At 72.0% G+C, this 112737-nt stretch carries 108 protein-coding genes (1 of these 108 only partly in view); 61 read left to right on the forward strand and 47 right to left on the reverse strand.

Annotated features, from left to right (window positions below; all coding sequences use genetic code 11):
- The first annotated feature begins 19 nt into the window (after positions 1 to 19).
- Entirely contained in the window at positions 20 to 136 is a 117-nt protein-coding gene (locus ACFQGU_RS03775) for a hypothetical protein (protein WP_386768138.1), read from the forward strand.
- A gap of 6 nt (positions 137 to 142) precedes the next feature.
- Here ACFQGU_RS03775 and ACFQGU_RS03780 read toward each other — a convergent pair whose 3' ends face one another.
- Positions 143 to 928: an SDR family oxidoreductase gene (locus tag ACFQGU_RS03780; RefSeq protein ID WP_386764028.1), complete on the reverse strand. Its 786-nt coding sequence runs from the start codon at positions 926 to 928 to the stop codon at positions 143 to 145.
- On the reverse strand, positions 921 to 2579 hold the full coding sequence (locus ACFQGU_RS03785; protein WP_386764029.1) for a class I adenylate-forming enzyme family protein: 1659 nt from the start codon (positions 2577 to 2579) through the stop codon (positions 921 to 923). The genes ACFQGU_RS03780 and ACFQGU_RS03785 overlap by 8 nt, the downstream gene beginning before the upstream one ends.
- A 98-nt stretch (positions 2580 to 2677) precedes the next feature.
- Between ACFQGU_RS03785 and ACFQGU_RS03790 the strand changes: the two genes are divergently transcribed.
- Genes ACFQGU_RS03790 through ACFQGU_RS03805 form a run of 4 tightly spaced genes read left to right on the forward strand, consistent with a single transcriptional unit; the run spans position 2678 to position 6255 of the window.
- The gene (locus ACFQGU_RS03790; RefSeq protein ID WP_386764030.1) at positions 2678 to 3415 is read left to right on the forward strand and encodes an SDR family oxidoreductase; all 738 of its coding nucleotides are present in this window, start codon (positions 2678 to 2680) and stop codon (positions 3413 to 3415) included.
- A 57-nt stretch (positions 3416 to 3472) separates the two neighbouring features.
- On the forward strand, positions 3473 to 4708 hold the full coding sequence (locus tag ACFQGU_RS03795; RefSeq protein WP_386764031.1) for an acyl-CoA dehydrogenase family protein: 1236 nt from the start codon (positions 3473 to 3475) through the stop codon (positions 4706 to 4708).
- Positions 4705 to 5466, forward strand: coding sequence for an enoyl-CoA hydratase/isomerase family protein (locus tag ACFQGU_RS03800; RefSeq protein WP_386764032.1), 762 nt, complete (start codon positions 4705 to 4707; stop codon positions 5464 to 5466). Before ACFQGU_RS03795 ends, ACFQGU_RS03800 begins: the two co-directional genes overlap by 4 nt.
- Before the next feature lie 12 nt (positions 5467 to 5478).
- A complete protein-coding gene (locus ACFQGU_RS03805; RefSeq protein WP_386764033.1) occupies positions 5479 to 6255 on the forward strand; it encodes an SDR family NAD(P)-dependent oxidoreductase in 777 nt (258 codons plus the stop codon).
- Positions 6256 to 6258: 3 nt separating this feature from the next.
- Here the strand turns inward: ACFQGU_RS03805 and ACFQGU_RS03810 are convergent, their stop codons facing one another.
- A complete protein-coding gene (locus ACFQGU_RS03810; protein ID WP_386764034.1) occupies positions 6259 to 7338 on the reverse strand; it encodes an LLM class flavin-dependent oxidoreductase in 1080 nt (359 codons plus the stop codon).
- A gap of 74 nt (positions 7339 to 7412) precedes the next feature.
- Here ACFQGU_RS03810 and ACFQGU_RS03815 point away from each other — a divergent pair, with 74 nt between their 5' ends.
- The 3 genes from ACFQGU_RS03815 (at position 7413) to ACFQGU_RS03825 (ending at position 11207) form a co-directional block, all read left to right on the forward strand.
- Positions 7413 to 8192: an SDR family NAD(P)-dependent oxidoreductase gene (locus ACFQGU_RS03815; RefSeq protein WP_386764035.1), complete on the forward strand. Its 780-nt coding sequence runs from the start codon at positions 7413 to 7415 to the stop codon at positions 8190 to 8192.
- Between the two features lie 3 nt (positions 8193 to 8195).
- Positions 8196 to 8720: a nuclear transport factor 2 family protein gene (locus ACFQGU_RS03820; protein ID WP_386764036.1), complete on the forward strand. Its 525-nt coding sequence runs from the start codon at positions 8196 to 8198 to the stop codon at positions 8718 to 8720.
- Between the two features lie 669 nt (positions 8721 to 9389).
- Positions 9390 to 11207: a hypothetical protein gene (locus ACFQGU_RS03825; RefSeq protein WP_386764037.1), complete on the forward strand. Its 1818-nt coding sequence runs from the start codon at positions 9390 to 9392 to the stop codon at positions 11205 to 11207.
- A 399-nt stretch (positions 11208 to 11606) separates the two neighbouring features.
- Here the strand turns inward: ACFQGU_RS03825 and ACFQGU_RS03830 are convergent, their stop codons facing one another.
- Complete coding sequence (locus ACFQGU_RS03830; protein WP_386764038.1) at positions 11607 to 12710, reverse strand: hypothetical protein; 1104 nt, start codon at positions 12708 to 12710, stop codon at positions 11607 to 11609.
- 320 nt (positions 12711 to 13030) lie between these two features.
- Positions 13031 to 14071, reverse strand: a complete 1041-nt coding sequence (gene fgd, locus ACFQGU_RS03835; RefSeq protein WP_386764039.1) for a glucose-6-phosphate dehydrogenase (coenzyme-F420) — start codon at positions 14069 to 14071, stop codon at positions 13031 to 13033.
- Positions 14072 to 14337: 266 nt separating this feature from the next.
- Between fgd and ACFQGU_RS03840 the strand changes: the two genes are divergently transcribed.
- Entirely contained in the window at positions 14338 to 15165 is an 828-nt protein-coding gene (locus ACFQGU_RS03840) for an enoyl-CoA hydratase/isomerase family protein (RefSeq protein ID WP_386764040.1), read from the forward strand.
- Positions 15166 to 15211: 46 nt separating this feature from the next.
- The gene (locus ACFQGU_RS03845) at positions 15212 to 16411 is read left to right on the forward strand and encodes a low temperature requirement protein A (protein ID WP_386764041.1); all 1200 of its coding nucleotides are present in this window, start codon (positions 15212 to 15214) and stop codon (positions 16409 to 16411) included.
- 26 nt (positions 16412 to 16437) lie between these two features.
- Here the strand turns inward: ACFQGU_RS03845 and ACFQGU_RS03850 are convergent, their stop codons facing one another.
- Positions 16438 to 16656, reverse strand: coding sequence for a hypothetical protein (locus tag ACFQGU_RS03850; protein ID WP_386764042.1), 219 nt, complete (start codon positions 16654 to 16656; stop codon positions 16438 to 16440).
- A gap of 101 nt (positions 16657 to 16757) precedes the next feature.
- Between ACFQGU_RS03850 and ACFQGU_RS03855 the strand changes: the two genes are divergently transcribed.
- On the forward strand, positions 16758 to 17102 hold the full coding sequence (locus ACFQGU_RS03855) for a VOC family protein (RefSeq protein WP_386764043.1): 345 nt from the start codon (positions 16758 to 16760) through the stop codon (positions 17100 to 17102).
- Between the two features lie 71 nt (positions 17103 to 17173).
- Here the strand turns inward: ACFQGU_RS03855 and ACFQGU_RS03860 are convergent, their stop codons facing one another.
- The 3 genes from ACFQGU_RS03860 to ACFQGU_RS03870 form a co-directional block, all read right to left on the reverse strand.
- Positions 17174 to 18067, reverse strand: a complete 894-nt coding sequence (locus ACFQGU_RS03860; protein WP_386764044.1) for a bile acid:sodium symporter family protein — start codon at positions 18065 to 18067, stop codon at positions 17174 to 17176.
- Positions 18064 to 19821 carry an AMP-binding protein gene (locus ACFQGU_RS03865; RefSeq protein ID WP_386764045.1) on the reverse strand — a complete coding sequence of 586 codons (1758 nt, stop codon included), beginning with the start codon at positions 19819 to 19821 and terminating at the stop codon, positions 18064 to 18066. Before ACFQGU_RS03865 ends, ACFQGU_RS03860 begins: the two co-directional genes overlap by 4 nt.
- Positions 19822 to 20069: 248 nt before the next feature.
- Entirely contained in the window at positions 20070 to 20687 is a 618-nt protein-coding gene (locus ACFQGU_RS03870) for a pyridoxamine 5'-phosphate oxidase family protein (RefSeq protein WP_386764046.1), read from the reverse strand.
- Positions 20688 to 20968: 281 nt separating this feature from the next.
- Between ACFQGU_RS03870 and ACFQGU_RS03875 the strand changes: the two genes are divergently transcribed.
- Positions 20969 to 21343 carry a cupin domain-containing protein gene (locus ACFQGU_RS03875; protein WP_386764047.1) on the forward strand — a complete coding sequence of 125 codons (375 nt, stop codon included), beginning with the start codon at positions 20969 to 20971 and terminating at the stop codon, positions 21341 to 21343.
- 95 nt (positions 21344 to 21438) lie between these two features.
- Here the strand turns inward: ACFQGU_RS03875 and ACFQGU_RS03880 are convergent, their stop codons facing one another.
- Positions 21439 to 22866, reverse strand: a complete 1428-nt coding sequence (locus ACFQGU_RS03880) for an aspartate aminotransferase family protein (protein ID WP_386764048.1) — start codon at positions 22864 to 22866, stop codon at positions 21439 to 21441.
- 151 nt (positions 22867 to 23017) lie between these two features.
- On the opposite strand from ACFQGU_RS03880, the gene ACFQGU_RS03885 reads away from it, so the two are divergent.
- Positions 23018 to 23887, forward strand: a complete 870-nt coding sequence (locus ACFQGU_RS03885) for an alpha/beta hydrolase fold domain-containing protein (RefSeq protein WP_386764049.1) — start codon at positions 23018 to 23020, stop codon at positions 23885 to 23887.
- 99 nt (positions 23888 to 23986) lie between these two features.
- Here ACFQGU_RS03885 and ACFQGU_RS03890 read toward each other — a convergent pair whose 3' ends face one another.
- The 4 genes from ACFQGU_RS03890 to ACFQGU_RS03905 all read right to left on the reverse strand — a co-directional run bounded on the left by ACFQGU_RS03890 (position 23987) and on the right by ACFQGU_RS03905 (position 28689).
- Positions 23987 to 25138 (reverse strand): thioester domain-containing protein, encoded by a 1152-nt coding sequence (locus tag ACFQGU_RS03890; RefSeq protein WP_386764050.1) that lies wholly within the window; start codon positions 25136 to 25138, stop codon positions 23987 to 23989.
- Positions 25139 to 25350: 212 nt separating this feature from the next.
- Positions 25351 to 25635 carry a putative quinol monooxygenase gene (locus ACFQGU_RS03895; protein ID WP_386764051.1) on the reverse strand — a complete coding sequence of 95 codons (285 nt, stop codon included), beginning with the start codon at positions 25633 to 25635 and terminating at the stop codon, positions 25351 to 25353.
- Positions 25636 to 25744: 109 nt separating this feature from the next.
- Positions 25745 to 27163: a Re/Si-specific NAD(P)(+) transhydrogenase subunit beta gene (pntB, locus tag ACFQGU_RS03900; protein WP_386764052.1), complete on the reverse strand. Its 1419-nt coding sequence runs from the start codon at positions 27161 to 27163 to the stop codon at positions 25745 to 25747.
- A 2-nt stretch (positions 27164 to 27165) separates the two neighbouring features.
- A complete protein-coding gene (locus ACFQGU_RS03905; protein WP_386764053.1) occupies positions 27166 to 28689 on the reverse strand; it encodes a Re/Si-specific NAD(P)(+) transhydrogenase subunit alpha in 1524 nt (507 codons plus the stop codon).
- A gap of 278 nt (positions 28690 to 28967) precedes the next feature.
- On the opposite strand from ACFQGU_RS03905, the gene ACFQGU_RS03910 reads away from it, so the two are divergent.
- Complete coding sequence (locus ACFQGU_RS03910) at positions 28968 to 30179, forward strand: amidohydrolase (RefSeq protein ID WP_386764054.1); 1212 nt, start codon at positions 28968 to 28970, stop codon at positions 30177 to 30179.
- Between the two features lie 74 nt (positions 30180 to 30253).
- On the opposite strand, the gene ACFQGU_RS03915 is transcribed toward ACFQGU_RS03910, so the two are convergent.
- Together ACFQGU_RS03915 and ACFQGU_RS03920 are read right to left on the reverse strand one after the other, a co-directional pair.
- Positions 30254 to 31732 carry a glutamate--cysteine ligase gene (locus tag ACFQGU_RS03915; protein WP_386764055.1) on the reverse strand — a complete coding sequence of 493 codons (1479 nt, stop codon included), beginning with the start codon at positions 31730 to 31732 and terminating at the stop codon, positions 30254 to 30256.
- A 57-nt stretch (positions 31733 to 31789) separates the two neighbouring features.
- Positions 31790 to 32074 carry a hypothetical protein gene (locus tag ACFQGU_RS03920; RefSeq protein WP_386764056.1) on the reverse strand — a complete coding sequence of 95 codons (285 nt, stop codon included), beginning with the start codon at positions 32072 to 32074 and terminating at the stop codon, positions 31790 to 31792.
- A gap of 227 nt (positions 32075 to 32301) precedes the next feature.
- Between ACFQGU_RS03920 and sqr the strand changes: the two genes are divergently transcribed.
- From sqr to ACFQGU_RS03935, 3 genes are read left to right on the forward strand one after another with little or no spacing between them, the layout of a single operon-like run.
- Positions 32302 to 33543, forward strand: a complete 1242-nt coding sequence (gene sqr, locus ACFQGU_RS03925; protein WP_386768140.1) for a type III sulfide quinone reductase, selenoprotein subtype — start codon at positions 32302 to 32304, stop codon at positions 33541 to 33543.
- A 53-nt stretch (positions 33544 to 33596) separates the two neighbouring features.
- Complete coding sequence (locus ACFQGU_RS03930; RefSeq protein ID WP_386764057.1) at positions 33597 to 33914, forward strand: TusE/DsrC/DsvC family sulfur relay protein; 318 nt, start codon at positions 33597 to 33599, stop codon at positions 33912 to 33914.
- Between the two features lie 49 nt (positions 33915 to 33963).
- On the forward strand, positions 33964 to 34500 hold the full coding sequence (locus ACFQGU_RS03935; protein ID WP_386764058.1) for a DsrE/DsrF/DrsH-like family protein: 537 nt from the start codon (positions 33964 to 33966) through the stop codon (positions 34498 to 34500).
- A 136-nt stretch (positions 34501 to 34636) separates the two neighbouring features.
- Here ACFQGU_RS03935 and ACFQGU_RS03940 read toward each other — a convergent pair whose 3' ends face one another.
- The 3 genes from ACFQGU_RS03940 to ACFQGU_RS03950 are packed head-to-tail and all read right to left on the reverse strand — an operon-like array spanning position 34637 to position 37461.
- Entirely contained in the window at positions 34637 to 35431 is a 795-nt protein-coding gene (locus tag ACFQGU_RS03940; protein ID WP_386764059.1) for an aminotransferase class IV, read from the reverse strand.
- Positions 35432 to 35461: 30 nt separating this feature from the next.
- Complete coding sequence (locus ACFQGU_RS03945; protein WP_386764060.1) at positions 35462 to 36037, reverse strand: TetR/AcrR family transcriptional regulator; 576 nt, start codon at positions 36035 to 36037, stop codon at positions 35462 to 35464.
- Positions 36034 to 37461: a fatty acid desaturase gene (locus ACFQGU_RS03950; RefSeq protein WP_386764061.1), complete on the reverse strand. Its 1428-nt coding sequence runs from the start codon at positions 37459 to 37461 to the stop codon at positions 36034 to 36036. Before ACFQGU_RS03950 ends, ACFQGU_RS03945 begins: the two co-directional genes overlap by 4 nt.
- 109 nt (positions 37462 to 37570) lie before the next feature.
- Here ACFQGU_RS03950 and ACFQGU_RS03955 point away from each other — a divergent pair, with 109 nt between their 5' ends.
- Positions 37571 to 37798, forward strand: a complete 228-nt coding sequence (locus ACFQGU_RS03955; protein WP_386764062.1) for a PLD nuclease N-terminal domain-containing protein — start codon at positions 37571 to 37573, stop codon at positions 37796 to 37798.
- 4 nt (positions 37799 to 37802) lie between these two features.
- Here ACFQGU_RS03955 and ACFQGU_RS03960 read toward each other — a convergent pair whose 3' ends face one another.
- Both ACFQGU_RS03960 and ACFQGU_RS03965 read right to left on the reverse strand, forming a co-directional pair.
- On the reverse strand, positions 37803 to 39428 hold the full coding sequence (locus tag ACFQGU_RS03960) for a SulP family inorganic anion transporter (protein ID WP_386764063.1): 1626 nt from the start codon (positions 39426 to 39428) through the stop codon (positions 37803 to 37805).
- Positions 39429 to 39538: 110 nt separating this feature from the next.
- The gene (locus ACFQGU_RS03965; protein ID WP_386764064.1) at positions 39539 to 40138 is read right to left on the reverse strand and encodes a TetR family transcriptional regulator; all 600 of its coding nucleotides are present in this window, start codon (positions 40136 to 40138) and stop codon (positions 39539 to 39541) included.
- An 88-nt stretch (positions 40139 to 40226) separates the two neighbouring features.
- Here ACFQGU_RS03965 and ACFQGU_RS03970 point away from each other — a divergent pair, with 88 nt between their 5' ends.
- On the forward strand, positions 40227 to 41690 hold the full coding sequence (locus ACFQGU_RS03970) for a purine-cytosine permease family protein (protein ID WP_386764065.1): 1464 nt from the start codon (positions 40227 to 40229) through the stop codon (positions 41688 to 41690).
- Positions 41687 to 42715 carry an agmatinase gene (gene speB / locus ACFQGU_RS03975; protein ID WP_386764066.1) on the forward strand — a complete coding sequence of 343 codons (1029 nt, stop codon included), beginning with the start codon at positions 41687 to 41689 and terminating at the stop codon, positions 42713 to 42715. Before ACFQGU_RS03970 ends, speB begins: the two co-directional genes overlap by 4 nt.
- A 63-nt stretch (positions 42716 to 42778) precedes the next feature.
- Here the strand turns inward: speB and ACFQGU_RS03980 are convergent, their stop codons facing one another.
- Both ACFQGU_RS03980 and ACFQGU_RS03985 read right to left on the reverse strand, forming a co-directional pair.
- Positions 42779 to 44008, reverse strand: coding sequence for an RNA polymerase sigma factor (locus ACFQGU_RS03980; protein ID WP_386764067.1), 1230 nt, complete (start codon positions 44006 to 44008; stop codon positions 42779 to 42781).
- 18 nt (positions 44009 to 44026) lie between these two features.
- Positions 44027 to 44380 carry a YciI family protein gene (locus tag ACFQGU_RS03985; RefSeq protein WP_386764068.1) on the reverse strand — a complete coding sequence of 118 codons (354 nt, stop codon included), beginning with the start codon at positions 44378 to 44380 and terminating at the stop codon, positions 44027 to 44029.
- Between the two features lie 298 nt (positions 44381 to 44678).
- Between ACFQGU_RS03985 and ACFQGU_RS03990 the strand changes: the two genes are divergently transcribed.
- Entirely contained in the window at positions 44679 to 47093 is a 2415-nt protein-coding gene (locus ACFQGU_RS03990) for a phosphoketolase family protein (protein ID WP_386764069.1), read from the forward strand.
- Complete coding sequence (locus ACFQGU_RS03995; RefSeq protein ID WP_386764070.1) at positions 47077 to 48273, forward strand: acetate/propionate family kinase; 1197 nt, start codon at positions 47077 to 47079, stop codon at positions 48271 to 48273. Before ACFQGU_RS03990 ends, ACFQGU_RS03995 begins: the two co-directional genes overlap by 17 nt.
- Before the next feature lie 99 nt (positions 48274 to 48372).
- Here ACFQGU_RS03995 and ACFQGU_RS04000 read toward each other — a convergent pair whose 3' ends face one another.
- Positions 48373 to 48696, reverse strand: a complete 324-nt coding sequence (locus ACFQGU_RS04000; RefSeq protein WP_386764071.1) for a WhiB family transcriptional regulator — start codon at positions 48694 to 48696, stop codon at positions 48373 to 48375.
- 95 nt (positions 48697 to 48791) lie between these two features.
- Here ACFQGU_RS04000 and ACFQGU_RS04005 point away from each other — a divergent pair, with 95 nt between their 5' ends.
- The 4 genes from ACFQGU_RS04005 (at position 48792) to ACFQGU_RS04020 (ending at position 52990) form a co-directional block, all read left to right on the forward strand.
- Positions 48792 to 49484, forward strand: a complete 693-nt coding sequence (locus ACFQGU_RS04005; protein ID WP_386764072.1) for a TetR/AcrR family transcriptional regulator — start codon at positions 48792 to 48794, stop codon at positions 49482 to 49484.
- A gap of 100 nt (positions 49485 to 49584) precedes the next feature.
- Positions 49585 to 50157, forward strand: coding sequence for a molybdopterin-dependent oxidoreductase (locus ACFQGU_RS04010; protein ID WP_386764073.1), 573 nt, complete (start codon positions 49585 to 49587; stop codon positions 50155 to 50157).
- Positions 50154 to 51731, forward strand: coding sequence for a diguanylate cyclase domain-containing protein (locus ACFQGU_RS04015; RefSeq protein WP_386764074.1), 1578 nt, complete (start codon positions 50154 to 50156; stop codon positions 51729 to 51731). The genes ACFQGU_RS04010 and ACFQGU_RS04015 overlap by 4 nt, the downstream gene beginning before the upstream one ends.
- Before the next feature lie 74 nt (positions 51732 to 51805).
- A complete protein-coding gene (locus tag ACFQGU_RS04020) occupies positions 51806 to 52990 on the forward strand; it encodes an ATP-binding protein (protein WP_386764075.1) in 1185 nt (394 codons plus the stop codon).
- Positions 52991 to 53062: 72 nt separating this feature from the next.
- Here ACFQGU_RS04020 and ACFQGU_RS04025 read toward each other — a convergent pair whose 3' ends face one another.
- The 5 genes from ACFQGU_RS04025 to ACFQGU_RS04045 all read right to left on the reverse strand — a co-directional run bounded on the left by ACFQGU_RS04025 (position 53063) and on the right by ACFQGU_RS04045 (position 58949).
- On the reverse strand, positions 53063 to 54442 hold the full coding sequence (locus ACFQGU_RS04025; RefSeq protein ID WP_386764076.1) for a pyridoxal phosphate-dependent decarboxylase family protein: 1380 nt from the start codon (positions 54440 to 54442) through the stop codon (positions 53063 to 53065).
- Positions 54443 to 54587: 145 nt separating this feature from the next.
- On the reverse strand, positions 54588 to 55424 hold the full coding sequence (locus ACFQGU_RS04030) for an acyl-CoA thioesterase (protein ID WP_386764077.1): 837 nt from the start codon (positions 55422 to 55424) through the stop codon (positions 54588 to 54590).
- Between the two features lie 119 nt (positions 55425 to 55543).
- Positions 55544 to 56401 (reverse strand): transglutaminase family protein, encoded by an 858-nt coding sequence (locus tag ACFQGU_RS04035; protein WP_386764078.1) that lies wholly within the window; start codon positions 56399 to 56401, stop codon positions 55544 to 55546.
- Entirely contained in the window at positions 56401 to 57309 is a 909-nt protein-coding gene (locus ACFQGU_RS04040; protein WP_386764079.1) for an alpha-E domain-containing protein, read from the reverse strand. The genes ACFQGU_RS04035 and ACFQGU_RS04040 overlap by 1 nt, the downstream gene beginning before the upstream one ends.
- On the reverse strand, positions 57303 to 58949 hold the full coding sequence (locus tag ACFQGU_RS04045) for a circularly permuted type 2 ATP-grasp protein (protein ID WP_386764080.1): 1647 nt from the start codon (positions 58947 to 58949) through the stop codon (positions 57303 to 57305). Before ACFQGU_RS04045 ends, ACFQGU_RS04040 begins: the two co-directional genes overlap by 7 nt.
- A 207-nt stretch (positions 58950 to 59156) precedes the next feature.
- On the opposite strand from ACFQGU_RS04045, the gene ACFQGU_RS04050 reads away from it, so the two are divergent.
- Complete coding sequence (locus ACFQGU_RS04050) at positions 59157 to 61109, forward strand: alpha-amylase family protein (protein WP_386764081.1); 1953 nt, start codon at positions 59157 to 59159, stop codon at positions 61107 to 61109.
- 65 nt (positions 61110 to 61174) lie between these two features.
- Here ACFQGU_RS04050 and ACFQGU_RS04055 read toward each other — a convergent pair whose 3' ends face one another.
- Positions 61175 to 61699: an inorganic diphosphatase gene (locus ACFQGU_RS04055; protein ID WP_386764082.1), complete on the reverse strand. Its 525-nt coding sequence runs from the start codon at positions 61697 to 61699 to the stop codon at positions 61175 to 61177.
- 208 nt (positions 61700 to 61907) lie between these two features.
- Here ACFQGU_RS04055 and dacB point away from each other — a divergent pair, with 208 nt between their 5' ends.
- The 11 genes from dacB to ACFQGU_RS04110 all read left to right on the forward strand — a co-directional run bounded on the left by dacB (position 61908) and on the right by ACFQGU_RS04110 (position 71392).
- A complete protein-coding gene (gene dacB / locus ACFQGU_RS04060; protein WP_386764083.1) occupies positions 61908 to 63305 on the forward strand; it encodes a D-alanyl-D-alanine carboxypeptidase/D-alanyl-D-alanine endopeptidase in 1398 nt (465 codons plus the stop codon).
- Positions 63306 to 63370: 65 nt separating this feature from the next.
- Positions 63371 to 64414 (forward strand): zinc-dependent metalloprotease, encoded by a 1044-nt coding sequence (locus tag ACFQGU_RS04065; RefSeq protein WP_386764084.1) that lies wholly within the window; start codon positions 63371 to 63373, stop codon positions 64412 to 64414.
- 11 nt (positions 64415 to 64425) lie between these two features.
- Positions 64426 to 65421 carry a tRNA lysidine(34) synthetase TilS gene (gene tilS / locus ACFQGU_RS04070; RefSeq protein WP_386764085.1) on the forward strand — a complete coding sequence of 332 codons (996 nt, stop codon included), beginning with the start codon at positions 64426 to 64428 and terminating at the stop codon, positions 65419 to 65421.
- Complete coding sequence (gene hpt / locus ACFQGU_RS04075; RefSeq protein ID WP_386764086.1) at positions 65421 to 65972, forward strand: hypoxanthine phosphoribosyltransferase; 552 nt, start codon at positions 65421 to 65423, stop codon at positions 65970 to 65972. Before tilS ends, hpt begins: the two co-directional genes overlap by 1 nt.
- A gap of 238 nt (positions 65973 to 66210) precedes the next feature.
- Positions 66211 to 68241, forward strand: coding sequence for an ATP-dependent zinc metalloprotease FtsH (gene ftsH, locus ACFQGU_RS04080; RefSeq protein ID WP_386764087.1), 2031 nt, complete (start codon positions 66211 to 66213; stop codon positions 68239 to 68241).
- Positions 68238 to 68843, forward strand: coding sequence for a GTP cyclohydrolase I FolE (gene folE / locus ACFQGU_RS04085; protein WP_386764088.1), 606 nt, complete (start codon positions 68238 to 68240; stop codon positions 68841 to 68843). Before ftsH ends, folE begins: the two co-directional genes overlap by 4 nt.
- A 7-nt stretch (positions 68844 to 68850) precedes the next feature.
- Positions 68851 to 69717 carry a dihydropteroate synthase gene (gene folP / locus ACFQGU_RS04090; RefSeq protein ID WP_386764089.1) on the forward strand — a complete coding sequence of 289 codons (867 nt, stop codon included), beginning with the start codon at positions 68851 to 68853 and terminating at the stop codon, positions 69715 to 69717.
- Positions 69718 to 69724: 7 nt separating this feature from the next.
- On the forward strand, positions 69725 to 70102 hold the full coding sequence (gene folB / locus ACFQGU_RS04095) for a dihydroneopterin aldolase (protein ID WP_386768142.1): 378 nt from the start codon (positions 69725 to 69727) through the stop codon (positions 70100 to 70102).
- Positions 70099 to 70611 carry a 2-amino-4-hydroxy-6-hydroxymethyldihydropteridine diphosphokinase gene (gene folK / locus ACFQGU_RS04100; protein WP_386764090.1) on the forward strand — a complete coding sequence of 171 codons (513 nt, stop codon included), beginning with the start codon at positions 70099 to 70101 and terminating at the stop codon, positions 70609 to 70611. Before folB ends, folK begins: the two co-directional genes overlap by 4 nt.
- Positions 70608 to 71078, forward strand: coding sequence for a DUF3180 domain-containing protein (locus ACFQGU_RS04105; protein ID WP_386764091.1), 471 nt, complete (start codon positions 70608 to 70610; stop codon positions 71076 to 71078). The genes folK and ACFQGU_RS04105 overlap by 4 nt, the downstream gene beginning before the upstream one ends.
- Before the next feature lie 29 nt (positions 71079 to 71107).
- Positions 71108 to 71392, forward strand: coding sequence for a hypothetical protein (locus ACFQGU_RS04110; RefSeq protein WP_386764092.1), 285 nt, complete (start codon positions 71108 to 71110; stop codon positions 71390 to 71392).
- Between the two features lie 60 nt (positions 71393 to 71452).
- On the opposite strand, the gene ACFQGU_RS04115 is transcribed toward ACFQGU_RS04110, so the two are convergent.
- Both ACFQGU_RS04115 and ACFQGU_RS04120 read right to left on the reverse strand, forming a co-directional pair.
- Positions 71453 to 72829 carry a sensor histidine kinase gene (locus ACFQGU_RS04115; RefSeq protein ID WP_386764093.1) on the reverse strand — a complete coding sequence of 459 codons (1377 nt, stop codon included), beginning with the start codon at positions 72827 to 72829 and terminating at the stop codon, positions 71453 to 71455.
- Between the two features lie 16 nt (positions 72830 to 72845).
- A complete protein-coding gene (locus tag ACFQGU_RS04120) occupies positions 72846 to 73550 on the reverse strand; it encodes a response regulator transcription factor (RefSeq protein WP_386764094.1) in 705 nt (234 codons plus the stop codon).
- Positions 73551 to 73707: 157 nt separating this feature from the next.
- Between ACFQGU_RS04120 and ACFQGU_RS04125 the strand changes: the two genes are divergently transcribed.
- The 3 genes from ACFQGU_RS04125 to ACFQGU_RS04135 all read left to right on the forward strand — a co-directional run bounded on the left by ACFQGU_RS04125 (position 73708) and on the right by ACFQGU_RS04135 (position 75541).
- Positions 73708 to 74130, forward strand: coding sequence for a hypothetical protein (locus ACFQGU_RS04125; RefSeq protein WP_386764095.1), 423 nt, complete (start codon positions 73708 to 73710; stop codon positions 74128 to 74130).
- 203 nt (positions 74131 to 74333) lie between these two features.
- The gene (locus ACFQGU_RS04130) at positions 74334 to 75071 is read left to right on the forward strand and encodes a hypothetical protein (protein ID WP_386764096.1); all 738 of its coding nucleotides are present in this window, start codon (positions 74334 to 74336) and stop codon (positions 75069 to 75071) included.
- Between the two features lie 104 nt (positions 75072 to 75175).
- Positions 75176 to 75541, forward strand: a complete 366-nt coding sequence (locus ACFQGU_RS04135; protein ID WP_386764097.1) for a Crp/Fnr family transcriptional regulator — start codon at positions 75176 to 75178, stop codon at positions 75539 to 75541.
- Positions 75542 to 75574: 33 nt separating this feature from the next.
- Here the strand turns inward: ACFQGU_RS04135 and ACFQGU_RS04140 are convergent, their stop codons facing one another.
- The 3 genes from ACFQGU_RS04140 to ACFQGU_RS04150 form a co-directional block, all read right to left on the reverse strand.
- Positions 75575 to 76231 carry a hemerythrin domain-containing protein gene (locus ACFQGU_RS04140; protein ID WP_386764098.1) on the reverse strand — a complete coding sequence of 219 codons (657 nt, stop codon included), beginning with the start codon at positions 76229 to 76231 and terminating at the stop codon, positions 75575 to 75577.
- A 93-nt stretch (positions 76232 to 76324) separates the two neighbouring features.
- On the reverse strand, positions 76325 to 76750 hold the full coding sequence (locus ACFQGU_RS04145; protein ID WP_386764099.1) for a hypothetical protein: 426 nt from the start codon (positions 76748 to 76750) through the stop codon (positions 76325 to 76327).
- Between the two features lie 365 nt (positions 76751 to 77115).
- The gene (locus tag ACFQGU_RS04150; protein WP_386764100.1) at positions 77116 to 78291 is read right to left on the reverse strand and encodes an NADH-quinone oxidoreductase subunit D; all 1176 of its coding nucleotides are present in this window, start codon (positions 78289 to 78291) and stop codon (positions 77116 to 77118) included.
- Positions 78292 to 78339: 48 nt separating this feature from the next.
- Between ACFQGU_RS04150 and ACFQGU_RS04155 the strand changes: the two genes are divergently transcribed.
- Both ACFQGU_RS04155 and ACFQGU_RS04160 read left to right on the forward strand, forming a co-directional pair.
- Positions 78340 to 78876 carry a PH domain-containing protein gene (locus ACFQGU_RS04155; protein WP_386764101.1) on the forward strand — a complete coding sequence of 179 codons (537 nt, stop codon included), beginning with the start codon at positions 78340 to 78342 and terminating at the stop codon, positions 78874 to 78876.
- Entirely contained in the window at positions 78873 to 80336 is a 1464-nt protein-coding gene (locus tag ACFQGU_RS04160; protein ID WP_386764102.1) for a PH domain-containing protein, read from the forward strand. Before ACFQGU_RS04155 ends, ACFQGU_RS04160 begins: the two co-directional genes overlap by 4 nt.
- Positions 80337 to 80339: 3 nt before the next feature.
- Here ACFQGU_RS04160 and ACFQGU_RS04165 read toward each other — a convergent pair whose 3' ends face one another.
- From ACFQGU_RS04165 to ACFQGU_RS04175, 3 genes are all read right to left on the reverse strand, one after another.
- Positions 80340 to 81281 carry a carbohydrate ABC transporter permease gene (locus ACFQGU_RS04165; RefSeq protein WP_386764103.1) on the reverse strand — a complete coding sequence of 314 codons (942 nt, stop codon included), beginning with the start codon at positions 81279 to 81281 and terminating at the stop codon, positions 80340 to 80342.
- Between the two features lie 110 nt (positions 81282 to 81391).
- Complete coding sequence (locus ACFQGU_RS04170) at positions 81392 to 81595, reverse strand: hypothetical protein (RefSeq protein WP_386764104.1); 204 nt, start codon at positions 81593 to 81595, stop codon at positions 81392 to 81394.
- An 80-nt stretch (positions 81596 to 81675) separates the two neighbouring features.
- Positions 81676 to 82032: a VOC family protein gene (locus ACFQGU_RS04175; RefSeq protein ID WP_386764105.1), complete on the reverse strand. Its 357-nt coding sequence runs from the start codon at positions 82030 to 82032 to the stop codon at positions 81676 to 81678.
- Positions 82033 to 82283: 251 nt separating this feature from the next.
- Between ACFQGU_RS04175 and ACFQGU_RS04180 the strand changes: the two genes are divergently transcribed.
- Positions 82284 to 83861, forward strand: coding sequence for an HNH endonuclease signature motif containing protein (locus ACFQGU_RS04180; protein WP_386764106.1), 1578 nt, complete (start codon positions 82284 to 82286; stop codon positions 83859 to 83861).
- Positions 83862 to 84160: 299 nt separating this feature from the next.
- On the opposite strand, the gene ACFQGU_RS04185 is transcribed toward ACFQGU_RS04180, so the two are convergent.
- Positions 84161 to 85198 (reverse strand): SAM-dependent methyltransferase, encoded by a 1038-nt coding sequence (locus ACFQGU_RS04185; protein ID WP_386764107.1) that lies wholly within the window; start codon positions 85196 to 85198, stop codon positions 84161 to 84163.
- 102 nt (positions 85199 to 85300) lie between these two features.
- Here ACFQGU_RS04185 and ACFQGU_RS04190 point away from each other — a divergent pair, with 102 nt between their 5' ends.
- From ACFQGU_RS04190 to ACFQGU_RS04210, 5 genes are read left to right on the forward strand one after another with little or no spacing between them, the layout of a single operon-like run.
- Positions 85301 to 86215, forward strand: a complete 915-nt coding sequence (locus tag ACFQGU_RS04190) for a Rossmann-like and DUF2520 domain-containing protein (RefSeq protein WP_386764108.1) — start codon at positions 85301 to 85303, stop codon at positions 86213 to 86215.
- Entirely contained in the window at positions 86212 to 87081 is an 870-nt protein-coding gene (panC, locus tag ACFQGU_RS04195) for a pantoate--beta-alanine ligase (RefSeq protein WP_386764109.1), read from the forward strand. The genes ACFQGU_RS04190 and panC overlap by 4 nt, the downstream gene beginning before the upstream one ends.
- Positions 87078 to 88748 carry an L-aspartate oxidase gene (locus ACFQGU_RS04200; RefSeq protein ID WP_386764110.1) on the forward strand — a complete coding sequence of 557 codons (1671 nt, stop codon included), beginning with the start codon at positions 87078 to 87080 and terminating at the stop codon, positions 88746 to 88748. The genes panC and ACFQGU_RS04200 overlap by 4 nt, the downstream gene beginning before the upstream one ends.
- A complete protein-coding gene (gene nadC / locus ACFQGU_RS04205; RefSeq protein WP_386764111.1) occupies positions 88739 to 89647 on the forward strand; it encodes a carboxylating nicotinate-nucleotide diphosphorylase in 909 nt (302 codons plus the stop codon). Before ACFQGU_RS04200 ends, nadC begins: the two co-directional genes overlap by 10 nt.
- Before the next feature lie 57 nt (positions 89648 to 89704).
- Positions 89705 to 90463: a type III pantothenate kinase gene (locus ACFQGU_RS04210; protein WP_386764112.1), complete on the forward strand. Its 759-nt coding sequence runs from the start codon at positions 89705 to 89707 to the stop codon at positions 90461 to 90463.
- Here ACFQGU_RS04210 and ACFQGU_RS04215 read toward each other — a convergent pair.
- Positions 90460 to 91209, reverse strand: coding sequence for a class I SAM-dependent methyltransferase (locus tag ACFQGU_RS04215; RefSeq protein WP_386764113.1), 750 nt, complete (start codon positions 91207 to 91209; stop codon positions 90460 to 90462). The genes ACFQGU_RS04210 and ACFQGU_RS04215 overlap by 4 nt on opposite strands.
- Before the next feature lie 54 nt (positions 91210 to 91263).
- On the opposite strand from ACFQGU_RS04215, the gene lysS reads away from it, so the two are divergent.
- Together lysS and ACFQGU_RS04225 are read left to right on the forward strand one after the other, a co-directional pair.
- Positions 91264 to 92772, forward strand: a complete 1509-nt coding sequence (lysS, locus tag ACFQGU_RS04220) for a lysine--tRNA ligase (RefSeq protein WP_386764114.1) — start codon at positions 91264 to 91266, stop codon at positions 92770 to 92772.
- The gene (locus ACFQGU_RS04225) at positions 92769 to 93278 is read left to right on the forward strand and encodes an amino-acid N-acetyltransferase (protein ID WP_386764115.1); all 510 of its coding nucleotides are present in this window, start codon (positions 92769 to 92771) and stop codon (positions 93276 to 93278) included. The genes lysS and ACFQGU_RS04225 overlap by 4 nt, the downstream gene beginning before the upstream one ends.
- 87 nt (positions 93279 to 93365) lie before the next feature.
- On the opposite strand, the gene ACFQGU_RS04230 is transcribed toward ACFQGU_RS04225, so the two are convergent.
- Together ACFQGU_RS04230 and ppc are read right to left on the reverse strand one after the other, a co-directional pair.
- Complete coding sequence (locus ACFQGU_RS04230; RefSeq protein ID WP_386764116.1) at positions 93366 to 93866, reverse strand: glutathione peroxidase; 501 nt, start codon at positions 93864 to 93866, stop codon at positions 93366 to 93368.
- A gap of 120 nt (positions 93867 to 93986) precedes the next feature.
- Complete coding sequence (gene ppc / locus ACFQGU_RS04235; RefSeq protein ID WP_386764117.1) at positions 93987 to 96782, reverse strand: phosphoenolpyruvate carboxylase; 2796 nt, start codon at positions 96780 to 96782, stop codon at positions 93987 to 93989.
- A gap of 289 nt (positions 96783 to 97071) precedes the next feature.
- On the opposite strand from ppc, the gene ACFQGU_RS04240 reads away from it, so the two are divergent.
- Positions 97072 to 97413 (forward strand): histone-like nucleoid-structuring protein Lsr2, encoded by a 342-nt coding sequence (locus tag ACFQGU_RS04240; RefSeq protein WP_386764118.1) that lies wholly within the window; start codon positions 97072 to 97074, stop codon positions 97411 to 97413.
- 10 nt (positions 97414 to 97423) lie between these two features.
- Positions 97424 to 97864, forward strand: a complete 441-nt coding sequence (locus tag ACFQGU_RS04245) for a GNAT family N-acetyltransferase (RefSeq protein WP_386764119.1) — start codon at positions 97424 to 97426, stop codon at positions 97862 to 97864.
- 3 nt (positions 97865 to 97867) lie between these two features.
- Here the strand turns inward: ACFQGU_RS04245 and ACFQGU_RS04250 are convergent, their stop codons facing one another.
- Positions 97868 to 99889, reverse strand: a complete 2022-nt coding sequence (locus tag ACFQGU_RS04250; RefSeq protein WP_386764120.1) for a spermidine synthase — start codon at positions 99887 to 99889, stop codon at positions 97868 to 97870.
- A 303-nt stretch (positions 99890 to 100192) separates the two neighbouring features.
- On the opposite strand from ACFQGU_RS04250, the gene ACFQGU_RS04255 reads away from it, so the two are divergent.
- Positions 100193 to 102742, forward strand: a complete 2550-nt coding sequence (locus ACFQGU_RS04255) for an ATP-dependent Clp protease ATP-binding subunit (protein ID WP_386764121.1) — start codon at positions 100193 to 100195, stop codon at positions 102740 to 102742.
- A 301-nt stretch (positions 102743 to 103043) separates the two neighbouring features.
- Positions 103044 to 104309: a glycosyltransferase family 87 protein gene (locus ACFQGU_RS04260; protein ID WP_386764122.1), complete on the forward strand. Its 1266-nt coding sequence runs from the start codon at positions 103044 to 103046 to the stop codon at positions 104307 to 104309.
- Positions 104310 to 104463: 154 nt separating this feature from the next.
- Here ACFQGU_RS04260 and ACFQGU_RS04265 read toward each other — a convergent pair whose 3' ends face one another.
- Both ACFQGU_RS04265 and ACFQGU_RS04270 read right to left on the reverse strand, forming a co-directional pair.
- Entirely contained in the window at positions 104464 to 104931 is a 468-nt protein-coding gene (locus ACFQGU_RS04265; protein ID WP_386764123.1) for a GyrI-like domain-containing protein, read from the reverse strand.
- Positions 104928 to 105824, reverse strand: a complete 897-nt coding sequence (locus ACFQGU_RS04270) for an A/G-specific adenine glycosylase (RefSeq protein WP_386764124.1) — start codon at positions 105822 to 105824, stop codon at positions 104928 to 104930. Before ACFQGU_RS04270 ends, ACFQGU_RS04265 begins: the two co-directional genes overlap by 4 nt.
- Before the next feature lie 60 nt (positions 105825 to 105884).
- Between ACFQGU_RS04270 and ACFQGU_RS04275 the strand changes: the two genes are divergently transcribed.
- The 6 genes from ACFQGU_RS04275 to ACFQGU_RS04300 all read left to right on the forward strand — a co-directional run bounded on the left by ACFQGU_RS04275 (position 105885) and on the right by ACFQGU_RS04300 (position 110699).
- A complete protein-coding gene (locus tag ACFQGU_RS04275; protein ID WP_386764125.1) occupies positions 105885 to 106529 on the forward strand; it encodes a hypothetical protein in 645 nt (214 codons plus the stop codon).
- A gap of 5 nt (positions 106530 to 106534) precedes the next feature.
- A complete protein-coding gene (locus ACFQGU_RS04280) occupies positions 106535 to 106789 on the forward strand; it encodes a hypothetical protein (RefSeq protein ID WP_386764126.1) in 255 nt (84 codons plus the stop codon).
- A gap of 201 nt (positions 106790 to 106990) precedes the next feature.
- Positions 106991 to 108079: a chemotaxis protein CheB gene (locus tag ACFQGU_RS04285; protein ID WP_386768144.1), complete on the forward strand. Its 1089-nt coding sequence runs from the start codon at positions 106991 to 106993 to the stop codon at positions 108077 to 108079.
- 1 nt (position 108080) lies between these two features.
- Positions 108081 to 109481 (forward strand): CheR family methyltransferase, encoded by a 1401-nt coding sequence (locus ACFQGU_RS04290; RefSeq protein ID WP_386764127.1) that lies wholly within the window; start codon positions 108081 to 108083, stop codon positions 109479 to 109481.
- A gap of 2 nt (positions 109482 to 109483) precedes the next feature.
- Positions 109484 to 110059 carry a chemotaxis protein CheW gene (locus ACFQGU_RS04295; RefSeq protein ID WP_386764128.1) on the forward strand — a complete coding sequence of 192 codons (576 nt, stop codon included), beginning with the start codon at positions 109484 to 109486 and terminating at the stop codon, positions 110057 to 110059.
- A gap of 85 nt (positions 110060 to 110144) precedes the next feature.
- The gene (locus ACFQGU_RS04300) at positions 110145 to 110699 is read left to right on the forward strand and encodes a hypothetical protein (protein ID WP_386764129.1); all 555 of its coding nucleotides are present in this window, start codon (positions 110145 to 110147) and stop codon (positions 110697 to 110699) included.
- Positions 110700 to 110711: 12 nt separating this feature from the next.
- On the opposite strand, the gene disA is transcribed toward ACFQGU_RS04300, so the two are convergent.
- Both disA and ACFQGU_RS04310 read right to left on the reverse strand, forming a co-directional pair.
- Positions 110712 to 111809, reverse strand: coding sequence for a DNA integrity scanning diadenylate cyclase DisA (gene disA, locus ACFQGU_RS04305; RefSeq protein WP_386764130.1), 1098 nt, complete (start codon positions 111807 to 111809; stop codon positions 110712 to 110714).
- A gap of 160 nt (positions 111810 to 111969) precedes the next feature.
- Positions 111970 to 112737, reverse strand: partial view of a DNA repair protein RadA gene (locus tag ACFQGU_RS04310; protein ID WP_386764131.1) — the 3' portion only. The gene runs 735 nt beyond the window's last position; only the last 768 of its 1503 coding nucleotides appear in the window; its start codon lies beyond the right edge, outside the window; the stop codon is at positions 111970 to 111972.

Raw genomic sequence — 112737 nt, forward strand, 5'->3', positions numbered from 1 at the left:
GCCGTTGACGCTGCTGCTGTTGAACCTGCTCAACTGGACGATCTTCTGGTACCGGCCGGAGATGTCGCTGTCGGGCGACCAGATCGCCGACCGGATGGTCGACCTGTTCCTCAACGGCGCGGTCAAGCCCAGCTGATCGCCGTCACGCCGTGCCGCCAGCGGACGCAAGTCCCCCGTCCACGGTCAAGACGACTCCGGTGACCCACGCCGCGTCGTCCGACACGAGGTAGGCCACGGCCGAGGCCACGTCGGACGGCGCGCCCAGCCTGCCCATCGGATAGTGGGCGGCCACGGCGTCCTCCCTGTCCTCGTACAGGGCCCGGGCGAACTGCGTCTTGACCACCGCCGGGGCCACGGCGTTCACGCGGACCGTCGGCCCGAGCTCCGCTGCCAACGTGCGGGTCAGGTGCGAGACCGCCGCCTTGCTGACGCCGTACATGCCGATCCCGGGCGATGGCGTGTCGCCGGTGACGGACGACAGGTTCAGGACGCACCCACCTCGGGTCACGAGCCCCAGCGGGTGCCGCACCGAGTCCTGCACCCAGGCGAGCGTGCCGAGGACGTTGACCTCGAGGATCTTCCGGGCGGCTCCGAGGTCGACGTCGACGATCGGTCCGTAGGCCGGGTTGATCCCGGCGTTGTTGACGAGGATGTCGAGGCCGCCGAGCTCGTCGGCGACCCGTGCCAACACCTCTGCCCGGTGCTCAGCGTCGTCCGCCTTGCCCGGGACGCAGATCGCAGTGCCCGCAGGCATCGTGCTGACGGCTTCCTCCAGCGGACCGGCCGACCGGGCGGTGATGCACACACGAGCGCCCTCGGCCACGAGCCGTTGCGCGATAGCGAGGCCGATACCGCGGCTCGCGCCGGTCACGATCGCCGTGCGACCGTCGAGCCGGCCACGCGTGGTGACGGTGGTCGAGTCAGTCACGTGGGTCCCTCAGCACGTTGCGGCGGATCTTGCCCGTCTGGGTCTTCGGGAGGTCCTCCACCAGGTGGACCTCCCGCGGGCACTTGTACGGAGCAATGCGCTCGCGGACGAAGGCACGGAGCTCGTCAGGGTCGGCCGAGCGACCAGGCTTGAGCGAGACGTAGGCGACGACGGACTCGCCCTGGTAGTCGTCCGGTCTGCCCACCACGGCCGCCTCGTTCACCGAGGGGTGCTCGTACAGCGCGTCCTCGACCTCGCGGGGCCAGACCTTGTACCCCGAGACGTTGATCTGGTCCTTGAGCCGGTCGACGAGATAGATCCAGCCCTGCTCGTCCATGATCGCGCCGTCGCCCGTCCGCAGCCGTCCGCCGGGCATCGTCGCCTCGGTCGCCTCCGGCTTGCGCCAGTAGCCGGGGACGACCTGGGGGCCGGACAGCTCGAGCTCGCCCTGCTCGCCGTGGGCCACCGGGTGGCCGAACGGGTCCACGACGCGGGCGCGGAGGCCGGGCAGCGGCACGCCCACCGACAGGGTGCCGCTCGGCTGGTGGACGGGCGCCCGGCCCCGGAGCGGAACGGCGATCGTGGCGGACGTGGTCTCCGTCATGCCGTACACGTTGTGGATGTACACGCCGAAGCGCTCCTGGAAGCGCTCGACAGTGCTGGGCGGGATCGGTGCGCCGCCGGAGTAGAGGGCGCGCACCGAGGCGAACTGCTCGGCACCGGCCTGCGGCAGGTTGTAGATCGCGTTGAACGCCGTGATCGAGCCGATCGTGAAAGTGACCTCGTGCTCGGCGAAGGCCTCGAGGACCACCTCGGGCTGGAACCGGTACGCGAGCACGAGCGGTGCCCCCGTCAGCAGGGCGATGGTGCAGTTGATCACCGCACCCGTGATGTGGAAGAGCGGGGCGATCGCGAGCACGACGTCGTCCGGTGTCAGGGCGAGCCACGAGGCATAGCTGCGGACGACCGCCAGAACGTTGCCGTGCGTGTTCATCGCGCCCTTGGCCGGGCCGGTGGTGCCCGAGGTGTACGCGAGGAGTGCCACGTCGTCGAGACCGACCTCCGGCTCCGCGGCCCGCCTGCCGGCGAACTCCTCGGACAGGGCCAGCAGATCGCCGTCGGGGGACACGGGACCGACGTCGAGGCTGCCGAAAGCCCTCAGGTCGTCGCGGGTCTGGCCGTGGCGGGGCGACGAGCTGAGGATCCAGAGCACGGTGCTTCCGGCCACCGTCGCCCGCGTCTCGTCCACAGCGTCGTCGCCGCAGACCATGCCGCACGCACCGGAGTCGTCGATGAGCTTGCGCAGCTCCTGACCCCGGTACATCGGGTTGAGCACCAAGGCGGTGGCGCCGAGCTTCCAGAGGGCGAGCAGCAGCAGCGGGTATGCCGGGACGTTCTGGAGGTAGACGCCGATCCGATCGCCGCGCTGCACACCTCGGCTCTGCAGGGCGGCGGCCAGGGCGTTCGAGCGGTCCTCGGCCTCCTGAGCCGTGATCACACCGTCGAAGTAGCGGACCGCGGGGGCCGTCGGCGCTGCGGCGACCCGTGCCCGCCACGCGTGCACCAGCGACGCGTCGGTGGTCGCGACGTCGGCCGCGACTCCTGGTGGGTACAGCGGGAGCCAGGGCCGATCGTCCTCGTCCTGCGGCACGCGGTCCTCCAGTTCTGGGTGCGGCGCCGAGTGTAGACCGGGCGCCCGACAGATTGCTACTGTCGGGCGACCGGCTCACCGCAGCGACGAGGGAGATCATGGCGACGCTCACGTACGACTTCACGGGCAGGACAGTGATCGTGACCGGTGCGGCCCAGGGAATCGGCGCCGAGATGGCGGCCTTCTTCGCCCGGGCGGGCGCGGACGTCGTCGCGGTGGACCTGGACGCGGAGCGTCTGGGCGACGTGGCTGCCCGGGCGGGGGCGCGCATGGTCGTCGGCGACGTCTCGGCGACCAGCACAGCGGACGCGGCCGTGACTGCCGCCCTCGAGGCGACCGGGCGCGTCGACGTGCTCGTGAACAACGCCGGCATCCTGCGTGACAACGTCGTCTGGAAGATCACCGACGACGACTGGGACCTCGTGCTCGGCGTCCATGCTGGCGGGACGTTCCGGATGACGCGCGCCTGCACGCCGGTCTTCCGCGCTCAGGGGTCGGGCCGCATCGTCAACGTGACCTCGTACACGGGACTGCACGGCAACGTCGGCCAGGCGAACTACGCCACCGCGAAGGCGGGGATCATCGGGTTCACCAAGACAGCGGCGAAGGAGCTCGCCCGGTTCGGGGTCACTGTCAACGCGATCAGCCCCAACGCGGCGACCCGGATGGTCGAGAGCATCCCCGAGGAGCGCCGACGGGAGATCGAGCTCCAGGCACCGCTCGGCAGATTCGGGGAGCCGAGCGAGATGTGCGCGGCGGTCGGGTTCCTCGCCTCCGACGAGGCGGCGTACATCACCGGGGTCGTCCTGCCCGTCGACGGCGGGCTGTCGATGTGAACGGCACTCCACCTGATGTGCGTCCCCGCAGCACCGACGAGATGAGCTGACGCGAGCATGGATTTCTCCCTGAGCCCGAGAGCACGCGAGCTGTCGGACTCGCTCTGGCGCTTCCTCGTCGACGACGTCCTGCCCGCCGAGGCGGAGTACGACGCCTACCGTGCGGCTGCCGGTCCCGACGACCACTCGGTGCCCCCGGTGGTCGAAGCACTCAAGGGCGAAGCGCGAGCGCGCGGGCTCTGGAACCTCTTCCTCCCCGACGTTTCCGGCCTCAGCAACGTCGAGTACGCGTCGTTGGCGGAGATCACGGGTTGGTCCACCGAGATCTTCCCGGAGGCGGTGAACTGCGCAGCGCCGGACACGGGCAACATGGAGACGCTCCACCTGTTCGGCAGTGATCAGCAGAAGGCCGAGTGGCTCGAGCCGTTGCTCGAGGGCCGGATCCGGTCGTCGTTCGTCATGACCGAGCCGGGGGTCGCATCCTCCGACGCCACGAATATCGAGTGCCGGATCCGCAGGGACGGCGACGACTACGTGATCGACGGTCGGAAGTGGTGGGCGACGGGTGCCAACGACCCCCGCTGCCGCATCCTCATCGTGATGGGCAAGACCGACCCCGACGGACCCAAGCACCGGCAGCAGTCGATGGTGCTCGTGCCCGTCGACACTCCGGGCGTCGAGATCCTCCGGTCGCTGCCGGTGTTCGGCAGGCAGGACCAGCACGGCCACGCGGAGATCGTCCTCACCGAGGTCAGGGTTCCCGTGTCGAACCTGCTGGCCACCGAGGGCGACGGCTTCGCGATCGCGCAGGCACGGCTGGGGCCCGGGCGGATCCACCACTGCATGCGGGCGATCGGAGCCGCCGAGCGCGCGCTCGCCCTCATGGTCGAACGCGCTCGCACCCGCGTCGCCTTCGGTCGGCCGCTGGCCGACCAGGGGATGATCCACTCCGCCATCGCCGAATCGCGGGTCGAGATCGAGCAGGCGCGGCTCCTGACCCTCAAGGCCGCGTGGCTCATCGACAGGTACGGCAGCCAGGGAGCGGCCAACGAGATCGCCCAGATCAAGCTCGTCGCCCCTCGAGTGGCCACCCAGGTCATCGATCGGGCCATCCAGGTCCACGGCGGCATGGGGGTGAGCGACGACGTCCCGCTGGCGAAGTCCTACGGCTGGCACCGGGCCATGCGCATCTTCGACGGACCGGACGAGGTGCATGCGCGCTCCATCGCGCGCAGCGAACTCCGCAGGGAGTACTTCACGCCTCCGGAGTGGATGAGGCCGGATCCACGATGACCATCGTGCCCCCGTTGGTGGTCGTGGAGGCGGACGCCGGCGTCCTCACTCTGACCTTGAACCGTCCGCAGTCGTCCAACGCGCTCGATCCGTCGCTCGTGGCAGCCCTGGACATCGCGTTGGACGCCGCGTCGTCGGTCGATGTCGGGTGCGTCCTGCTGCGGGCCGCAGGCAAGCGATTCTGCGTGGGCGGCGACGTCACAGCCTTCGGCGCGGGGAGCGACGTCGCTGTCGTGGAGTCCCACGTCGTGCGCACCGCGGGCGTGGTGAGGCGCCTGCGTGAGCTCGAGGCTCCGCTGGTGGTGGCCGCCCAGGGAGCCGTTGCGGGCGCCGGGCTCGCTCTCGTGCTGGCCGCAGACGTCACGGTGGCTGGTCGATCGACGCGGTTCGTGCCGGCGTACAACGCCATCGGGCTCACTCCGGACGTCGGTGTGTCCTGGTTGCTGACCCGGGCGGTCGGGGAGCGTCGCGCGCTGCAGTACCTCGTGTCGGGCACGGAGCTCACGGCCGCCGAGGCATGCGACTGGGGGATCGTGTCGGAGGTCGTGGACGACGACAGTGTCGGCGGACACGCCGAGTCGATCTGTCGGCGGATCGCAGCGTCTGGGTTTGCCGCACGCGAGACGAAACGGCTGCTGCGCTCCGCGTCGACGGCGACGACGGACGACAGCGCCGGGGATGAGGCGGCCACCTTCGGTCGTGCCCTGTCGTCCGACCTCGCGCAGCGTCGCATCGCCGACTTCCTCGACCGACACTGAGCTGGGAGCATCATGGACCGGACTGTGGCGCTGGTAACCGGCGCCAACCGCGGCGTCGGTCGCGCGTTCGTCGAGGCTCTCCTGGACCGGGGCACGGTGAAGGTCTACGCCGCGGCCCGCGATCTCGATTCCCTCGGACCGGTGGTCGAGCTCGATCCCGGCCGTGTCGTACCGGTTCACCTCGACCTGCTCGACCCCGCGAGCATCAGCGAGGCCGCGGTAACGGCGTCGGATGTCACCCTCCTCGTCAACAACGCGGGCATCCTGCGCTTCGGCGCGGGCCTCGAGATCGAACGTGACGAGGTCCTGGACCACTTCCTGACCAACACCATGGGCACGTACGACGTGATCCGCTCCTTCGTCCCGGCACTCGAGCGCAACGGCGGTGGACAGATCCTGGTCGTGATGTCGCTGCAGTCGCTCGGGGCGCGCCCGGGCGCCACCGGCTACTCCGTGTCGAAGGCCGCCCTGCACTCGCTCTGCCAGTCCCTTCGTCCCGCACTCCGGGAGCGCGGCATCGCCCTCTCGGGCGTGTACCCGGGGGCCATCGACACGGACATGCTCCGGGGTTTCGACATCCCCAAGACGTCGGCCCGCGACGTGGCCGAAGGTGCATTGCGCGGTCTGGACGAGGGACGGGCCGACATCTTCCCGGATGCGGACGGGCAGCTGCTCGGCGACATCTGGCGCACCGATCCGCTGCGGCTCGAGCGGCTCTTCACCGACACCGACGAACTGCGCGAGTTCCTCACACAGGCGCGAGCCGACCGCGACGCGGCTCGCAGCTGACCGTCAGACCTGACCCAACCGCAGGGCGTCGGCCAGATCGTCGATGTCCTCGTCGGAGTCCGGGCGGATGGAGAAGCACACCTCGGCTACGCCGGCAGCCTCGAGGTCGGCCATGCGGGCCCGGAGTCCTTCCGCTGTCCAGATGCAGCTGCCGCTCGCGAGCAGCTCCGGCGTGATGAGGTGGGCCTCCTCGGGCCGCACGTAGAGGCAGTGGCCCTCCTGCAGGTCCAGCACCGGGTTGGCGGAGCCCTGCATCGACTCGAGGATCGGCCGGTAGCCCTCGACGGCTGCACGCATCGCGGGGCCGAGGAAGTCGGGCACCCCCTTGCCGAGGAGGTAGGCCTCGTCCGCCCAGTAGTGGACCTCGGACATCGCCATCTGCCCGGCGATCGCCCGGATACGGGGTGAGTCCAGCTCCTCGCCCTCGCGGAGCGTTCCGCCATGGGCCACGAAGTACGTCGCCCGCAGCTCCTCGGGCGCGCGACCGGCGTCGCTCCACGCCTGCTTCATGGCGGTGAGCGAGTCGGGCACCCCGCCGGGTCCCGGAGGCAGGATGTCGGCCCATCCCACGCCCAGCTCGGCAGTCAGCGCTCGGATGCGCGGTCCGGCGGCAGCGATGCTGATCGCCACAGGGTCAGCCGTGTTGAGGACCCGGCCGGGATGCAGCAGCCGCACGGTCGACGTTCGGCCCTCGGCCACGACCTGCGCGTCGTCGCCCCGCAGCAGCGCCCGCACCGCGGTCATGTGCCGGGCGAAGTCTTCGAGCCTCTGAGGCGTCAGACCGTAGCTGCGCCGTGCAGTTCGGCCCGTGCCCGCCGTCAGCTCGAGCCTGCCGGGCGCGAGAGCGTTCAGCGAGGCGAAGGCGCATGCTGTGACCGCAGGGTCGCGGGTCCAGGGCACGTAGACCCCGGTGCCGATCCGGATGCGCTGCGTACTCACCGCTGCCGCTGCGGCGTTGACGATGACATCGCCCGCGACCAGCGGCGAGTCCCAGAAGCGGATGCTGGAGAACCCGCGCTGCTCGGCGCGCAGTGCACGTGCCGCCCCGTCGGCGTTTCCTGCAACGGTGATGCCGTACTGCATCGGACCTCCTCGGCCCAGGCTGCGGGCACGTGCCGAGGGTAGACTGTCAACCGGGCGGCCGATAGATTTTCGCCATGGATCTCCTGGGCATCACCGCGCTCGTGACCGGCTCCAACCGCGGCGTGGGGAAAGCCCTCGTCGAAGCCCTACTGGAGCGCGGGGCCTCCCGCGTCTACGCGACGGCGCGCGACGTCGGGGCAGTGGAGTCGCTCGTCGCACTAGCCCCCGAGCGTGTGGTGCCGCTGCATCTGGATCTGCTGGACCTGGCCTCCATCGCGACGGCGGCAGACACTGCCAGCGACGTCACGCTCCTGGTCAACAACGGGGCGATCCTCGAGTTCGGCGCTGGTCTCGAGTGCGAGCGCGACAACATCCTGCGCCACCTCATGACCAACACGATGGGCAGCTTCGACGTCATTCGCGCGTTCGCGCCGGTGCTCCAACGCAACGGAGGCGGCCGGATCGTCACGATCATGTCGCTGCAGTCGTACGCGGGGTCGAGCGGCCTGGATGGCTACTCCGCGTCGAAGGCGGCGCTGCACTCGCTGTCGCAGTCCTTGCGTCCGGTGCTCGAGGCTCAGGGCGTGACGATCAGCGGGGTGTACCCGGGAGGAATCGACACCGACATGCTCAAGGGGCTGGACGCGCCGAAGTCCTCTCCCCGGACAGTCGCAGAAGGCACGCTCGACGGAATCGAGCGCGACGAGCAGGACATCTTCCCGGACCCGGTCGCACGCCTTCTTGCCGAGATCTGGTTCGCCGATCCGAAGCGCTACGAGGAGTTGTTCGCCAAGACCCCGGATCTCGTGGCAGTGCTCGACGCGGCGCGCGCCGACGGCCGTCTGGCGATGTGAGCGGTGCCGACGGCTTCGGGCGATGCCGCCTCCCGGCTCGACGCCCTGGAGGCGCGGCTGCGCCTGCTCGAGGACGAGCGCGCGATCCGCGACCTGCTCTCGACCTACAGCAGCCACGCTGACGCGATGCGCGACGACGACTGGCTGGCGCTGTGGTCGCAGGACGGGGCCATCGAGGTGGCGATGGGGGAGGGGTCGGCTCTGCTCGCCCGACCCGGCAGGTGGAGCGGCCCCGAGGGGCTCCGTGCCTTCATCACCAACCCTGATGGGCATCAGCGACCAGGGTTCTACGGGCGAAGCATGCACATGCACGGCAACAACTCGATCGTCGTCGTCGACGGCGACGACGCGCGGGCGACGACGTACTCGTTGCTGCTGCAGAGGATCGGTGACCAGACGGTCGTGGTCGGGGCGGGCGTCAGCGCGTGGCGCTTCCGACGCGAGGAGGGGTCGTGGGTGGTCGTCGAACGCCGACGGAGCGAGGTCGGCGCCGCCGAGACGGCCGAGCTCCTCGGCACGACTCGCTAGCGCAAGGATCCGCCCGGCACTCCTGCGAACCGTGCCTCGGTCACATCGAGCGGGTGCGGGATGCCCGGGTCATGTTTCCCTGTCGAGCCTTGGAGGTGGTGCGGTTGCATCGGCTGGAGGTCGATGTTGAGCAAGGCTCAGAAGGCCAAGCGAGTGGCGTGGGCTAAACGTGGGCTAAGCAACGGCGAATCGGAGTGAAGCGGAGTGTCTAAAGGTTCTTCGGGTGAGATTGGCGAAGCCCCATATCCCGTGCAACGAGCGGGATTTCCGTGGAGCGGGTGACGGGAATCGAACCCGCACTGTCAGCTTGGGAAGTTGCCCAAGTGCACGAATCGGACAGGTTCTCCTGGGGTTGCGTTCGACGTGAGGGCTGTGCACGTTCGGGGGCCAAAGGCGAATACCTCTTGAGGGGCGGTGTCGGACGGGGATGGCACCATCGCTTCATCGGATGCCTTGGGCGACCGAACTTTGACGGTCGTCGGCCGAAGCAAGACGAGTGTTGCGTGACTGGTCCACCAGTCGTCGGCTGGCTCTGGACTTGAGTGGGGAAGGGCGATGACTGCTTCAGACGTCGAGGTGCGTCGCCAACTCGCGGCTGCTCGAGCTTCGCTGACAGGAGCTGCCCCTGGCCTCGTTCCGACAGGCATTGCGATCCCACAGGAAGGGCAGATGTACGCGGCCGGTTCTGCGTCACCGCTCCTCGCCCGCGCCATGGTGCAGCTTGCTTCTGGATTGTTCGTCCCCCAGGGCGTCGCACGTGAGAAGTACCCCATAGACCTGATGGCCACCTTCGTCACAGCGAGCGAGATCTTCGGCCGCCGCCTAGAACCGGGCATCGTCCAGTACGTGCTCGAGCGCACACCACGAGTCTCGGGAATCCAGTTCTGTGTCGAACTGACCCGCCGCTTGAACACACACGGAGGGGATTGGCGAACCCTCCAAGATGAGCTGCTGTCACGGTGGTTCACCCCAGAGGGTGCCACGCGTGCGAGGGCACTCGTGTCCGATGGGAATCGCCGGCTGGTTGCGGAGCAAGGGGTGCTCATGCTGCTCAAGAGAGTCCTGCAGTGGTGCCCGGAGCAAGTTCCCGAAGACGACGTGGAAGGGCCCGCAGGACTGGTGCTCGCCTACTTCGCGCTCGCAGACGATGACGGGGAGTCCGTGCCGTCGGGCGTCGAAGACCTGACGCCCGAGCAGTCGCAGCGACTTGCTGCCGAAGTCGTGAGCAACCAGTGGTTCCATACCGATCAGGACATCGTAAGTCTCTTCGCCCGACACGCTGGCCGATGGGCACCGACCGAAGTCGAGCCGCAGCCTCGCGTCCTGTACCAGCGGGCTACCGGGCTGAGGCTGGAGCTACTCGAGAGCGTGACTCTCGCGATCTGGGCAGTGACCCAAGGCGGCGCTGTCTGGACAAGCACGGAGCAGTTGATAGCAGCACTGGACTTCGACGCGGCAGACGTCCAGCAAGTACTCGACCACCTCAGTCTTACTCCCGAACAAATGCGTGATCAGATACGCGACGAGGAATCTTTGCGCGGGCAGGATTGGAGTTTCGCCGCGTTCGAGCAGTTCCCTCTCATCGCCGACGGCGGCGGGGTCGTTGTCGTGTCCCCGAGTCTGCTCTTGCGCCGTGTGTTCTCGTGGACTCTTACCTGGGACGTCCGAGCCAGTTCCGCCATCTCGAGGACGCAAGTGGAGCGGTTCGTTGCCCTCATTCGTGCCCGTGCGGAGGAGCAGATCAGGGAGGCCTTCTCGGGCATCTATCCGGGGCTGCCCACCAAGCGCGTTTACACGGAGGATGAGCAGGCGAGCGCGTTTGCGACGGGCAAGGATCTTCCTCCCCGAGCCGACCTGGTGGTCGATGACGTCGATTCGTGGCTCGTCGTCGAAATCACCTCAAGCATGCCGACCATGCAGACCATCGCCTCGTCGTCCGATCGTGCCTATCTCGATGACATCGAGAAGCTCTTGGCGAAGGTGAAACAGATCGACTCTTCCATTCGAATGCTGCGTGATCATGAATCTGCACTAACGGGGCACGCCGCGCGTGCGAGGCAGTTCATCCCTGTGCTCGTGTGCACCGAGGGCTTCCCCGTGAATCCGATGACGTTCGGCGAACTCACGCGTCGCATTCGCGAGCTCGGGCTACTGGACGGCGGCGACGTCATGTCACTGCGCCTGCTGAGCAGCGAGGATCTCGATGCAGCCGAGGCCTTCACGGAAACCAATGGGGTGGCACTGGCTGACCTGCTGCGCGATCACGCGGCGTCAGGGCTCCGAGCGTCGGATCTTCGCAGCTACATCATCTCGGAGCGAAACCCGTCACGGATCCGGCCGCATCGCCTGGATGGCTCGACGGATCCGGTCTTCGCGGCCCTCCTGGCGACGGTTCTTCCAAACGCTGCTCTAGGCGCGACAGAGGGGGACTCGCCCCCAACGCCGCTTGATCCGGGACCTTCTGACGGCCAATCCGCAGGGAGCTAGCCGTAGTCCGTTGATCTTGGTGTTGCTCACAAGTTGCTCACAGAGCATCTGGCACCCCCCACGTTTGGCCGGTACCTGCCGGACGGCTGCAATCCTCTGACCTGCGGAAACGTCATCAGGCGTCACTCGCCATCACCCCCGATCACCCCCTCGAACCAACTCGTAATGCGTAGGTCATCGGTTCGATTCCGATAGGCGGCTCCAGCACATCGGCCCCTGGCCCGCGGAGACGCGGCACAGGGGCCTTGCGCTTTCGTCGGGCCGTCGGCAGGGCACCTGTCGGGGCAACGTACTGGACGCGTCCGGCGCTTCGTCGGGAGCCAGGTGGGCATCTCGCCCGACGGCACCGCGGGGCCGCGAGTCGAGCGCCTCAGGCACCGGCGTGACCATTGCTCGCCGCTACGCGCAGGCTTCGACGAGGGCGGCAGTGATCGAGTCGGTCTGCTCCTGCGACAGCCGGAGCACCGCCCACGCCCGTGCCTCGTCGGCGGCGGTCACAGACACGGCCACGCCCTGCACCGGGCGCCCCTGCAGCCAGCCGGCGTCGATCCAGAGCCCCGGCGGCCAGCCGGCGTAGATCCAGACCGGCGCCAGGCGCGGGCGGGCGCAGTCGAGCACCGCGAGCGGGACGGCCAGGTCGGCCGCTCCACCGGCCGGCACGGCGGCCACGGCGCTGCCCACGGCCACAGAGGGCGGAGGGTCGGGCACGGCCACGTCGGAGGCGACGAGCAGCCGCACAGGCAGCGTGCTGCTCACCGTCGCGTGCAGGGTGGCGGTCCGAACCTGGGTGCCGGGCTCGACGCGCATCGCGCTCATCGTCAGGCCGTCCTCCACCTGGGTCTGCAGGCACGTCCGCCGCAGGTGGGCGGACCAGTCCGCACCGTCGGCGGGGATGTCGACCCGCCGTGTCAGGTCCCGTCCGTACCGGTCGATGCGGTGGACGAGCAGGTGGAAGTCCTCCCTCGTCGCAGACAGGGCGGACGGGTCCGTGCAGTCGACGATCGCGCGGACGGCGAAGGTGGGCGGGATCCGTGCGGCCACCGGGCGCTCGGTCGCGGTGCTTGCCCGCACTGCGGGACCGTCGACGCCCACGATGTCGTACGCGCTCGGGTCGTCCTCGTCCGCGACCAGCGAGTAGACGCCGATCTGCATGTCGCGGTCCGCGTAGAGCCGGTGGTCGCCCAGCGAGGGGTCGAGCACCTCGGGGGAGAGCACCGAGACGCGCAGCACCGGGTCCGGGTCCGGGAGCCGGTCGCCGAGGGTGCCGAACCCCCACACCGCTGCGACGAGCACGGCCGTGCCGAGGAGGGTCAGGACGGAGGCGGTGCGGCGGTGGCGCCGCAGCCACCCGCGGACGCCGAGACGCTCCATCCCGTCATCGAGGCGGCCGAGCACGGTCGACGAGACGCCGTCGTCGAGGATCTCGGGCGCGCCTCTCCCGACGACCTCGTCGAGGTCGTCGGGGTCGAGCCGGGCCGAGGAGGCCCGTCCGTCGCCTCCCACACCGCCACGGTAGGCCGGCGCCGCGACGCGTTGCCACCGTTGCGAATCCTCGCGCGCAGGTAGCCGCCATCCGGCGCGCTACGTCGTGATGTCATGCGCTTGAGGGCGGCAGATGACCGACCAGCCCATGGCACCCGATCGAGGACCCCCCTACAGAATCGGAGGTGATGCCCGCCGCGCAGAGTCCGCCTCCGCCGACCCAGCCGCCGAGCCTCCGCCGCCCCCGGCGGGACCGGTGGGTGACGACGTCACGCGTCGCAATCTCGCTCAGGGCATCCGGGGGGCGCCGTGGGCCTCTCGACGTGTCGTCCGAGGGCTGCTCAGCCTGCCGTCGGGAGCGCCGACTCGAGCTCGCGCAGCCGGGGGATGACGTCCTCGGCCATCTGGTGCAGGAACCGTGCCTGGTCGTGGCCGGGGCCGTGGAACACGAGGTGGTTGAGGCCTGCGTCGACGTACTGCTTGATCTGGGCGACGGCGTCGTCGGGGTCGCTGCTCACGATCCAGCGCTTGGCCACCTGCTCGATCGGCAGCTCGTCGGCGAGCCGCTCCATCTCCTCGGCCGACGACACGGTGTGCTTCTGCTCGGCGCTGAGCGACAGCGGGGCCCAGAACCGCGTGTTCTCGAGCGCCGCCGACGCGTCCCGGTCGTACGAGATCTTGATCTCGATCATCCGGTCGATGCCCTCGACCGAGCGCCCGACCGACGTCGCACCCTCAGCGAGCGCCGGCAGCAGGTCCTTCGTGTACAGGTCCATGCCCTTGCCCGAGGTGCAGATGAAGCCGTCGCCCACGCGCCCGGCGTACTTCGCCATCTGCGGCCCGCCTGCTGCGACATAGATCGGGACGGCGATCTCGGGCTTGTCGTAGATCTTGGCGCCGACGGTCGTGTAGTGCTCGCCCTTGAAGTCCACGTGGCTCTCGGTCCAGAGCTGGCGCATGAGGTCGATGGCCTCGCGCAGGCGCGCGGCGCGCTCCCTGAACTCGGGCCATTCGCGCCCGGAGACGGCGATCTCGTTGAGCGCCTCGCCGGTGCCGACGCCGAGCATGATCCGGCCGGGGGCGAGCAGCGCCATGGTGGCGAACGCCTGGGCGATGACGGCCGGGTTGTAGCGGAAGGTCGGCGTGAGCACGCTCGTGCCGATGGTCACGCGTTCCGTCCGCTCGGCCACCGCCGCCATCCACGCGAGCGCGAACGGCGCGTGGCCACCCGTCTCGCGCCAGGGCAGGAAGTGGTCGGAGGTGACGACGCTGTCCAGACCGACCTGCTCGGCCAGGACCGCGAACTCGACCAGGTCGCGCGGGCCGAACTGCTCGGCCGAGGCCTTGTAGCCGAGCTTGAGGGGCGGCGAGGTGCTGGTCATGTGGCGCGACGTCCTTCCGGGGTGGTGCGGAGCCAGGTGCGGGATGCGATCGGGCTGGCAGACTGCGCAGGCTCTCGAACGCCTCGCTGTGGACCTTTCTTCTCATTCTGTCCCGCGTCGGGGCGGCGCACGACCCGGGGTGAGGTCACTCCGCGGGCTTCGCGGCACCCTGCCGACCCGGTCGTGCTCGGGCGAGTGGTGCCTTGGGCGGACGCCTGCCGACCGGTAGGTCCGCCGACGGAACGGCGCCTGCTTTCATGGGCGGCATGGACGACACCGTGCTCCGCGACCTGGTGGGCGACTCCGGGCACATCCAGGTGCGCATCGACGACGGCATCGCGGTCGTGGCGTTCGACAGGCCCGACAAGCACAACGCCATCTCGTTCGAGATGTGGTCGGCGCTCGCCCGCATCTTCCCCGCGCTCGACGCCGATCCCGACGTCGACATCGTCCTCGTGACGGGATCGCCGGGCGGGCCGTTCAGCGCCGGCGCCGACATCGCGGAGTTCCGCACGCTCCGCTCGGACGCCGCCGGCGCCGCGCGCTACGGCGAGGCGGTCGAGGCGGGCGAGCGCGCGATCATCGCCTGCTCCAAGCCGACGATCGCCGCGATCGAGGGCTTCGCCATCGGCGGCGGCACCCAGGTCGCCGTCGCGTGCGACCTGCGCGTGTGCGGCACCGGCTCGCGTTTCGGCGTGACGCCCGCCCGCCTCGGGATCGTCTACTCGCTGCCCTCGACCGAACGGCTCGTCGAGACCGTCGGCGCCGCATGGGCGAGGTGGATCCTGCTCACGGGCGACCTGCTCGACGCCGACGCCGCGCAGCGGATCGGCCTGGTGCACGAGGTCGTCGCCGACGACCAGGTGGCAGACCGCGGCCTCGAGCTCGCGCGGTCGTTGGCCGCACGCGCCCAGCTGTCGCTGGTCGGCGGCAAGGCGATGGTCGACCGCGTGGTGCACGGGCTGCTCGAGGAGGACGACGAGGTGCGCGCGGTCTACGAAGCCTCGTGGTCGAGCGCCGAGTACGCCGAGGGCGTGGCTGCGTTCCTCGACAAGCGCACGCCCGACTTCCGGGCGGCCCGCGGCCGCCCGTAGGTTGGCGACCGCTCGTCCGTCGGCGGGCCCGGAGCAGGAGGCAGGCATGTCGCAGGCGCAGCCGGTGTCGGGACGCAGCGTGAAGCACCGGCTGCGCGCGTGGTTCGGTGCCGGACCGCGACGTCACGGCGAGCCGCTCCCGCTCCGTTCGGTCAGCTATCTCGAGCTGTTCTACGACCTCGTCTTCGTCGTGCTGATCGGCCAGGCCGCGCACACGCTGGCCGCCCACCCCGGGTGGCGCGGGACGGCGGAGTTCGTCGCGGTCTTCGGCCTGGTCTGGATCGCGTGGATCAACGGCACGCTCTACCACGAGCTGCACGGCCGCGACGACGGCCGCAGCCGCTTCTACGTCTTCGCGCAGATGGGCGTGCTCGCCGTGCTCGCCGTCTTCACCGGGTACGCCGGCACCGCGGACGGCACGGCGTTCGCGCTCACCTACTCGGTGCTCCTGCTGCTGCTGTTCTGGCAGTGGTACGAGGTGCGGCGCCACGACCTGCCGCAGGACAAGCAGGCGTCGACGCCGTACCTCATCGGCCTCACGGTGACGATCGCCGCGATGCTGGCGTCGGCGTGGCTGGCCGACGGCCCGCGCGTCGCGGTGTGGATCGGCATCAGCTGCGGCTGGGTCGTGCTCGGCCTCACGGGATTCCTCGGGCGCTCGCGACCGCTGACGTTCTTCCAGCCGACCGAGTCGCTCGTGGAGCGCATGGCGCTGTTCGTGATCATCGTGCTCGGCGAGACCGTCGTCGGTGTCGTCAACGGCATCAACGAGACCGAGCGCGACGCGCTCACGATCACGACCGGAGTGCTCGGCCTGGTGATCGGGTTCGGCATCTTCTGGAACTACTTCGACGTCGTCGGCGTGCGCGAGCCGCGCGGCGACCGCCGTTCGCTCGCGGCCTGGTTCTTCGGGCACCTGCCGCTCACCGGCGCCGTGGCCGCCGCCGGTGCCGCGATGGTGGGCCCGCTCGTCCATGCGCACGAGGCGCGGACGCCTGCGGCCGTGGCGTGGACCCTGACCGGGGCGGTGGCGATCATCCTGATGCTGATCGCGCTCGAGTCCGCGGCGGTCGAGCAGCACGACGCGATCGACACGCGGACTCGCACCTCCGTGTACGCCGTAGGAGCGGGCCTGGTGCTGCTGCTCGGCGCGGTGGCGCCGGCGCCCTGGCTGCTCGCGCTCCTGGTGGTCGGGGTGCTGAGCCTGACGTGGCTCAGCTCGTTCGCGCCGCCCGAGCGCGACTGATCAGGATCCGCGCCGGGCACCGACCGTCAGGTGCCGGAGCCCCGGCCTACGAACGTGCCCGCCGCCGGCGGCACGACCTCCGCGTCGCGCAGCACGCTCTCAGGCACCCAGCGGTAGAAGCCCTCGCGGGTCGACGGGTGGGTGAAGCCCACGAGCCCGTGCCAGCCGTCGTCCTCGAGACGGGTGGCCATGAGCGTCGCGGGCAGCCACCGTCCCTCGTGGCACACCTCGACCGGTCGCAGCATGAGTCCACCGTCCTCCTGCCGAGCAGGTATGACCAGCCGGGTACGCCCGAGCACGGCGAACGGGGTCGCCGCGGCGCGCCCGGGATCGCTACCGTGCCCGGATGCGCATCCTTGGGCTCTGCTTCGCCGGAACTGCCACCGACAGCCGCGACGCCATGCGGGGGTTCCTGCAGGAGGTCCTGGGCCTGTCGACCATCGACGTCCCCGGTATCGAGGCCGACTGGTTCGAGCTGCCTGACGGCACGGCGTTCGCCGTCGCGTCGCCCGGCGGCATGGGCGAGACGGGCAGGTCGATCGGGTTCCTGGTCGAGGACCTCGACTCCGCGCTCGCCGAGCTGCGCGCGCAGGGGGTCGAGACGGACGCGGTCTCGGAGAACGCCGTCTCGCGCTACGCCCACTTCGTGGCGCCCGACGGCCGTCTCTACGAGCTCGTCGATCGGCGCTGACCCGCAACGACGACGCCGAAGGCCCCCGACCGCTTCCCGGTGCGGTCAGGGGCCTCCGTGCGTCCCGGCTGTCAGAGCAGCACGGGGATCTTCTGCTCGGCGCGGTCGTGAGCGCGGCGGAACACCACTGTGACGAGCGACGCCGTGATGACCACGAACAGCGAGTAGAGCGCGGGGATGAGGTCGGCAGCGGCCTTGGTCTCGCCGCTGAAGGACAGCGCGATGACGGCCACGGCGAGCGGCCCGTTGACGATGCCGATCTCGAGCGCGAACGTGCGGCGGTCCGGGAGGCTGGCGCCCCACAGCTTCGCCCAGAGGTAGGCCACCGCCATGCCCAGCACCGGCAGGAGGATCGATGCGGCGAAGATGCCGGGCCGCTCCTGGAACGTCTGGACCAGCAGGTCCCAGTTGCGCGGCACCCACGTGACCATGAGCAGCAGGATCACCAGGATGCCGAAGACCGAGCCGAGCAGCTCGACCGCTCCACCGACGTTCGCACTGCGCCGCCGCAGCCAGATGCCGGCGAAGATCGGCAGGATCAGCAGCGCCAGGCTCACCATGATGTTGGCGTAGGGCACCTCGACGTCGGCGGCGACGACCCCGCCGTAGAGCCCGATGAGCAGTGGCGAGATCACGATGGCCGCCATGGTCGTGAGCATCGTGACGATGACCGACAGCGAGAGGTTCGCCTTCGAGAAGTACGTGAACAGGTTCGACGTCGTGCCGCCCGGCATGCAGCCGAGGATGACGAGGCCGATGGCCACGGTCGGCGGGATGTCGAAGACCTGCACGAGACTGAAGGCGATCAGCGGCATGAACGTGAACTGGCCGATCACGGCGAGCACGAGCCACTTCGGCCGCTTGAGCTCGCGGCGCACGTCGCGCGGCGTCATCGCCGCGCCCATGCCGAGCATCATGCAGGCGACGAGGAGTGTGAGCAGCAGCTGCTCGAACGCCCCGATCATCGGGCGGTCCTCGCGGCCGCGAGCATCGGTTCGGGGGTCGCATCGGCGAACTGCGTCCGCACGTCCTTGCGCAGGATCTTGCCGATGGGCGACGTGGGCAGGCTGTCGGCGAACACGAACTCGGTCGGCACCTTGTAGCCCGTGATCAGCGTCGCGGCGTGGGCGCGGAGCTCGTCGGCCGTGACCGCAGGATCGCGTCGTACGACGACCGCGCGCACGCGCTCGCCGCGCTCGCCGGCCTCCACACCCACCACCGCGACGTGCTCGACCCCGGCGTGCGAGGCGAGTGCGTCCTCGACCTCGTTCGGGAAGACGTTGAACCCGCTGACGATGATGACGTCCTTGCTGCGGTCGACGATGCGCACGAAGCCGTCGTCGTCCATCACGCCGATGTCGCCGGTGCGCAACCAGCCGTCCGAGAGCACCAGCTCGGTCTCCTCCGGCCGCCTCCAGTAGCCGGCCATGATCTGCGGCCCGCGCGCCCAGAGCTCGCCCGGCTCACCGAGCGCGGCGGGTGCGCCGTCGTCGCGGGTGGGCCGCACGACCGTGCTCGGCAGCGGCACACCGACCGTGCCCGGCCGCGCCCCGCCGTCCAGCGGGTTGAACGTGAGGCCGGGGGACGACTCGGTGAGGCCGTAGCCCTCCACCACCGGCGAGCCGGTGACCTCCTGCCAGCGCTGCGCCGTGGCGGAGTGCAGCGCCATGCCGCCGGAGATGCTGGCGCACAGAGCGGGGGGCGGGTTGTCGAGGAACCACTCCTCGTTCGTGAGCCCGTGGAAGAGCGTGTTGACGCCGGTGACCCAGGTGATCGGGTAGTTCTCGAACGCGCGCTTGAGGTTCGACAGCGGGCGCGGGTTGGGGATGAGGATGTTGTGCGCGCCGCGCAGGTGGAAGCCCAGCAGGTTCACCGTGAAGGCGAAGACGTGGTAGCAGGGGAGAGCGGTGAGCACAGTCTCGCGGCCGGCCACGATCTCCTCGCCGGCGAAGCCGAGCATCTGGTGGCCGTTGGCCATGAGGTTGCCGTGGGTGAGCATGGCGCCCTTGCTCACGCCCGTGGTGCCGCCCGTGTACTGCAGGCAGGCGAGCGAGCCGGGGTTGAGCTCGCGGCGGTAGGCCGCCGCGTCGGCGCCGGTGGCGGCGCCCAGCGAGAGCGCCGAGGGCAGCCGCGTGTGGGCGAACCGCACCGGCGGCAGCGTGCGGTTCCAGACCTTCTGGACCGTGCGGATGATGCCGTGCACGTAGCCGGGGAAGAAGTCGCTGACGGCCGTGAGCACGACCGGCGTGCCGGCGAGGTCGGGGACGACCTCCGCGAGCGTGGCGGCCATGACGTCGGCGCCGACCACGAGCGACACGTCGGCGTCGAGCAGCTGCCGGCGCAGCTCGGCACCGGTGTAGAGCGGGTTCGTGTTGACGACGACGCAGCCGGCCTTGAGCGTGCCGAAGGCCACGACCGGGTAGGCGAGGCAGTTCGGCAGCTGCACGGCCACGCGGTCGCCCTGCTGCAGACCGACGACCTCGCGCAGGTAGAGCGCGAACTGGTCGGAGAGGCGGTCGACGTCGGCGAACGTGAGGTGCCCGTTCATGCCGTTGGGCATCACCATCGTGAACGCGCGGGCGTCGCCGTACTCAGCGGCGGCCGCGGCGAGCTCGTCGCCCAGCGACCCGGAGGCCACGGTCTCGATGTCGGCCGGCACGCCGGCGGGGTAGTGGTGAAGCCACGGACGTGCCGCGGCCTCCTCGGCGAACGGCGTCATCGGCGTCCCCTCCGGCTCGTCGGCGCCGAGGCGCCAGGTGCGAGGCAAAATTCACGAATAGATGTACGGTAATCCACATCACAGTGAACGGCAAACGGACGGCTCGGGTCGACCGGTCGTGGACGCCGGCGCGTCGGCCTCCTCCGCGGGGCTCGCCGACGAGGGCGGCCCGGCGCCCGTGGAGCGTCTCGGTGCTGGTGCGCGGTCTCCCGGACCTGCCGTCCTGGCGCGTCGGTCGAGATGACTGCTCAGCGGCCCAGCGACTCGCGGTCAGCATCGCGCGCGGGATCCGCGGCCGGCAGGGCGTCGTACGCCCAGTCCGAGCGCTTCCAGTCCGGCACGGGGGTCGGACAGTCGTTGCGCGGCACGAACGACGACCTGCGCACGAGCTGGTACCGGTGGATGTAGCGCGGGCAGTTGGGGTAGACGGCCCGTGCTCGGACGCGCACCACGAACTGGGCCTCGTGGTACGCGCCGATCAGCGGGTCGTCGAGGTCGATCGACGCCTCGCCCTCCAACCGCATCCTGCTCCCGCGCTCGAGGTCGAGGAAGAGCAGGCCGACGTGCGGATTCACGAGCACATTGCCCGTCGACAGGTACATGCCGTTGCCGTCGTAGCTCGGGAAGGCGACGGTGCGCTCGTCGACCACCCGCACGAAACCGGGCTCCCCGCCCTTGTAGGAGCAGGTGGGCCGGCCCTCGGCATCCGCGGACGCGAGGAAGAACATGTCGCGGGTCTCGATGAAGGCGCGGTGTCCGTCGTCGATCGTGTCGGTGACGAGCAGGCTGTCGATCCGGTCGGCGAGGGCGCGCGTGTCGAATCGGTCCTGCAGCGACCTGCTGCCGGCGTGGAATCCCGCGGCCACGGCTCCCTCCCTCCGACGCCGGTCGAGACGCCGCCCGTCGGGACGAACGCGCCGACGGTGGTGGCGCCAGCATGCACCTGAACCCCGCGTTTGCACAGGGTCGAGGTGGTGGACCGCCGCCGTATCGGCTGGCGCGCAGCGGCATCCGGACGAGTGATCACGATCGGGTCAGACGGGTGACCACGTCGGGTGGTAGACACCCCGCACGGGCGCGCGGACACTGAGGCCACCGCCGGGTGGTCCTCGCCCGAGAGGGGCGTCGCTCGGCGCGGGAGGTGCACATGGCCGGAATCGCCAGGGCACGATTCGAGAACGCCACCGACGTCCGCCCGTTCGGCGGCGGCACGGGGCAGATGAGCATGCTGGACATCGACGGCAGAGCGGTCGGCCGCGCGGTCTTCGAGCCAGGCTGGCAGTGGTCCAAGCACGTGCAGCCGATCGCCGGCACGACGAGCTGCCAGGCCGACCACGCCGGCTACATCCTGTCCGGCCGGCTCGCCGTCCGGATGGACGACGGCACCGAGGAGACGTTCGAGCCCGGCGACGTCATGATCTGCCCGCCCGGGCACGACGCCTGGACCGTAGGCCAGGAGGCGTGCGTCGTCCTGGACTGGGCCGGGTATGCCGACTACGCCAAGCCGGTCGTCAGCGCCTGACCGCGTACCGCCCCCGGCGTCCCTGACCCGACCACGTCACTGCCGTGTGGCCCCTTCCCGACGGTCGGAAGGGGCCACACGGGCAGTGACATCGGTCAGGCGCGGAGTGCGGCGGCGAGCTCGCGGAACTCCTCGACCAGGATGCCCATGTCGTCGGCGGTGTGCGCCAGCGAGACGAGCCACTGCTCGTCGAGCCCGGGCGGGGTGAGCACACCGCGGTTGACGCCCCACAGCCACGAGAGCTCGGCGACGCCGAAGTCGGTGCGCTTGTAGTCGCGGTAGTTGCGGACGGGCGTCGGCGCCCAGGTGACCGCGCCCTTCACGCCGAAGCCGACGGTGTGAGCGGGCAGCTGGTTCGCGGCGATGATCGCGTTCATCTGCTCGAGCGCGCCGACGTTCAGCGTCTCGGCCGCCGCCAGTGCCTCGTCCGTGGCGATCTCGTCGACGGCCACTGCGGCGGCCATCACGAGCGGGTTGCCGTTGTAGGTGCCGAAGTGCGGCATGCGCTGGTCGGTGATGCAGGCCATGACCTCGGCCGTGCCGCCGAACGCAGCGAGCGGCAGGCCGCCGCCGATGCTCTTGGCCAGCGCGACGAGGTCGGGCTTGACGCCGAGGCGCTGCGACGCGCCCTGCGGGCCGGCGGTGAGGCCGGTCTTCACCTCGTCGAACACCAGCAGCGCGCCGTTCGCGTCGCACATCGCGCGGACGGCAGCGAGGTAGCCGGCGTCGGGGACGACGATGCCGATGTTCTCGAGCACCGGCTCCATGAAGACGCACGCCACCTCGGAGCCGTGCTCGGCGAAGAGCTGCCCGAGGCGGTCGAGGTCGTTGTACGGGACGACGTGGACGGTGCCGGCCTCGACCTCGAACGGCGTGACGGGGGTCGGCGCCTCCTCCGGTCCGGCCTCGGCGACCGACGGCTTCACCGACACCTGCAGGGCGTCGTAGCCGCCGTGGTAGCCGCCCTCGATCTTGATGATCGCCTTGCGGTTGGTGAAGGCGCGCGCCGTGCGCAGCGCGTACATCGTGGCCTCGGTGCCGGAGTTGGCGAAGCGCAGCTGGTCGAGGCCGAAGCGGCGCTGGAAGCGCTCGGCGGCGTCGGTGGCGGACGGCGACGGCGTCACGAACAGCGTGCCGGTCTCGAGCGCCTTGCTCACCGCGGCGATGACGGTGGGGTTGAGGTGGCCGGCGAGCATGGCGCCGAAGCCCATCGAGAGGTCGAGCACGCGTCGGCCGTCGACGTCGGTGAGCCACGCGCCCTGGGCGCTCGTGATCGCGACGGGGTACGGGTCCCAGTGCTGGAACGACGACGGCACGCCGAGCGGCAGCGAGCCGAGCGCGCGGCTGTGGTGGGCGCCGGACTCCGGGGTCTGCTTCTCGAACCGCTCCCACTCGGCGGCGAGCAGCGACGCCACACGGGCCTCGTCGAGGGGGGCCGACGACTCGGGCACGACGCGGTAGGTCGCGGGGTCGTGGGCGGGCCAGGTCACCGGCGTCGGGACGGCCGTGGTCGCGTCAGTCATTCGTAGTTCCTCCGAGTCACCGGTGCACGACGTTGTGCCGGGCCATCGTAGTGACAGATCCGTGCTCGGCGACGGCCGCTTCGGCGGGTGCGACTGCCACGATGCTCCGCTCGGTCCACCAGTCCCGGCCGTGGGCCCGTAAGGTGCGGCTGTGAGCGACTGCGCGCCGACGTACGCCGATCTGCGGTACGCCGATACCTCGCCCGTGCAGCTGCTCGACCTCTACCTGCCGCATGACCAGACGGGTGCGCCGCTGCCCCTCGTCGTGGTGATCCATGGCGGCGCGTTCCTCATGGGCGACAAGCGGTCGGAGATCACGGCCATCCCGGCCCTGCTGGAGCGCGGCTACGCGATCGCCTCGATCGGCTACCGGCTCTCCGGTGAGGCGACGTTCCCCGCAGCAGTGCAGGACTGCAAGGCCGGCCTGCGCTGGCTGTCGACGAACGTGGAGACGTACGGCCTCGACCGGTCGCGGTTCGCGCTGTGGGGGGCTTCGGCCGGCGGTCATCTCGCCGCGATGCTCGGCGTCACGGGCGACCAGCCGACACCGTTCGACACGACGTCCGACCCTGCCGTGGACGCCTCGGTCGCGGCGGTCATCGACTGGTTCGGACCCACCCGCTTCGTCGCGATGGACGCGCAGGACCGGGAGCGCCCACCCACCGGCGAGCCCGATCTCCCGCCACCGTGGCCGCGAGAGCACGACGACCCGGTCTCGCCCGAGTCGCGCTACCTCGGTGCTCCCATCCAGACCGTGCCCGAGCTGGCCACGGCATCCGACCCGACGATGTACGTCCCGACGGCCGCAACGCTTCCGCCGTTCCTGATCGTCCATGGCGACGGCGACCACCTCGTGCCGCACCTGCAGTCGGTGCTGCTCGCGGACGAGCTGCGCGCGCACGGCGGCAAGGTCGACCTGCGGATCCTGCCGGGCTTCGGCCACGGCGGACCGGGCTGGGTCGAGGAGGTCCTGCCGGCCTCGATCGACTGGCTCGACGCGACGCTCGGCCCGGGTGCGTGACGGGAGAGCGCTGGCCACCTCCCCCTCATCCGCTTCACGCCCCACGACGCGACGGAGCCCCGACCGTTCCCGGTCGGGGCTCCGTCGTTCGATCACGCCTTAGTGGCGGCGGTCCACGCGGCGGGTGCTGCCGAGGACCATGGCGCCTGCGCCGAGGAGCAGGGCGGCGACGCCGGCGAGGGCGAGCCCGCTGGTGCTGGAGCCCGTTTCGGCGAGGCCCGGCTGGGTCGAGGTCGGCGTCGCCGGCGTGGTGCTGGCCGGGGGCGTCGTCGCCGGCTCGGTGGCCGGAGGCGTGGTGGCCGGCGGCGTCGTCACCGGCGGCGTGGTGCCCGGGTCGGTCGGGGTCGGCTCCACCGTGATGGTGGCGCTGGAGGAGGCCGTCAGCGTCTGCACGCCGGCGAAGGCGAGCTTCTGGATCTCGGTCGGACGGTCCGGGTTCACGAGCGCCCAGCCGCCGTCGACCGGAGCCGAGCCGGAGGCGGTGACGACGACGTCGCCGGGAGCGGTGCCGGACGGAACCTCGACCCAGACCTCGTCACCGTCGGAGGCTGTGGTGACGGCCGAGCCGCCGCTGGCGGCGTCGAAGATGGTGAAGGCCGGGTTGGTGGCGAGGTCGACCGGGGTCGAGCCCGACCAGTTGATCGTGAACGGGCCGACACGGCCGCTGAGCGCCGTGGTGGTCGCCGGGGTGATCGACAGGGACGGGGCGGGCTGCGACGAGGCGCCGACGTTGTCCGGGCCGGTGAGGTAGGCGTAGAGCGCCTTCACGCCGTCGGTGTTCTTGTTCGTGTCGAGGGTGCGGCCGTCGGTGTAGTGCCAGAGGGCGGCCTGTGTGCCGGCGACGGCGGTGGCGGTGTCCATCGGGCTCACGCCGCTGGCGGCGGAGAGCTGGGCCAGCGTGAGGACCGGGAAGCTGTTCTGGAGGATCCAGAGCACCTGGCTCGGGTTCGGGACCTGCGAGCCGAGCTGCTGGAGCTCGTACGTGTCGCCGGCGTTGATCGGCACACCGAGGTCGACGCAGTAGGCGCGGAGCGTGCCGCCGCCCGCGACGTCGAGGCGGAACACCGACGTGGCGTGCTGCGTGCCGTTCATCCAGACGGCGTGGCCACCGGTGTAGACGCCGTTGTAGGTGACGGTCGTGGCTGCGACGGCGGCCGGGGCGAAGATCAGCCCGAGGAGCCCGAGGATCGCCACGATGGCGAGACTCATCCGGGTACGGCCCCGGGGGCGTGCGGCGGTGGTCAGGCTCATTGAGGATCTCCCATTTCAGCGGCGTGGTCGGCGCCGGGTGCTTACGTGACCCCCAAGATACTCACGCTGCGCGACGGGGGGAGAGGGCCGGACGGGTGACGCACGATGGACGGAGGGACGAGGGATCACCCGTTCGGCCGAGCACGCTGACGCCTGGTCACCGCTGGACGGGCCCGATCGCCCTCCGTGACCGCCTCGCGGGCCCGTTCCGCCTAGCCGCGGGGGTCGAAGTGCGTCACCGAGAGCCCGAGCACGTACGGCGCGAGGGCGCTGCGTCCCTCGGAGGCGCGCCAGGCGCGGTACGCGGTGTCGGCCTCCATCGACTCCCAGCGCTCGAGGACGAGGACGTGCGCCGGGTCGTCGGTCTGCACGATCACCTCGACGCCGAGGTTGCCGGTGAACCCCCGGGTCGCGACGAGCACGTCGTCGAGCACGGCGAGCGCCTCGGAGGTCGACTCGGGGCGCAGGGTCAGGTCGAGGATCGCGAGGATGCTCATGGGGGCTCCGAGGCATGCGGCGGGACGGGCAGTGGCCCGACCCTAGGGCCGTGACGTACGGCGAGGGCCGGCCGGATCACGTGATCTAGCCGGCCCTCGCCGTACGTCGCTACAGGGCGCGGACGATGTCCTCGACCCGGTCCTTGGCGTCTCCGAAGAGCATCGCCGAGTTCTCCTTGAAGAACAGCGGGTTCTGCACGCCGGCGTAGCCCGAGGCCATGGAGCGCTTGAAGATGATGACCTGGCCGGCGTTCCAGACGGTGAGGACGGGCATGCCGGCGATCGGGCTGGTGGGGTCGTCCATCGCGGCCGGGTTGACGGTGTCGTTGGCGCCGATGACCAGGACGACGTCGGTCGAGGCGAAGTCGTCGTTGATCTCGTCCATCTCCAGGACGATGTCGTAGGGCACCTTGGCCTCGGCCAGGAGCACGTTCATGTGCCCCGGGAGGCGGCCGGCGACGGGGTGGATGCCGAAGCGCACCTCGATGCCGCGCTCGCGCAGCTTGCGGGTGAGCTCGGCGACGCCGTACTGCGCCTGGGCGACGGCCATGCCGTAGCCGGGCGTGATGATCACCGAGCGGGCGCTGGTGAGCAGCTCGGCGGCGGCGTCGGCCGTGATCTCGCGGTGATCGCCGTAGTCCTTGTCGTCGCCGCTGGGCGCCTCGATGCCGAAGCCGCCGGCGATGACGGAGATGAACGAGCGGTTCATCGCGCGGCACATGATGTAGCTCAGGTAGGCACCGGAGGAGCCGACGAGCGCGCCGGTGATGATGAGCAGGTCGTTGCCGAGCAGGAAGCCCGATGCGGCTGCTGCCCAGCCGGAGTAGCTGTTGAGCATGGACACGACCACCGGCATGTCGCCGCCGCCGATCGAGGCGACCAGGTGCCAGCCCAGCGCCAGCGCGACGACGGTGACCGCGATGAGCAGCCACAGCGCGGGGCTGATGACGAACCAGACGGTGAGCGCGACGAACGCGACGAGCGCGCCGATGTTGAGGATGTTCTTGCCCGGCAGCATCAGCGGCGCCGAGGAGATGCGCGCGGACAGCTTGAGGAACGCGACGATCGAGCCGGTGAAGGTCACGGCGCCGATGAACACGCCGATGAACACCTCGGCGGAGTGGATCGACAGCAGGCCCTCGGCGTCGAGGAGCAGCGCCTCCTCGCCGGTGAGCTTGGCCTCGACGTGCAGGTACGACGCCCAGCCGACCAGCACGGCTGCGAGACCGACGAACGAGTGGAGCAGCGCGATGAGCTCGGGCATGCCGGTCATCTCGACGATGCGCGCCCGCCACAGGCCGATCGCGGCACCGATGAGGACCGCTCCGACCAGGAGCGCGAGGGGCACGGCGTCGATGCCGCGGTCGAGCACCAGGGCGAGGGTCGCCACGAGGGCGACGGCCATGCCCAGGATGCCGTAGGTGTTGCCGGCCTTGGCGGTCTCGTGCTTGGACAGCCCGGCCAGGGCCAGGATGAACAGCAGGCCCGCGACGATGTAGGCCGCCTGCGCGGCGTTCTCGAAGGTCATGGTCAGCTCCTCGAGAACATGGCGAGCATGCGACGGGTGACCGCGAAGCCACCGAAGACGTTGATGGACGCGAGCAGGATCGCCACGGTCGACACCGCTGTGATGAGCGGGTCACCGGTGCCCATCTGCAGCAGCGCGCCGACCACGATGATCCCGGAGATGGCGTTGGTCACCGACATCAGCGGCGTGTGCAGGGCGTGGTGCACGTTGCCGATCACGTAGTAGCCGATCACGATCGCCAGGGCGAAGACGGTGAGGTGACCGAGCAGCGACGGCGGGGAGACCGCGCCGAGCAGGAACAGCGCCGTGGCCACGATCCCGACCAGGGCGAAGCGCCTCCCCGGTGGTGCCGGCGGCTTGGGCTCCTTGGCGGCCACGGCTGCGGCCGGTGCGGCCGCGGGGGCGGCTGACACCTGCACCGCGGGCGGCGGCCAGGTCGACTCGCCCTCGCGGACGACCGTGATTCCGCGCTGCACGACGTCGTCGAAGTCGAGCACCAGCACGCCGTCCTTGGCCGGCGTCATGAGCTTCATCAGGTTGACCAGGTTGGTGCCGTAGAGCTGGGACGACTGCGCGGGCAGGCGGCCGGCGAGGTCGGTGTACCCGATGATCGTGACGCCGTTCTCGGTCACGACGGCCTCGCCCGCGACCGTGCCCTCGACGTTGCCGCCGTTGGACGCCGCCATGTCGACGATCACGCTGCCGCGCTTCATGCTCGCGACCATCGCCGCGGTGATCAGCCTCGGAGCCGGGCGGCCCGGGATCAGCGCGGTGGTGATGACGATGTCCATCTCGGGGATGCGGCTCGCGTAGAGCGCCTCGGCCCGGGCGTTGTAGTCGTCCGACATCTCCTTGGCGTAGCCGGTCGCCGAGACCTCGACGTCGGCCGCTGCGACCGGGAGGTACTCGCCGCCGAGCGACTTCACCTGGTCGGCGACCTCCGGGCGCGGGTCGGTCGCGTACACGATCGCGCCGAGGCTGCCCGCCGTACCGATCGCGGCGAGGCCGGCGACGCCGGCTCCGGCGATGAGGACCTTGGCCGGCGGAACCTTGCCCGCCGCGGTGACCTGGCCGGTGAAGAAGCGGCCGAACACGTGGGCGGCCTCGACGACCGCGCGGTAGCCCGCGATGTTCGCCATCGAGCTGAGCACGTCCAACGACTGCGCGCGCGAGATGCGCGGCACCGCGTCCATGGCCAGCGCCGTGATCGGACGGCGGCCGAGGTCCTGCACCAGCTCGGGGTTGAAGGCCGGGGCCAGCAGGCTCACCAGCGTCGCGCCCGGGCGCAGGCCGTCGAGCTGCTCGGTCGAGGGGGCGTTCACGCCGAACACGATGTCGGCCGCGAGCGGGTCGCCGATCGTGGCGCCTGCCTCGACGTACCCGTCGTCGGAGAAGTCCGAGGCCGCACCCGCGCCTGCCTCCACCACGACCTCGTAGCCCAGCTTCTTCAGCTGCACGACGGTGGCGGGAGTCGCCGCGACCCGGGTCTCCCCAGCACGCGCCTCTCTCAGCACTCCGATGATCACGCCGAGCCTCCTTCACGCTGCCGCCCGCACGGGCGGAGGCAGCTCATGGCTTCCGTTGGGCGAGGCCGACCGGCGACGCTGTGGGGCACAGCCCTGCCGCGTCGGGTCTCCCCGCCTCGCTGCACGCTACCGGCCCGGGTTCCGCGAGGCCGGGCAGCGTGCCGGGAATCACGGACGACCGGGTCACGTCCGGGCCCGGGTGAACGCGGGCGAGGCCGGTACGGAACGTGCGGCGGCGTCGCCCCCGAAGGCCGTGGTCCACGCCCTAGGCTTCGACCGTGCCCGTCGAACCGTCAGTCGTCGCCCTCGTGCGCGGCGCCGTGGCCGCCGACGAGGCCCTGCTCGTGGAGATGCGCCGGGACCTGCACGCGCACCCCGAGCTGTCCGGGCAGGAGAAGGCCACCACCCGCTGGATCCACCAGCACCTGCGCGACCTCGGCCTCGCCCCGCAGCGGCTCGAGGCCGGCACCGGGGTGGTCTGCGACGTCGTGCTCGGCAGCGGCGTCGGGCCCGTGGTCGCCGTGCGGGCGGACATCGACGCGCTGGCGATGAACGACGACAAGGACGTCGGCTACCGCTCGCAGACCGACGGCGTCGCGCACGCCTGCGGGCACGACGTCCACACGACCGTGGTCATGGGCGTCGCCCGCGTGCTCGCCCGCAGCGGCGACCGGCTCGGGGTCGACGGTCGCGTGCGGCTCGTCTTCGAGCCGGCCGAGGAGTCGGTGCCGGGCGGTGCGGTCGACGTGATCGCCGAGGGCTTCTTCGACGACGTCGACGCCGTGTTCGGCGTCCACTGCGACCCGAAGGTCGACGTCGGTCACGTGGGCCTGCGCGTCGGCCCCATCTCGTCCGCTGCGGACATGGTCGAGATCCGCGTCTCCGGCCCGGGCGGCCACACCTCGCGCCCCGAGCGCACGGTCGACCTCGTCGCGGTGCTGGCCCGCGTGGTCACGGGGATGCAGGGCGAGATCGACCGGCTGACGGGCGAGCCCGGAGCCGTGCGCTGCGTCTTCGGCTCGGTCCACGCGGGCGACGCCGCCAACGTCATCCCCTCGGGCGGCTCGCTGCGCGGCACCGTGCGCACCCCTGACCACGACGTGTGGCGGCACTTCCCGAAGTACGTCGAGGACGCGCTCGCCACACTCCTCGGCGGCACCGGCGTCACATGGACCACCGAGCATCGACGCGGCGTGCCCCCCGTGGTGAACGATGAGGACGCGACGACGATCGTGGCCAACGCGGTGCGCAGCGCGTTGGGCGATGACGGTGCGGTCGAGGTCGAGCAGTCGTGGGGCGGCGACTCCTTCGCCTGGTACCTCGACAAGGTGCCGGGCGCCTACGCGCGTCTCGGAGTGCACGACCCGTCGTCCGGCGCTCCGCGGCTCGACCTGCACGCCGGCACCTTCGACGTCGACGAGCGTGCGATCGCGTACGGCACGCTCGTGCTGGCGCTCGCCGCCCTCGAGGCCCTCGCCGACCTCGGCTGACTCAGACCGATGTGGTAGTGGGAAGTCGCGCTCTGGCGCGACTTCCCACTACCAAATCGGTGAAGGGCGCCGGGTCAGACGGCGGACCAGGTGTGGACGGGCTCGTTGGTGTGCATGCGCTCGACGTAGGCAAGCGTCATGAGGCGCAGGGACTCCCAGCGGTCGTGGCCGCGGCTCTCGAACGTGCGGACGGCCTCGGTCTGCCACACCGAGCCGTTGCGCTGCGTCACGCACCGGCCCTCGATGATGCCGAGCAGCCGTGCGCTGATGGCGGGGTCGACCTCCCAGGCGTCCAGGCCCTGCTGAGCGAGGGGCAGCAGGCGGCGCAGCACGAGCTCGGTCGCAGGCACGTGCCCCATGCCCGGCCAGAACAGCGTGCTCTCGATGCCGTTGCGGGCGGCGGCGAAGAAGTTGTCCTCGGCCGCACCGAAGCTCATCTGCGACCAGACCGGCCGATCCATCTCGGCGAGCGCGCGCAGGGTGCCGAAGTAGAAGGCGCCGTTGGCGAGGATGTCGACGACGGTCGGGCCCGCCGGAAGCACGCGGTTCTCGACGCGCAGGTGCGGGCGCCCGTCGACCACGTCGTACACCGGGCGGTTCCAGCGCCACACCGTGCCGTTGTGCAGGCGCAGCTCGGGCAGCGCGGGCGTGCCGCCCGAGTCGAGCACGGCCACCGGGTCCTCGTCGTCGAGCACGGGCAGCAGCGGCGGGAAGTACGTGAGGTTCTCCTCGAAGAGGTCGAAGACGCTCGTGATCCAGCGCTCGCCGAACCACACGCGCGGCCGCACGCCCTGCGCCTTCAGCTCCGCCGGCCTGGTGTCGGTGGCCTCGGCGAAGAGGCTGATGCGCGTCTCGCGCCAGAGCTCGCGCCCGAGGAAGTACGGCGAGTTCGCTCCCATCGCCACCTGCGCGGCGGCGAGGCACTGCGCGGCGTTCCAGTTCTGGGCGAACTCGTCCGGGCTCACCTGCAGGTGGAACTGCACGCTGGTGCACGCGGCCTCGGGCGCGATGGAGTCGGCGTACGTCTCGAGGCTCTCCGGGTCGCCGTCGATGGAGATGTGGAGGTCCTCGCCGCGGGCCAGCAGCATCTGCTGGTCGAGCAGCGCGTAGCGCGGGTTGGTGCTGATCGCCTCGTGCGTCAGGAGCTCCGGCGACAGCGTGGGAAGGATGCCGATCATCACCATCCCGGCGTCGGCCTCGTGCGCATGCTCGTTCGCGGCGTTGAGCTGGGTGCGGAGGTGCTCCTCGTAGGCCGCCGCTCCGTCGCCGGAGAGCGACGCCGGCGGCACGTTGATCTCGAGGTTGAAGCGGCCGAGCTCCTGCACGAACGCCGGGTCGTCGATGCGTGCGAGCACCTCGGCGTTGCGCAGCGCCGGCTGACCCTGGCTGTCGACCAGGTTGAGCTCGACCTCCATGCCTGTCAGCGGGGTCTCGAAGTCGAAGCGCGACTCCTCCAGCATGCGCGCGAAGACGTCGAGGCAGCGGTGCACCTTGTCGCGGTAGCGCTGCCGGTCCTCGCGCGTGAAGGTCCGGCTACCGAGCTGCTCACCCATGGGCGAAGCCTGCCCCGCTCGGGTGCGGCTGCGCGGGCGAACGCGACGATCTGTCGGTCAGGCGCCGGTCTCCGACAGTCCGCGAAGGATCGCACCGACGTTCGCCGGCCCGTGCACCTCGACCCCGCGCACGTCGTTCTGCTCGCACGCGGCGAGCAGGGCGTCGCGCGGTTCGGGCTCGACGCCGCCGCCTATGAGCAGCGCACTGATCTGCTGCTGCTGCACCCAGAGCAGCGCCTCGTGGTCGTCGAGAGTGCCGCGGGCGTCGTGCCCGGCCTCGTCGGCGAGCGCGAGCGCGCCCCTCATGATCTCCGCGTGGCGACCCACGATGCCGATTCTCATGTCTCGGACGGTAGCCGTGCCCCCGAGCGGCACGCCCGCCGTCGGGCGTACGCCACATCCCGCAGCCCTGTCTCGTCGATCACATCGCGTCCCTCATGGTGGAAACGGCATACCCCCAGGGGCATAGTGGGAGTCGTAGGAGCCGACCGGCCTCACCGCCGGATCGAGACAGCCAGGGCATCCGGCCCTTGACCGCCACGACCCGTGCGCAGGCCAAGGAGATCGCGATGAAGCACCTGCTCATCCTCGGCGGAGGAACCGCCGGCACCATCACGGCCAACAAGCTGCGCAAGAAGCTGTCGAAGGCCGAGTGGGACATCACCGTCGTCGACCGCGACGACAAGCACGACTACCAGCCCGGCTACCTGTTCATCCCGTTCGGGATCTACCAGCCGGACGAGGTCACCAAGTCGCGCCGCAAGTACCTCTCGGACGACATCCCCCTGATCTACGCGGAGATCGACCGTGTGGACGCCGAGGCCAAGACCGTGAGCCTCGTGGACGGACGGGTGCTGCCGTACGACCAGCTCGTGATCGCCACCGGCGTGACGCCGCGACCGGACCAGACCCCGGGCATGGACGACGAGGGCTCCTGGTACGACAGCGTCTTCGACTTCTACACCCACGCGGGCACCACTGCGCTGGCCGAGAAGCTGAAGACGTGGGAGGGCGGCCGTCTGGTCGTCAACATCGTCGAGATGCCGATCAAGTGCCCGGTCGCGCCGCTGGAGTTCACGTTCCTCGCCGACGCGTTCTTCGTCGAGAAGGGCATGCGCGACAAGGTCGAGATCGTCTACGTGACGCCGCTCGACGCCGCGTTCACCAAGCCGATCGCGGCGAAGGCGTTCGGCACGATGCTCGAGGACAAGGGCGTGCGGCTCGAGCCGGAGTTCATGCTCGAGCGCGTCGACACCGAGGCGAAGACCCTCGTGTCGTACGACGAGCGCGAGGTGCCCTACGACCTGCTCGTGACCATCCCGCTCAACATGGGCGCGGACTTCATCGCGCGGTCCGGTCTCGGCAACGAGCTGAACCTCGTTCCCGTCGACAAGCAGACGCTGCTGTCGAAGAAGTTCGACTCGATCTTCGTGCTCGGCGACGCGAACGACATCCCGGCGTCCAAGGCCGGATCGGTCGCGCACTTCGAGATCGAGGGCTTCGTCGAGAACTTCATGGAGCACATCGCCGGCCGCAGCATGACCCACAAGTTCGACGGCCACGCCAACTGCTTCATCGAGACCGGCCACGGCAAGGCCATGCTCATCGACTTCAACTACGACACCGAGCCGATGCCGGGCAAGTTCCCGGTGCCGGGTGTCGGCCCGATGAGCCTGCTCAAGGAGACCAAGGCCAACCACCTCGGGAAGCTCGGCTTCCGCTGGGCCTACTGGAACGTCCTCATGCCCGGTCGTCCGATGCCGATCTCGGCCGACCTGCAGATGGCCGGCAAGAAGGTGCCCGTCGCCTGACCGGCGCACCGGCCGACCACAACCCCGCACACCACCGACCTGAGGAGCTAGAGATGCCAGTCACGACCATCGAGGGCCACGAGATCCACGTCGACGACGAGGGCTTCATGACCGTCTACGACGAGTGGGACGAGGCCCTGGGCGCCGCCCTCGCCGGCGCCATCGGCGTCGAGATGAGCGACGACGCATGGAACGCGATCCGCTTCATGCGCAAGGACTTCAAGGAGCAGGACGACGTCACACCGACGCTGCGCCGCGTCTCCACCGCGGGCGGCTTCGAGACCAAGAGGCTCTTCGAGCTCTTCCCCAAGAAGCCGGCCAAGAAGATGGCGTACATCGCCGGCCTGCCCAAGCCCAAGGGCTGCGTCTGACCGCCAGGTCACACCCCACCATCGACAACCACCAAGGACGTGACCTGACATGACCAGCACCTCTGAAGCGATCATCCCGAAGTTCGACGACGACGACAGCGAGGGCGGCGGCCGCAAGCTCGCCATCATCTGCTCCAAGGGCAACCTCGACATGGCCTACCCCGGGCTCATCCTGGGCAACGCGGCGCTCGGCGAGGGCGTGGAGCTGCACCTGTTCTTCACGTTCTGGGGCTTCGACATGATCATCAAGAGCCGCATGAACGACCTGAAGTTCAGCCCCAGCGGCAACACCGCGATGCACATGCCGATCGGCGACGTCCGCATCCCGCAGGCGCTCGCGCCGATGCCGGGCATGCAGCCGATGGCGACCCACATGCTCAAGAAGCAGATCGCCGACCTCGGCGTGCCCGAGGTGCCCGACTTCCTCGAGCACATCGTCGCGAGCGGCGGCCACCTGTGGGCGTGCCGCATGAGCGCCGACATGAACCACGTGACGATGGACGACCTCTACGAGGGCGTCGAGGGCATCATCAACGCCTCCGACTTCATCGAGATCACCGAGGGTGCGCAGCTGCTGTTCATCTAGGTCCCGAGGCCCGCGGCGTGCGGGCGTCGGCTCCTACAGGCTGTCTGCCCCGTGCAGTGATCGTCCGTGCGCCGCGGAACACGTGAGCCCGCCCCGCGAGGGCGGGCTCACCCGTTCCCGGGCTCGGCGCGCGTCGTCAGAGCTCGTCCCACGGGAGCGCCGCGTAGAGGTCGACCAGGAACGACGACGCGTCGGGGTCGGCGAGCGCGTGGGTGCCGATGCGGCCGACGGGTGCGACGCCCAGCGAGTTCGCCAGGAACGCAGCTTCGAACGTGCGCTTGTCGTCCTGCCGGATGCGCTCGACCGTCGAGGGCTTCCCCGCGGCGGCCAGCGCTCGGTCGAGCAGCTGCCAGGTGATCCCGAGCAGCGCGGGGCCGCTCGGCCACACGACGCGGCCCGCGCGCAGGAAGCCGATGTTGGCGACGGTGGTCTCGGCCAGCTGCCCGTCGGGGGCGATGAGCAGCGCGTCGTCGAACCCCTTCCGGATGGCGGCGTCGCCGTGCACCGACTGGCCGTACGACCCCGTGTGCTTCACCTCGGCCCGGGCCCGCACGTACGCCGTCGGCGTCACCGACTGCGGTGCCGTCGGCGCCTCGAGCGGCGGGCGGACGACCGTGACCACGCGCGGGACCCCGGCGACGGGCTCGTCGACGGTCACCCGCAGGTACGCGTCCGGGTGCCCGCCCACCGCCTGGGCCATGAGGGAGCGCACGGCGTCGGTGTCGAGCACCGTCCCGAAGAGCTGGGAGTGCGCCTTCTCGAGGCGCGCGAGGTGCAGGTCGAGGCCGCGGACCGCGCCCCCGCGCACCTGGACGGAGGTGAGGTGCCCGCGCGGCAGCATTCCCGGCCTGCCGACGTCCGACACCGACCCGGCACGTCCATCGACCTCGACACGGAGGGGCTCGCCGGCTGCGGCGACGGTTGTGCGCATGCGGCCATCGTGGCACCTGCACCGGTCGGCTCAGACCGAAGTGGTCAGCATCCGCGCGCCGAGCGCGGCGATGTCGTCCGCGCTGCGGTCCGTCGGGCCCGACGGCTGCATGACGTGACCGAGCACGGTCCGAACGAGCATGTCGACCGCTGCGTCCCTGGCTCGTCCGGCGACGACGACGTCGTAGGAGGCGATCCGCTGGTGGAGCACGGCCTTCGAGGACTCGAGGAGCGCCCCTGCATCGGTGGTGAGCGGGGGGAGGAGATCGCCGCCTCCGGGCGAGACGACCTCGCGCAGCAGGTCGTTGCCGGCCGCCTCGCGCAGGACTCCGCGGATCGCGGCCCGCAGGGCGGCGGCGAGGTCGTCCGGGTGGGCGCCGAACCCGATGTCGACGAGGGCGAGGAAGCGCTCCAGCTCGGTGAGCACCATCGCCTCGGCCAGTGCGGCCTTGCTGCCGACCTCGTTGTAGACCGTCTGCCGGCTCACGCCGGCATCCTCGGCCAGGCGGCTCATCGTGACGGCGGCCCAGCCCTCGGCGCAGGTGAGCGCGACGGCCGCGGACACGATGCGCTGCCTGGTGCTCGTGGCTGCGTCGGCCCGGGTCACGAGCCGACCACGGGGACGACGACGAAGTCGACCTTGTCGCGCACTCCGCAGTCCGGGCAGCACCACGTGTCGGGCACGTCGGTCCACGGTGTCCCTGCGGCGAAGCCCTCGCGCTCGTCGCCGGTGACCTCGTCGTACTCGTAGCCGCAGCCGGGGCACCGGTGCACGCGTCCGGCCGTGGCGACCTCGAGCAGCGGTGCTGGCGTGGCCTCCGCAGCGCTGCGGGCGCCGACGGCGGCGCCGGCACTGCCGTCGGCGTACGACGCCCTGCGCCTCGGCGCGATGTTGACCCGCGACAGGTCGCCGTCGACGTGCCGGAGGACGCGCGGGTCCATGACGCGCCGCCACGCCGGCGGGACGAGCGCGAGCAGGATCATCCCCGCGTAGCCGGTGGGGAGCACCGGCGACTCCTGGTAGTCGCGCAGCGACTGGTAGCGCCGGGTGGGGTTCGCGTGGTGGTCGCTGTGCCGCTGCAGGTGGTAGAGCAGCACGTTCGTGGCGATGTTGTTGGAGTTCCAGCTGTGGCTCGGGTCCACCCGCTCGTAGCGCTCGTGCCCGGGTGCGCCGACCCGCTGACGGAGCATGCCGTAGTGCTCGAGGTAGTTCACGGCCTCGAGCAGGGTCAGGGCCATGACCGCCTGCACCGCGAGGTAGGGCAGGATCCCGACGCCGAGCCACACCACCATGGCGGCCCACAGCACCGTGGACATGAGCCACGCGTTGAGCACGTCGTTCCCGATCCGCCACGGGCCCTGCTGCCGCCGGGCGTAGCGACGGCGCTCGAGCCGCCACGCCGAACGGGCGGACCCCACCACCGTCCGCGGCCAGAAGCCGTAGAACGACTCGCCCAGCCGGCTGCTCGCGGGGTCCTCGGGCGTCGCGACGCGGACGTGGTGGCCGCGGTTGTGCTCGATGTAGAAGTGGCCGTAGCAGCTCTGGGCGAGGGCGATCTTCGCGAGCCAGCGCTCGTGGCTCTCCTTCTTGTGCCCGAGCTCGTGCGCGGTGTTGATGCCCAGCCCGCCGATGAACCCGACGGTGATCGCGAGACCGATCCGCTCGGCCACGGTCAGTCCCGCCGTGGCGAGGTACCAGAACGCGAACGCGAACCCGGCGTACTGCAACGGCAGGAACAGGAAGGTGATCCCGCGGTAGTAGCGGTCGCGCTCGAGCGCGGCGATGAGGGAGTCGGGCGGGTTCGAGCGGTCGAGGCCGGTCGCGAGATCGATGAGCGGAACGAGGCCGAGGATCACCAGGGGCCCGAGCCACAGCCACACCGCAGCGCCCGTGCGGTCGTGCAGCGCGACGGCGGCGAACGGCAGCAGGGGCATGAGGAGCGCGACAAGCCACAGATGGCGCTTGCGGTCACGCCACTGCTCGGTCGACCCCGCGGGGACGGTGCCGGCGGGCTCGTACGTGGAGTCCATCGCTGCTCCTCGCGGCTGGTTTACAGAACATAGACATCTGTAAACCTCCTGGCAAGACCCCGAGTCGCTCGATCCTTCATCGCCCCGGCCGCAGACGTAGCGTGGAGCCATGAGGAAGAAGTCCTGGTCGGAGCTCTCCGACGCGCAGAAGACGGCGATCCTCGTGGTCGGGTCGACAGAGCTGGCCCTCACCGCGACAGCCCTGGTGGACCTCGCCCGACGCCCCGCCGAGCAGGTGCGCGGCCGCAAGGCGCTGTGGGTGCTGGGCATCCTCGTGCAGCCGTTCGGCCCCGTGGTCTACCTGGCCTGGGGCGCGCACAGGCCCGCCACGGCCTGACACGTCAGCGGGAGAGCGCGTCCTCGATCCGTGGCACGACGGTGGCGACCTGGTCGAGCCCGGAGTCGTGCACGATCTGCGCCGCGGACGCCGCCAGCTCGGTGATCACCACACGGGTGCCCTTCGGCTCGAGGTCCTGAGCGAGCCGCGTGATGACGTTGACGCCGGTGACGTCGATGTCGTCCATCGCCGCGGCATCGATGACCACGGTCGTGGGCCGCGGGTCCGTCTCCTCGATCAGCGCGCGGATTCGCTCGTCGAAGTGCGTGGCGTTGGCGAAGAAGAGCGCGGAGTCGAAGCGGTAGACGAGCACCCCGTCGAGAGCGCTCGCAGGAAGAACGCCGAGACGCGCCTTCTCGCGCTCGCCCACGACGCCGGCCTGGACGGTGACCTCGTCCTGCGGGCGGTAGCTGCGCCGGGCGCGCTCGATGATCGCGACGACGACCGCGAGCAGGACGCCCTGCTCGACGCCGACGAAGGCGACGACCACGAGCGCGAGCATCGCGGCGAGCAGCTCGTCCTTGCGCGCCCTCGCGACCGCCTTGAGCTCGCCGACCTTCAGCAGGTGGATGCCGATGCCGAGCACGATGCCGTCGAGCACCGTCGAGGGCACGTACGCGAACAGGCCCGAGCCGAAGACCAGCAGCAGGCCGATGACGACGGCCATCACGATGTTGACGACCTGGGACCTCGACCCCGCCCCGTCGCCGGCCGCAGTGCGAGGCGGGCTCCCGTTGATCGCGAAGCCGCCGGTCACCGCGCTGCCGGCGTTCGCGGCGGCGAGCGCGACGAGGTCGCTGTTGGTGTCGACCTTGTACGCGTTCTTGGTGCCGAAGCTGCGGGCCACGGCCGCGCTCTGAGCGAGCACGACCACCGCGATGGAGAGGGCTGTGGCGGCGAGGCGCCCCACCTCCGAGCCCGAGATCGACGGCCAGGCGAACGACGGCAGCCCCGGCGGCAGGGCCCCGACCATGTCGACCCCGTGGCTCTGGGCGTCGATGACGTTGCCGAGCACCGAGAAGACGACGAGCCCGAACAGCGCGGCCGGGACCGCGGCGGGCAGCCTGAGCGCGCCGACCATGACGGCGACGACGCCGAGGCCGAGCGCGGCCGACCACCAGTTGATCGAGCCGAGGCCGGTGACGGTGTCGACGAGCTTGTTCCACGTGGAGCCCGACGCCGGGATCCCGAGCACCTCGGGCAGCTTGCCGATGATGAGCGAGACGCCGACCCCCGTGAGGAACCCGGCGAGGACCGGCTGGGAGATGAGGTCGGCGAGGAAGCCGAGCCGGGCGAGCGCCATCACGAACAGGATCGCGGCGGTGATCAGGCCGAGCACGGCCACGGCGCCGGCGTACTGCGCGGACCCGGTGGCGGCCACGGCGGTGGCGCCCGCGGCCACGAGCGCGGCGGTGGCGGAGTCGGCTCCGACGACCAGCTGGCGCGACGACGCGATGATCGCGAACAGCAGCGGTGGCAGCAGTGCGCAGTAGAGCCCTGCCTGGGCGGGCATCCCGGCGATCGACGCGTATCCGAGCGACTCCGGGATGGCGATAGCCGCGACCGTGACGCCGGCGACGAGGTCCCCTCGGAGCCACGCGGGCTTGTAGCCGCGCAGCAACGTGAACATGGGTCAGACGCTAGAACTCCGCCGATGCGCCGCGCAGGATCTTCCGCCAAGGACTGATCGCGCCCTCGAGGGGCGTCTTCCGTCCTCTTCTTGCGCCGTCGCCTGTGCGGTCAGGCGCCCAGATCGGCCGCGAGCGCCGCCGACACCTCGGCCACCGCCCATGTGCGCGTGCGCCCGGGCGCGCCGAGAAGCACCTCGAGGCTGTAGCCGTCCATGAGCCGGCAGGCGCGGTTCGCGTACGCCGAGGGATCCGCGCAGGTGAGCACCCCGGCGCCGACGCCGTCCGTGATGATCGCCGCGAGGCTCTCCGCCCAGGAGTCGATCACCGCGGAGTAGGCGGTCAGAGTCTCGACGTCCTGCGGCGGACGGGCCACGAGCTGGGCCCAGAGCTTCCACCGCACGTCGTCCGCGCCGGTGGGCAGGTAGAGGCGCACGAGCCGGTCGAGCGCGTCGAGGGGATCCGCGGCGGCGGCGATCCGGCGGTCGCGCGTGGTCGCGAGGTCGGCCTCGGACAGCAGCAGGGTGTCGACGAGGATCCGGTCGCGCTTGCCGAAGTAGTACATGACGTGTCCGGCGCTCATGCCGGCGCGGGCGGCGATGTCCTGCACGCGCACGCGGTCGGGGCCGACCTCGGCCATGACCTCCATGGCCGCCTTCAGCACCTTGGCGCGCGCGGACGGCTTGGGCTTCTCGGTGGTGGCTCGGGCCATGACGGGGAGACTAGCGGAAATCTTTGAACGAGATTCTAGAATTTCATTCAAAGTGTCGCTACGGTGCTCCCACCGAGAGGAGCCCGACATGGACCAGGCCACGGTCGAGAGCACGACCGCCGAGCACCACGCCGTGGAGCAGCACGGCGTCGACACGATCCCCGACGTCGAGCGCACGTCCCGGCCGCGCGACGTCGTCGGCATCCTGTGGGGCGGCAACCTGGCCCTGTCGGTCGCGGTCTTCGGCTGGCTCGTCGTCCTCTACGGGCTCGGCTGGTGGGCGTCGGTCTCGGCGATCCTGGTCGGCACGCTGGTCGGCAGCCTCGCCGTCGCCCCGCTGTCGCTGCTCGGCTTCCGGTCCGGCACCAACAACTCCGTCACGAGCGGCGCCTACTTCGGGGTGCGCGGCCGGCTCATCGCGTCGGTCATCGGCCTGCTGCTCTGCCTCGGGTACGTCGCCCTCACGGTCTGGACCGGCGGCGAGGCCGTGGTCGTCGGCCTCGACCGCGCACGCGGCACCGAGGGAACCGACGGGGAGCTCGCGATCGGTTACGTCGTGATCGCGGCGCTCGTGGCGGCTGTCGGCATCTACGGCTACCGGTGGCTCGTGCGCGTCAACAAGCTGATCGTCCCGCTCGTCGGCGGGGCCATGCTGCTCACGGTGATCGGGCTCTGGGGCTCGTTCGACGCGTCGTACGCCGGCACGCCCGACGAGTACATCCTCGGCGGCTTCTGGCCGACCTGGCTGCTCGCCGCGCTGACCGCGGGCGTCGCCGGCCCTGTCTCGTACGTGACGCAGACCGGTGACTGGACGCGCTACATCTCGCCGCGCCGGCACGACCCCCGGCGGCTCGTCGGCGCGGCGTTCGTGGGCCTGTTCGTCGGCCTCATCGTCCCGACTCTGTTCGGCGCCTTCGTCTCGGTCGTCGCGTTCGACCCCGACAGCTTCGTCGCCGGGCTGGTGAACGGCGTGCCGTCGTGGCTCCTTCTCCCCGTGATCGCCGCGGCGGTGGTGGGCAGCCTCGGCCAGGGCGGGATGAACCTCTACTCGATGGGCCTCGACCTCGACGCGATCCTCCCGCGCCTCACCCGCACGCAGGCCACGGTCACGGTCGCTGTCGTCTCGACAGCGCTCGTCTTCCTGGGGCGCTTCGTGTGGAGCGCCGAGACCGCGGTGACGACGTTCGTCGTCGTGCTCACCTCGCTCGCGACCCCCTGGGCCGTGATCACGATGATCGCGTTCACCCGCACCCGCGGCCGCTTCGACGAGCCCTCGCTCCAGGTCTTCAACCGGCGCGAGACCGGCGGCGCCTACTGGTACACCGCCGGCTGGAACGGCGCCGCTGTCGTCGCGTGGCTCGCCGGCAGCGTCGTCGGCGTGCTGTCGAACTCGACCGACGTGTACGCCGGCCCGATCGCCGACGCGCTCGGCGGAGTCGATGCCAGCTTCCTGACCTCCGCCGTCGTCGCCGGGCTGGTATACCTCGCCCTGGTGGCGGCCCGACCGGCGGCGCTCGCCGCAGTCGGCTCGTCGGAAGGGAAGGCGTCATGACGCGCTACGGCCCGATGTTCGGCCCGGACATCACGTTCCTCGGTGTCGACCGGTGCACGATCGACGAGCCCGACACATACGCCGATGCCGACGTCGTCATCGTGGGCGCGCCGTTCGACGGCGGAACGTCGTACCGCGCCGGCGCCCGGCTCGGCCCGCAGGCGATCCGGTCCACCGACTACCTGCCGCACGACGGGTCGCGCCCGTCGCTGGCGCTGCGCGTCGACGCGCTGCAGGACCTCCGCGTGCTGGACGCCGGCGATGTGGAGATGTTCAGCGGGGACGCCGAGCGCTCCTGCCGCGACCTCGAGGCTGCGATCACCACGGTCGCCGAGAACGGCGCGATTCCGCTCGTGCTCGGCGGGGACCACACCATCACGTGGCCCAACTGCACGGCGGTGGCCCGCGCGCGCGGGTGGGGCCGTGTCGCCGTCCTGCACTTCGACGCGCACGCCGACACCGGCGACATCACGTTCGGCTCCCTCATCGGCCACGGCCACCCCATGCGCCAGCTGATCGAGTCCGGTGCCGTCCGCGGCGACCGGTTCCTGCAGATCGGGCTGCGCGGCTACTGGCCGGAGCCCGAGACGCTCGACTGGATGGCCGAGCAGGGCATGCGGTCGTACGAGATGACCGAGATCGTCCACCGCGGGCTCGACGAGTGCCTCACCGAGGCGTTCGCGATCGCGCTCGACGACTGTGACGGCGTCTTCCTGTCGGTCGACATCGACGTCGCGGACCCGGGGCACGCACCCGGCACGGGCACGCCGGAGTCCGGCGGGCTGTCGGCGCGCGAGCTGCTCGACGCCGTACGCCGGATCGCGGTCGAGCTGCCGGTCGTCGGCATGGACGTGGTCGAGGTGGCACCGCCGTACGACCACGCCGACATCACCGCGGCGCTGGCCAACCGGGTGGTGCTCGAGGCGCTGTCGGGCATCGCCCGCCGCCGGTACGACGCCGAGCACGGCACCACCTGGGACCCGTCGCAGCCGCTCCTCGCGAACCGCCGCCGGCCCCAGGCCTGACGCCGGTAGTCGGAACACGGTGCAGACCCCGCGTTCCGACCACCAGCGGTCGACGCGGCAGGTTCAGCGCGGGGGTGCGGCCAGGGAGGAGTCGAGCGAGGCGAGGGCCCCGGAGTTGAGTCCGAGCCGCTCGGCGTCGACACGCTCGTCGCGTGCCTCGTCGTCCCGGCCGAGCCGGTGCAGCAGCTCGGCACGGGCGCCGTGCCACCACGCGTGGTGCTCGAGGCCGGCGATCGCGTCGACCGCCGCGAGCCCGGCGGCTGCACCGTCCCGCTCGGCGAGGGCCGAAGCCCGACCGAGCCGCGCCGACGGCGAGTCACGTACGGCGAGAAGCACGTCGTACCAGTCGATCACGGCGTCCCAGTCGGTCTCCTCGTACGACGGAGCCAGCGCGTGGCAGCCAGCGATCGCCGCCTGGACGACGTACGGGTCGGCCCGGTCAGGAGTTCGGCGCACGCCCTCGGCCACCAGGGCGACGCCCTCACGGGCCTCGACCGGGTCCCACCGGTGCCGCACCTGGTCGGCGAGACGGACCGCGGAGCCGTCGGGTGCCACCCGCGCCGCGCGGCGGCAGTCGAGCAGCAGCATGAGCGCGAGCAGCCCGATGACGCCGGGCTCGTCGGGCATCAGCCCATGCAGCAGACGTCCGAGGCGGATGGCCTCGTCGACGAGGTCCTGGCGCACCGCGGCGTCGCCGCTCGACGGCGCGTAGCCCTCGTTGAACACGAGGTAGACCGTCGCGAGCACTCCCGCGAGCCGGTCGGGCAGCTCGGCGTCGGACGGCACGCGGTAGGGGATGTGCGCCGCGGCGATCTTCTGCTTGGCGCGCGTGAGCCGCTTGGCCGCCGTCGCCTCGGGGACGAGCAGGGCGCGCGCGACCTCGGCGGTCGACAGACCGCAGAGCGTGCGCAGGCTGAGCGCCACCTGCGCCTCCGGCGACAAGGTGGGGTGGCAGCACGTGAACACGAGCCGCAGCAGGTCGTCGCGGACGACCGAGTCGGGCGGCGGCTCGGGGTCGGAGTCGAGGAGCCACACGGCTTCGGCCTCCTTCCCGTCCCGTTGCGCCTCGCGCCGGATCCTGTCGACGGCGCAGCGGCGCGCGACCGTGGTGAGCCACGCGCGCGGCTCGTCCGGGACGCCGTCGCGCGACCAGGTGGTGAGGGCGCGGAGGACGGCCTCCTGCACGGAGTCCTCGGCCAGGCCGACGTCGCCGGTGACGCGGACGAGCGTGGCGAGGATGCGTGGGAACTCCTCGCGGACGACACGCTCGACCGCGTCCTCGGGCGACGTCATGGCTCGGTGCGGCTCGGCTCAGCCGAAGTCGATGATCGGGCGCACCTCGACGCACCCGCTGCCGTCGTACGCCGCGGGGATCTTGGCCGCCCAGCCGACCGCCTCGTCGAGGTCGGCCGCCTCGATCAGGTAGAAGCCGGTCAGGGCCTCCTTGGTGTCGGCGTACGGGCCGTCGGTCGTGACGACGTCGCCACCCTTGCCGCCGTTCACGCGGACGGTGGTGGCGGTGGCGTTGTTGTAGAGCGCGGCGCCGCCGCGGATGACGGCCTCGGCCTCGTGCCCGAAGGCGTTGTAGCCCGGCATCATCGCGTCGAACGCGGGGTCGGACGGCTCGAGGTCGGTGCTCCAGATGAGTGCGGCGTACTGCGGCATGACGTGTCTCCCCAGCTGTCGTGGACGACCCCCTCGGCCGTCCTCACCCTAGGGACGAACGCCGAGGTGCGGGGAGGACATCGGCGGGCCGGGAGTTCTCCGGCTGTTCGTCCGAAGCGGTGGCGCGAGCGGCCGGGTCGGGGGATGGTGGCAGCACGGCCCCGTCGGGTGACCCGTGCCACGACTCTCCGGTAACGGCCGCATCGGGCCGCCCGAGTCACTACCGTTGGTTCTGTAAGCGTTTGCAGCGGGCCCGTCCCGGGCACCCGGTGCTCACGCCACGACCGGGAGGAACCCCGTGACCGCACGCACTGCCGCAGTCCCCACCGACGCGCTCGTCGAAGCCCTCGCGAACCCCACCGACGAGGAGATCGCACCGCTCGACGCCTGGTGGCGCGCCAACAACTACCTGACCGTCGCCCAGATCTACCTGGGTGCCAACCCGCTGCTCAAGCGCACGCTCGTGTCGGACGACATCAAGCCGCGCCTCCTCGGCCACTGGGGAACGAGCCCCGGTCTGTCGTTCATCTACGCGCACGCCACGCGCCTCATCGGCAAGACCGACCAGCAGATGATCTACCTCGCCGGGCCCGGCCACGGCGGCCCGGCGCTCGTCGCCGCCGGCTACCTCGAGGGCACCTACAGCGAGATCTACCCCGACGTGTCCCAGGATGAGGGCGGCCTGCTCCGGCTGTGCCGCCAGTTCTCCGCCCCCGGCGGCATCCCGAGCCACGTCTCGGTGCCCACCCCCGGCTCGATCCACGAGGGCGGCGAGCTCGGCTACGTGCTCGTGCACGCCTTCGGCGCCGTGATGGACAACCCCGACCTCATCGCGCTCGCCGTCGTCGGCGACGGCGAGGCGGAGACCGGCCCGCTCGAGGGCTCCTGGAAGGGCGTCTCCTTCCTCAACCCGGCGCGCGACGGCGCGGTGCTGCCGATCCTGCACCTCAACGGCGCCAAGATCGCCGGCCCGACCGTGCTCGCCCGCAAGGACCCGGCCGAGGTGCGCGAGCTCCTCTCCGGCCACGGCTACGAGGTCATCGAGGTCGAGGGCGACGACATCCCCGGGATGCACCACCGGTTCGCGGCAGCCCTCACCCGCGCGTGGGTGCGGATCCGCGAGATCCAGCAGTCGGCACGCGGCGGCGACTGGGACGGCACGCGACCCGACTGGCCGCTCATCATCCTGCGCACGCCCAAGGGCTGGACCGGCCCGAAGGAGGTCGACGGCCAGAGGACCGAGGGCACGTGGCGCTCGCACCAGGTGCCGCTGTCCGGCGTGAAGGGCAACCAGGACCACCTCGACATCCTCGAGACGTGGCTGCGCTCGTACCGGCCGGAGGAGCTGTTCGACGAGAACGGCGGCCCGAGCGAGCTCGTACGCCGGGCCAACGTCACCGGCGACCTGCGGATGAGCGCATCGCCGCACGCCAACGGCGGCCTCGTCACGCGCGACCTCGAGATGCCGGACTTCCGTCAGTACGCCGTCGACGTCCCCACGCCGGCGACCGTGAAGCTCGAGTCGACGCGCACGCTCGGCGAGCTCATGCGCGACATCTACCGCGACAACGACGACCGGTTCCGGCTGTTCTGCCCTGACGAGACCAACAGCAACCGGCTCGGCGCGGTGTTCGAGGTGTCGGACCGCATGTTCGCGGAGACCGTCTACCCCGAGGACGTCTCGCTCTCGCGCGACGGCCGCGTGATGGAGGTGCTCTCCGAGCACAACTGCCACGGCTGGCTCGAGGGCTACACGCTGACCGGCCGGCACGGCCTGTTCGCGACGTACGAGGCGTTCGCGATGGTGAGCGCGTCGCAGACCATCCAGCACGCGAAGTGGCTGCAGGAGGCCGAGCACCTCGACTGGCGCGAGCCCGTGCCGAGCCTCAACATCCTGCTCACCTCGACCGCGTGGCGTAACGACCACAACGGCTTCAGCCACCAGGGCCCGGGCCTGCTGCAGAACGTCATCACGACGCGCGGCAACATCGGTCGCGTCTACCTGCCGCCGGACGCGAACTCGCTGCTCTCGGTCGCCGACCACTGCTTCCGCTCGCGGTCGTACGTCAACGTCATCGTCATCGACAAGCAGCCGCAGCTGCAGTGGATGACGATCGACGAGGCGGTCGAGCACTGCACCCGCGGCGCCGGCGTGTGGGAGTGGGCGGGCACCGACGACGGGTCCGCAGACCCCGACATCGTGCTGGCCTGCGCGGGCGACGTCGTGACGATGGAGACGATCGCCGCGGCCGAGATCCTGAAGAAGCACATGCCGCACTTCCGCACGCGCGTGGTGAACGTCGTCGACCTGATGGCGCTGCCGCGCCGCAAGGACCACCCGCACGGCATGGACGAGACGCTCTTCAACGAGCTGTTCACCGACCACGTCGACGTCGTGTTCGCCTTCCACGGCTACCCCGGTGCGATCCACCAGCTCGTGCACGGCCGTCCGGACGCCGACCGCTTCCGCGTCCGCGGCTTCATCGAGGAGGGCACGACCACCACGCCGTTCGACATGGTCGTGCGCAACCGTGTGTCGCGCTACCACCTCGTGATGGACGCCATCAACAACGCCCGCCGCACGCCTCCGGGCGCGAGCGAGCTCAAGGCGTGGTGCCAGATGCAGCTGGACAAGCACGAGGCGTACGTCGTCGAGCACCTCGAGGACATGCCCGAGGTACGCGACTGGTCGCTCGGTGACGGCTCTGTCTGACGCCGGCGGCCACGTGCTGGTCGTCAACGCCGGCAGCTCGTCGGTGAAGCTCGCCGTCCTGGACCCTGTGTCCGGGCGGCGAGCCCTCACCGGCCTGGCCGAGCGCGTCGGCACGCAGGACGCCTCGGTGCGGATCGACCGCGACGGCGAGCGCTCGACGTCCACGCCGGACGACGTGTCGCACGCCGGCGTGATCGAGGCGCTGCTCGCGCTCATGACCGGCGACGAGCGGTCGTCGATCACCGCCGTCGGGCATCGCGTGGTGCACGGCGGCCCGACGTACTCCTCGTCGGTCGTGGTCGACGACGTCGTGCGCGCCGATCTCGAGGCGCTGACTCCCCTTGCGCCGCTTCATCTTCCGGGCAACCTCGCCGGCATCGACGCCACGACGGCCGCGCTGCCCGACCTGCCGCAGGTGGCGGTGTTCGACACGGCCTTCCACCGCACCATGCCGGCGTACGCCGCGCAGTACGCCGTTCCGCGGTCGTGGCGCGACGACCTCGACGTGCGCCGCTACGGCTTCCACGGCACCAGCCACCGCTACGTGTCGGGCGCAGCGGCCGAGCTGCTCGGCCGACCGCCCGGCGAGCTGGGCCTCGTCACGCTGCACCTCGGCAACGGGTGCAGCGCGGCCGCCGTGCGCGGTGGTCGATCGGTGGACACGACGATGGGCTTCACGCCGCTCGAGGGGCTCGTCATGGGCTCGCGCAGCGGCGACATCGACCCCGGGGTGATCCCGTACGTCGCCGAGCGGCTCGGCGTGGATGCTGCCGAGGTCGTCCGCCGCCTCAACACCGAGTCCGGCCTGCTCGGCGTCTCCGGCACGAGCAACGACATGCGCACGCTGCTCGAGGCGGCAGCCGCGGGGGACGAGGACGCGGCGCTCGCGGTGGAGCTGTTCTGCTACCGGGCGGCCAAGCACGTCGCCGCGCTCTCGGTGGCGCTCGGCCGCCTCGACGCGGTGGTCTTCACCGGCGGGATCGGGGAGAACTCCGCGCCGGTGCGCGCCGCGGTCCTCGCCCGGCTCAGCGTCCTGGGGGTGCATCTCGACGCCGAGGCGAACCACGCGAACGGCGCCACCACCGGCGGCCGCATCAGCACGCCCGGAGGCCCCGTGGCGCTCGTCGTCCCGACCGACGAGGAGCTGCTCATCGCGCGGGACACCGCAGACCTGGCCTGAGGCCTGGCCTGGCCCGCACGCGCGCGAGCCCGGCCACGCGAGCACGAACGACGCTGTTCGTGGCCGCGTGGCCGGGCTCGGCGGTGCGGGTGGTGCAGGTCAGCTGGCGACGAGCTGGCGCTCGCGGAGCCGCGCGCGCTGGGCCTCGTCGGTGCCGCCCCAGATGCCGATGAGCGAGCGGTCCTCGAGCGCCACGCGCAGGCACTCGTCGCGGACGGCGCACCCGCCGCAGAACGAGAGGGCGACGCGGCGCGAGATCTGGTCGTGCGCGCTGACCGGGAAGAACACGTCGGGCTCGGCGTCCTGGCAGGCGGCGGAGGCCCACCACTGCTCCTGCAGGGCGGTGCCGGTGGTCGCGAAGAGGTACTGCTGCTCCTCGGCGACGACGACCTCGACGGGCGGCGGCGGTGGGACGCGGGGCATGGCGCGGACCTTCTCTCGATGTGTAGTGCACCGGGTGCACCGCACAGTACACCGGGTGTAGCCAGGGCGCCAGGGTTCGGGCTAGGGTCTTTCGCATGTCCGCAGCCGCCTCCGCAGCGCCCGCCCCGGGCGACGCGCGGACGCGCATCGAGGCCGCCGCGCTCGACCTGTTCGAGCAGCAGGGGTACGCCGCGACGACCGTCGAGGCCATCGCGAGCGCGGCCGGCGTCGCGCGCCGCACGTTCTTCCTGCACTTCCCCTCCAAGGACGCGGTGGTGTTCCTGCACCACGAGGAGCTCTCGGGCCGGGTCGCCGCGCTCCTGGACGCGAGCACCGACTCCGCCGCGGTGCCGGCCATGTGCCAGGCCGTGCGGATGGTGTTCGGGCACTACGTCGAGGAGCCGGAGATCGCGTTGCGGCGCTACCGCATCGTCAAGGACGTGCCCGAGCTCCGCGCCCGCGAGATCGCGTGGGTGCAGAGGTACCGCGTGCTGTTCGCCCGCTTCCTGCACAGCCGGCTCGACGAGCGCCCGTTCGGCGCTCTGGAGGCAGAGGCGATGGCCGGCTCGTTCGCCGCCGTCCACAACCACATGCTGCGCCGGTGGCTCAAGGACGACCTCGGCCCGGACCCCATGGGCGAGTTCGACACCGCGCTGGCGTGGCTGTCGTCGTCGTTCGACACCGCGACACGGGGCGGCGCGCCGCGCCGGCTCGTCGTGGCGGTGTTCGACGAGGGCACCGACCCGCGCGAGATCCTCGCCCAGGTGGAGCAGGCGACGTCCCGCTGACCGCCGGCGTTACACCTCGGCCGGTCACCCGGCGGAGAGCAGAGCGAATCTTGAGGTTCTGAGGCAGAAACGGCCGGACTCTCTCCGTACCGTCACGAGGGTGACCCATCGTCGGCCTCTGCTCGCTGTCGCCGCTGCCCTCGTCGCCCTCGCACTGTCCGCCTGCTCGGGCTCCGCGGCTGACGCCGGCAGCAGCGCCCCCGCGTCGGCGAGCCCCTCGGCGAGCGAGACCAACCCGTACGGCGCGGCCGTGGTCGACCCTCTCGGCGCCGACGAGCCCGTCCTCACCCTCGACGGCGGATCCGCAGGAAAGGTGGGGCTCACCCTCGCCGAGCTCGAGGCGCTCGGCACCACGACGGTCACCGTCAACGAGCCGTTCGTGCAGAAGGTGCAGACCTTCACCGGCGTGCCGCTGTCGGCCGTCCTGGACCGAGGCGGCATCGCCTCGACCGCGACGGTCGACACCATCGCCCTCAACGACTACGAGTACTCCGGCCTCGCGTCGGACTTCGAGGCGAGCGACGCGATCATCGCGACCCAGCGCGACGGCCAGCCGATCCCGTACGACCAGGGCGGCCCGATCCGGCTCGTCTACCCCGACGGCACCTCGCTCTCGGGCGTGCTCGACGCCTGGAACTGGAGCCTGGACCGGCTCTCGGTCGCCTCCGCATGACCTCGGCCAGGAACGCCTCGGCGTCGGGCGCCACGGCCGCGGACGAACGCCTGCGCCCGCGCTGGGGGCAGTTGCTGCTCGCCGCGCTCGTGATCGGCCTCATCACCGGTCTCGCCATCACCGGTGCACGCCAGGCCGCAACCGTTCAGGCACGCACCGCCGCGCTCGCCGGCTCAGAGGCGACGAGGACCAACATCGTCTACACGATGCGGGAGAGCCTCGCGCTCTCGATCGTGGTGGAGCAGTACCTCGCGGGAGAGGCTCCGCGCCGCGACGTGCAGATCGACCGCGCTCTGCTCGGCCAGCGCCTCGGTGTCCTCGGTGCGGACGGCGTGTCCGCCGGGGACGCCGCACCTGCGTCGTACCGCGACGCCCTGTTCGCCCTCGACGGCAGGCTCGCGGCCATCCCGTCCGGGACGCTGAACGCGGCCGAGCAGCAGATGTGGAGCGACGCCCTCGACCCGGTGCTCAGCACGTTCGTGCGCGAGTCGCGTCGCCTCGGCGACCTCGAGTCGGTCACCTTCCGCACCGAGGCGCGCGCTGCGGCCGAGCAACAGGTGTCGACGGCGGTGCGCGAGTCGGTCCTGCTCGTCTCCGCGCTCCTCGCCGCGCTCGCCCTCGCGGTGTGGGTGTTCCTCGACGTACGCCGGTACTTCCGCCGCGTCGACGCCGCGATCACCGAGGAGCGGTCGGGCCTCGACCTGGCGCGCGCTGCGCTCGAGCGCAGCACCGTCTTCGAGCGCGGCCAGGCGCGGGTGCTGGAGCGCATGGCGACAGGCGCGCCGCTGCACGAGCAGCTCTACTCGGTCGCCGAGCTCGCGTCGCGCGCCTCCGGCGACCTCCCGTTCCGGCTCATGGTCGCGGACCGCATCGTGCTGTCGGAGTCGGCCCAGCTGCGCGCGCCCGGCGATGCCCTGCTCGAGAGCTGGCCCGTGGGCGACGGATCCAACCCCGCCGAGTCAGGGGTGCTCGAGCTCGTCGGGACGACCGGAGACGACGTCGCGCCCGAGGTCGACGCGGTCGCCCGCCAGTGCTGCGACCTCGCCGCGCTGGTGCTCGAGCACGACCGCTCCGCCGCGCTGCTCGAGTACCAGGCCAACCACGACGCCCTGACGGGGCTGGTGAACCGCGGCCTGCTGCTCGACCGGATCGGCGAGGCGATGCGCCGCCGCGAGCGCTCGGGCGAGATCGTCGGCATCCTGTTCTGCGACCTCGACAGGTTCAAGGAGGTCAACGACTCCCTCGGCCATGACGTCGGCGACGACGTCCTCGTCGAGGTGGCCGGCCGCTTCCGCCAGGCAGTGCGGCTCCACGACACCGTCGCGCGCCTCGGCGGCGACGAGTTCGTGGTGCTCGCGACGTGGATGAACGACGAGAGCGAGCTGCGCCTCCTGGGCGACCGCCTGCAGGAGTCGCTCGTCCAGCCGATCTCCGTGCAGGGCAAGGAGGTGACGGTCGACGTGACCATCGGGCAGGTCGTCGTCGACGACCTCATGCTCGACGCGCGCACCGCCCTGCACGCCGCCGACATCGCGATGTACCGCGGCAAGGGCGTGCCCGCGCCCCGCGCCTGACCGCAGCAGCGGAGGCCTTGACAGGGTTGTCCAATCTTTACCAGAATCTTGGAAAGTTCTGGAAAGGGGTGGTCGTGGATCCGGTCCGCAACCCGTACACGCCCAACGCCGGCGCCCGCCCGCCGGTGCTGCAGGGCCGCGACGACCTGCTCGAGGACTTCCGGCTCCTGGTGCAGCGGGTGGCCGACGGCCGTTCGGACAAGGGCTACGTCGTCACCGGTCTGCGCGGGGTGGGCAAGACCGTCCTGCTGGGCGAGTTCGAGACGATCGCCCGCGACCTCGGCGCCGTCGTCGTCACCTACGAGGTGCCCAAGGCGCCCGGCTCCCTGACCCGCCGGTTCCCGGCGCTCGCCCGCAAGGCGCTGCTGGAGATCTCGCCGTCGGCCCGGTGGGGTGAGCGCGCCCGGCGCGCGGCGGCGGTGATCCGCGGGTTCAAGGCACGGTTCGACCCCGAGGGCGGCTGGTCCATCGAGTACGACGTCTCCGACGCGATGTCGGTGGAAGGTGTCGCAGACTCGGGCGACTTCGTGGCGGACCTCGCGGACCTCGTCGAGGCCCTCGGCGAGGCCGCCCGCGCCGAGCATCGCGTGGTGGTGTTCCTCATCGACGAGATCCAGCACCTCGACTCCACCGAGCTGTCCGCCCTCGTGATCGCCAAGCACCGCGTCAACCAGCGGGTGCTGCCGGTGGTGTTCGCGGGGGCCGGGCTGCCGCAGCTGCCGGCGTTCACCGCGGAGGCGCAGACGTACGCCGAGCGCATGTTCCGGTGGCCTCAGATCGGCCGCCTCGACGACCGCGCAGCGCGCCTCGCGCTCCTGGAGCCGGCGGCCCGGCTCGGCGTCGGGTTCGAGGAGGCGGCGCTCGCCTTCATCACGGCGTACACCGAGGGCTACCCGTACTTCCTGCAGGAGTACGGGCGCGCGGTGTGGGACGCGGCCGAGGCCTCGCCGATCAGCCTGCGGGACGCGGAGGACACGCGCACGACCGTGGAGGCGGTGCTCGACCAGGACTTCTTCTCGGTGCGCGTCGCCGGCCTGCCCGACCGCGAGCTCGGCTACCTCCGGGCGCTCGCCTCGCTCGGGCCGGGGGAGCACACCCCCGCGTCGGTCGCGGCGGCGATGAACCGGTCGGGCTCGGCATCGGTGGGGTCGGCCACCGCACGCCTGGTGTCGCGGGGGCTGATCTACAGCACCCGTCGCGGCTACGTGGCGTTCACGGTGCCGCAGTTCGACCGGTACGTGCGGCGGACCTTCGGCTGAGCCGGACCGCGCTGTCCGAGGTTGTCCGCCATCCCGGAAAGACCGGGACGGGGTCGCCGGGACGGCGCAGCGTCAGCGCAGGGACTCGAGCGCGGCGAGCACGTCGGCGGCGTGCGTCGCGGGGTTCACGAACGCCAGGCGCAGCACCGTGCGTCCCTGCCACTGCGTGGGCAGGCAGAGGATCACGCCGTCCTTGGCGAGGGTGGTCGACCAGGTGCGGTACTGCTCGTCGTCCCACCCGACCCGCTCGAAGAGCACGACCGACAGGTGCGGGGCGAAGCAGAGCGTGAGGTGCTCGGAGTCGTCGATCGTCTCGGCCACGACGCGCGCGGTGGCGATGCTGCGCTCGATCGCCGCGGTGTAGCGGTCGGTGCCGTGGGTGGCGAGGCTGAACCAGAACGGCAGGCCGCGGGCCCGCCGCGACAGGTGCACGGCGAGGTCGGACGGGTTCCACTCGGCCCGGTCGACCTGGTCGAGGTAGCTCGCGCGCTGCGCGTGGGCGGCGCGTGCGAGCTCGGGCTGCCGGTAGACGAGGGCGCACGCGTCGTACGGCGCGAAGAGCCACTTGTGCGGGTCGACGATGAAGCTGTCGGCGCGCTCGATGCCGGCGAACAGGTGGCGCACGGACGGCGCCGCGAGCCCTGCCCCGCCGTACGCGCCGTCGACGTGCAGCCACACGCCGTGCCGCTCGCACGCGTCCGCGACGCCGGCGAGGTCGTCGACCACGCCGCTGTTGGTGGTGCCTGCGGAGCTGACGACCGCGAAGACCCCAGGTGAGTCGCGCAGCACCGCGTCGAGGCGCTCGCCGGTCAGCCGGCCGAGCTCGTCGCCGGGCACCTCGACGACGTCGACGTCCATCACGCGGGCCGCGGCCCGGATCGAGGAGTGCGCGTCCGACGTGCAGGCGAGGCGCCACCGGCCCTCGGGTCGGCCGTGGCGCTGCTCGGCGGTGTGCCGCGCCGCGACGAGCGCCGAGAGGTTGCCGGTGGTGCCGCCCGAGACGAAGACGCCGCCCGCGGTCTGAGGCCAGCCGAGGAGCGTGCAGATCCACGCGAGCGCCTGGTTCTCGGCGTGGATCGCCCCTGCTCCGGACTCCCAGTAGCCGGCGAACACGTTGGCCGCGCTGGTGGCGAGGTCGAACGAGATGGCTGCGCGGGTCGGGGCGGCCGGGATGTAGGCGAGGTTGAGCGGGTCGTCCTGGGCGCGGGTCGCGGGGGCGAGGACCTCGCGGAAGAGGCGCAGCGCCTCGTCGTGGCCGATTCCCTCCGGCGTCACGGTGCGGCCGGTGGCCGCTGCCAGCTCGCTCGCGGGGCGGGCGGTCCACTTGGGGTCGGACGCCGTGACCACGCGCTGAGCGGCCCAGCCGACGACGGCGTCGACGACCGGGGTCTCGTCGCCCCAGATGCTCGACGGCGGCGGGCCGGGGTGGGCGTCGTCCGGGCTCTCGATCACGCGGCAGTCCTTGCTGGTCGGCTGGCGGGGGCACCGTCGGGCACGGTGAGTGCGCCACTGTGGCGACCAGCCGAGCGGTGTTCAAGGCGGCGCTGCACCGCAGCGCAGACTGCCTAGTGCTTGATCACGTGTGCGAGCAGTATGCCTAGCGAGGACTGGAACCGGGCCGTCGGAGGCGCATGAGGCCCTCCTGCACCGTGGTGGCCACGAGGCGGCCCTGCTGGTCGAACATGCGGCCGCGGCCGAGGCCGCGCCCACCGGAGGCCGACGGCGTGTCCTGGTCGTGCAGCAGCCACTCGTCGGCCCGGGCCGGGCGGTGGAACCACATCGCGTGGTCGATCGACGCGCTGATGAGCTCGGGGTTCTCGAAGCCGATGCCGTGCGGGCGCAGCGCCGTACCGAGGATGGTGAGGTCGCTCGCGTAGGCGAGGACTGCGGCGTGCAGGGCTGCGCCGTCGGGCAGCGCGCTGACCGTGCGCAGCCACACCTGCAGCCGGTCGACATCCTCGCCGCCGTAGCGCACGTCGAGCACGCCCCACTCGTCCGGCGCCACCGGTCGGCCGGAGGCAGCGATGCGCTCGGCGAGGGTCGGCAGGCCCTCGGGCGCTGGCACGTCGGGCATGACGTCCTGGTGCTCCAGGCCTTCCTCGACCACCTGGAACGAGGCGGTCATGTGGAAGATCGGGCGACCGTGCTGCCGGGCGATGACGCGTCGGGTGGTGAACGAGCCGCCGTCGCGCGTGCGCTCGACGAGGTACACGATCGGGACGGTCGGGTCGCCCGGTCGCAGGAAGTAGCCGTGCAGCGAGTGCGGAGGGCGGTCGTCGGGCACCGTCCGGGCGCCGGCGACGAGCGCCTGGGCCAGCACCTGCCCGCCGAAGACGCGCTGCAGCGTGGTCGCCGGGGCGTGGCCGCGGAGCAGGTCGTCGTCGATCCACTCGAGGTCGAGCAGGGTCAACAGCTCGGGGACGGTGGCGACCATGGCACCACTCTGCCGTGCCCGGGACCTCGACCGGTGCTGGGTCCGCCAGAACGGCCCGGTCGCATCGATTCGGTAGTGGTATCTCGCGCTCTGCCGCGAGATACCACTACCAAATCGGGTCAGACGGCGAGCTGGGTGATCTCGACGGTGACGCCGAGGCTCTCGCTCGCACCGCCGGCGTAGATGCCCTTCAGCGGCGGGACGTCGGCGTAGTCGCGACCGCGGGCCACGACGACGTGCGCCGACCCGACGGTGCGGTCGTTGGTGGGGTCGAACGCCTCCCAGCCGCCGTTCCACACCTCGACCCACGCGTGGCTCTCGCCGACGACGGTGCGCCCGGGGGTCTCCTCCTCGTCGTGGAGGTAGCCGCTCACATAGCGCGCGGGGATGCGCAGCGAGCGCAGGAGCGAGAGCAGGGTGTGCGAGTAGTCCTGGCAGACGCCGCCGCCGATCGCCCACGCCTGCGCGGCCGTCGTGCGGACGCCCGTCGCGGAGTCGTCGTACCGGATCCGCGCGCGGGTCGCGTCGACGGCGCCGTGGATCGCTTCCTTCGGGGTGGCCAGCGCGCGCAACGACTCGATGATCCCCGCCCGTTCGGGATCGGTGGCCGCGTCGTCGACGAGGTCCGTCGGCACGAGGAACTCGCCCCACCGGTCGAGGACTGCGGGGGCTGTGACCTCGTTCCATCCGACGCCGTCGAGCTCGGGCGCACCGCGCGGCACGTCGACGAGCGACGTCGCGACGATCTCGAGCATGTCGTGCTCCTCGTGCACGTCGAACGACTGCACGAGCGCGCCCCAGTAGTCGACGTACGCCTGCACCGAGGCGCGCGGCGACACCTGCAGCTGGTGCGAGAGCAGCATCTGCCCGTCGGCGTCGCGAGGCGTCATGCGGACCTCGTTGAACGAGGCCTGCACGGGGGCTGTGTAGCGGTAGCCCGTGCGGTGCGTGATGCGCAGGCGGCGTCCGGTCGACATCAGTAGCTCCACACGATCGTGCCGGCCTGGCGGAAGTACGAGTCGGCCGTGGCGAGGCCCGCGTTGACGGCCGACAGCTGGGTGTCGTGCGCGAGCTGGTCGAGCAGGCCCGGGTCCTCGTTCGTGCCGGCGAACTCGAGCCGCGAGCGCATGAGGCCCACCTCGCGCACGAGGTCGCCGTCGGCACCGCTGCCGTAGGTCTGCAGGCCGCGCACCGCCTCCTCGGCCTGCCGGGCGCTGTGGAGCATCGAGCGCGGGAAGGTCGGGTCGAGCACGAGGAAGCGTCGGACCATGTCGCCCGTGGGCGCCTCGCCCGTACGGAGGAACGGCGAGAGCCCTGCGGCTGCACGGAGGGTGGCGACCGGGCCGGTGTCGGGCCAGAGCTGCTCGTGCCGCACCTCGAGCAGTCGGCCGGTCATGTCGACCCGCTCGAGCGAGCGGCCCAGCATGAGGAACCCGTGGCCCTCGTCGCGCGACATCGTCCACTCGATGGCGCCGTTGACGACCATGAGGCGCTCGATCACGCGGTACATGGACGGCCCCGGGCTGGCCGCGGCCATCAGCCCGCGCGTCAGCGTGAGGTAGGCGCCGTTCAGCGACTCGAAGACGTCGCCCGACAGCGCGTCACGCACCGACCGGGCGTTCTCGCGCGCTGCCCCGACGGCGCCGATGACGGTCGACGGGTTGCTGACGTCGCCCAGCAGGGCGCGCACGAGCTCGGTCGGCGTGGTGACGTCGTCGTGGGGGAGCGTGAGCGCGTCGAGCACCACGGTCGCGGCGAGCTCGTCCGGCACCGACCGGTCCTCCACCGTCAGGTGGTAGTGCTCGGCGAGCAGACGGGCCGTGGCCTCGGCGCGCTCGAGGTAGCGGCCGATCCAGTAGAACGACTCGGCGAGGCGGCTCAGCACGGCTGGTCCCCCGTCTTCGCCGTGCCGGCGCCGGATCCGTCATCGCCCTCGGCAGCGGCGGCGGTGCGCGTCTGCTGCTGCTGACCCTCCTGCTGGCGCAGGCGGTCGTCGGCGACGACGGGGGCGTGGTGGCGCGCGACGGCGCTGCGGCGCACACGGGTGACCCGCGGGGGCGGCGTACGGCCGTCGGTGCCGACCTCGCGCCGCTCCTCCTCGAGCACCCAGGTGTCCTTCGACCCGCCGCCCTGCGACGAGTTCACGACGAGGCTGCCCTTGGGCAGCGCGACCCGGGTGAGTCCGCCGGGGAGCACATAGGTCTCGTCGCCGTCGTTGACCGCGAACGGGCGCAGGTCGACGTGGCGCGGCTCGACGGCGCCGTCCCCCACGACCGTCGGGCACGTGGAGAGGTTGACGATCGGCTGCGCGATCCACGACCGCGGATCGGCCAGGATCGTCTGCGCGGTCTCCGCGAGGACGGCCTCGCTCGCCTGGTTGCCGATGACGAGGCCGTAGCCGCCCGAGCCGTCGACGGGCTTGACCACCATGCGGTCGAGGCGCTCGAGCACGTGCTGGCGCTGGTCCGGGTCGCTCAGGTCGTAGGTCTCGACGTTCGGGAGGATCGCGGTCTCGCCGAGGTAGTAGTCGATCATCTTCGGCACGTGGGGGTAGATCGCCTTGTCGTCGGCGACGCCGTTGCCCACGGCGTTGGCGATGGCGACGTTGCCGGCGCGGGCTGCGTTGAGCAGGCCCGGGACGCCGAGCAGCGAGTCGGGCACGAAGTGGACCGGGTCGAGGAACTCGTCGTCGATGCGCCGGTAGATCACGTGCACCGGGCGCGGGCCGCGGACGGTGCGCATCCACAGCCGGTCGTCGCGGCAGAACAGGTCGCGACCCTCGACGAGCTCGGTGCCCATGCGCCGGGCGAGGAACGCGTGCTCGAAGTGGGCGGAGTTGTGAACGCCCGGCGTGAGGACGGCGACCGTCGGGTCGGCGACGTCGGACGGCGCAGCAGCGCGCAGCGCGTCGAGCAGGCGCTCGGGGTACTCGAAGACCGACCGCACCTGCTGGCCCGCGAACACCTCGGGCAGGACGTGCGCCAGGGTGCGCCGGTTCTCGAGCACGTACGAGACGCCGGACGGGCAGCGCAGGTTGTCCTCGAGGACACGGAACTCGCCGGCCTCGTCGCGGATGAGGTCGATGCCGGCGACGTGGATGCGGACGCCGTTGGGCGGCACGAGCCCGAAGGCCGCCCGGTGGTAGTGCTTGGAGCTCGTCACGAGGCGCCGCGAGATGACGCCGTCCTCGAGGATCTCGCCGGCGCCGTAGACGTCGGCGAGGAACATCTCCAGGGCCCGGATCCGCTGGCGGATGCCGAGCTCGACCCGCTCCCACTCCTCGGCCGCCACGACGCGGGGCACGAGGTCGAGGGGGAGCGGGCGCTCGCGGCCGGACAGGGAGAACGTGATGCCCTGGCGGTCGAGGTAGGCGTCGCGCAGCCGGGCGCGCTCGGCGAGCCCATCGGCTCCGAGCCCGGACAGGACCCCGGCGATCCCGGCCATGCCCGGCCGGGGGTCGCCCGCGGAATCGATCATCTCGTCGAAGGCGGAGAGGCTCTCCGACGGTGTCGTCCCGCTGCGCATGGGGCGAAGTGTGCCCCTCTCGTGTTACCGCGTGCATGCTCATCGGTGTCACCGGTGTTTCCCCGCTGCCCCGTCGGCCCGGGGAGGGCGGGGCCGCGGCGGACCGCCCGGTCCCCGCGCCGCTGCCCCTGACCTGCGGGGACGCCGCTGAGATCGATGCGCAGGGGGACTCCCGCAACCAGTGCCCCGCGGTCCACAATGGATCCCATGTCACCGGTTACACCCTCGGGAGCTCGGGCCGACGTGGCCGACCTCGTGGCCGCCGCCCTCGCCGCCCGGAAGGCGAGCACCTATCCCGGCGCGGCCGACCTCCTGGCCCGTGCCCGGCGGTGGGGGCCCGACCTGTCGGCCGGTGTCCACGCGGTGTTCGGCCCGCAGTCCGAGGGGCTCGTCCGCCGGCTCGCCGAGGTCGTCGTGGACGGCTGGCTCGCCCGGCCCGAGGCGCTGCGCGAGCGCGACGTGGACCGGCTGCTGCGCCCGGACTGGTTCCAGGGCCCGGATGCGCTCGGCTACGTCTGCTACGCCGACCGGTTCGCCGGCACCCTCGCCGGCGTCACGGAGCACGTCGACTACCTCCGTGAGCTGGGCACGACGTACCTGCACCTGATGCCGCTGCTGGCGCCGCGGGAGGGCGCCAACGACGGCGGGTACGCCGTGGCCGACTACCGATCGGTGCGCTCGGACCTCGGCACGATGGACGACCTCGAGAAGCTCGCGGCGGTGCTGCACGACAACGGCATCGCGCTCACGATCGACCTGGTCCTCAACCACGTCGCGGCCGAGCACGAGTGGGCGGCGGCAGCGCGGGCGGGCGATCCGAGGTACCGCGCGTACTTCCACGTGTTCGACGACCGCGCCGAGCCCGACCGCTTCGAGCGCACGCTGCCCGAGGTCTTCCCCGACTTCGCGCCGGGCAACTTCACGTGGGACGACGAGATCGACGGCTGGGTCTGGACGACGTTCAACTCGTACCAGTGGGACCTCAACTGGTCGAACCCGGACGTGGTCACCGAGTTCGCCGACCTCGTGCTGTTCCTCGCCAACAAGGGTGTCGACTGCCTGCGCCTCGACGCGATCGCGTTCCTCTGGAAGCGGCTCGGCACCAACTGCCAGAACCAGCCCGAGGTGCACGGCATCACGCGAGCGCTGCGCGCCGTGGCGCGGATCGCGGCGCCGTCGCTGGTGTTCAAGGCCGAGGCGATCGTGGCACCGGGCGACCTCGTGAAGTACCTCGGCGTCGGCGAGTACGCCGGCTCGGTGTCAGACCTGGCGTACCACAACAGCCTCATGGTGCAGATCTGGTCGGCGCTCGCCACCAACGACGCCCGCCTTCTCGTGCGGGCGCTCGACAGCTTCCCGCCCAAGCCGACCACGACCGCGTGGGCGACGTACCTCCGCTGCCACGACGACATCGGCTGGGCCATCGACGACGCCGACGCGGCGGCGATCGGTTGGAACGGCTACGACCACAGGCGGTTCCTGTCGCAGTGGTTCGTCGGCGCGTTCCCCGGGAGCCCGGCGCGCGGCGCGGAGTTCCAGGTGAACGAGGCGACGGGCGACAGCCGCATCTCCGGGAGCGCGGCGTCGCTCGCGGGCGTCGAGACGGCGCTCGCGTCCAACGATGCCGCCCGCCTCGAGATCGCGCTGCGCCGTCTGCGCTGCGCCTACGCCGTCGTGTACGGCTTCGGCGGGATCCCGCTGCTCTACATGGGCGACGAGCTTGCGCTGCTCAACGACCACTCGTACCTCGACGAGCCGGCGCATGCCGAGGACAACCGCTGGATGCATCGTCCGAAGATGCCGTGGGACAGGGTGTCTCGACGCACCGACCCGTATGCGCTCGAGGGCCGGATGCACGGCGTGATCAAGCACCTCGGCGAGGTGCGCCGGTCGCTTCCGTCGCTGCACGCCGCGGTCGAGTCCGAGACCGCGCTCACGTCCAACCCGTCGGTCCTCGCGGTGCAGCGCCGGCACGCCGCCGGCGACCTCGTGCAGCTCTACAACTTCTCCGGCGACTGGCAGCGCATCGACGACTCGGCGCTCGGCTCGATCCGGCACACCGACGTCGTCGACCATCTGACCGGCGGCACGCCGTTGCGCGAGGACGGCCAGGTCGTGCTCGAGCCGTACGCCGCCCTCTGGCTCACCACCCGCACCTGACCGGCGCCCCCGGTGTGCGCGATGCTGCGGGCCTTCATCGAAGTCCCCGCTCCAGGCGCAGGGCCTCAGACGTGGCCGGAGTCCTCGATCTCGGACTCGGCTGCGGCCTCGTGCTCGAGCTGGCGCGCGAACGAGGCATGGATCTCGGCCTCGGCGTCCGTGCGGCCGGCCCAGGTGGCGCCCTCGACGCTCTTGCCGGGCTCGAGGTCCTTGTAGACCTCGAAGAAGTGCTGGATCTCGAGGCGGTCGAACTCGGCCACGTGGTGGATGTCGCGCAGGTGCTCGAGGCGAGGGTCGCCCGAGGGCACGCAGAGCACCTTGTCGTCGCCGCCGGCCTCGTCGGTCATCCGGAACATCCCGATCGCGCGGCACTTGATGAGGCAGCCGGGGAAGGTCGGCTCCTGCAGCAGGACCATCGCGTCGAGCGGGTCGCCGTCCTGGCCGAGGGTGCCTTCGATGTAGCCGTAGTCGTGGGGGTAGCGCGTCGAGGTGAACAGCATCCGGTCGAGGCGGATGCGACCGGTGAGGTGGTCGACCTCGTACTTGTTGCGCGAGCCGGCGGGGATCTCGATCAGGACGTCGAACTCCACGGGGGCACTCCTGCGGTCGGTGTCACGAGCGGGAAGGTCGACACGGCCGGATGCCCGGACGCCGTCGTCCGTCGCCTAGTGTTCCGTACGCGGACCCCCATGCGTGACCACGCCCGCGACCTCGGGTGACCGGGATCACGGACGGCCGCCGCAGCACGGCGTCCCGCAGCGATGACGACGTCCCCCGAGCGACCCCGAAGGACCCCTCGTGAGCAGCGCCCGACGACCCGCCCTCGCGGCGGCGTGCGCGCTCGCCCTGGCTCTGCCCGTGCTCGTCGGCGGCTCGGCCGCAGGCGCCCCGACGGCCGTCCCGGCACCGCCGGCGGCGCCCGCCGTCGTGCTCCCGGTGGCTGACGGCGCGCCCTCGCCGGCACCCACGACCTCCGACAAGGCCATGGTCGCCGCGGTCGCCAAGGCCCTGCGCGCGGCGCCGCTCGGCTCGGACACCACCGCCATCGTGCTCGACGTCGCCAGCGGCGACGTCATCGTCGGCGACGACGAGACGCGCGCCCAGGTGCCTGCCAGCACGGCGAAGACGCTGACCGCGGTCACCGCCCTGAGCGCGCTCGGGCCGTCGACCCGGTTGCGCACCGCGGTCGTGACCGGCGCGACCGCGGGGGAGATCGTCCTCGTCGGTGGCGGCGACGCCACGCTCACGCGGACGCCCGCCAAGCCCGGCCAGCTGCCGGCCGGCCAGGCGGCCCGACCCGCGTCGCTGTCCGATCTCGCCCGAGCCACTGCCAAGGCGCTCAAGGCGTCCGGGATCACCGCCGTGAGCGTCCGCATCGACGACTCGGCCTTCCGCGGCCCGCGCACCGCCGCCGGGTGGCCGGACTCCTACGTGAGCACCGGAGTCGTGTCGCCCGTCTCGGCGCTGTCGGCCGACAGCGGCAGGGTCTCGGCCGACTCGCGCGTGCGCGACACCGACCCGGCGCTGGCGGCGGGCCGGTACTTCGCCGACCGGCTCGCGACGTCCGGCATCGCGGTGTCGCCCGCCGTGACCCGCACGGTCGCGGCCGCCGGTGCGACGCCCATCGCCTCGGTCCTCAGCCCGACCGTGGCCGACCTCGTCGAGCGCATGCTGACCGACTCCGACAACGACCTCGCCGAGGCGCTGGCGCACCTGGCCGGCGGGAAGCTCGTGGGCGACCCCAGCTTCGCCGGCGGCGCCACGGCCACGCTGCAGGTGGTGGAGGCCCTCGGCGTCCCGACCACCGGCCTCGCCCTCTCGGACGGCAGCGGCCTCTCGCGCCGCGACGCCGTGAGCGCCCGCACGCTCGCCGGGGTCCTCGCGGCCGCCGCGCGCGACGAGCCGCCGGTGGGCACGACCGCGGGGATCCTCTGGCCGACCTCGACCGGGCTCCCGATCGCCGGCGTCACCGGCACCCTCGCGGAGCGGTTCGACACCCCCGGCACCGATCCGGGCCGCGGGGTGGTCCGTGCCAAGACCGGCACGCTCAGCGGCGTCGTCACCCTCGCGGGCATGACCCGGGACAGCGAGGGCCGGCTGCGCGTCTTCGCGTTCCTCGCCGACGCCTCGCCCGGGCCTCTGCTCGATGCCCAGGCCGCGCTCGACCGCGCCGCCGCGGCCGTCGCGGCCGGCTGACCCGCCGTCCGCCCAGGCAAGCCTCGGCGGAGGCACGTGGCGGACCCTCGCGTAGGGTCACGCGGGTGGAGGTCGTCGACTGGGGCCTGGCCCGTTCCACCGCGCGCAGCTTCGCTCCGCGGGGTCCCGGCGGCACGCCCGAGGACGCTCGCTCCGCCGTCGCCGAGCTCCGCGCCCTCGCCCGGTACGCCGTCGATCCCGTCCGCGAGCGCACCGGCCTCGACGCCGGGCACGCCCCCGGGGCGATCGTGGTCGACCGCGGCGCGTGGGTGGACAGCAACGTCGACGGCTTCCGCGTCGTCCTCGCGCCGCTCCTCGAGCGGATGGCCACCGAGCAGCCCGGGGTCGTCACCACGGTCGGGTCGCGCCTGACCGCCGTCGAGCTCGGCGGGGTGCTCGCCTATCTGTCCGGCAAGGTGCTCGGCCAGTACGAGGCGTTCACGACGTCGTCCACCGGTCGCCTGCTGCTGGTGGCGCCCAACATCGTCGCGGCCGAGCGGCACCTCGACGTCGACACCCGCGACTTCCGCCTGTGGATCTGCCTGCACGAGGAGACGCACCGCGTGCAGTTCAGCGCCGTGCCGTGGCTGTCGCAGCACCTCGTGGGGGAGATCCACGACTACCTCGCGCTGTCGGAGATCGGCGTCGGCGACTCGCTCAAGCGCCTCATGCAGGGCCTCGGCTCGATCGTGGCGGCCGTGCGCGGCGACGCCGGCGCCTCGCTCGTGGACGCCGTGCAGAGCGAGGACCAGCGCGAGGTGTTCGACCGGATCACCGCCCTCATGAGCCTGCTCGAGGGCCACGCCGACCATGTGATGGACGAGGTCGGCCCCGAGATCGTGCCGTCGGTCGCGCAGATCCGGGAGCGGTTCGAGAAGCGCCGCGGCGAGCCCGGGGCCGTCGACGGCCTGGCGCGCCGGCTGCTCGGGCTCGACGCCAAGATGCGTCAGTACACGGAGGGGCGCTCGTTCGTGTCGCACGTCGTCGACGCCGTCGGCCGCGACGGCTTCAACCGGGTGTGGACCTCGCCCGAGACCCTCCCCACCCGCGACGAGGTGCTCGACCCTGCCGCGTGGTGCACCCGCGTCGTCCCCGACCTGCTGGCCTGACGGTCGCGCCCGTGCCCGCCGACACCGGCCCCCGGGGCTCCGCCGTACGCCGGGCCGTGCGGGACGAGCTGTCGGACCTCGCGCCCGACGCCCTCGTCCTCGTCGCGTGCTCCGGCGGTGCCGACTCGCTCTCGCTCGCCCACGCGACGCGCGCCGTGCGCGACCGCGCGGGCGCCGTCGTGATCGACCACGGGCTGCAGACGGGCTCGGCCGAGGTGGCCGCCCGGACGGCCGCGTGGCTGCGCGACGCCGGCCTCGACCCGGTGGAGGTCGTGCAGGTGACGGTGGTCGAGGCGGGCGACGGCCCGGAGGCTGCGGCGCGCGACGCGCGCTACCGCGCCCTGTTCTGCGCGGCGCGAGATGCCGGTGCCGAGGTGGTGCTGCTCGGCCACACGCTCGACGACCAGGCCGAGTCGGTGCTGCTCGGTCTGGCTCGCGGCTCGGGCACCCGCAGCCTGGCGGGCATGCCGCGCTCGCGCGGGCCGTTCCGCCGTCCGCTTCTGCACCTGCGGCGGTCCGTCGTACGGGCCGAGGTGCCCGAGGGCGCCCCCGTCGTCGACGACCCCCACAACGACGACGACCGGTTCGCGCGGGTCCGGGTGCGGCACCGCGTGCTGCCGGTGCTCGAGGCCGAGCTCGGGCCGGGGATCGCTGAGGCGCTCGCGCGCACGGCCGATCTCGCCCGCGCCGACGCCGACGCCCTGGCCGAGCTCGCCGACGAGGTGGCGTGGGACGTCATCCACGGGGCGCGCGACGAGGGCACCCTCGACGTCGTCGACCTCGAGCCGCTGTCGGACGCCGTCCGTTCCCGCGTCGTGCGCCAGTGGCTGCTCGACGGAGGCTGCCCGGCGGGGCGGCTCGGTGCCGACCACGTGCAGCGCGTGTGCCGCCTCGTGACCCACTGGACCGGGCAGGGGGCGGTCGCCCTGCCGGGCGGTGTCGAGGCGGTCCGGGACTATGGCAGGCTCGCCCTGCGCCAGACACCACTGCCTCGCAAGGAGACCTGATGGACGCGTCGGACCTCGGTAACGATCTCACGCAGGTCCTCCTCGACGAGGCGGCGATCGACACCAAGGTGCGCGAGCTCGCGGCGCAGATCGACGCCGACTACGCCGGCAAGGACCTCCTCCTCGTGGGCGTGCTCAAGGGCGCGCTCATGGTGATGGCCGACCTGTCCCGGGCGATGTCCGGCCCGGTCGAGATGGACTGGATGGCGGTGTCGTCGTACGGCGCGGGCACGAAGTCCTCCGGCGTCGTACGGATCATGAAGGACCTCGACCGCGACATCACCGGCCGGCACGTTCTCGTGGTCGAGGACATCCTCGACTCCGGCCTCACGCTCTCCTGGCTGCTGCGCAACCTGCGCTCGCGCGGCCCGGCGTCGGTCGAGGTGTGCACGTTCCTGCGCAAGCCCGACGCCCTCAAGGTGCAGGTCGAGCCGCGCTACGTCGGCTACGACATCCCCAACGAGTTCGTCGTCGGCTACGGCCTCGACTACGCCGAGAAGTACCGCAACCTCCGCGTCGTCGGCACCCTCGCCCCCCACGTCTACTCCTAGCCCTCCTGCCCGCACGTTCCGCCCGGGGTGAACGGGGGAACAGGGCGGGCGCGGCGTGCGTCAGTGCTGGTGACGGCCTCGGACGGGGCACGTGGGACGGCGGTCGCAGCTGCTCCGGTGTACCGTCGAGTGTCCTCACAGGCGTGCTCGGAGCCCCGGGCCTGCCGCGTGGCGAACCGTCGACCCGCCAGCCCAGCCAGCACAGTCAGGAGGGACGGGGCCTCACAGCCCCCAGCCCATGGACATCAGGCGCTTCTTCCGTGGCCCGATCGTGTGGATCGGCGTCGCCGTCCTCCTCGTCATCCTGGCCACCAGCCTGTTCTCGAACGCCACCGCGCCCAAGGACGTCAACACCTCGGACGTCGTCACGGCGATCGAAGAGGGCAAGGTCACCAAGGGCCTGATCGTCGACCGCGAGCAGCGCGTCGAGATCACGTACGCCGACGGCACGACCGTGCGCTCGGAGTACGTCGACGGCCAGGGCGTGCGGCTCCAGGAGCTCATGCAGGCGCAGGTCAAGGCCGGCACCATGACCGACGGCTACAAGGTCGACGTGCCGAAGGACAGCATCCTGGTGTCGCTGCTGTTCACCCTCCTGCCGATCGCGATCATCGTCTTCCTGTTCTTCTTCCTCATGTCGAACATGCAGGGCGGCGGCAACCGCATCATGAACTTCGGCAAGTCCAAGGCGAAGATCGTCTCCAAGGACATGCCCAAGACGACCTTCGCCGACGTCGCCGGCGCGGACGAGGCGGTCGAGGAGCTCCAGGAGATCAAGGAGTTCCTCCAGGAGCCCGCGAAGTTCCAGGCCGTCGGCGCCAAGATCCCCAAGGGCGTGCTGCTCTACGGCCAGCCCGGTACCGGCAAGACGCTGCTCGCGCGCGCCGTCGCCGGTGAGGCCGGCGTCCCCTTCTTCTCCATCTCCGGCTCGGACTTCGTCGAGATGTTCGTCGGCGTCGGCGCCAGCCGCGTGCGCGACCTCTTCGAGCAGGCCAAGGCCAACGCGCCGGCCATCGTGTTCGTCGACGAGATCGACGCCGTCGGCCGCCACCGCGGCGCCGGCATGGGCGGCGGTCACGACGAGCGCGAGCAGACCCTCAACCAGCTGCTCGTCGAGATGGACGGCTTCGACGTCTCCGGCGGCGTCATCCTCATCGCCGCGACCAACCGCCCCGACATCCTCGACCCGGCGCTGCTGCGCCCGGGCCGCTTCGACCGCCAGATCGCGGTCTCCGCGCCCGACATGGGCGGTCGCGCGCACATCCTCGGAGTCCACGCCAAGGGCAAGCCGCTCGCGGCCGACGTCGACCTCGAGGCCGTGGCCCGTCGTACGCCGGGCTTCACGGGCGCCGATCTCGCGAACGTCCTCAACGAGGCCGCGCTGCTCACCGCGCGCAAGGGCGGCAAGCTCATCGACAACGAGATGCTCGACGAGGCGATCGACCGCGTGATCGCCGGTCCGCAGCGCCGCACACGTCTCATGAGCGACCACGAGAAGAAGATCACGGCGTACCACGAGGGCGGTCACGCCCTGGTCGCCGCGGCGCTCCCGCACACCGACCCGGTGCACAAGATCACGATCCTGCCGCGCGGCCGCGCCCTCGGTTACACGATGGTCCTGCCCGACACGGACAAGTACTCCACCACCCGGGCGGAGATGCTCGACCAGCTCGCCTACATGCTCGGCGGGCGCGCGGCCGAGGAGCTCGTCTTCCACGACCCGACCACAGGCGCCAGCAACGACATCGAGAAGGCCACCGCCGTGGCCCGCGCGATGGTCACGCAGTACGGCATGACCGAGCGCCTTGGCGCGATCCGGTACGGGCAGGAGCAGGGCGAGGTCTTCATGGGCCGCGACTTCGGCCACACCCGCGACTACTCCGAGGACGTCGCCGCCGCGATCGACCAGGAGGTGCGCGCGTTCATCGACGCCGCCCACCACGAGGCGTTCGAGATCCTCGTCGAGAACCGCGACGTGCTCGACGCGCTCGTGGTCGAGCTCCTCGAGAAGGAGACGCTCGACAAGGAGCAGGTCGCACGGATCTTCGAGCCGTTGCGCCGGCGTCCGGAGCGTCCGGCGTGGACCGGTTCGTCGCGACGTTCGCCGTCCGACCGCGGCCCGGTGTCGACCCCGGCCGAGATCGCCGCGGCCAACGGCTCGGCGATCGGGCATTCGAACGGCCACGCCGCCAACGGCCATGTGCCGAGCGAGACGGGCGAGGGCAGCGACGTCGAGGCATCGACGGGATCGACCGAGCCCGGCGCGTGAACGGCGTCAACCCGGTGCACGTGCCGGACGTCGTGGCCGGCGAGTTCGACCAGGCGCGGGCCGAGGCTGCCGTGCGCGAGCTGCTCAGCGCGATCGGCGAGGACCCCGAGCGCGACGGTCTCCTCGACACTCCGGCGCGGGTTGCACGCGCGTACGGCGAGATGTTCGCCGGGCTGCGCCAGACGCCCGACGAAGTGCTCTCGACCACGTTCGACCTCGGCCATGACGAGATGGTGCTGGTCAAGGACATCGAGCTCTATTCGACCTGCGAGCACCACCTCGTGCCGTTCCACGGCGTCGCCCACGTCGGCTACATCCCGGGCGAGGACGGCCGGATCACGGGCCTGTCCAAGCTCGCGCGGCTGGTCGACGTGTACGCCAAGCGCCCGCAGGTGCAGGAGCGGCTCACGACGCAGGTGGCCGACGCGCTCGTACGCATCCTCGAGCCGCGCGGCGTCATCGTCGTGATGGAGTGCGAGCACATGTGCATGTCGATGCGCGGCATCCGCAAGCCCGGCGCGAAGACCATCACCAGCGCGGTGCGCGGGCAGCTGCGCGACTCGGCCACCCGCGCCGAGGCGATGAGCCTCATCGTCGGCTGATCCGGCGATGACGCACCGGCCCCGGCATCCGGCGGGCCTGCCCCCGCGGCTCGCCTCGCTCGAGCGCTGCCTCGTGATGGGCGTCCTCAACGTCACCCCCGACTCCTTCTCCGACGGCGGGCTCTTCCTCGACGCCGCGCGAGCGATCGACCACGGCCTCGCGATGGCTGCCGCCGGAGCCGATCTCGTCGACGTCGGCGGCGAGTCGACGCGCCCGGGTGCCGAGCGCGTGGCACCCGAGGAGGAGATCGCGCGGGTCATCCCCGTGGTCTCGGCCCTGGCCGAGGCCGGTGTCGCCGTCAGCATCGACACGATGCGCGCGACCACCGCGCGCGCCGCGGTCGAGGCCGGGGCGTGCGTGGTCAACGACGTGAGCGGCGGCCTCGCCGACCCCGGCATGCTCATCGCCGTCGCCTCGCTCGACGTGCCGTACGTCGCGATGCACTGGCGCGGCCACAGCACGCACATGGACGACCTCGCGGTGTACGGCGACGTCGTGAGCGACGTGGTCGCCGAGCTCTCGGCGCGCGCCGCCGACGCCGTCGCCGCCGGGATCGCGCCCGAGCGGGTCGTGCTCGACCCGGGCCTCGGGTTCGCCAAGGAGGCCGACCACAACTGGGCGCTGCTGCGCGGGCTCGACCACCTGCTCGCGGTCGGACACCCCGTGCTCGTCGGCGCCTCGCGCAAGCGGTTCCTCGGCTCGCTCCTCGCGGCCGACGGCGAGCCGCGACCGCTCGCCGGCCGGGACGGCGCCACCGACGCGATCACCGCGCTGGCCGCGGCCGCCGGTGCGTGGTGCGTGCGGGTGCACGACGTACGCGGGAGCCGCGACGCCGTCGAGGTGGCGGCCGCCTGGCTGCGTGGGCGAGGGTGAGCACGTGATCCCCGAGCACCTCGACCGCATCGCCGTCCGCGGCTTGTCAGCCACCGGCCACCACGGCGTCTTCGACTTCGAGAAGCGCGAGGGCCAGACCTTCGTCGTCGACGTCGTGCTCGGCGTCGACACCCGCGAGGCCGCCGCCACCGACGACCTCGCGCGCACCGTCCACTACGCCGAGGTCGCCGCCGACGTGATCGCGCTCATCGAGGGCGAGCCCGTCGACCTCATCGAGACCCTGGCCCAGCAGGTCGCCGACGCGTGCCTCGCCCGCGACGGCGTCGAGGCGGTCGAGGTGACCGTGCACAAGCCCGAGGCGCCCGTCGGCGTGGCCTTCGGCGACGTCGCGGTGACGATCACGCGGCTCGCGGGGCACCCGTGACCCGCGTGGCCCTCGGGCTCGGCGCCAACCTCGGAGACCGGCTGGCTGCCCTTCAGGGCGCCGTCGACCTCATCGCCCCGTTGCTGGCCGACGCCGTGGTGTCGGCCGTCTACGAGACCGCGCCCGTCGGCGGTCCTGCCGACCAGCCCGACTACGCCAACGCCGTCCTCGCCGGCGACACCGACCTCGACCCGCACCGGCTCCTCCTCGCCGCCCACGACGCCGAGGAGGCCTGGCGCCGCACCCGCGAGGTGCGCTGGGGGCCACGCACCCTCGACGTCGACGTCCTCGCCGTCGGCGACCTCGAGCTGCACGACCCCGACCTCGTGCTCCCGCACCCGCGGGCGCACGAGCGCGGCTTCGTCCTCGTGCCGTGGGCCGAGATCGACCCCGGCTTCGTGATCGCCGGCCACGGCCTCGTGTCCGACCTCGCCGCGCGTGCGACCGAGCGCGACGGCGTCGACGCCGTGCGCCGGCGCACCGACGTACGTCTGGAGCTGCCCGCATGAGCGCCACCCGCCCCCGCACCCTGGTGGTGCTCGCGGCGCTGGGCGCGCTGGGCGGATGGGTCGCCACCGCCCTCGTCGACGCCGTCGCGGGTCGCTCGTTCCCGGTGCCGCTCACCGTGCCGGCGCTCATGCTGGTGCTCGCGCTCTCGGTGTTCCTGTGGGCCCGGGGCACGCGGGCCCGCCTGGAGAAGAGGCCCGGCACCAAGCCGCTGCCGCCGATGCTCGCGCTGCGCACCTCTGCCCTCGCCCTCGCCGTCTCCCGTGCTGGCGCCGTCGTCGGCGGCTTCTACCTCGGTGTGGCCGTGGCGCTGTCGCCGTCGTGGGACATCGCCTACGTGCGCGGGCTCGTCCTCGCGGCGATCGTCACGGTGGTCGGCTCGGCGCTGCTGGTCGCGGCGGGCCTGTGGCTCGAGAAGATCTGCCGGATCCCTCCCTCGGACGACGACGCGGCGGACCGGGCGGCGTAGCCCGGCGCCCATCGCCTAGGGTCAGGGCCATGAGCGAGGACATCGTGCTCGAGGACCTGCCCTACGACGAGCTGCGCGACCGTGCGTTCGAGATCGCCGAGCACAAGCTCGACCTGGGCTTCTTCGTCGACCTGTTCAACCACGCGCCCGCGATGCACGACGTGCAGGACGAGGGCGGCTCGGCCGGCGACATCGGCGGCTCGTTCGTCGAGACGATCCGTGCGGCCAAGCAGGTCTTCGGCGGCGAGTCCGTCGGCGACCTCGAGCCGCTCTTCCGCGCCCGCTTCGCGACCTACATCCGCGAGAACAGCTAGCCCCGACTCGGTAGTGGGATCTCGCACTCTGCTGCGAGATCCCACTACCGAATCGCTGTGTCAGACCGCGAACCTCGCGCAGGCGCGCAGGCCGCCTGCCGGGGACTCGTCGAGCCAGACGCTGCCGCCGCCCGCCTGGGCGAGCGATGCGACCACCGCGAGGCCGAGGCCGCTGCCGCCGCCGTCCTGACGTCCGCGCCAGAAGCGGTCGAACGCGCGCTCGCGGTCCTCGCGCGAGAGGCCCGGGCCCTCGTCGTCCACCGTGAGCGTGACGCCGTCGGGGCTGCTGCGGACCGTCACGACGATGCGGCTGCCGTCGGGGACGACGTCGAGCGCGTTGTCGAGGTAGTTGTCGACGATCTGCTCCACGGCGCTCGGCACCGCCTGGGCCACCGCCATGCCGGGGGAGTCGAGCACGATCGTCACGTCGCGCTCGGCGGCGAGCGGCATCCAGGACTCGACGCGGTCGCGGGCGACGGCGGAGACGTCGATCGGCACGGTGTCCTGCTCGCGGCCGTCGGCGCGAGCGAGCATGAGCAGGCCGTCGACGAGGCGGCCGAGGCGGTCGATCTCGTCGCGTGCGGCGTCCACCTGGTCGACGGCGGGGTCGTCCTCGTCCATCACCTCGGCCGCGCGGTCGAGGCGCAGGCGCAGGGTCGCGAGCGGTGTGCGCAGCTGGTGCGACGCGTCGCCGGCGAAGCCCTTCTGCGACTCCACGACGTGCTGCACGCGATCGGCCATGGTGTTGAAGGAGTCGGCGAGCTCGGCGATCTCGTCGCCGCCCGACACGTCTGCGCGCGCGGCCAGGTCGCCCTCGGCGATGTCCTCGGCGGCGTCGCGCAGGCGGCGGATGCGGCGGGTGACGGCCGAGGCCACGAGCGCCGCGATGATCGCGGCTGCGAGCAGCGTGATGGCCGCCGCGATGAAGAGCCCGCGCACGCGGCCGTTGACCACCTCGTCGATCGCGCTGACGGGATAGCTGAGGCGCACCGCGCCGAGGTTGGTCTGGGTGCTGGTGCGGACCGGCACCGCCACGAACAGCAGGGGTTCGCCGAGGGTCTGCGAGTCGCGCTGGCCGGACACCGCGCGGCCGTCGTCTATCGCGGCCTTGATCTCGGGCCGGTTGGCGTACGACTCGCCCACGCTGTCGTCGGACGCCGCGATGACGACGCCCTTCTGGTCGACGATCACGACGACGGCCCCGGTCTTCGTGGCGTACTCGTTCACCACGGCATCGAGCTGGGCCTGGGTGAGGGCTCCGGCCTCGGCCTCGAGCGACTCGACGGCGAGCCCGGCGATCGCGAAGGCGTCGCGCTGCAGCCCGGTGACGATGCGGTCGTACTCCACCGTGCGCAGGTACTGCGCGAGCGGGATGTTCTGCACCAGCAGGACGATCGCCGTGAATCCCACCAGCACGGCGATGAGGCGCCACCTCATGCGGCTGCCCTGACGGTCACGGGGAGCCGAGCCGGAACCCGACGCCGCGGACGGCCTCGACCCACGCGGGGTCTCCCAGCTTCTTGCGGATCGCGGCCACGTGCGCATCGACCGTCTTGGTCGCGCCGTACCAGTGGCCGTCCCACACGTGCTCGAGGATCTCGGTGCGCCGGCGCACGGCGCCCGGGTCCTCGGCGAGGTAGGCGAGGACGTCGAACTCCTTGGCGGTCAGCTGCACCTCCTCGCCGTCGATGTGCACCCGCTGCGCGCGGCGGTCGATGCTCAGCCGACCGAGCTCCTGCGCGCCGCCCCCTGCCGTCGCCGTCGGGGAGGCGGGTGCGGCCGTCGTGGCCGTCGAGGTCGAGCGTCGCATCACGGCGCGGATCCGGGCGGCGAGCTCGCGCATGCCGTAGGGCTTGGTGAGGTAGTCGTCGGCGCCGAGCTCGAGCGCGATCACACGGTCGGCCTCGTCTCCGCGCGCGGAGACGACGATGACCGGCACCTCGGAGGCCGCCCGGATGCGGCGGCACACCTCCTGGCCGTCGATGTCGGGCAGCCCGAGGTCGAGCAGGATCACGTCCGGCGAGGGGTCGGAGGAGGCCACGGAGTCGAGCGCGGCCTGGCCGGTCGCCACGTGGTCGACCGTGAACCCCTGGGCGGCGAGCCCGTCGACGGCGGAGGCCGCGAGGCCGGGGTCGTCCTCCACAAGCAGAATGCGCACGGGCACATCGTCGCAGGTCACGACGCCGCCACGTGCCTCCGGACACGGTGCGCGACGAAGTCGACCCGGATCTTGGACGTCCCTTGGACGAGCGGGGGAGCCCCGTGGGACGCACGTCGCCTACCGTGGAGAGGTGAGACGATCGAAGGAGGCTCCCGTGCGACGCATCACGACCGTGACGGCACTGTCCGTCGCCGGAGTGCTCCTCGCCGCGGGCACTGCCGCAGCCCTCAACGCCCAGGTGCTCGGCGGCCCGAGCCGCACCTCGGTCGGCACTGCGGACAGCCTGCTGCCGGATGACCCCTTCTCCTCGCCCACCCTCGGCGAGGCGGGCTCGCCGAGCCCGTCGGACGAGCCGAGCGAGAGCGCCGAGCCCACGAAGAAGCCGTCGCCGTCGGCCACCAAGGCCTCCCGGCCGGCCTCCCCCTCGACCGTGCCCAGCACCGGCGCCGGCTCCACCACTGAGCCCGGCGACGACAAGGGCGGCGACAACAGCGGCTCGGGCAGCTCGGGCGGCTCGGACGACGACAGCAGCGGCAAGGGCGGCTCGGACGACGACAGCACGGTCGACGACGACTGATCGTCCGGCTCCCGCCGTACCGCACCCTGCACTGACTCGAGTTACTGCCCAAGGTGGGGCTTCGGGCAGGCCCAACACCCCACTATGGGCAGTAACTCGCGCCTCTTCGCGGCACGGCTGCCGCCCGATCGAGCCCGGACCGAGACCGGCGGACCGACGCACGTTGCTGCGAACGGGTGACCGGTCGCCGTACTCTGGCCCCCATGGTGAGGCGCCCCGAGTCGAGGCACGCCCGCCCCTCCGGACGAGCGGCGGTGGCGGCGGCCTACGACCGCGTCCAGGGCGAGCTCACCGCCGTCCGGTCCCAGCACTGGACCGACCAGCTCGAGATGATCCGGCTCACCAGCCTCACCCGTGAGCTCACCACCCAGGTCGCGGCGCTCCAGCAGGAGCTCGGGACGGTGCGCGAGGAGCTGAACACCGCCCGCTCGACGCCGCCCGTGGTCGTCGAGGTGCCCGCCGGCGGATGGTCGAGCGTGGCCCCGCCCGAGGCCTGGGCCGTCTCCGCCCCGCCCGGATGGGCACCCGCGCGGCAGCCCGCGTGGGCGCCGCAGCCGTACGCCGCCCCGCCCGAAGCCTGGGTCCAGCAGGCGCCGGCCCCCGCACCCCAGCCGTCCCTGCGCGAGGACCTCCTGCTGCAGGAGATGGCCGAGCTGCGCCGGCTCGTCACGCACCAGCAGACGCTGCTCGCCGACCTGACCGTGCGCCTGCTCGACCTGCTCGCCCGGTTCATCCCGGTCGCCCCGCCGCAGCAGGCGCACGCCGCCCCCGCGCAGCCGCAGCCGCAGCCGTACCCCGCCCCGCAGGCCGCGGCACCGCAGGCGGCGCCTGCCGCGGCGTACGCACCGCCGGCCACCCTCTACCAGGCGCCGGAGGACCTCGTCATGGACGACGAGACCGCCTCCCGGCTGCGCGTGATCCGCGAAGCCTTCGGCCGCTGATCTACGCCCGAGTTCACCGATCGTTCACCGACGGCTGTGCCGGTGTGCCCCCCGCGACGCCGTGCGAGCGCCTAGCGTGGCCCTCGACCTGAGGGAGGCACGACATGACGACCGTCCACGGCGTGTTCGCGAGCGCCAAGGAGCACCGCTCGCTCGAGAGCGGCGACATCGTGTTCGCCGCCGGTGACACCGGTGCGGCGATGTTCGGTGTGGTGAGCGGCTCGGTGCAGCTGCGCGACGGCGACGACGTCGTCACCACGCTCGGCGCGGGCGACACCTTCGGCGAGCTCGCGATCATCTCCAAGGCACCGCGCAGCCTGACCGCGGTCGCCGCCGAGCCGACGACGATCGCGGTGATCGACGAGCGCACGTTCATCTTCCTGGTGCACGAGACGCCGACGTTCGCGCTGCAGGTCATGCGCTCGCTCGCGGCGCGCATCCGCTCCCTCGACGAGATCCGGCTGAGCTGACCGGCCGGCCGGCCTCGGTGCTGGCCTGACGGGTCAGGCGCGTACTCCAGCGATGTAGTCGTCGTACTGCTTCTGGCCGACGGCGTGGAACGCCTCGCGCGCAGGCGGTGGCATCGTGCCGAGCATCGCCTCGGCCACGGGTGCCGGGGCCTCCTCCAGGAGCATCCCGAAGATCACGAACGCGGTGTCGGGCGTGAGGTGCGAACGCGCGTGCGCGCCGATCGCGTCCCACTCGTCCACCGTGAGCACGCGCTCCGCGAGCGGGAGCACCTCGGACTCCTCCTCGGCGAGGTGGGCGATGAGCACGCGGTCGACCGCCGCGATAGCCGCTGCCGCCTCCTCCCGGGCCGCCGCGGTCGGGTCGGCCTGCCAGCGCGGCACGGCGGAGTCGGCGGTCTCGAGCGCGGTGCCGAGGTCGGCGTGCTCGCGCTGCATCCGGGCCACGAGCTCGGCGGCCTCGGGTGCGCGCTGGTGCAGCACGGGCCAGAGCGCGACGTCCTCGCCCTCGTGGTGGATGTGCAGCAGTCGAGCCATCAGTGCGTAGTGGCCGCCGACCACCGCTGAGCGGTCCGTGTCGTCGTCCGCGACGCCGCGCACGAGCGCCGGCAGCGCCCCGATCTCGCGCCGCAGCGCGGTGTGCACGACGAGCATGTCGCGGGTGTCGGGTCGTGCCTTGTCGAGCTGGGTCATGGTGTGCTCCGTATGGCCGCGCGCCCAATGAGACGCAGCGACGTTAGCGAGAGCGCCGGACCCGTGCGCGGGGATTCCCGATCTCGTGCAGGGTCAGGCGCGGACGCCGAGCGAGGCGTCGTGCGCCCGGGCGATGCCGGGCAGGTAGCGGTCCAGTGCCGCCTGTGCCTCGGACACGGGCGCGTTGACGTAGACGTTGATACCGCGCCCGTCGTCGGGGATCGTGATGGCCTCGATCTGCAGCGAGTCGGCCAAGGTCCAGGCCGTCTCGCGCGCGACGATGAGCTCCTCACGGGTGTGCGTCGCGTCCTCGAGCACGAGCGGGACGGCGTCGCCGATCAGCAGCCGGAGCTCGGAGTCGAACCCATGGTTGGGCACGCGGAAGACGGTGACGGTGCCCTGCTCCTCGTCGGCGCGTGCGCCGGAGAACCAGGCCCGCCCTGCGTGATGGCCGAACTGACGTGCGAGGTCTGCGACCATCGCGACGTCCCTGCCGGCGCCGAAGGGGTCCGCGCTCACAGGCCGATGATGCTCCGCGCGGCCCCGAAACGCACGGGTTGCCCATGGAATCCGCGCCTCGACATGGCCCTCCATCACGCAGCGTCGATCACAACCCCGGCCACGCTGACGATCAGTGACCACGCCCCCGCCATCACCCGAACCTCGCTTCCGGACCCCTGGGGTCGATCACGGCAGTTGAACTGCGCTCGTAGACCCGTACTCGTGATCTTGGACGCCGCCTCGCTGCGCGCGGCTGTCGCACGCCGACTGCACGTGCCGGCCCTCGGGGTCAGAACGTGGACTCGAACTGCGTTGATCCACCCCCAAGGGTCACCGGGTGCACCGGGTCACCGGGTGCAGTGGGGGCGGCGGGGGTACGGCGATCAGGCGTCGACGTCGCCGACGACGTACGGGCAGGTCGCGAGGATCGTCACGAGGTCTGCCACGCGGGCGCCGACGAGCAGCTCGCCGAGCACCGCGACGTTGCTGAACGACGCGCTGCGCAGCGCGAGCCGCCACGGCGTCTTCTCCGCGCGCGACACCAGCAGCCAGCCGCTCGTGCCGAGCGGGTTCTCGGTCCACACGTAGGTCATGCCCTCCGGCGCCCGCAGCACCTTGGGCAGCTTGAGGTTCACCGGTGCCGGGCCGATCGCGTCGAGCCGGTCGGCGCACGCGGCGACGACGTCCAGCGAGACGTACGTCTGCTCGAGCAGCACCTCGAGCCGTGCGAGCGCGTCGCCCTCGGACCGGGTCACGACGCGGAACACGCCCGCGTCGGCCAGCGAGGCGTACGCGAGGTAGGGGTCGTCGCGGCGCAGGTCGAGATCGACGCCGGCGGCGCGGGCCATCGGGCCGGACACTCCGTACGCCTGCACCTGCTCGGCCGTGAGCACCCCGACGCCGCGGGTCGCGGCCCGCAGCTCGTCCGACGCGAGGAACGCCGCGGTGTGCTCGAGACCGGCGCGCACGACCGGGAGGTGCTCACGCAGATGCGTGGTCCACGACGCGGGCACGTCCTCGCGCAGGCCGCCCACGCGGTTGAACATCAGGTGCATCCGGCCGCCGGTGGCCTCCTCGAGCACCCGCTGCACGGCCTCGCGCTCGACGGCGAGCGGGTACGCCGGACGCGCGACACCGGACGCCGCGGGGAACGAGCCGAGGAACGCGAGGTGCACGAGCACGCGGTTCAGCTCGGCGAGCAGGGTGCGCAGCCACACAGCCCGCTCGGGCACCTCCATGCCGAGCATCCGCTCGACCGCCAGCGCGATGCCGAGCTCGTTGCCGAACGCCGACAGCCAGTCGTGCCGGTTCGCGAGCACCATCGCCTGGCGGTAGTCGCGCACCTCGAACAGCTTCTCCGCGCCCCGGTGCAGGAAGCCGATGCGCGGCTCCGCCTCCACGATCCGGTCGCCCTCGACGACGACGCGCAGCTGGATCACGCCGTGGCTCGACGGGTGCGCCGCACCGAGGTCGAGGCCCTGGGTGGGCAGCCCGTCGCGCGCGGGCACCGGCAGGCCGGAGCCCACCGAGAGCACCACCTCGTGCCGGGCCGCAGTCATGGCCCGATCGTGTCAGACACGTTCGGGGCGCGGGGTTAGGGTCGGATCGTGGACGCCGCCGAGAACGCTGCACCTGCCACCACCACGTCGGTCGCGGAGGTGTTCCGTCCGCCCGGCGGCGAGTGGGTGCGGGTGTCGCCCGTCCTCGCCCGCGCCTACCGCATCGAGCTCGCGATCTCGCTCGGCCTCGGCGTGCTGCTGGTGTGCGGCGGACTGCTGCTGATCCCCGACGTCCCGCGTGTGATCCCGATGGTGATCGCGCTCGTGGCGCTGGTCGCCTTCGTGTGGATCTGGATCGTGATCGGGCGGCGCGTCACGTCGTGGGGGTACGCCGAGCGCGCGGACGACCTGCTCGTCACGAGCGGGATCCTGTTCCGCCGCCTGGTGATCGTGCCCTACGGCCGCATGCAGCTCGTCGATGTCACCGCCGGGCCGCTGCACCGCGCGCTCGGCATCACCACCGTGCAGCTGCACACCGCGGCTGCCACGAGCGACGCGCGGATCCCCGGCCTCACGCCGGACATCGCCGCCGACCTGCGCGACCGGCTCGCCCGTCGCGGCGAGGAGAGGTCGGCAGGGCTGTGAGCGAGCAGGACCCGCTCTCGTTCGAGGTCTTCAAGCCTGGTCGCCCCGACGAGCAGGGGCGCCGCAAGGTGCACCCGCTCACCCCCTTGATCCAGGCTGTGCGCTGGTGGCCGGCGGTGCTCGTCGCCGTCGTGGCCATGCCGGGGCAGATGGATGTGAGCGTCGGTGGCGGCGCCGTGGCGATCGGCGGTGGCGTGCTGATCCTCATCACCTCGCTCGCCATCGGCTGGAACTACCTCGCATGGCAGCGGCTGTCGTTCTGGTTCGACGACGACGGCGACCTCCGCGTGCAGAGCGGCGTGCTCACCAAGCAGGAGCGGCGGCTGCAGGTGTCGCGGCTGCAGTCGGTCGACGTGCTGCAGCCGCTGCTCGCGCGGCTCGCCGGTCTCGCCGAGGTGCGCATCGAGGTGGCAGGAGCCGGCGACTCGCGGCAGAGCCTGCAGTTCCTCACGCTGGCCGACGCCAACGCCCTGCGCAACGAGGTGATCGCGCGCTCGGCCGGCGTACGCCATGACGCCGAGGAGGCCCCCGAGACGCTGCTCGCGAAGGTGCCTCCGGGCGACCTCGTGCTGTCGCTGGTGCTGCGCCTCGAGACGGCGATGCTGCTCCTGCTGACGGCGCTCCTCGTCACGGTCACGCTGAGCACGGCGGGCCCTGCCGGCCTGGTGTTCGTGCTCATCGGCGGTGTGCCGATCTTCAGCGTGTTCGCGCAGTTCTCGCGCTACTACGACTTCACCGTGGCCGAGTCCCCGGACGGCCTGCGGCTGCGGCACGGGCTGCTGCAGCGCACGCGGCAGACCGTCCCGCCGGGCCGCGTGCAGGCGGTGGGCTTCGTGCAGCCGATCCTGTGGCGCAAGCGCAACTGGGTGCGCGTGCGGCTGAACATCGCGGGGGCGGCGTCCGGCTCGCAGGGCAGCGGCGACCAGTCGTACACCGAGAACGTGCTGCTTCCGGTGGCCCCGTGGCCGGTCGCGCTCGCGATCGTCGGGCGCGTGCTGCCCGGCGTCGACATCATGTCGATCCCGCTGATCCCCGCGCCCGAACGCTCGCAGAAGCGCGCCTGGATCCAGTGGCGCCAGCTCGGCCTGGGCTGGAACGACGAGGTCTTCGTGTCCCGCGGCGGCCGCATCACCCAGCACTGGGAGGTCGTGCCGCACGCGCGCACGCAGTCGGTGCGTGTCACGCAGGGCCCCTGGCAGCGCTCGCTCGGGCTCGCCTCGCTGCACATCGACTCGACCCCGGGCGCGGTGAAGATCACGGCGCACCACCGTGATGCGGGAGAGGTACGCCGCATCGCCCAGGAGCAGGCCGATCGCGCTGCCGTGGCGCGCGCCGCAGACCGGTCGCTGCGCTGGGCCGCGCCCACCGATGCCGCCGCGCCGTCGGACGAGGAACCGCCGGCTCGGGACGAGGTCTCGAGCGGCACCACGGTCCTGCCCGCTGCCGACCCCGGCGACTGAGGATCAGTTCTCGACCGATCCGGCGAGCAGCCCCCTGACGAAGTAGCGCTGCAGCACGAAGAACAGGGTCAGGGGCACGACCAGCGCGACGAACGCACCCGCCGTCAGCAGGTGCTCCTGCTGGCCGTAGCCGCCCTTCAGGACGGCGAGGTAGGCCGTGACCGGAGCGACGTCCGGCGAACCGGTCGAGAACGTGATGGCCACGATGAGGTCGTTCCAGATCCAGAGGAACTCGAAGATCGCCAGCGAGGCGAGCATCGGCGTAGCCAGCGGCAGGACGAGGCGGCGGAAGATCTGCACGTGCGCGGCGCCGTCCACCCTCGCGGCGTCGAACAGCTCGCGCGGCAGCCGCGCGACGGTGCCGTAGAGCAGGAACACCATGAGCGGCAGCACGAGCATGAGGTGCGTGATCCAGAGCGGCACGTAGGTGCCGGCGAGGTACGACGTCCCTGTGGAGGGGTCCACGATCCGGGGCAGGATCGGGATGGGCCCGAGCGACCACCCCTGCCCGAAGAGCGCGGACAGCGGCACCAGCGCCATCTGCACCGGAACCACCTGCAGGGCGACGATGCCCGCCAGGACGAGGCGCGATCCTCGGAAGGGCAGCCACACCAGCGCGTAGGCCGCCATGCACGCGAGCACCAGGCCGATCACCACCACCGGCAGCGCGATCACGACGGAGTTGACCAGGTACGGCGTGATCCCGGTCGGCAGCGTCTCGCCGCCGGACAGCACCTCCTGGTAGTTCTCGGTGGTGAAGGTCCAGTCCTGGAACGCGACCCACCACCCGCTGTAGGCGGACTTCTCGCTCGGTCGCAGCGACGTCACCAGCAGGCCGAACGTCGGGATGGTCCACACCACGGTGAGCGCGACCACGGCCGCAGCCGCCCACGGGCTCGCCGCACGCCCAGGGCCGCGGGGCGACAGGCTGCGACGTCGGCTCACAGGCACACTCTGGAGCGTCCCCGCCCGCCGGACCGTGCATTCCCGAGTGTTCCCGGGCTGGGATCGCCCGACGGGCTCGAGGGAGGCCCCGCTCGGACGCGACGAGGCGATCAGGTCTCGCTGGCGTCGGACGCCGAGAGCGCCTCCTGCCAGACGCGGGACGCCTCGTCCTGACCGAGCTTGGCGACGGCGAGCCGCCACAGCTCGCGGAGCTCGGCACGGTCCGCCCGGGCGACCTCGGTGAGGAACCAGGCGTACGAGTGCTCGGGCGGCTGCCCGCCGTCGTCGGTCCACCGTGCGGTGTCGTCGCCCATGTCAGCCCCTGCCGTCGCTTCCACCGTACGTCGGCGCCGACGGACGGGCCAGGGAGCAGGGGGCCGATCGTAGAGCGGGCTCAGCCGTCGAGCGGCTGCCAGAGCTCGAACCGGTTGCCCTCGGGATCGACGGCGTACCCGAACCGGCCGTAGCTCTCGTCGATGACGTCGTCCTCGACCGTCGCGCCGGCCGCCCGCAGCTGGGCGAGCATCGCGTCGAGGTCGGTGACGCGGAAGTTGAGCATCGTCTGCTGCTCGCGCCGTCCGAAGTAGTCGGTGTCGGCCGGGAAGGGTGCGAAGACGGTCATGCCCGCCTCCTGCTCCCACGGTGCGCCGCCCACCCCGGCGATGCCGAGGTTGGCCTCGTACCAGGAAGTCAGGGCCTCCGGGTCCGCGGCGCGGAAGAAGTAGCCCCCGATGCCCGAGACGCGTTCCATGCCGCCGAATATCGCACGCCGGCACCGGATGCGGTCCCGGTTCACCGAACGTTCACCACTGACGCTGTGCGGTCGGCGAGCGCCGCACGGGTGTGGATCTGGTGACCGGGCGGCTGCCCCGAGCGCCCGGGTGCGGGTGCTGTGGACGACACGCCGTAGGTGCTGACCTGTGGATGGGAATCGCCGAAAGTCGTTGGGATTGTTGGGCTTCAGGGGTTGTATGTTTGTAGAACATGTGTACGATTAGATTCTTGAGCACCGCCACCCTCCCTCCCGTCGCCGACCTGGTCGGTGACGTTCGCGAGGTCCGTGCGGTGCTGGGTCGGATCGGTGCTGCGGTCGCTGCGGGGGAGCATCGCCGTGTCTCGGCAGTTCGGTGCGCCGGGCTGACCGCCGAGCTGCTGGGCGCGCTGTCGGTGGGGCAGGCCGCTGTGGCCGGGCTCGGCAAGCGGGCGGACGACTCCAAGGAGCTCCGCGCCCAGGGCTTCGCGTCGCTGCATGCCTACCTCCTGGCCGGCGTCGGCCTGTCCAAGGGTCATGCGTCGGCCGTGGTCGGCCAGGGTCGCGCCCTCGAGCGCTACCCCGACGTGCGAGCGGCCGTGCTCGCCGGCGAGATCTGCGTCGACGCCGCCCAGGCCGTCACCGAGGCGGTCGACCGCGCGGTCGCCGACGTCGAGAAGGCCGATCGCGCCGATGCTCGGGCGGCGGGCGAGGCGATCATGCTGCCGCTGGCCCGAACGCTTCCTGTCGCGGATGTGGTCGCGGCGGGGAAGAGGCTGCTCGACGCGCTCGACCCCGAGTCCGCTGCCCGCAAGGCCTTGGAGTCGTTCGAGAAGGCGCGGCTGCGGTGCGCGCAGGTCGGCGACCAGTACGTCATCCACGGCACCGTCCCCATCGAGACCGGGGTCGCATTCGTGACGATCCTCGAGCGGCTCGTCGACCAGCGCTACCGGTCCGGGTCGCTGCGGGAGGACGAGCAGCCCACCGGTGACGATGCCGAGGACACGCGCCGGCGCCGTCACGCCCGCGACCGGCTGTGGGCGGAGGCGTTCGACGAGCTCGTGCGTGGGCTGCTCGGCAACCCCGAGCTCGCGGGCCTCGGCACCCTGCACGGCGCATCGCCGCACGTCACGATCATCGCCGAGCAGGGCGCGCTCGACTCCGGCCTCGGCGGCGAGATCGTCGCTCCTTGCGCCGACGCCCCGATCCCTGTCCCCGCGCAGACCGTCGAGCGGATCCTGTGCAACGCTCGGGTCACCGAGATCGTCACCACCGGCTCGAGCCCGGACCTCTCGGGTGCGGCACTGCGGATCTCGCGCTTCCGGCGGGCGGACGACGAGACCCCGGACGGCTGCTGGATCGATCCCCGCGACGAACTGCCGCCGGTCCTCGGACTGGTCGACCTCGTGGGCATTGCAGAGCCGGCTGGCGACGGTCTGCCCAGCCCCCTCGCGCTGCTGACACGCCAGCACCACGTCTTCTGCCACGGTCGCGACTACCGCACGGCACCCCTGACCCTCCGCCGTGCGCTTGAGGCGCGCGACCGGCACTGCCGGTTCCCCGGATGCCGCGTCGACCCCAGCCGGTGCGAGGCCCACCACGTGCTCGAGTGGGAGCTCGGCGGCCCGACCTGCCTGTCGAACCTGGTGCTCCTCTGCCGGGCCCACCACATGCTCGTCCACGAGGGCGGCTGGCGGATCGTGATCGACGACCGGCACGACGCCGGGCACCCCGACTACTTCCGATTCGACCCGCCCGAGCGAGGTCGCGGATCCCGGTACGCAGCGACCACCGCCTTCGGCCGACCACCCGACCGATCCCAGCCCTGAGACCCCAGCGGGGGAGCTGCGTTCTCAGGGCGCCTGCACTGTGCCGCGCACGGCGCGGACCCTCAGCGCGATGCGCTGCCCCTCCACTCGAACCACCCAGCCGGGACGACGACGTCGTCATCCCGGCCACACGCATGTCCGAGCCTGCGCCCCCACAGCCGCCCAATATCCGGCTACTCGGCGTCGCCGCGGATGGACGATTCGGTAGTGGAATCTCGCCCTCTGCCCCGACTTTCCACTACCAAATCGCGCTCCGACGTGCCGATTGCGATCGGGTGGACGCGGTAGGCAGAAGCCGGTCAGACGTCGGTGCGGATCCACCAGAAGGCGCCGAGGCCGTTCGGGTCGATCAGCTCGGCGGTCTCCGACGACGCTGCCAGAGCGTCGAGGTACGCCGGGGGATCGCTGACCGAGAGCGCGTGGTCCGGCAGCGAGGCGTCGACCCCGAGCGAGAGCAGCGCCTCGCGCTGACGGACGACGGAGGCGCCGGCCCTGTGCGCGAGCGCGTCGACTGCGACGTGCGCTGTGAGGTTGCACGTGCCGTCGGGCACCGGCGCCACGACGTCGCCTGAGCGGTAGCCGGTGAGTGAGCCGTCCGACGGTCGCGTCTCGCGGGTGTGGCCGTAGTCGACGGCGAGGGCGATGCCGGCGTCGAGGCACGACACGACCTCCTGCCAGAGGTCGTCGCGCGGAAGGCCGATCTCGGCGCGGTCGCCCGGGGAGGCGAGCGGCCACCAGGCCGACAGCCAGGTGCGGGCGCGTGCGGCGTCGAGGCCGTGGGCCGCCCACGCGTCGTCGTCGGTGAGCGCAGGCCCGAGCGACTCGGCGCCGGACGCGTCCACGAGGACGAGTCGCGGGACGCCGGAGGAGTCCACCGAGACGATGTCGCACGGCACGTCGTCCAGCAGCTCGTGCGCCACGAGGAGGCCGCGCAGCCCACGGGGCACGGAATCGGGCGCCCAGCCCTCGATCCAGCGGATGCGCGGGTCGAGGCCGACCGGGCGGCGGCGTACGTCGACCGCGGTGATCCGCAGCCGCGACCCGACCGACGGCGGCAGAGCGGCCAGCACCGAGACGAGCAGCTCGCCGCGGCCGGTGCCGACGTCGACGAGGTCGAGCGGGTCCGGGCGGCCGAGCCCGGCGTCGACCGCGAGCAGCAGCCGCGCGAGCGCAGCGCCGAGCGCCGGCCCCACGTGCGCGGAGGTGCGGAAGTGCGAGGCGGGTTGCTGCGGAGCGCGCCCGTCGGCCCCGGCGTAGAACGACGACGCCGCGCGCCGCCAGGCGAGCGACCACGGCACCGCGGCCGCGGTGTCGGGTGAGTCGGGCACGGTCGGCACACGTGCACGCTACCGGCGTCGTTAGGCTGACAGTGTTCGGCAGAAGCACGCCCACCCAGTCAGCGACCGGTACCCGAGAGGGACCGGAACGAGAGGCCGCTCGTGACCGACGCAGACCCCACGCACGACGCCGCACCGCCGCGACTCTCGGTCGGCGTCGTCGGCACCGGTCGTGCGGGCGCCGTGCTCGGTGCAGCGCTCGCCCGCGCGGGTCATCCCGTGGTCGCGGCGTACGCCGTCAGCGACACGAGCAGGCTGCGCGCCGAAGCCCTCCTGCCGGGAGTGCCGCTCGTGCCCGTGGTCGATGTGCTAGCCGCCGCTGACCTCGTGCTGCTCACCGTTCCGGACGACGTGCTGCCCGGGCTCGTGGCCGGCCTGGCCGAGACGTCGTCGTTCCACGCGGGCCAGTTCGTCGCGCACGCGAGCGGCCGCCACGGCTACGGCGTGCTCGACCCCGCGACGCGCCAGGGCACCCTCCCGCTCGCGCTGCACCCGGTGATGACGCTCACCGGCACGTCGCTCGATCTCGCGCGGCTCACGGGCTGCCCGTTCGGCGTGACGGCGCCCGACCAGCTGCGGCCGGTCGCTGAGGCGCTCGTCGTGGAGATGGGCGGCGACCCGGTGTGGGTCGAGGAGGGGAGTCGCGCGCTCTACCACGCGGCCCTCGCGCACGGCGCGAACCACCTCGTCACGCTGGTCGCGCAGACCCTCGACCTGCTGTCGTCCGCAGGTGTCGAGCACCCCGCCCGGCTCGTCGCGCCGCTGATGACTGCGGCGCTCGACAACGCGCTGCGGCAGGGTGATGCGGCGCTTACCGGGCCCGTCGCGCGTGGTGACGCCGGTACGGTCGCTGCGCACGTCCGTGCGATCGGCGAGGTGTCGCCGGAGGCGCGGACGGCGTACGTCGCGCTCGCGCGCGTCACGGCCGACCGCGCGCTCGCTGCTGGCACCCTGAAGGCCGCGAGCGCAGAGGCCCTGCTCGACGTGCTTGTCGGAACAGACGAGGAGAAGCGATGAGCGGCGAGACGCGGGTGGTGCAGTCGCGCACCTCGCTCCGGGCCGCGTACGCCGGCCTCCCGGCCGGCACCAAGCGCGTGCTCGTGCCGACGATGGGCGCGCTGCACGACGGGCACGCCGCGCTCATGCGCGCGGGTCGGGTGCTCGCTGGCCCCGGTGGCCACGTCACGGCGTCGATCTTCGTGAACCCCACGCAGTTCGGCGCGAACGAGGACCTCGCGAGGTACCCGCGATCGCTCGAGGCCGACGTCGACGTCTGCGCGGGCGAGGGCGTCGACCTCGTCTTCGCGCCGAACGTCGAGGGCATCTACCGCGGCGGCGACCCGCTCGTCACGGTCGACCCGGGCGCGATGGGCACGCTGCTCGAAGGAGCCGTGCGTCCCGGTCACTTCCGCGGAGTGCTCACGGTGGTGCAGAAGCTGCTGCACCTCACGAGCGCAGACGTGGTGCTGCTCGGCGAGAAGGACTACCAGCAGCTCGTGCTCGTGAAGCGCATGGTCTTCGACCTCGACCTGCCGGTGGAGGTCGTCGGCGTGCCGACCGTGCGGGCCGACGACGGGCTCGCGCTGTCGAGCCGCAACGCCTATCTCAGCGCCGACGAGCGCCACCTCGCACTCACCGTGCCGCATGCGCTCGACGTCGGGTCCGGCGTCGCACGGTCCGGCGGCACCGCGCGCGACGTCGTGTCGGCTGTGCAGTCGTTCCTCGACGAGCACGACGGCATCGTCACCGACTACGCCGTCGTCACCGACCCGATGCTAGGCGCGCCCCCCGAGCAGGGCGAGGCCCGGCTGCTGCTCGCCGTGCGCATCGGCACCACACGGTTGCTCGACAACATCCGCATCTCGATCGGCGGCCACGCGTGATCCGGCTCCCGCGGCGCCTCGCCGCGTCCGCGCCAGGATGGACGATCGAGGTCGACGTCGTGGTCGTCGGGTCCGGCGTCGCGGGCCTGACCACCGCGCTGCACGCGCGTGCCGCGGGCTACCGCGTGCTCATCGTGACCAAGGCCCAGGTGGACGAGGGCTCGACCCGGTGGGCGCAGGGCGGTATCGCCGCTGCGCTCTCGCCCGACGACTCGCCCGCCGAGCACGAGGTCGACACCCTCGTCGCCGGTGCGGGCCTCTGCGATCCCGGAGCCGTGCACGCGCTCGTGACCGAGGGGCCCGACGCCGTACGACGCCTCATCGCGCTCGGCGCGCGCTTCGACACCGACGAGAGCGGCGACATCGCCCTCACCCGCGAGGGCGGGCACCTGCGCGACCGCATCGCGCACGCGGGCGGCGACGCCACGGGCGCGGAGATCTCGCGTGCTCTCGTCGCTGCGGTGGCGGGCAGGGCCGGCATCCGCGTGATCGAGAACGCGCTCGCGCTCGACCTGCTCGTCGACGACCACGGTGCCGCCCAGGGCCTGACCCTGCACGTGATGGGCGAGGGACAGCACGACGGTGTCGGCGCCGTGCTCGCACCGGCCGTCGTCCTCGCGACCGGCGGGCTCGGCCAGGTCTTCAGCCTGTCGACCAACCCGGCCGTCGCGACCGGCGACGGCGTCGCGGTCGCCCTGCGCGCGGGTGCCGCGGTGGCCGACCTCGAGTTCGTGCAGTTCCACCCCACGGTCCTCTGGACCGGCACCGGTGCCGAGGGGCAGCAGCCACTCGTGAGCGAGGCCGTGCGCGGCGAGGGCGCGGTGCTGCGCGACGACGCCGGGGTCGCGTTCATGCAGGGGCAGCACCCGCTCGCCGACCTCGCCCCGCGCGACGTCGTGGCGAAGGCGATCATGCGCCGCATGCGCGAGACGGGCGCCAAGCACGTGTGGCTCGATGCCCGCGAGTTCGGCACCGAGATGTGGGAGAGGCGGTTCCCCACGATCCTCGCCTCGCTCCGCGAGATCGGCGTCGACCCGAGCAAGGAGCTCATCCCCGTCGCACCGGCGCAGCACTACGCGTCGGGCGGTGTGCGCACCGACGCCTACGGGCGCTCGTCGGTCCGCGGCCTGTACGCCGTGGGCGAGTGCGCCTGCACCGGCGTCCACGGCGCCAACCGGCTCGCGTCCAATTCGCTCCTCGAGGGGCTCGTCTTCGCATCGCGGATCGGCGACGTCCTCGCCGAGGGTCTGCCCGAGCGCCGCGACCCGGTCGCACCGAGCGCGGACGGCGTGCTCATGAGCGAGGCCGCCCGCCGCTCGATCCAGGTCGCGATGACCGAGGGCGTGGGCGTGCTGCGCTCGCGCGACTCGATGTCGACCACGCTCGGCGTCCTCGACGCCCTCGCGTCCAGCGTCACCGGCGACCCGCGCACCAAGGCGTGGGAGACCACCAACCTCCACGCTGTGGCCACCGTGCTCGCCGCGAACGCCAAGATGCGCAAGGAGACCCGCGGGTCGCACTGGCGCGAGGACTACCCCGACACTGACGACGCCAGCTGGCACGTGCGGCTCGTGTCGCGGCTCGACGACGACGGCGTGCTCGTGACCGTGCGCGAGGACGTGCCGCAGCCGGATGAGGGCGTGAAGGAGGAGCAGGCATGGGCCTGAGCAGCGGAGTGGTCGCGGCCCTCGAGGACGCCGGCCTCGACCCGGCCTACGTCGAGGCGCTCGTGCGCGCCACGGTGGCGGAGGACCTCGACGGCGGAGTCGACGTCACGTCGGCCGCGACGGTGCCGGCCGACCAGCGCTCGACCCTCGACCTGGTCGTGCGCGGCACCGGTGTCTCGGCGGGTGCGCCCGTCGCTGCGGCAGTCTTCGACGCGGTGTCCGACGGCGACGCCACGGTGTCGGTCGTGACGCCCGACGGCACGCGCGTGGGGCACGGCGACGTCCTCGTGACGGCACAGGGCCGCACCCGCGACTTGCTCACCGCGGAGCGCACCGCGCTCAACCTGCTCTGCCACCTGTCGGGCGTCGCGACGGCGACCGCGCTGTGGGCCGACGCGCTCGAGGGCACCGGCGCGAAGGTGCGCGACACCCGCAAGACCACGCCGGGGCTGCGCGTGCTCGAGAAGTACGCCGTGCGCTGCGGCGGCGGCGTCAACCACCGCATGTCCCTGTCCGACGCCGCGCTCGTCAAGGACAACCACGTCGTCGCGGCGGGCGGTGTGGCCGCTGCGTTCGAGGCCGTGCGCGCGATGTTCCCCGGCCTCGCCGTCGAGGTGGAGGTCGACTCCCTCGGCCAGCTCACCGAGGTGCTCGACGCCGGTGCCGACCTCGTGCTGCTCGACAACTTCAAGCCCGACCAGATGCGGCTCGCGGTCGGCATCGCCCGCGAGCACGCCCTCGCCCACGGCCACGAGCGCGCCCTGCTCGAGGCGTCCGGCGGCCTCACCCTCCCCGACGCCGCCGAGGTCGGTGCCACCGGCGTCGACTACATCGCGGTCGGGGCGCTCACCCACTCCGCTCCCGTGCTCGACGTCGGAGCCGACCTCAGACCCCTGTAGATCCCCGACGACGGCGTCCCACCCGCGCGGGGGGCGACCACGAACCAGGAGACCCGCATGCTGCTCGCGATCGACGTCGGCAACACCAACACCGTCCTCGGCCTGTTCGACGGCGAGGAGCTCGTGCGGTCGTACCGCGTCAAGACCGACGCCCGGTCGACCGCCGACGAGTACCGCCTCACGTTCCGCGGCCTGCTCGTCGACGATCCCGACGTCACCGGTGTCGCGCTCTGCTCCACCGTCCCCGCGGTGCTGCGCGAGATGCGCACGATGCTCGAGCGCTACTACGGCCACGTGCCGCACGTGATCGTCGAGCCCGGTGCGAAGACCGGGGTGCCCGTGCTCATGGACAACCCCAAGGAGGTCGGCGCCGACCGCATCGCGAACACCCTGGCGGCGCACCACCTCTACGGCGGCCCGTGCATCGTCGTCGACTTCGGCACCTCGACGAACTTCGACGTCGTCTCCGCCAAGGGGGAGTTCCTCGGCGGCGCGCTCGCACCAGGAGTCGAGATCTCGCTCGACGCGCTCGCGCAGCGCGCTGCCCAGCTGCGCAAGGTCGAGTTCGTCGCTCCGCGCTCGGTCATCGCCAAGAACACGGTCGAGGCGCTGCAGTCCGGCGCGCTCTACGGGTTCGCGGGCCAGGTCGACGGCATCGCGTCGCGCATCATCGCCGAGCTCGGCGGCTCGGTCACCGCGGTGATCGCCACCGGTGGTCTCGCGCCCGTCGTCATCCGGGAGTCGTCCACCGTCACCGTGCACCGCCCCGACCTCACGCTGCAGGGCCTGCGGCTCGTCTACGACAAGAACGTCTAGGGGCGCGTCCAGCGGTACGTCGCCGTCACGTACGGGAACTCGACCACGGCGCGGCCGCGCGTCTGCGGGTGCGTGGCCATGAGCTCGCGCACCGCGGCGTACAGGTCGTCGGCGTCCTCGCGCAGGTAGACGTAGGAGTACGTCGAGACCAGGCCGACCACCTGGTCGGGGGTCATGAGCACGGTGTGCGGGATGTCGGCGCGCACGACTCCGGGGTGCACGGCGTCGATCGCCTCGAACGCCTCCGTGCGGTTGGAGCGGAACGAGTCGCCGCCGTCGACGATGTCCGACAGCGCATCCATCCACGGCACGCGGGTGTCGCGGGTGTTCCAGACCAGCACGACGACGCCGCCTGGGCGCAGCACGCGCGTGAACTCCGCGGCAGCGGCCGGCGCGTCGAACCAGTGCCAGGCCTGGGCCGCGGTGACGGCGTCCAACGACGCATCCGGTAGCGGGAGGGACTCGGCCGGCGCCTGGGCGCGCAGCACGCCGGGCAGGGCCGCGCCGAGCTGCTCGAGCATCCCGGCGTCGGGCTCGTAGGCGCGGACGTCGAGCCCGAGATCGACCAGCGAACGGGTGAGCAGGCCGGTGCCCGCGCCGACGTCGGCGACGTCGCGGACCGTGCGCGTGGCGCCGTGCAGGCCCCAGACGAGGGCGTACGCCGGGTAGCCCGGGCGCAGGGCGTCGTACCGGTCGGCCGAGGCCCCGAAGGAGAGGCGGCGGTCGGCGTAGCTGGGCTCGGTCACGCCGCGACGTTATCCCTGCGAAGCGCGCTTCGGGGCCCCGATAACCTTGCGCGCATGACTGACCAGCCCGCCGTGCCCGTCGATGCCGAGGACGACCTCCCCGAGCAGATCCGGGTCCGCCGGGACAAGCGCCAGCGCCTCCTCGACTCCGGCCAGGACGCCTACCCCGTCTCGGTGCCGCGCACGCACTCCATCGCCGACGTCCGAGCGGCCCACCCCGGTCTCGAGCCCGACACCGCCACCGGCGAGATCGTCTCGGTCGCCGGTCGCGTGATCTTCGTGCGCAACACCGGCAAGCTCTGCTTCGCCACCCTGCGCGCCGGCGGCGGCGCCGAGATCCAGGCGATGCTCTCGCTCGACAAGGTGGGCGAGGACCGCCTCGCGGCGTGGAAGTCCGACGTCGACCTCGGTGACCACGTCAGCGTGACCGGCGAGGTCATCACATCGCGCCGCGGCGAGCTCTCGATCCTGGCCGACTCGTGGCTGCTCGCGGCGAAGACGCTGCGTCCGCTCCCGGTCGAGCACAAGCCGCTCGCGGAGGAGACCCGTGTGCGGCAGCGGTACGTCGACCTCGTCGTCCGCCCTCAGGCCCGCGAGGTCGCGCGCCTGCGCATCGCGGTGGTCGCCTCGCTGCGCGAGAGCTTCGCGCGCCGTGGCTTCCTCGAGGTCGAGACGCCGATGCTGCAGACGCTGCACGGTGGCGCCACCGCCCGGCCGTTCGTCACGCACTCCAACGCCTTCGACATGGACCTCTACCTGCGCATCGCGCCCGAGCTGTTCCTCAAGCGCTGCATCGTCGGCGGCATGGAGCGCGTGTTCGAGATCAACCGGAACTTCCGCAACGAGGGCGCCGACGCCACGCACTCGCCGGAGTTCGCGATGCTCGAGTACTACGAGGAGTACGCCGACTACCGCACCAACGCAGCGATGACGCGCGAGCTGATCCAGGAGGCCACGCTCTCGACGTACGGCTCCTTGCAGTTCACCCGCTACGACGGCCAGGAGCGCGACTTCTCCGGCGAGTGGGACGAGGTCTACGTCTACCCGTCGGTGTCCGAGGCGGTCGGTCGCGAGATCACGCCGTCCACCCCGGTGGAGGAGCTGCGCGAGCTCTGCGAGGCCGTGGGCATCAAGCCCGAGAAGACCTGGGTCGCCGGCAAGTACGTCGAGGAGCTGCTCGAGCACCACGTCGTCGAGCACCTCACGCGCCCGACGTTCGTCTACGACTACCCCGAGGACACCTCGCCGCTCGTGCGCAGCCATCGCACGCAGCCCGGCGTCGTGGAGAAGTGGGACCTCTACATCGACGGCAACGAGCAGGGCACGGGCTACTCCGAGCTCGTCGACCCGGTGCTGCAGCGCGAGCGGCTCGTGGCGCAGTCGCTCCTCAAGGCCGGCGGCGACGTCGAGGCGATGCAGGTCGACGAGGACTTCCTCCGCGCGCTCGAGTTCGGCATGCCGCCCTCGGGAGGTGTCGGTGTCGGCATCGACCGCCTGCTCATGAACCTCACCGGCCTCAACATCCGCGAGACGATCCTCTTCCCGCTCGTGAAGCCCGAATGAGCCCGGCGTCCCGCGTCGTCGTACGGGCCGCGCGCACGGCCGACGTGCGCGCCATCCGCGCCCTCGTCGACACCTATGCGCCCGACCGGCGTCTGCTCTCCAAGGCCACCGTCGCGCTCTACGAGGACATCACGGAGTTCCTCGTCGCCGACCTCGACGGCGAGGTCGTCGGGTGCGGTGCGGTGCACGTGTTCTGGGAAGACCTCGCCGAGGTCCGCACGGTGGCCGTGGACCCGGCGTTCGTCGGCACCGGGATCGGCAGCGTGCTGCTCACCGCGCTCGTCGGCCGCGCGCGCGAGCTCGGCGTCGCGAAGGTGTTCTGCCTGACCTTCGAGACCGAGTTCTTCGGCCGGCACGGGTTCGTGGAGATCGAGGGGACGCCGGTCGACCACGACGTCTTCGAGCAGCTCCTGCGCTCGTACGACGAGGGCGTGGCCGAGTTCCTCGACCTCGAGCGCGTGAAGCCCAACACCCTGGGCAACCACCGCATGCTGCTCGTCCTGTAGCCGCCGCGCCCCGCCACGGCGAGGGTCGGGTGCCGGATCCCGGGCTCTGCCCCGGAATCCACCGTCCGACGTGGGATGCGGCAGCGGTCAGGCTGCGCGGGAGACGAGCACGGCCTCGATGTCGGCGCGCATCGACAACGGGTCGGTCTTCGGTGCGTAGCGCGTCACCGTGGTGCCGTCGGGCGCGACGAGGAACTTGGTGAAGTTCCACTTGATCGTCGAGGACATCAGGCCGCCGCCGCGCTTCTTCAGGAAGCCGAACACGGGGTGGGTGCCGCGGCCGTTCACATCGACCTTGGTCGACAGCGGGAACGTGACGCCGTAGTTGATGGTGCAGAACTGCTCGATGGCGGCGTCGTCGCCGGGCTCCTGGTGCGCGAACTGGTCGCAGGGGAAGCCCAGCACGACGAGCCCGCGGTCGGCGTACTCCTCGTACAGCGCCTGCAGCGCCTCGTACTGCGGCGTGAGGCCGCACTTGCTGGCCGTGTTGACCACGAGCACCGGGCGCCCGGCGTACTGCGCCAGCGGCACCTCCTGCCCGGCCGGGCTGGTGTAGCTGAGGTCGAACAGGGTCGCGTCGCTGGTCATGGCTCCATTGTCCCCCGGTTACGGGACCCGGCGAACCGAGCGGGCCACGAGCGCTGCGCCTCACCCACCGAAGTGCCCGAAGACCCTTGTGATCTCTGGCACTTCGGTGGGTGAGACGCGTCAGCCGGTGTTGCGCAGGCCGGTGGCGATGCCGTTGACCGTCAGCAGCAGTGCACGGCGCAGGGTGGGCTCGACGTCGGAGTGCTCGCCGCCTGCCGTCGTCGCGCGGGCACCGCGGACGCGGGCGAGCAGCTGCACCTGCAGGAGCTGCAGGGGCAGCAGGTACCGGTCGCGGGTGGCGAGGGTCGAGGCGAGCATCGGCTGCGCACCGAGCAGCTCGGTCTCACCGGTCAGGGCGAGCACCTCCTGCAGGGTCAGCGCGTGCTCGGCCTCGATCGCGGCGAACACGTGCTGCAGCTCGGCTGGCACCAGGGCGTCGACGTACTCGCGGGCCACCCGCAGATCGGTCTTGGCGAGGGTCATCTCGACGTTGGAGATGAAGTTGCGGAAGAAGTGCCAGCTGGAGTGCATCTCGTGCAGCGCGTCGCCGAGGCCCGCCTCGCGGGCGGCCCGCAGGCCTGACCCGACACCGAACCAGCCGGGCACGATCTGCCGCGACTGGGTCCAGCCGAACACCCACGGGATCGCGCGCAGCGACTCGATGCCGGCGCCCTCCGTCGCGCGTCGGGCGGGGCGCGAGCCCAGGTGCATGTCGGCGAGCTCCTCGACGGGGGTGGAGGTCGCGAAGTAGTGCGGCAGGTCGGGGTCGTCGACGAGCGAGCGGTAAGCCTTCTGCGCCTCGGTCGACACGAGGTCCATGGCCGGGTCCCAGTGCGCGAGGTTCGTCGCGTTCGCCCGCGGCTGCTGGTGCAGCACGGTGGCCTCGACCACCGCGGCGAGCAGCAGCTCGAGGTTCTCGCGCGCGAGCCCGGGCAGCAGGTACTTGTCGGAGATGACCTCGCCCTGCTCGGTCAGCTTGATCTCGCCGTCGAGGACGCCCCACGGCTGCGACAGCACGGCCTCGTACGTCGGCCCGCCGCCGCGCCCCACGGTGCCGCCGCGGCCGTGGAACAGCCGCAGCCGCACGCCGTGCGCCCGCGCCACATCGCGGAGCCGGCGCTGCGCGAGGTGGATCTCCCACTGCGAGGTCGTGATGCCGGCGTCCTTGTTGGAGTCGGAGTAGCCGAGCATGACCTCCTGCACGTCGCCGCGCAGCGCCACGATCTCCCGGTACGACGGGTCGGACAGCAGACCGTCGAGCAGGTCGCCCGCCCGGCGCAGCTCGTCGACGGTCTCGAGCAGCGGGGAGAACCCGACCCGTGCGACGCCGCCGGCGATGTCGACCAGCCCCGCCTCGCGCGCGAGCACCACGGCCGCAAGGACGTCGTCGACGCCTTTGGTCATCGAGACGATGTAGGTCTCGCACACCTCGGGGCCGTACTTGTCGAGCGCCTCGCGGATCGCCACGAACGCGCTGTAGGTGCGCAGGTCGTCGCCCTCGAGCGGCGGGGGCGTGGGCGCGAGGGGCCGGCGCGAGGCCAGCTCGGCCGACAGCAGCCGCAGCCGGTGCTCGCGCGGCAGGTCCTCGTAGCGCCAGCCCTGCTCGCCGAGGCGGTCGACGAGCTTCGCGACGGCGCTGTGGTGCATCGACGCATGCTCGCGGACGTCGAGCGTGACGAGCGACAGGCCGAACGCGGCCACGGAGCGGATCGCGCGCGCGACCACGCCCCGGGCAGCCAGCTCGCCGCGGTTCGCCTCGAGCGAGGTCTGCACGAGCATGAGGTCGTCGAGCAGATCGCGCGTGGAGAGGTAGTCGCGCCCCGCGCGGTGCGGCGTGCCACCGGTGATGCGCGCGCGGGTGTTGACCAGCTTGGCGCGCACGCACGTGAGCTTGAGCCGGTAGGGCTCCTCGGCGTTCAGCCGGCGGTAGCGCGGGTCGAGCTCGGTGAGCGTCGCGAGGTCGGCGTCGAGCGAGGCGCGCAGCTCGGGCGTCACCTCGTTGAGCCGCTCGGACACCGAGAGGTCCTCGAGCAGCTTGTCGATGACGGGGAGCAGGTCGCGGATCGCGTGGTCGCGGACGAGGTCGACCACGCGCAGCGTGACGTCGGGCGTGACGAACGGGTTGCCGTCGCGGTCGCCGCCGATCCACGATCCGAACGACAGCGGCCGGGCGTCGGACGGGAGCTTGACGCCGACGGTCGACAGCGCGTGCGCGAGGTCGTCGAGCACCTCCGACACCGGCCCGCTCGCGAGGTCGTCGAGGTAGTAGAGCGCGTTGCGCGCCTCGTCGAGCACCTCGGGGCGGTCGAGGCGCAGCTCGTCGGTCTGCCAGAGCAGGTCGACGAGCTCGGCGGCACGCGCCGAGACCCGGGCGTCGTCGAGGCCGATGCCGTCGGCCTCGGCGCGGTCGAGCAGGTCGGCGATGGCGCGCAGCTTCAGGAGCACCGAGCGGCGGGCCGCCTCGGTCGGGTGCGCGGTGAAGACCGGGCGGGCCGACAGACGGGCGACCCCCGCGGCCACCGACTCGGGCGTCACCTCGCCGGCGGAGATCGCGGCCGAGATGCGGGTGGCTGCGCGCGAGAGCGGGTCGCCCGCCACACGGCGCGCGTCGCGCTGCTCGCGGGCGCGGTGCACCTGCTCGGTCACGTTGGCGAGGTGGAAGTACGTGGAGAACGCCCGCGCCAGCCGGGTCGCGGTCTCCACGTCGAGGCCAGCGAGCAGGTCGGAGGTCTCGCCGAGGTCGGCGCGGGCGGTCCGGCGGATCTGCTCGACGAGCCCGAGCAGCGACGCCGACTCCTGCCGCACGAGGGTCGCGCCGAGCAGCTCGCCGAGCACCCGGATGTCGCGGCGCAGGGCGGCGGTGTCCTCGGAGACGCCGAGGGAGGACTCGAGAGCGAGATGCAGGTCGCCGGTCATGAGCGTCCGTCCGCTTAAGGGTGAAAGGGACGGCGCGGCGTCGCTGACGCACCGGGGGGAAGCCTACCGGGGTCCCGGCTGCCCGCCTGCCGCCCGTCCGGGCGCGGCAGGGCTCCGCCCATTTCCCGAGCTCGTGTTTCGACTTTCCACCGGTAATCCCCATCCTGTGGATATCCCGTCCGAGTGAATTCGCCTCCTGAATTTCATCCCCGGGCTTTCCTGTGCTTTCCTTTTCCCGCTCCGGGGAATCCCGGACAAACACCGGAATATGCGACAGGAATGGTGCGCCATGGCTCAGAAGGTCCAAGTCGTGCTCGTGGACGACCTCGACGGCGGCACCGCCGACGAGACGGTCACCTTCTCCCTGGACGGCGTCTCCTACGAGATCGACCTGACCCACGACAACGCCGCCCGCCTGCGCGACCTCCTCGCGCCGTACGTCGGCCACGGCCGGCGTATCGGCGGCGGACGCCGCTCGGGCTCCACCGGCGGCCGGACCACCGGCAAGAGCACCGGCGGGGTCGACCCCGCGCAGGTGCGCGCCTGGGCCAAGAGCGAGGGCATCGCCGTGAACGAGCGCGGTCGCATCAGCGCCGACCTGCTGGCCAAGTTCCAGGCCGCGCAGTCCTGACGGCGGCCGCATGACCGTCCTGGCCCGTCGTGACGACGGGCTCGTCATCGACGACGACCCCGACCGTGTCGACCTCGACGCCACGTACGCGATGGTCGTGGGCGAGGGCTACTGGGCCAACGCGCGAACGCCCGGCACCGTGGCCGCCTCGGTGCGGGGCTCGTGGGTGTTCGGCGTGTACGACGGCGCCGCCCAGGTCGGCTTCGCCCGGGCCGTCACCGACCGCGCGACCTTCGCGTGGATCTGCGACGTGATCGTGACCGAGGACTACCGCGCCCGGGGGATCGGCTCGTGGCTGGTCGCGACCGTGTTCGACGCCGTCGAGGCCACCGGCGTGCAGCGCCAGCTGCTCGCGACCCTGGACGCGCACGAGGTCTACGCCCGCGAAGGGTTCACACCCCTGGCGAAGCCGGAGACCTGGATGGAGCGCGACCGGCGCCCACCGGCCTGAGCGTCAGCCGACCGGGACCGGCGACTTCACCTTCGGGCCGAGGAGGAACGCCCCGGCGTAGAGCAGCGCGGCGAGCCCGAGCAGCGCCGGGTAGCCGACGACGAGCGCGAGGTACTCCAGGCACCCGCCGACCATCGCGCCGAGCAGGTTGGCCGCGAACGCCCCGGTGGCGTCCTCGGTGGTGTCGAAGCGCGTCGCGAACACGATGTTGGATGCGAAGACGGGGCCGAAGGCGATGGCGACGGCCACGACCACGCGCAGCCCCATCGGCAGGCTCAGCAGCCAGGACGTGGGCACGAGCCAGGCGATGAGCAGCGTGGCCCCGAGGAACCCGAACGCCACCGGTCTCGACGGGCGCTTCTTCATCCGCCGGGTCACCTCCACGGCGAGCAGCACCACGATGAGCACACCGGCGAACACGATCGCGTTGACCACCCAGGTGGTGCCGAACAGCAGCGCCGACCACGTCACCGCCCGCGTCTCGAGCAGGAGGAACGCGGCGCCGAGGCACGCGAGGTCGGCGTACGGCGCCATCCGGCGCAGCGGCCCCCCGATCACGCGCACGGCGATGAGCGAGACCAGCAGCACCATGACGATCACGAGCAGGAACGTGCCCGGGATCGAGGCGTCCTTCAGGTAGAGGAAGGGGCGCTCGTCGTGCACCGGCGGCGGGCCGGACAGGTCGGTGACGACGGACGCGTCGACGGCGGGGTCGCCGCAGCGCTGGTCGGCCTCGGTGAGGCCGGCGACGATGACGGCACTGCGCGCGCGGAAGGCATCGACGCACGGGGCGTGCCCGAACGCGGCCTCGGCGGTGTTCGCGAGCCGGCCGATCAGCCAGTTCTCGCGGTAGTAGTTGTACATCGCGAACGCGCCGCCGGGCTTGAGCACCGCCTTCACGTCCTCGAGCGCCTCCTGGGTGAACAGGTAGCTCTCGAGCCGCAGCTGGTTGGACCCGGCCACCAGCGTGAGCGAGTCGGGCAGCGCGAAGATCACGAGGTCGTACTTCTTGTCCGTCGTGTGCAGGAAGGCGCGGCCGTCGCCGATGTACGGCGTGACCCGCGGGTCGTCGTACGGCTTCTGCGGGTGCAGCTCGACACCGAGCTGCTTGATGCGGGGGTCGATCTCGACGGCGTCCACGCTGGTGGCGCCCTGGCGCAGAGCGAGCGCGACGTCCGACCCGTTGCCGGCCCCGACGACGAGCACGTCGCCCACTGGGCCCTCGGTGATCCGCTCGTACGGCTGGGCGTAGAAGGGCTCCGCCTCGAGCCGGAAGTCGAGGTCGACGATCGCCTGGTGCGGAACGCCGTTGGCGATGACGGCGTACGCCGGGGTCTGCGTGCCGGCCTGGTCGGTGGCGACCTGGTCGATCACCTGGATCTTGTAGTACGGCGACCAGATGTCTCCCTCGCGCAGCACGCCGACCGACATCGAGTAGACGACCACGCCCAGCGCGACCACGGCGATGCCCTGGGTGGTGAGCCGGCTCCCGCCGACCAGCGCCAGCACGAGGGCCGCGATGACGATCGACCAGACCACCGGTCCGGCGCCGACGTACGACAGGACGGCGAAGCTCACCGTGCCCGCGAGGCTGCCGAGGAGGTCGAAGCGGTAGGCGTCGAGGCGGGGGAGCTCGAAGAAGCACTCGGCGACCATGATCGCCGGGCCCATGAGCACCGCGGCGACGGCCACGAAGACCAGCGTGAGGGTGACGACCGGCGGCCATGCGCCCTCGGTGCTCACCGCGGTGAAGTAGATGAGGTCCGAGCCCGTCTGGTCGACCCCGCCGGGGATGAACGGCACCGCGAGCAGCAGCACGGCGAGGGCGGGGGCGAACCATGCCCCGCGGCGGCGGTCCGGCTTGGCCACGAGGAACCCGAGGCCGATGCCGAGGAACGACCCCAGCAGGACGATGTTGGAGAAGTACGACAGGTGCAGGAGGTTGGCGCCCAGCCAGCGGATGAGCATCAGCTCGGTGAAGAGCATGAGCGCGCTGGCGAGGAAGAGCCGAAGCCTGACCGACATGCGGCGCATCCTCTCGGACCCGGACCCCTCGGGGTGGGAGGTCGCCGAGACCGGCCCCTCCGCGCCGCCCAGGCCTGCCGGCCGGGTGCCCGAGGCAGGCCCCGGCCTGGTCGGTGGTGACGACCGGTCGGGCCCCCGTCCGAGCCCCGCGAGGGACCGTCCGGGGGCCCGGTTCACCGAGGGCGTAACGGCCGGAGGAACGTCCTGTGCGCCAGGAGGGTTCTGCGGAGGTGAGCCCTGGGGATACCCGGGCTAGGCTTGCGAGAACGGCCGTGACGCGGCCGCTCGTGGTGAGGAGTGCAGATGTTCGAGAGGTTCACCGACCGGGCTCGCCGGGTCGTCGTCCTGGCCCAGGAAGAGGCCCGGATGCTCAACCACAACTACATCGGCACGGAGCACATCCTGCTCGGCCTCATCCACGAGGGCGAAGGGGTGGCTGCCAAGGCGCTCGAGTCCCTCGGGATCTCGCTCGAGGCCGTGCGCCAGCAGGTCGAGGAGATCATCGGCCAGGGCCAGCAGGCCCCGTCCGGCCACATCCCCTTCACCCCGCGCGCCAAGAAGGTGCTCGAGCTGTCCCTGCGCGAGGCGCTGCAGCTCGGCCACAACTACATCGGCACCGAGCACATCCTGCTCGGCCTCATCCGTGAGGGCGAGGGTGTCGCCGCCCAGGTGCTCGTGAAGCTCGGCGCCGACCTCAACCGTGTCCGCCAGCAGGTCATCCAGCTGCTGTCGGGCTACCAGGGCAAGGAGCCCCAGCAGGCCGCCGGCCCGCAGGAGGGCACGCCCTCGACCTCTCTCGTCCTCGACCAGTTCGGCCGCAACCTCACCCAGGCGGCCCGCGAGGGAAAGCTCGACCCGGTCATCGGGCGCGAGAAGGAGATCGAGCGGGTCATGCAGGTGCTGTCCCGCCGCACCAAGAACAACCCCGTGCTCATCGGTGAGCCCGGCGTCGGCAAGACCGCGGTCGTCGAGGGCCTGTCCCAGATGATCGTCAAGGGCGAGGTGCCCGAGACGCTCAAGGACAAGCAGCTCTACACGCTCGACCTCGGTGCCCTCGTCGCCGGCAGCCGCTACCGCGGTGACTTCGAGGAGCGCCTCAAGAAGGTGCTCAAGGAGATCCGCACGCGCGGCGACATCATCCTGTTCATCGACGAGATGCACACGCTCGTCGGCGCGGGTGCGGCCGAGGGCGCGATCGACGCGGCCTCGATCCTCAAGCCGATGCTCGCCCGCGGCGAGCTCCAGACCATCGGTGCCACCACCCTCGACGAGTACCGCAAGTACGTCGAGAAGGACGCCGCGCTCGAGCGCCGGTTCCAGCCGATCCAGGTGCAGGAGCCGACGCTGGCCCACACCATCGAGATCCTCAAGGGCCTGCGCGACCGCTACGAGTCGCACCACCGCGTCTCGATCACCGACGCCGCGCTCGTCGCGGCCGCCACCCTGGCCGACCGCTACATCAGCGACCGGTTCCTCCCGGACAAGGCGATCGACCTCATCGACGAGGCGGGCTCGCGCCTGCGCATCCGTCGGATGACGGCGCCGCCGGACCTCCGCGAGTTCGACGAGCGCATCGCCGACGTCCGCCGCGAGAAGGAGAGCGCGATCGACGCGCAGGACTTCGAGAAGGCTGCCTCGCTCCGCGACAAGGAGAAGCAGCTGCTCGGCGAGAAGGCCACGCGCGAGCGCGAGTGGAAGGCCGGCGACATGGACGTCGTGGCCGAGGTCGACGAGGACCTCGTCGCCGAGGTCCTGGCCGCGTCCACCGGCATCCCGGTCTTCAAGCTGACCGAGGAGGAGAGCCAGCGCCTCATCCGCATGGAGGACGAGCTCCACAAGCGCGTGATCGGCCAGGAGCAGGCGATCAAGTCGCTGTCCCAGGCGATCCGCCGTACGCGCGCCGGCCTCAAGGACCCGAAGCGTCCCGGCGGCTCGTTCATCTTCGCCGGGCCCTCGGGCGTCGGTAAGACCGAGCTGTCCAAGACCCTGGCGGAGTTCCTGTTCGGCGACGAGGACTCGCTGATCTCGCTCGACATGAGCGAGTTCTCCGAGAAGCACACGGTCTCGCGCCTGTTCGGCTCGCCGCCCGGGTACGTCGGCTACGAGGAGGGCGGCCAGCTCACCGAGAAGGTGCGCCGCAAGCCGTTCTCGGTCGTGCTCTTCGACGAGGTCGAGAAGGCGCACCCGGACATCTTCAACTCGCTGCTGCAGATCCTGGAGGACGGTCGCCTGACCGACTCGCAGGGCCGGGTCGTCGACTTCAAGAACACCGTCATCATCATGACGACCAACCTCGGCACGAGGGACATCTCCAAGGGCCAGGGCCTCGGCTTCTCCAACGCCGACGACACCAAGTCGTCGTACGAGCGGATGAAGCAGAAGGTCAACGACGAGCTCAAGCAGCACTTCCGGCCCGAGTTCCTCAACCGCGTCGACGACATCGTCGTGTTCCACCAGCTCACCCAGGACGAGATCGTCACGATCGTCGACCTCATGGTGGCCAAGCTCGACCAGCGTCTGCGCGACAAGGACATGGGGATCGAGCTGACCCGTGCGGCCAAGGACCTCCTTGCCGAGCGGGGCTACGACCCCGTCCTCGGTGCGCGTCCGCTGCGCCGCACGATCCAGCGCGAGATCGAGGACGCGCTCTCGGAGAAGATCCTCTTCGGCGAGCTGCGTCCGGGCTCGATCGTGGTGGTCGACGTCGAGGGCGAGGGCGCCGAGCGGCAGTTCAACTTCCGCGGCGAGCTCAAGACCGAGGTGCCGACCATCGACGACATCGTCGAGGCCGTCGGAGCCGGCGGGCCCGAGGAGCCCCCGGCCGCCCCGGCCTCCGGCGACGTCCCCGCCTAGCACCACCGCACGCACCACCGCCGAGGGCGGCACCCACCCGGGTGCCGCCCTCGGTCGTGTGCGATGAAGCGTGTGCGATGAAGGCGACCTTCATCCAATAGAGCCGAACAACTCCTCCCATCACCGGTGTGGCACTGCACGCCGTGGCGCAGAACGACGGAAGCCGGCGCCGGGTCCTGCCCGTCGCCGCACCTCGTCCAGGCGCCCGACGCGGCGATGCAGCGGCACGGGCCACGCCGGGCACGGAATCGGCGAGACTGGCCGGGGATCCCGGTGGGCGGCGTACGGCGAGGAGGCGGCGGTGGGGGCGTACGTCGACGGCCTGCTCACCCCCGCGCGGGTGCGCGTCGCGGCATGGGTCGTGGTCGGGCTGTGCGTCGTGGCCGCGGTGCTCAACGTCGTGCTCGGCGACCTGCCCGGGACGGCGATCGGTACGACGTTCCTGCCCGACTGGTTCGCGCACTGGACCGGCGGCCGCATGCTGCTCGACGGTCGCGCGTCCGAGCTCTACGACCCGGCCGCGCAGCAGGCGTTGCAGGACTCGGTGACAGGTGGACTACCGGTCCTCGCGTGGTTCGTCGCGCCGCCCGTCGCGGCGCTGGTGTACGCGCCGTTCGCCGCGCTCCCGTACGTCGCCAGCGGTGTCGTCTGGGCCGCGGTCACCATCGCGCTCCTCGTCGCCAGCGCCGCGCTCCTGCGCCCGCTGCTGCCGACGTACACGGACCGGCAGTGGCGGCTCGCACTGCTCTGCGTGGCGGCGAGCCAGCCGGTGCTCGAGCTCGTCTGCGGCGGCCAGGACTCAGCGCTCCTGCTCCTGGTCTGGGTCGCCGGCCTCCGGCTGCTGCACGCGCACCGCGACCTCGCCGCCGGCGCCGTGCTCGCGCTGGGCCTGGTGAAGCCCCAGCTGTTCGTGCTCGTCCCGCTCGTGCTGCTCGTGCAGCGGCGCTGGTCGGCGCTCGGCGCCTGGGTCGCCGCCACCCTCGCGCTGGTCGGCGCGTCCCTGGCCGTCGACGGCATCGACGGCAACCGCGCGTGGGTCGAGGCGCTCACCTCCGACCGCTACCACGAGGTCGTGCAGCTGGGCCAGAGCTGGATGATGCACGGCATCCCGTCGGCGCTGGTGTCGCTGCTGCCGTCGTCGTACGCCGGTGCCGCGCAGCTGGTCGGCCTCGCCCTCGGCGCGGTGCTCGTGGTGGCGCTGCTCCTCGTCGTACGCCGCACCCCGGAGGCGACGGTCTCCGCGACGTGGGCGCTCGTCGCGCTCACGACCGTGCTCCTGACGCCGCACATCCTCAGCTACGACCTCGTGCTGCTGATCCCCGCCGTCCTGCACCTCGCGCGCGGCGGTGGCACCCGCACGACCCGGCTCTCGCTGCTGGCGCTCTTCCTCCTCACCTGGACGGCGTGGCCGAGGCACGAGCTCGCCGCGCTCTCGCCCTGGCTCGGCTGGATCGGCGTCTCCTGGGCGGTCGTGCCGCTCCTCGTCCTCTGGCGCGAGGCGTACCGCGACCTCGCCGCTGCGAGCACCGACGCGGACGCCACCACGGAGTCGGCGCGAGCCGCCTGACCGAGCAGTCCGAACGGCCCCATGCCGACGCGGTCGGCTCGGCCCTTCCTCCGGACGTGTTTCTCTGCCCACGGCCGGACGCAGAGCGGGGACCGCCCAGCGGGCCAGCGGGCCAGCGGGCTATCGGGCAAGCGGGCGAGCAGGGCGAGCGGGATCAGCGGCAGGGGGCGGTGAGGATCGTGCGGTGGGGGTCGGCCTCGGGGCCGTCGAGGTAGGTCTCCCACGGGTCGCCCGCGCGCTCGAGGGCGTGCTCGGCGAAGAACGCCTCGACCGCGGCGTACGCCTCGCCGAGCTCCTGCCACCGGCCGACGTGCACGGCCACGACGGCGTCGCCGCCCGGCAGCTCCACCCGCTCGACCGGGCCCGAGCCCTCGAAGCCCGGCGGGCACGGGAAGCCGGCCTCGAGCGCGAAGACCTGCGCGGCGCCCGAGGCGTCCATCGCGCCCAGGGCGTAGCGGATGACCGGCGCGCCGACGGGGCCGAGGCCCTGGGCACCCAGCGCCGCCACGACGTCGCCGTACGCCGCCCCCACGAACGCACCGATCTCCTCGGGGCGCGCGGTGCCGCGCACCGCCGCCGCGGGCTGGGGCTGGAGGCGCTCGACGCCGATGCTCTCGATCACGCGTCGATCGTTCCACCGACGCCCGGCAGGCGGTAGCGGCCGTTGGCCAGCGGCTCGGCGAGGCCGTCCGCCACCAGGCCGTCCAGGGCTCGCTCGCGCTGGACGGCGTCGTCCCAGACGGCGTCGAGCGCAGGCTTCGGCACGGGCGCGTGCGCCTCGCGCAGCACGGCCATCAGCCGTCCGCGCACCTGGCGGTCGGTGCCCGCGAACTTCTGCACGGGCCGCTCCGGGCCGTCGTACGCCGGCTTCCCGAGCGCGACCCAGGTGCAGGTGGCCGACACGGGGCAGGCCCCGCAGGAGGGCGACGCCGCGGTGCAGACGAGCGCGCCGAGCTCCATCACGGCCACCGACCAGAGCGCCGCCTCGCGGTCGAGGTCGGGCAGCACGGATGCGGCGAGGGCCCGCTCGGCGGCGTTGATCGTGGGCCGGGGGTGCTCGCTGCCCGTGAGGAGCCGGGCGAGGACGCGGCGCACGTTGGTGTCGAGCACGACCGCGCGCCGACCGAACGCGAACGACTCGAGGGCGGCGGACGTGTAGTCGCCGACGCCGGGCAGCGAGCGCAGCTGCTCGGGCTCGTGGGGCACCTCGCCGCCGAAGCGCAGCACGCAGGCCTGGGCGGCCTCGTGCAGCCGGAGCGCGCGGCGCGGGTAGCCGAGGCGGCCCCAGGCGCGCACGACCTCGCCCGGGGGCTCGGCGGCCAGCGCCGCCGGGGTGGGCCAGCGCCGCATCCACTCGAGCCACACGGGGAGCACCCGGTCGACCGGCGTCTGCTGCAGCATGACCTCGCTCACGAGGACGCCCCAGGGGGTGCGGTCGGCCGCCCGCCACGGCAGGTCGCGGGACGACGCGGCGTACCAGGCCAGCAGCGGAGCGTGCAGGTGCGAGGGCGGCATGACCCGCGCATCCTCGCACCCAGCCGCGCGCACGGCAGGCGGCCAGGTAGCGTCGCCCCCGTGAGCACGCTGCTGCGCCCTGTCGGGTCCAAGCCGCCCGGCACCTACTGGGTGCGCCGTGCCCTCGTCCTCCTGATCGTGCTCGCCCTGGTCCTCGGAATCCGGCAGCTCTTCTTCAGCGGCGGCTCCGCGTCCACCGCGGCCCCCGAGCCGACCGGGTCGTCCTCTGCCGAGCCCGACCCGAACGGCAGCGCATCCCCCTCCACGAGCGCCTCGCCGAAGCCGTCGTCGAGCGCCAGCTCCGGCATCGGGCCGTGCAAGAACAACCAGATCCAGGTGACGTCCTCGACCGACGCGGCGTCCTACCAGGTCGGCGCCACGCCGCAGCTGCGCATGCGGATCAAGAACATCTCGAAGTCCGCCTGCCAGCGCGATGTCGGCAGCAAGAACAACGAGCTCGTCATCACCTCGGGCAGCGCCCGCGTGTGGTCGTCGGACGACTGCAACACCGGCGGCAGCGCGCAGGTCGTGACCCTGCAGCCCGGCCAGAGCTACTCCGTGAACGTCACCTGGCTCGGGCGTCTCTCGCAGAAGGGGTGCCCGCCCGACCAGCCCATCGCAGACGCCGGCACCTACAAGCTCGTCGGCCGCAACGGCGACGTCAGCTCGGACGGCGCCGTCTTCTCCCTCACCAAGTCCGCCTGAGCACGATGGGGCACAGCCACCGGTCCTGGCGCTCGGAGCGCTCGATCCTGTCGATCGCGTCCACGGGATCCGTGCTCTCCATCGCCTCGACCGGGTCGGTGCTCTCGATCGGGTCGATCGGGTCGGCCCTGTCGGTCGGGTCGATCGGCTCCGTCCTTAGCCTCTGCTCGATCCTGTCGGCAGGCTCGAGCTTCTCCGCGCTGTCGTACCGGTCGTACAAGGCGGCCCTGGCAGCGCACGCGGGCCGCTCGAGCGCCTGATCAGGGCGTCGCCCCCGACATCCGCCAGGCGCTGGCGCCCGTCGTCGGGCAGCCCCTCGCGGGCCGGGCCGGGCGCGGTCCGGGGGCCGAGTTCCTTCCCCCGTACGGGTCAAGGACCTGCGACTTCCTGACGATGCCTCCCTCAGAGGACCGGGACGACCGGTTCCGCGAGGCTGCGCAGCGGGAGGGGGTCGCGTGTCGATGACCGCGTCCGACGTCGGCGCGCCGGCCATCCCGGAGCGTCGGGTCTCGACCGTCGTCGTCGCGGGCACGCATGTGCGGCTCGCCCGCCTCAGCCACCTCCTGCAGATGTCGGGCGTCGAGGTCCTGGGCGCGGCGAAGACGGCCGAGGACGCCGTGACCCTCGTCGGCACCCTCGGCCCGGACACGGTTCTGCTCGACCTCGCGCTCGGGGTCGGTGGCCTCGAGGTGGTCGAGCGCGTCATGGCGCGCTGCCCCACGCCGATCGTGCTCATCGGCCCCGCGTCGCAGCAGGCCGACGTCGCGCTCGCCGCCGGGGCGGTGGACGTCGTGGCTCCGACCGCCGAGCACCTCGGGCCCGGCGCCTTCGCCCGTGTGCTCGGACGTCATCTCAGCGTCGCCAGCCGGGTCCGGGTCATCACCCACCCGCGCGGCAAGCTCCGCGACCGCGGTCTCGCCTCGGACGGCGTCTCGCCTGCGCCGGTCCAGCACGGCGCCTTCCGCCGTACGCCGGTGGTCGTCATCGGCGCCTCCACGGGCGGACCGCCCGCCCTCGCCTCCCTCCTCGGATCGCTGCCGCCCGACTTCCCGGCACCGGTGGTCGTCGTCCAGCACATGGCCGAGGGGTTCGTCGAGGGCCTCGCCGGCTGGCTCGACGGCGTGGTGCCGCTGCCCGTCTCCGTCGCCCTCTCCGGCGACCGCCTGCGCCCCGGCCATGTCGTGGTCGCCCCGAGCGACGGCAACCTGGTCGTCGAGAGCTCCCTGCGCATCCGGGTGGAGCCGGCGCGCCCCTCGCAGCTGCACGTGCCCGAGGTCGACCGCACCTTCCGCTCGGTCGCCGAGGTGTGCCGCGACCGCGCCGTCGGCGTCCTGCTCACGGGCATGGGGCGTGACGGCGCAACCGGCCTGCTCGCGATGCGGCGGGTCGGTGCGTTCACGATCGCCCAGGACGAGAGCACCAGCGCCGTGTGGGGCATGCCGGCCGCTGCGCTCGCGGTCGACGCGGCCTCGGTCGAGCTGCCGCTCCCCGAGATCGCCGCGGCTGTGCTCGACGCCGTCGCGCGGCTCGCCGTCCCGGAGGCGGTGTGAGATGACCACAGTCGCCCCGAGCCGTGAGCTCACCGACTCCGAGCACCTGGCCCTCGCCGAGTTCCTCTCGCGGACGGCCGGCCTGGTGTTCGACCGCAGTCGTCGTCCGGCCATCGCCGGGATCGTCTCCGACCGCATCGCCGCGACCGGTGCAGCCGACCTCGGTGCCTACCTCGCGCGGGTCAGCGCACCGACGGGCGCCGACGAGCGGCAGCGCCTCCTCGACGAGGTCACGATCCCCGAGACGCACTTCTTCCGGAACCCGCCGCAGATGCACGCGCTGCAGCACCGTCTGCTGCCCGAGCTCATGCGCCGCGCCGTCGCCCGCGGCCGCGCGCTGACGATCTGGAGCGCAGGCTGCTCGAGCGGCGAGGAGCCATACTCGCTCGCGATGCTCGCGCTCGAGGTGGCCGAGACGCTGCCCGAGGCGCCCGAGATCCGCATCGTGGCCACCGACCTCTCCTCCGCCGCGGTCAGCGCGACCGTGCGGGGAAGGTACGCCGGACGCTCCCTCGCCCTCGTCGAGCCGGAGCGGCTCGAGCGGTTCTTCGCGCCGGGCGTGGGCGGTGCCTTCGAGGTGTCGCCCGAGGTCCGTGCGCTCGTCGACGTACGGCTGCACAACCTCGTGACCGACCAGCCGCCGTTCGAGCACGGCGAGGTCGACCTCGTCGTGTGCCGCAACGTCACCATCTACTTCGCGCGCGACACGACCCGCGACCTCGTCGGACGCTTCCACGGAGTGCTCGGCGCCGGCGGCTACCTGGTGCTCGGCCACGCCGAGACGCTGTGGCAGGTGACCGACGCGTTCACGCTCGTGACCCTCGGGGACGCGTTCGCCTACCGCAAGGACGTGCCGGTCGTCCGCGTGCCTGAGCCCGAGCCCGAGCCGGAGCCGCGCCCCCGGCGTCCGCTGCCGGCGCCCCGCGTCGCGCCCCCGCGGCCGCACTCGCGCGACGAGCTCGACCACGTCCCGGACCCCGACCTCGCCACCGACCTGCTGCGCCTCGCCCGCGAGGCGATGGAGCAGACGAGGTACGGCGAGGCCGCGCGTCTGGCGGCTGCGGCCGCGACGGCGAGCCCGTTCGAGGTCGACGCGTACCTCGTCGAGGGACGCGCCCGCGCGACCGTCGGCGACGACGCCGGCTCGCTCGTGGCCCTGCGCAAGGCGGTCTACCTGTCGCCCGAGCTCGGGCACGCCCGCTTCGCGCTGGCCGGAGCGCTGTCGCGCTGCGGCGAGCACGCCGCCGCCGCGCGCGAGTACCGCGCCGCGGCCGTCTCCCTGCCGAGCACGTCGGAGAGCGAGCTCGTCGACCTGCTCGACGGCTGCGACGTCGTCCAGCTCGTGACGCTGAGCCGCCGCCTCGCCGACGAGTGCGACCGGCGGGCTGTCGAGGAGGGGTGAGCGTGTCCCTGTTCACCGCTGCACCGACGCCGTCGGCCGCGCGCCGTTCCGCGGCTCCAGCCCCGGCGCCCGCTGCCGTCGAGCCCGGCCCGCGCACGCCGGTGAGCGGCGACGGCGGCCACGTGCTGTTCGCGGTCGGTGCCACGACCTTCGCCGTCGCCGTGGGCGACGTCCACGAGATCACCCGTGCGCCGCGGCTCGACCTCCTGCCCGAGATCGACCGGCCCGGCTACGGCTTGGCCGTCGCGCTCGTCGACGTGCGGGGACGCTCGGTGCCGGTGGTCGACCTGCGCACCGATCGGTCGTGCCCCGGCGATGTGCTGCTGCCGGTCTACCGGCGGCACGCGGGCCTCGTCGTCGACCGTGTGGTGCGGGTGACCGCTGCGGGCGAGCTCGTGCCCGAGACCGACGAGGTGCCCGAGACGCTGCCGTCGTGGACGCGCGGGATCGTGCGCCCGGCCGGCGGCGGCGACCCGGTCGTCGTGGTCGCGATGCCCGACGCCGCGGCGATCGAGACCGGCGGTGCGCGGGCCGGCGAGCCACCGCTCGGGTCGCCGGTGCTCGGCGCCGAGGCCTGAGCCGCGGCGAAGCCCGTGCATCGGCGCCACGGGTCCGACATCCTGGCTGTGGCGGGCAGGGGGCCCGGAGGGGCAGGTCGCGCACATGTCGTCGTACCGACGGACCGTGGTGGGCGACGTCGTGCCTGGCCGCGGCGCCATCGCGTTCGCCTGGGCGGTCTCGATCGCCGTGTTCGGGCTGTCCTTCGTCGCCACCCTCGTCGTCACGATGCTGCTGGTGTCGCCCGTCGCGATGCGCGCGGATGCGAGCAACCCCCTGGGCGTGCAGTGGGACTCCTGGGCGTCGTGGCTCTGCCTCGGCCTCGCCCTGCTCGTGGGGACCCTGATGATCACGGCCGGCGGGGGCAGCGGCCTCGTGTGGAAGTGGGCGGAGCTGCGCGTGCTCGACGGCACGGGCGCCGTGGCGTCATGGCCTCGGCGTGCGCTGCGGCCGCTCGTGCTCGGTGTCGTGGTGCTCGCGGTGCTCGCCGTACGGCACGACACCGGGGGTGCGCTGATCGGGATCGCCCTCGTGGGCGTGGCGCTCGGAACGTCGCTGGCTGCGGCGGACCGCCGCGGGGTGATGGAGCGGGCGCTCGGGCTGCGCGACGTGACCTACGGTCAGGTGCCCGCCCCCGACGACCACCCCGTGACGACCTGAGCCGTCGGTGCGTCAGACGTAGCGCTCGAGGATGCTGGACTCCGCGAGCCGGCTGAGGCCCTCGCGGATCGAGCGGGCGCGCGTTTCGCCCACGCCCTCGACGGCCTGCAGGTCGTCGATGCTCGCGGCCAGCAGGCGCTGGAGCCCGCCGAAGTGGTCGACGAGGCGGTCGAGCACGACCTCGGGCAGGCGCGGCACGCGGGCGAGCAGGCGGAAGCCGCGCGGGCTGACGGCCTGGTCGAGCACCTCGGGCGCGGTCGGGAATCCGATCGCGCGGGCGACCGTCGTGAGGTCGAGGAGCTCGGTGGCGGTCAGCGCGTCGAGGTCGTCGAGCGCCGTCTCGAGGGTGCGGGCCGACTTCTTGCTCGTGGGAGCCGGGAGGTAGTCGCGGATCACGAGCTGGCGGTCGATGTCGACGCCGGCGATGAGCTCGATGAGCTGCAGCGAGAGCAGGCGGCCGTCGGTGCCGAGCTCGACGAGGTAGTCGGAGATCTCCGCCGAGATGCGCCGGACCATCTCGAGCCGCTGGGCCACCGCGCAGACGTCGCGGACGGTGACGAGGTCCTCGATCTCGAGCGCCGAGAGGGTGCCGCTGACCTCGTCGAGGCGCATCTTGTAGCGCTCGAGGGTGGCGAGGGCCTGGTTGGCGCGCGACAGGATCTGGCCGGAGTCCTCGAGCACGTGGCGGCGACCGGCCACGTACAGGGCGATCGTGTTCATGGACTTGCTGACGCTCACGACGGGGAAGCCGGCCTGCTTGGAGACGCGGTCGGCGGTGCGGTGGCGGGTGCCCTGCTCGTCGGTGGGGATCGTGGGGTCGGGCAGGAGCTGGACCGCGGCGCGCAGCAGGCGGGTGCCCTCGCGGTCGCAGATGACCGCGCCGTCCATCTTCGCGAGCTCGCGCAGGCGCTGCGCCGAGAACTCGATGTCGAGGGAGAAGCCGCCGGATGCCATCGCCTCGATGGTGCGGTCGTGGCCGAGGACGACGAGCCCGCCGGTGCGACCGCGCAGGATGCGCTCGAGGCCGTCGCGCAGGACCGTTCCCGGGGCCACCGCGGCGATCGCCGCCCGCAGGGCGAGGTCGACCTCGTCGCGCTTCTCGCTCGCCACCGTCGGCCCCCTGCGTCTCGCGCCCGGGCTCGTGGGTTCACGCGCTGGCTGCGGCTCCCGGGCGCCGCCACTCTAGCGACGCGCGGCGAGCGGGTGCCGCTCCGGGTCGCGCCGATACGTTCTCGAGACGTGCGAGCCCGCGTTGCGCGCTGCTGGTCGGTCAGACGACGGAGAGGTGGCGCAGCATCGCGAACGCGTCCTCGAGGTGGTGCACCTCGGTGATGCGTGCGCCGTCGAGGGCGCCGCGGGCATCCGGCGGCAGCTTGGCCCTGGTGCCGCGGGGGACGAGGATCCGCTCGAAGCCCAGGCGGCGCGCCTCGGCCACGCGCTGGGCGAGGAACGGCACGGGTCGCACGTCGCCCGACAGGGCGACCTCGCCGATCGCGAGCACGTCGCCGTGCAGCGCGCGGTCGAGGCTCGCCGACGCGATCGCGAGGCAGACCGCGAGGTCGCAGGCAGGGTCCGAGAGCTTGGCCCCGCCGACGGTGGCGACGTACACCTCCTTGTCGGAGATGGGTCGGCGTACCGAGCGCTCGGTGACCGCGATGAGCATGGAGACCCGGGCGGCGTCGAGCCCGCTGACGCCGCGACGGGGGTTGGGGGTGGCGGCGTTGGTGACGAGCGACTGCACCTCGGCCAGCATCGGGCGCCGGCCCTCCATCGTGACCGTGACGCAGACGCCGGGGACGGGCTTGTCGCGGTGCTCGCGGAACAGGTCGCTGGGGTCGGTGACCTCGCGCAGGCCGTCCTCGGCCTGCTCGAAGCAGACGATCTCGTCGGCCGGGCCGTAGCGGTTCTTCACCGCGCGCAGCAGGCGCAGCGCGGTGTGGCGGTCGCCCTCGAAGGTGAGGACGGTGTCGACGAGGTGCTCGAGGGCGCGGGGCCCGGCGATGCTGCTGTCCTTGGTCGACTGGCCGACGATGAGCAT

The sequence above is a fragment of the Longivirga aurantiaca genome, from assembly GCF_042660085.1.
Taxonomy (GTDB): Bacteria; Actinomycetota; Actinomycetes; order S36-B12; family CAIYMF01; genus Longivirga; species Longivirga aurantiaca.

Coding starts and splice junctions, on each gene's coding strand:
- ACFQGU_RS03790 (WP_386764030.1), top strand. CDS start 2,678: ATGGCGACGCTCACGTACGACTTCACGGGCAGGACAGTGATCGTGACC.
- ACFQGU_RS03795 (WP_386764031.1), top strand. CDS start 3,473: ATGGATTTCTCCCTGAGCCCGAGAGCACGCGAGCTGTCGGACTCGCTC.
- ACFQGU_RS03800 (WP_386764032.1), top strand. CDS start 4,705: ATGACCATCGTGCCCCCGTTGGTGGTCGTGGAGGCGGACGCCGGCGTC.
- ACFQGU_RS03805 (WP_386764033.1), top strand. CDS start 5,479: ATGGACCGGACTGTGGCGCTGGTAACCGGCGCCAACCGCGGCGTCGGT.
- ACFQGU_RS03810 (WP_386764034.1), bottom strand. CDS start 7,338: ATGCAGTACGGCATCACCGTTGCAGGAAACGCCGACGGGGCGGCACGT.
- ACFQGU_RS03815 (WP_386764035.1), top strand. CDS start 7,413: ATGGATCTCCTGGGCATCACCGCGCTCGTGACCGGCTCCAACCGCGGC.
- ACFQGU_RS03825 (WP_386764037.1), top strand. CDS start 9,390: ATGTACGCGGCCGGTTCTGCGTCACCGCTCCTCGCCCGCGCCATGGTG.
- fgd (WP_386764039.1), bottom strand. CDS start 14,071: ATGACCAGCACCTCGCCGCCCCTCAAGCTCGGCTACAAGGCCTCGGCC.
- ACFQGU_RS03840 (WP_386764040.1), top strand. CDS start 14,338: ATGGACGACACCGTGCTCCGCGACCTGGTGGGCGACTCCGGGCACATC.
- ACFQGU_RS03845 (WP_386764041.1), top strand. CDS start 15,212: ATGTCGCAGGCGCAGCCGGTGTCGGGACGCAGCGTGAAGCACCGGCTG.
- ACFQGU_RS03850 (WP_386764042.1), bottom strand. CDS start 16,656: ATGCTGCGACCGGTCGAGGTGTGCCACGAGGGACGGTGGCTGCCCGCG.
- ACFQGU_RS03855 (WP_386764043.1), top strand. CDS start 16,758: ATGCGCATCCTTGGGCTCTGCTTCGCCGGAACTGCCACCGACAGCCGC.
- ACFQGU_RS03860 (WP_386764044.1), bottom strand. CDS start 18,067: ATGATCGGGGCGTTCGAGCAGCTGCTGCTCACACTCCTCGTCGCCTGC.
- ACFQGU_RS03865 (WP_386764045.1), bottom strand. CDS start 19,821: ATGACGCCGTTCGCCGAGGAGGCCGCGGCACGTCCGTGGCTTCACCAC.
- ACFQGU_RS03875 (WP_386764047.1), top strand. CDS start 20,969: ATGGCCGGAATCGCCAGGGCACGATTCGAGAACGCCACCGACGTCCGC.
- ACFQGU_RS03880 (WP_386764048.1), bottom strand. CDS start 22,866: ATGACTGACGCGACCACGGCCGTCCCGACGCCGGTGACCTGGCCCGCC.
- ACFQGU_RS03890 (WP_386764050.1), bottom strand. CDS start 25,138: ATGAGCCTGACCACCGCCGCACGCCCCCGGGGCCGTACCCGGATGAGT.
- ACFQGU_RS03895 (WP_386764051.1), bottom strand. CDS start 25,635: ATGAGCATCCTCGCGATCCTCGACCTGACCCTGCGCCCCGAGTCGACC.
- pntB (WP_386764052.1), bottom strand. CDS start 27,163: ATGACCTTCGAGAACGCCGCGCAGGCGGCCTACATCGTCGCGGGCCTG.
- ACFQGU_RS03915 (WP_386764055.1), bottom strand. CDS start 31,732: ATGGGTGAGCAGCTCGGTAGCCGGACCTTCACGCGCGAGGACCGGCAG.
- ACFQGU_RS03920 (WP_386764056.1), bottom strand. CDS start 32,074: ATGAGAATCGGCATCGTGGGTCGCCACGCGGAGATCATGAGGGGCGCG.
- sqr (WP_386768140.1), top strand. CDS start 32,302: ATGAAGCACCTGCTCATCCTCGGCGGAGGAACCGCCGGCACCATCACG.
- ACFQGU_RS03930 (WP_386764057.1), top strand. CDS start 33,597: ATGCCAGTCACGACCATCGAGGGCCACGAGATCCACGTCGACGACGAG.
- ACFQGU_RS03935 (WP_386764058.1), top strand. CDS start 33,964: ATGACCAGCACCTCTGAAGCGATCATCCCGAAGTTCGACGACGACGAC.
- ACFQGU_RS03940 (WP_386764059.1), bottom strand. CDS start 35,431: ATGCGCACAACCGTCGCCGCAGCCGGCGAGCCCCTCCGTGTCGAGGTC.
- ACFQGU_RS03950 (WP_386764061.1), bottom strand. CDS start 37,461: ATGGACTCCACGTACGAGCCCGCCGGCACCGTCCCCGCGGGGTCGACC.
- ACFQGU_RS03955 (WP_386764062.1), top strand. CDS start 37,571: ATGAGGAAGAAGTCCTGGTCGGAGCTCTCCGACGCGCAGAAGACGGCG.
- ACFQGU_RS03960 (WP_386764063.1), bottom strand. CDS start 39,428: ATGTTCACGTTGCTGCGCGGCTACAAGCCCGCGTGGCTCCGAGGGGAC.
- ACFQGU_RS03965 (WP_386764064.1), bottom strand. CDS start 40,138: ATGGCCCGAGCCACCACCGAGAAGCCCAAGCCGTCCGCGCGCGCCAAG.
- ACFQGU_RS03970 (WP_386764065.1), top strand. CDS start 40,227: ATGGACCAGGCCACGGTCGAGAGCACGACCGCCGAGCACCACGCCGTG.
- speB (WP_386764066.1), top strand. CDS start 41,687: ATGACGCGCTACGGCCCGATGTTCGGCCCGGACATCACGTTCCTCGGT.
- ACFQGU_RS03980 (WP_386764067.1), bottom strand. CDS start 44,008: ATGACGTCGCCCGAGGACGCGGTCGAGCGTGTCGTCCGCGAGGAGTTC.
- ACFQGU_RS03985 (WP_386764068.1), bottom strand. CDS start 44,380: ATGCCGCAGTACGCCGCACTCATCTGGAGCACCGACCTCGAGCCGTCC.
- ACFQGU_RS04000 (WP_386764071.1), bottom strand. CDS start 48,696: ATGCCCCGCGTCCCACCGCCGCCGCCCGTCGAGGTCGTCGTCGCCGAG.
- ACFQGU_RS04005 (WP_386764072.1), top strand. CDS start 48,792: ATGTCCGCAGCCGCCTCCGCAGCGCCCGCCCCGGGCGACGCGCGGACG.
- ACFQGU_RS04015 (WP_386764074.1), top strand. CDS start 50,154: ATGACCTCGGCCAGGAACGCCTCGGCGTCGGGCGCCACGGCCGCGGAC.
- ACFQGU_RS04030 (WP_386764077.1), bottom strand. CDS start 55,424: ATGGTCGCCACCGTCCCCGAGCTGTTGACCCTGCTCGACCTCGAGTGG.
- ACFQGU_RS04035 (WP_386764078.1), bottom strand. CDS start 56,401: ATGTCGACCGGACGCCGCCTGCGCATCACGCACCGCACGGGCTACCGC.
- ACFQGU_RS04045 (WP_386764080.1), bottom strand. CDS start 58,949: ATGCGCAGCGGGACGACACCGTCGGAGAGCCTCTCCGCCTTCGACGAG.
- ACFQGU_RS04050 (WP_386764081.1), top strand. CDS start 59,157: ATGTCACCGGTTACACCCTCGGGAGCTCGGGCCGACGTGGCCGACCTC.
- hpt (WP_386764086.1), top strand. CDS start 65,421: ATGGACGCGTCGGACCTCGGTAACGATCTCACGCAGGTCCTCCTCGAC.
- ftsH (WP_386764087.1), top strand. CDS start 66,211: ATGGACATCAGGCGCTTCTTCCGTGGCCCGATCGTGTGGATCGGCGTC.
- folP (WP_386764089.1), top strand. CDS start 68,851: ATGACGCACCGGCCCCGGCATCCGGCGGGCCTGCCCCCGCGGCTCGCC.
- ACFQGU_RS04105 (WP_386764091.1), top strand. CDS start 70,608: ATGAGCGCCACCCGCCCCCGCACCCTGGTGGTGCTCGCGGCGCTGGGC.
- ACFQGU_RS04110 (WP_386764092.1), top strand. CDS start 71,108: ATGAGCGAGGACATCGTGCTCGAGGACCTGCCCTACGACGAGCTGCGC.
- ACFQGU_RS04115 (WP_386764093.1), bottom strand. CDS start 72,829: ATGAGGTGGCGCCTCATCGCCGTGCTGGTGGGATTCACGGCGATCGTC.
- ACFQGU_RS04130 (WP_386764096.1), top strand. CDS start 74,334: ATGGTGAGGCGCCCCGAGTCGAGGCACGCCCGCCCCTCCGGACGAGCG.
- ACFQGU_RS04135 (WP_386764097.1), top strand. CDS start 75,176: ATGACGACCGTCCACGGCGTGTTCGCGAGCGCCAAGGAGCACCGCTCG.
- ACFQGU_RS04140 (WP_386764098.1), bottom strand. CDS start 76,231: ATGACCCAGCTCGACAAGGCACGACCCGACACCCGCGACATGCTCGTC.
- ACFQGU_RS04150 (WP_386764100.1), bottom strand. CDS start 78,291: ATGACTGCGGCCCGGCACGAGGTGGTGCTCTCGGTGGGCTCCGGCCTG.
- ACFQGU_RS04170 (WP_386764104.1), bottom strand. CDS start 81,595: ATGGGCGACGACACCGCACGGTGGACCGACGACGGCGGGCAGCCGCCC.
- ACFQGU_RS04175 (WP_386764105.1), bottom strand. CDS start 82,032: ATGGAACGCGTCTCGGGCATCGGGGGCTACTTCTTCCGCGCCGCGGAC.
- panC (WP_386764109.1), top strand. CDS start 86,212: ATGAGCGGCGAGACGCGGGTGGTGCAGTCGCGCACCTCGCTCCGGGCC.
- nadC (WP_386764111.1), top strand. CDS start 88,739: ATGGGCCTGAGCAGCGGAGTGGTCGCGGCCCTCGAGGACGCCGGCCTC.
- ACFQGU_RS04210 (WP_386764112.1), top strand. CDS start 89,705: ATGCTGCTCGCGATCGACGTCGGCAACACCAACACCGTCCTCGGCCTG.
- lysS (WP_386764114.1), top strand. CDS start 91,264: ATGACTGACCAGCCCGCCGTGCCCGTCGATGCCGAGGACGACCTCCCC.
- ACFQGU_RS04225 (WP_386764115.1), top strand. CDS start 92,769: ATGAGCCCGGCGTCCCGCGTCGTCGTACGGGCCGCGCGCACGGCCGAC.
- ACFQGU_RS04230 (WP_386764116.1), bottom strand. CDS start 93,866: ATGACCAGCGACGCGACCCTGTTCGACCTCAGCTACACCAGCCCGGCC.
- ppc (WP_386764117.1), bottom strand. CDS start 96,782: ATGACCGGCGACCTGCATCTCGCTCTCGAGTCCTCCCTCGGCGTCTCC.
- ACFQGU_RS04240 (WP_386764118.1), top strand. CDS start 97,072: ATGGCTCAGAAGGTCCAAGTCGTGCTCGTGGACGACCTCGACGGCGGC.
- ACFQGU_RS04245 (WP_386764119.1), top strand. CDS start 97,424: ATGACCGTCCTGGCCCGTCGTGACGACGGGCTCGTCATCGACGACGAC.
- ACFQGU_RS04250 (WP_386764120.1), bottom strand. CDS start 99,889: ATGTCGGTCAGGCTTCGGCTCTTCCTCGCCAGCGCGCTCATGCTCTTC.
- ACFQGU_RS04255 (WP_386764121.1), top strand. CDS start 100,193: ATGTTCGAGAGGTTCACCGACCGGGCTCGCCGGGTCGTCGTCCTGGCC.
- ACFQGU_RS04270 (WP_386764124.1), bottom strand. CDS start 105,824: ATGCCGCCCTCGCACCTGCACGCTCCGCTGCTGGCCTGGTACGCCGCG.
- ACFQGU_RS04280 (WP_386764126.1), top strand. CDS start 106,535: ATGGGGCACAGCCACCGGTCCTGGCGCTCGGAGCGCTCGATCCTGTCG.
- ACFQGU_RS04285 (WP_386768144.1), top strand. CDS start 106,991: ATGACCGCGTCCGACGTCGGCGCGCCGGCCATCCCGGAGCGTCGGGTC.
- ACFQGU_RS04290 (WP_386764127.1), top strand. CDS start 108,081: ATGACCACAGTCGCCCCGAGCCGTGAGCTCACCGACTCCGAGCACCTG.
- ACFQGU_RS04300 (WP_386764129.1), top strand. CDS start 110,145: ATGTCGTCGTACCGACGGACCGTGGTGGGCGACGTCGTGCCTGGCCGC.